Annotated in this window: 118 protein-coding genes, 4 tRNA genes and 2 pseudogenes (1 of these 124 cut by a window edge); 50 read left to right on the top strand and 74 right to left on the bottom strand. The window is 64.5% G+C overall.

Annotated elements, in window-relative coordinates:
• From E0504_RS09175 to recJ, 4 genes are all read right to left on the bottom strand, one after another.
• Positions 1–859 carry the 5' portion of a cell wall metabolism sensor histidine kinase WalK gene (locus E0504_RS09175; RefSeq protein WP_131623294.1) on the bottom strand. 344 nt of this gene lie to the left of the window's left edge, so only the first 859 of its 1,203 coding nucleotides appear in the window; the start codon lies at positions 857–859; its stop codon lies off the left edge, out of view.
• Between the two features lie 173 nt (positions 860–1,032).
• Positions 1,033–1,107: transfer RNA gene (locus E0504_RS09170), tRNA-Glu, on the bottom strand.
• Between the two features lie 26 nt (positions 1,108–1,133).
• A tRNA-Glu gene (locus E0504_RS09165) sits at positions 1,134–1,208 on the bottom strand.
• 163 nt (positions 1,209–1,371) lie between these two features.
• Positions 1,372–3,147: a single-stranded-DNA-specific exonuclease RecJ gene (gene recJ, locus E0504_RS09160; protein ID WP_131623292.1), complete on the bottom strand. Its 1,776-nt coding sequence runs from the start codon at positions 3,145–3,147 to the stop codon at positions 1,372–1,374.
• A 109-nt stretch (positions 3,148–3,256) separates the two neighbouring features.
• Here recJ and E0504_RS09155 point away from each other — a divergent pair, with 109 nt between their 5' ends.
• Positions 3,257–3,685 (top strand): flavodoxin family protein, encoded by a 429-nt coding sequence (locus E0504_RS09155; protein WP_131623904.1) that lies wholly within the window; start codon positions 3,257–3,259, stop codon positions 3,683–3,685.
• Position 3,686: 1 nt separating this feature from the next.
• Here E0504_RS09155 and E0504_RS09150 read toward each other — a convergent pair whose 3' ends face one another.
• From E0504_RS09150 to miaA, 10 genes are all read right to left on the bottom strand, one after another.
• Complete coding sequence (locus tag E0504_RS09150) at positions 3,687–4,655, bottom strand: nitronate monooxygenase family protein (RefSeq protein WP_131623290.1); 969 nt, start codon at positions 4,653–4,655, stop codon at positions 3,687–3,689.
• 20 nt (positions 4,656–4,675) lie between these two features.
• On the bottom strand, positions 4,676–5,596 hold the full coding sequence (locus E0504_RS09145) for a hypothetical protein (protein ID WP_131623288.1): 921 nt from the start codon (positions 5,594–5,596) through the stop codon (positions 4,676–4,678).
• An 80-nt stretch (positions 5,597–5,676) separates the two neighbouring features.
• Positions 5,677–6,723 (bottom strand): amidohydrolase, encoded by a 1,047-nt coding sequence (locus tag E0504_RS09140; protein ID WP_131623286.1) that lies wholly within the window; start codon positions 6,721–6,723, stop codon positions 5,677–5,679.
• Positions 6,724–6,759: 36 nt separating this feature from the next.
• Positions 6,760–7,122: a DUF6481 family protein gene (locus tag E0504_RS09135; RefSeq protein WP_131623284.1), complete on the bottom strand. Its 363-nt coding sequence runs from the start codon at positions 7,120–7,122 to the stop codon at positions 6,760–6,762.
• Between the two features lie 83 nt (positions 7,123–7,205).
• On the bottom strand, positions 7,206–8,885 hold the full coding sequence (gene leuA, locus E0504_RS09130; protein WP_131623282.1) for a 2-isopropylmalate synthase: 1,680 nt from the start codon (positions 8,883–8,885) through the stop codon (positions 7,206–7,208).
• A 188-nt stretch (positions 8,886–9,073) separates the two neighbouring features.
• Positions 9,074–9,952 carry an I78 family peptidase inhibitor gene (locus tag E0504_RS09125; protein ID WP_131623280.1) on the bottom strand — a complete coding sequence of 293 codons (879 nt, stop codon included), beginning with the start codon at positions 9,950–9,952 and terminating at the stop codon, positions 9,074–9,076.
• A gap of 66 nt (positions 9,953–10,018) precedes the next feature.
• The gene (ilvC, locus tag E0504_RS09120; RefSeq protein ID WP_131623278.1) at positions 10,019–11,038 is read right to left on the bottom strand and encodes a ketol-acid reductoisomerase; all 1,020 of its coding nucleotides are present in this window, start codon (positions 11,036–11,038) and stop codon (positions 10,019–10,021) included.
• 30 nt (positions 11,039–11,068) lie between these two features.
• Positions 11,069–11,584 carry an acetolactate synthase small subunit gene (gene ilvN / locus E0504_RS09115; protein ID WP_131623276.1) on the bottom strand — a complete coding sequence of 172 codons (516 nt, stop codon included), beginning with the start codon at positions 11,582–11,584 and terminating at the stop codon, positions 11,069–11,071.
• A complete protein-coding gene (gene ilvB, locus E0504_RS09110) occupies positions 11,584–13,329 on the bottom strand; it encodes a biosynthetic-type acetolactate synthase large subunit (protein WP_131623274.1) in 1,746 nt (581 codons plus the stop codon). Before ilvB ends, ilvN begins: the two co-directional genes overlap by 1 nt.
• Before the next feature lie 137 nt (positions 13,330–13,466).
• A complete protein-coding gene (gene miaA, locus E0504_RS09105) occupies positions 13,467–14,411 on the bottom strand; it encodes a tRNA (adenosine(37)-N6)-dimethylallyltransferase MiaA (protein ID WP_131623272.1) in 945 nt (314 codons plus the stop codon).
• On the opposite strand from miaA, the gene serB reads away from it, so the two are divergent.
• Together serB and E0504_RS09095 are read left to right on the top strand one after the other, a co-directional pair.
• Entirely contained in the window at positions 14,404–15,303 is a 900-nt protein-coding gene (gene serB / locus E0504_RS09100) for a phosphoserine phosphatase SerB (RefSeq protein WP_207912388.1), read from the top strand. The genes miaA and serB overlap by 8 nt on opposite strands.
• 62 nt (positions 15,304–15,365) lie before the next feature.
• Positions 15,366–16,211 (top strand): Coq4 family protein, encoded by an 846-nt coding sequence (locus tag E0504_RS09095; protein WP_131623270.1) that lies wholly within the window; start codon positions 15,366–15,368, stop codon positions 16,209–16,211.
• 11 nt (positions 16,212–16,222) lie between these two features.
• Here the strand turns inward: E0504_RS09095 and purL are convergent, their stop codons facing one another.
• Together purL and E0504_RS09085 are read right to left on the bottom strand one after the other, a co-directional pair.
• Positions 16,223–18,403: a phosphoribosylformylglycinamidine synthase subunit PurL gene (gene purL, locus E0504_RS09090; RefSeq protein ID WP_131623268.1), complete on the bottom strand. Its 2,181-nt coding sequence runs from the start codon at positions 18,401–18,403 to the stop codon at positions 16,223–16,225.
• Between the two features lie 33 nt (positions 18,404–18,436).
• On the bottom strand, positions 18,437–19,093 hold the full coding sequence (locus tag E0504_RS09085; RefSeq protein ID WP_131623900.1) for a hypothetical protein: 657 nt from the start codon (positions 19,091–19,093) through the stop codon (positions 18,437–18,439).
• A 70-nt stretch (positions 19,094–19,163) separates the two neighbouring features.
• Between E0504_RS09085 and E0504_RS09080 the strand changes: the two genes are divergently transcribed.
• The 5 genes from E0504_RS09080 to queA all read left to right on the top strand — a co-directional run bounded on the left by E0504_RS09080 (position 19,164) and on the right by queA (position 22,683).
• The gene (locus E0504_RS09080) at positions 19,164–19,415 is read left to right on the top strand and encodes an exodeoxyribonuclease VII small subunit (RefSeq protein ID WP_131623266.1); all 252 of its coding nucleotides are present in this window, start codon (positions 19,164–19,166) and stop codon (positions 19,413–19,415) included.
• Positions 19,416–19,420: 5 nt separating this feature from the next.
• Positions 19,421–20,332 (top strand): polyprenyl synthetase family protein, encoded by a 912-nt coding sequence (locus tag E0504_RS09075; protein WP_131623264.1) that lies wholly within the window; start codon positions 19,421–19,423, stop codon positions 20,330–20,332.
• The gene (coaD, locus tag E0504_RS09070; RefSeq protein ID WP_131623262.1) at positions 20,332–20,841 is read left to right on the top strand and encodes a pantetheine-phosphate adenylyltransferase; all 510 of its coding nucleotides are present in this window, start codon (positions 20,332–20,334) and stop codon (positions 20,839–20,841) included. The genes E0504_RS09075 and coaD overlap by 1 nt, the downstream gene beginning before the upstream one ends.
• Positions 20,842–20,914: 73 nt before the next feature.
• Positions 20,915–21,631: a peptidylprolyl isomerase gene (locus E0504_RS09065; RefSeq protein ID WP_131623260.1), complete on the top strand. Its 717-nt coding sequence runs from the start codon at positions 20,915–20,917 to the stop codon at positions 21,629–21,631.
• 23 nt (positions 21,632–21,654) lie between these two features.
• Complete coding sequence (gene queA / locus E0504_RS09060) at positions 21,655–22,683, top strand: tRNA preQ1(34) S-adenosylmethionine ribosyltransferase-isomerase QueA (protein ID WP_131623258.1); 1,029 nt, start codon at positions 21,655–21,657, stop codon at positions 22,681–22,683.
• A gap of 17 nt (positions 22,684–22,700) precedes the next feature.
• Here queA and E0504_RS09055 read toward each other — a convergent pair whose 3' ends face one another.
• Positions 22,701–23,096 carry a cupin domain-containing protein gene (locus tag E0504_RS09055; RefSeq protein WP_131623256.1) on the bottom strand — a complete coding sequence of 132 codons (396 nt, stop codon included), beginning with the start codon at positions 23,094–23,096 and terminating at the stop codon, positions 22,701–22,703.
• Between the two features lie 27 nt (positions 23,097–23,123).
• Positions 23,124–23,642: a TetR/AcrR family transcriptional regulator gene (locus E0504_RS09050; protein WP_131623254.1), complete on the bottom strand. Its 519-nt coding sequence runs from the start codon at positions 23,640–23,642 to the stop codon at positions 23,124–23,126.
• Positions 23,643–23,763: 121 nt separating this feature from the next.
• Between E0504_RS09050 and E0504_RS09045 the strand changes: the two genes are divergently transcribed.
• From E0504_RS09045 to E0504_RS09035, 3 genes are read left to right on the top strand one after another with little or no spacing between them, the layout of a single operon-like run.
• Positions 23,764–25,188 (top strand): carotenoid oxygenase family protein, encoded by a 1,425-nt coding sequence (locus tag E0504_RS09045; RefSeq protein WP_131623252.1) that lies wholly within the window; start codon positions 23,764–23,766, stop codon positions 25,186–25,188.
• Positions 25,189–25,231: 43 nt separating this feature from the next.
• Complete coding sequence (locus E0504_RS09040) at positions 25,232–26,167, top strand: ABC transporter ATP-binding protein (protein WP_131623250.1); 936 nt, start codon at positions 25,232–25,234, stop codon at positions 26,165–26,167.
• Complete coding sequence (locus tag E0504_RS09035; protein WP_131623248.1) at positions 26,164–26,928, top strand: ABC transporter permease; 765 nt, start codon at positions 26,164–26,166, stop codon at positions 26,926–26,928. Before E0504_RS09040 ends, E0504_RS09035 begins: the two co-directional genes overlap by 4 nt.
• On the opposite strand, the gene E0504_RS09030 is transcribed toward E0504_RS09035, so the two are convergent.
• On the bottom strand, positions 26,918–27,163 hold the full coding sequence (locus E0504_RS09030; protein WP_131623246.1) for a hypothetical protein: 246 nt from the start codon (positions 27,161–27,163) through the stop codon (positions 26,918–26,920). The two genes, E0504_RS09035 and E0504_RS09030, sit on opposite strands and share 11 nt — an antisense overlap.
• A 39-nt stretch (positions 27,164–27,202) precedes the next feature.
• Between E0504_RS09030 and tgt the strand changes: the two genes are divergently transcribed.
• Complete coding sequence (gene tgt / locus E0504_RS09025) at positions 27,203–28,333, top strand: tRNA guanosine(34) transglycosylase Tgt (RefSeq protein WP_131623244.1); 1,131 nt, start codon at positions 27,203–27,205, stop codon at positions 28,331–28,333.
• Between the two features lie 14 nt (positions 28,334–28,347).
• Positions 28,348–29,016, top strand: coding sequence for an SDR family NAD(P)-dependent oxidoreductase (locus E0504_RS09020; RefSeq protein ID WP_207912387.1), 669 nt, complete (start codon positions 28,348–28,350; stop codon positions 29,014–29,016).
• A gap of 58 nt (positions 29,017–29,074) precedes the next feature.
• Here E0504_RS09020 and rpsD read toward each other — a convergent pair whose 3' ends face one another.
• Positions 29,075–29,689 (bottom strand): 30S ribosomal protein S4, encoded by a 615-nt coding sequence (gene rpsD / locus E0504_RS09015; RefSeq protein WP_131623240.1) that lies wholly within the window; start codon positions 29,687–29,689, stop codon positions 29,075–29,077.
• A gap of 200 nt (positions 29,690–29,889) precedes the next feature.
• Between rpsD and E0504_RS09010 the strand changes: the two genes are divergently transcribed.
• Positions 29,890–30,198, top strand: a complete 309-nt coding sequence (locus tag E0504_RS09010; protein ID WP_131623238.1) for a chorismate mutase — start codon at positions 29,890–29,892, stop codon at positions 30,196–30,198.
• Here E0504_RS09010 and E0504_RS09005 read toward each other — a convergent pair.
• The 11 genes and pseudogenes from E0504_RS09005 to E0504_RS08955 form a co-directional block, all read right to left on the bottom strand.
• A pseudogene (locus tag E0504_RS09005) lies at positions 30,195–30,902 on the bottom strand (RNA methyltransferase); the annotation flags it as partial. The gene E0504_RS09010 and the pseudogene E0504_RS09005 overlap by 4 nt on opposite strands.
• Position 30,903: 1 nt before the next feature.
• On the bottom strand, positions 30,904–31,380 hold the full coding sequence (nrdR, locus tag E0504_RS09000; RefSeq protein ID WP_131623234.1) for a transcriptional regulator NrdR: 477 nt from the start codon (positions 31,378–31,380) through the stop codon (positions 30,904–30,906).
• A gap of 15 nt (positions 31,381–31,395) precedes the next feature.
• Positions 31,396–31,626, bottom strand: a complete 231-nt coding sequence (locus E0504_RS08995; protein WP_131623233.1) for a hypothetical protein — start codon at positions 31,624–31,626, stop codon at positions 31,396–31,398.
• Positions 31,626–32,951 carry a serine hydroxymethyltransferase gene (gene glyA, locus E0504_RS08990; RefSeq protein WP_131623231.1) on the bottom strand — a complete coding sequence of 442 codons (1,326 nt, stop codon included), beginning with the start codon at positions 32,949–32,951 and terminating at the stop codon, positions 31,626–31,628. The genes E0504_RS08995 and glyA overlap by 1 nt, the downstream gene beginning before the upstream one ends.
• Positions 32,948–33,400: a ribose 5-phosphate isomerase B gene (gene rpiB, locus E0504_RS08985; RefSeq protein ID WP_131623229.1), complete on the bottom strand. Its 453-nt coding sequence runs from the start codon at positions 33,398–33,400 to the stop codon at positions 32,948–32,950. The genes glyA and rpiB overlap by 4 nt, the downstream gene beginning before the upstream one ends.
• Before the next feature lie 73 nt (positions 33,401–33,473).
• Positions 33,474–33,830 (bottom strand): response regulator, encoded by a 357-nt coding sequence (locus E0504_RS08980; protein ID WP_131623228.1) that lies wholly within the window; start codon positions 33,828–33,830, stop codon positions 33,474–33,476.
• A complete protein-coding gene (locus tag E0504_RS08975) occupies positions 33,827–35,278 on the bottom strand; it encodes a sensor histidine kinase (protein ID WP_207912386.1) in 1,452 nt (483 codons plus the stop codon). The genes E0504_RS08980 and E0504_RS08975 overlap by 4 nt, the downstream gene beginning before the upstream one ends.
• A 108-nt stretch (positions 35,279–35,386) precedes the next feature.
• Positions 35,387–37,423 carry an RNA polymerase sigma factor RpoD gene (rpoD, locus tag E0504_RS08970; protein WP_131623226.1) on the bottom strand — a complete coding sequence of 679 codons (2,037 nt, stop codon included), beginning with the start codon at positions 37,421–37,423 and terminating at the stop codon, positions 35,387–35,389.
• A gap of 15 nt (positions 37,424–37,438) precedes the next feature.
• Positions 37,439–39,331, bottom strand: a complete 1,893-nt coding sequence (gene dnaG / locus E0504_RS08965; protein WP_131623224.1) for a DNA primase — start codon at positions 39,329–39,331, stop codon at positions 37,439–37,441.
• A gap of 38 nt (positions 39,332–39,369) precedes the next feature.
• The gene (locus tag E0504_RS08960) at positions 39,370–40,095 is read right to left on the bottom strand and encodes a hypothetical protein (RefSeq protein ID WP_131623222.1); all 726 of its coding nucleotides are present in this window, start codon (positions 40,093–40,095) and stop codon (positions 39,370–39,372) included.
• Positions 40,096–40,122: 27 nt separating this feature from the next.
• Positions 40,123–40,575 carry a GatB/YqeY domain-containing protein gene (locus E0504_RS08955; RefSeq protein WP_131623220.1) on the bottom strand — a complete coding sequence of 151 codons (453 nt, stop codon included), beginning with the start codon at positions 40,573–40,575 and terminating at the stop codon, positions 40,123–40,125.
• A gap of 121 nt (positions 40,576–40,696) precedes the next feature.
• Here E0504_RS08955 and carA point away from each other — a divergent pair, with 121 nt between their 5' ends.
• From carA to greA, 4 genes are all read left to right on the top strand, one after another.
• Positions 40,697–41,860: a glutamine-hydrolyzing carbamoyl-phosphate synthase small subunit gene (gene carA, locus E0504_RS08950; protein WP_131623218.1), complete on the top strand. Its 1,164-nt coding sequence runs from the start codon at positions 40,697–40,699 to the stop codon at positions 41,858–41,860.
• Positions 41,857–42,189, top strand: coding sequence for a hypothetical protein (locus E0504_RS08945; protein WP_131623216.1), 333 nt, complete (start codon positions 41,857–41,859; stop codon positions 42,187–42,189). Before carA ends, E0504_RS08945 begins: the two co-directional genes overlap by 4 nt.
• The gene (gene carB / locus E0504_RS08940) at positions 42,189–45,512 is read left to right on the top strand and encodes a carbamoyl-phosphate synthase large subunit (protein WP_131623215.1); all 3,324 of its coding nucleotides are present in this window, start codon (positions 42,189–42,191) and stop codon (positions 45,510–45,512) included. Before E0504_RS08945 ends, carB begins: the two co-directional genes overlap by 1 nt.
• 105 nt (positions 45,513–45,617) lie before the next feature.
• Positions 45,618–46,094 (top strand): transcription elongation factor GreA, encoded by a 477-nt coding sequence (gene greA, locus E0504_RS08935; protein WP_131623213.1) that lies wholly within the window; start codon positions 45,618–45,620, stop codon positions 46,092–46,094.
• A 250-nt stretch (positions 46,095–46,344) separates the two neighbouring features.
• Here the strand turns inward: greA and E0504_RS08930 are convergent, their stop codons facing one another.
• The 5 genes from E0504_RS08930 to E0504_RS08910 all read right to left on the bottom strand — a co-directional run bounded on the left by E0504_RS08930 (position 46,345) and on the right by E0504_RS08910 (position 48,569).
• On the bottom strand, positions 46,345–46,578 hold the full coding sequence (locus tag E0504_RS08930; protein WP_131623211.1) for a DUF4170 domain-containing protein: 234 nt from the start codon (positions 46,576–46,578) through the stop codon (positions 46,345–46,347).
• A 95-nt stretch (positions 46,579–46,673) separates the two neighbouring features.
• Positions 46,674–47,168: a hypothetical protein gene (locus E0504_RS08925; RefSeq protein ID WP_131623209.1), complete on the bottom strand. Its 495-nt coding sequence runs from the start codon at positions 47,166–47,168 to the stop codon at positions 46,674–46,676.
• A gap of 33 nt (positions 47,169–47,201) precedes the next feature.
• The gene (locus E0504_RS08920; RefSeq protein ID WP_131623207.1) at positions 47,202–47,516 is read right to left on the bottom strand and encodes a hypothetical protein; all 315 of its coding nucleotides are present in this window, start codon (positions 47,514–47,516) and stop codon (positions 47,202–47,204) included.
• Positions 47,513–47,920, bottom strand: a complete 408-nt coding sequence (locus E0504_RS08915; protein ID WP_131623205.1) for a phage holin family protein — start codon at positions 47,918–47,920, stop codon at positions 47,513–47,515. Before E0504_RS08915 ends, E0504_RS08920 begins: the two co-directional genes overlap by 4 nt.
• 25 nt (positions 47,921–47,945) lie before the next feature.
• Positions 47,946–48,569, bottom strand: a complete 624-nt coding sequence (locus tag E0504_RS08910) for a hypothetical protein (RefSeq protein WP_207912384.1) — start codon at positions 48,567–48,569, stop codon at positions 47,946–47,948.
• Positions 48,570–48,740: 171 nt separating this feature from the next.
• On the opposite strand from E0504_RS08910, the gene eno reads away from it, so the two are divergent.
• Positions 48,741–50,027, top strand: coding sequence for a phosphopyruvate hydratase (gene eno / locus E0504_RS08905; RefSeq protein WP_131623203.1), 1,287 nt, complete (start codon positions 48,741–48,743; stop codon positions 50,025–50,027).
• A gap of 108 nt (positions 50,028–50,135) precedes the next feature.
• Positions 50,136–52,214, top strand: coding sequence for a M13 family metallopeptidase (locus E0504_RS08900; RefSeq protein ID WP_131623201.1), 2,079 nt, complete (start codon positions 50,136–50,138; stop codon positions 52,212–52,214).
• An 18-nt stretch (positions 52,215–52,232) separates the two neighbouring features.
• Here E0504_RS08900 and E0504_RS08895 read toward each other — a convergent pair whose 3' ends face one another.
• Complete coding sequence (locus E0504_RS08895) at positions 52,233–52,544, bottom strand: hypothetical protein (protein ID WP_131623199.1); 312 nt, start codon at positions 52,542–52,544, stop codon at positions 52,233–52,235.
• A 74-nt stretch (positions 52,545–52,618) separates the two neighbouring features.
• Between E0504_RS08895 and E0504_RS08890 the strand changes: the two genes are divergently transcribed.
• On the top strand, positions 52,619–53,695 hold the full coding sequence (locus E0504_RS08890) for a phosphotransferase family protein (protein WP_131623197.1): 1,077 nt from the start codon (positions 52,619–52,621) through the stop codon (positions 53,693–53,695).
• 1 nt (position 53,696) lies between these two features.
• Positions 53,697–54,767, top strand: a complete 1,071-nt coding sequence (locus E0504_RS08885) for a hypothetical protein (protein ID WP_131623195.1) — start codon at positions 53,697–53,699, stop codon at positions 54,765–54,767.
• On the opposite strand, the gene E0504_RS08880 is transcribed toward E0504_RS08885, so the two are convergent.
• From E0504_RS08880 to E0504_RS08870, 3 genes are all read right to left on the bottom strand, one after another.
• Positions 54,764–55,690 (bottom strand): aldo/keto reductase, encoded by a 927-nt coding sequence (locus E0504_RS08880; protein ID WP_131623193.1) that lies wholly within the window; start codon positions 55,688–55,690, stop codon positions 54,764–54,766. The two genes, E0504_RS08885 and E0504_RS08880, sit on opposite strands and share 4 nt — an antisense overlap.
• A complete protein-coding gene (ribH, locus tag E0504_RS08875; RefSeq protein ID WP_131623191.1) occupies positions 55,687–56,106 on the bottom strand; it encodes a 6,7-dimethyl-8-ribityllumazine synthase in 420 nt (139 codons plus the stop codon). The genes E0504_RS08880 and ribH overlap by 4 nt, the downstream gene beginning before the upstream one ends.
• 20 nt (positions 56,107–56,126) lie before the next feature.
• Positions 56,127–56,216, bottom strand: a tRNA-Ser gene (locus E0504_RS08870).
• Positions 56,217–56,304: 88 nt separating this feature from the next.
• Between E0504_RS08870 and E0504_RS08865 the strand changes: the two genes are divergently transcribed.
• The 9 genes from E0504_RS08865 to mazG all read left to right on the top strand — a co-directional run bounded on the left by E0504_RS08865 (position 56,305) and on the right by mazG (position 64,406).
• Positions 56,305–57,324, top strand: a complete 1,020-nt coding sequence (locus E0504_RS08865) for a lytic transglycosylase domain-containing protein (RefSeq protein ID WP_207912382.1) — start codon at positions 56,305–56,307, stop codon at positions 57,322–57,324.
• Between the two features lie 105 nt (positions 57,325–57,429).
• Positions 57,430–57,540, top strand: coding sequence for an SPOR domain-containing protein (locus E0504_RS54080; RefSeq protein WP_207912380.1), 111 nt, complete (start codon positions 57,430–57,432; stop codon positions 57,538–57,540).
• Positions 57,541–57,592: 52 nt separating this feature from the next.
• Entirely contained in the window at positions 57,593–58,738 is a 1,146-nt protein-coding gene (locus E0504_RS08855) for a D-alanyl-D-alanine carboxypeptidase family protein (protein ID WP_131623187.1), read from the top strand.
• Positions 58,735–59,373: a dTMP kinase gene (tmk, locus tag E0504_RS08850; protein ID WP_131623185.1), complete on the top strand. Its 639-nt coding sequence runs from the start codon at positions 58,735–58,737 to the stop codon at positions 59,371–59,373. Before E0504_RS08855 ends, tmk begins: the two co-directional genes overlap by 4 nt.
• The gene (locus E0504_RS08845; protein WP_131623183.1) at positions 59,370–60,395 is read left to right on the top strand and encodes an AAA family ATPase; all 1,026 of its coding nucleotides are present in this window, start codon (positions 59,370–59,372) and stop codon (positions 60,393–60,395) included. The genes tmk and E0504_RS08845 overlap by 4 nt, the downstream gene beginning before the upstream one ends.
• On the top strand, positions 60,325–61,884 hold the full coding sequence (gene metG / locus E0504_RS08840) for a methionine--tRNA ligase (RefSeq protein WP_131623181.1): 1,560 nt from the start codon (positions 60,325–60,327) through the stop codon (positions 61,882–61,884). The genes E0504_RS08845 and metG overlap by 71 nt, the downstream gene beginning before the upstream one ends.
• The gene (locus tag E0504_RS08835; RefSeq protein WP_131623179.1) at positions 61,881–62,660 is read left to right on the top strand and encodes a TatD family hydrolase; all 780 of its coding nucleotides are present in this window, start codon (positions 61,881–61,883) and stop codon (positions 62,658–62,660) included. The genes metG and E0504_RS08835 overlap by 4 nt, the downstream gene beginning before the upstream one ends.
• Positions 62,657–63,424: an MBL fold metallo-hydrolase gene (locus tag E0504_RS08830; RefSeq protein WP_131623177.1), complete on the top strand. Its 768-nt coding sequence runs from the start codon at positions 62,657–62,659 to the stop codon at positions 63,422–63,424. The genes E0504_RS08835 and E0504_RS08830 overlap by 4 nt, the downstream gene beginning before the upstream one ends.
• Before the next feature lie 220 nt (positions 63,425–63,644).
• Positions 63,645–64,406, top strand: coding sequence for a nucleoside triphosphate pyrophosphohydrolase (mazG, locus tag E0504_RS08825; RefSeq protein WP_131623175.1), 762 nt, complete (start codon positions 63,645–63,647; stop codon positions 64,404–64,406).
• Here the strand turns inward: mazG and hflX are convergent.
• The 7 genes from hflX to dusB form a co-directional block, all read right to left on the bottom strand.
• A complete protein-coding gene (gene hflX / locus E0504_RS08820; RefSeq protein WP_131623173.1) occupies positions 64,401–65,699 on the bottom strand; it encodes a GTPase HflX in 1,299 nt (432 codons plus the stop codon). The genes mazG and hflX overlap by 6 nt on opposite strands.
• A 17-nt stretch (positions 65,700–65,716) precedes the next feature.
• Positions 65,717–66,265: an RNA chaperone Hfq gene (gene hfq, locus E0504_RS08815; RefSeq protein WP_143252118.1), complete on the bottom strand. Its 549-nt coding sequence runs from the start codon at positions 66,263–66,265 to the stop codon at positions 65,717–65,719.
• 177 nt (positions 66,266–66,442) lie between these two features.
• The gene (locus E0504_RS08810) at positions 66,443–67,822 is read right to left on the bottom strand and encodes a sigma-54 dependent transcriptional regulator (protein ID WP_131623169.1); all 1,380 of its coding nucleotides are present in this window, start codon (positions 67,820–67,822) and stop codon (positions 66,443–66,445) included.
• A 24-nt stretch (positions 67,823–67,846) separates the two neighbouring features.
• The gene (locus tag E0504_RS08805) at positions 67,847–70,000 is read right to left on the bottom strand and encodes an ATP-binding protein (RefSeq protein WP_207912379.1); all 2,154 of its coding nucleotides are present in this window, start codon (positions 69,998–70,000) and stop codon (positions 67,847–67,849) included.
• Positions 70,001–70,141: 141 nt separating this feature from the next.
• Positions 70,142–71,551 carry a sigma-54 dependent transcriptional regulator gene (locus tag E0504_RS08800; protein WP_131623165.1) on the bottom strand — a complete coding sequence of 470 codons (1,410 nt, stop codon included), beginning with the start codon at positions 71,549–71,551 and terminating at the stop codon, positions 70,142–70,144.
• A gap of 11 nt (positions 71,552–71,562) precedes the next feature.
• Positions 71,563–72,624 (bottom strand): nitrogen regulation protein NR(II), encoded by a 1,062-nt coding sequence (locus E0504_RS08795; protein ID WP_207912378.1) that lies wholly within the window; start codon positions 72,622–72,624, stop codon positions 71,563–71,565.
• On the bottom strand, positions 72,621–73,637 hold the full coding sequence (dusB, locus tag E0504_RS08790; RefSeq protein WP_131623163.1) for a tRNA dihydrouridine synthase DusB: 1,017 nt from the start codon (positions 73,635–73,637) through the stop codon (positions 72,621–72,623). Before dusB ends, E0504_RS08795 begins: the two co-directional genes overlap by 4 nt.
• A gap of 70 nt (positions 73,638–73,707) precedes the next feature.
• On the opposite strand from dusB, the gene E0504_RS08785 reads away from it, so the two are divergent.
• From E0504_RS08785 to E0504_RS08775, 3 genes are read left to right on the top strand one after another with little or no spacing between them, the layout of a single operon-like run.
• Positions 73,708–74,838 carry a bifunctional 2-C-methyl-D-erythritol 4-phosphate cytidylyltransferase/2-C-methyl-D-erythritol 2,4-cyclodiphosphate synthase gene (locus E0504_RS08785; RefSeq protein WP_131623890.1) on the top strand — a complete coding sequence of 377 codons (1,131 nt, stop codon included), beginning with the start codon at positions 73,708–73,710 and terminating at the stop codon, positions 74,836–74,838.
• Positions 74,839–74,850: 12 nt separating this feature from the next.
• Positions 74,851–75,378, top strand: coding sequence for a hypothetical protein (locus tag E0504_RS08780; RefSeq protein ID WP_131623161.1), 528 nt, complete (start codon positions 74,851–74,853; stop codon positions 75,376–75,378).
• On the top strand, positions 75,371–75,871 hold the full coding sequence (locus E0504_RS08775; protein ID WP_131623159.1) for a CinA family protein: 501 nt from the start codon (positions 75,371–75,373) through the stop codon (positions 75,869–75,871). The genes E0504_RS08780 and E0504_RS08775 overlap by 8 nt, the downstream gene beginning before the upstream one ends.
• Here E0504_RS08775 and E0504_RS08770 read toward each other — a convergent pair.
• Both E0504_RS08770 and lipA read right to left on the bottom strand, forming a co-directional pair.
• Positions 75,832–76,293 carry a type II toxin-antitoxin system RatA family toxin gene (locus E0504_RS08770; RefSeq protein WP_131623157.1) on the bottom strand — a complete coding sequence of 154 codons (462 nt, stop codon included), beginning with the start codon at positions 76,291–76,293 and terminating at the stop codon, positions 75,832–75,834. The genes E0504_RS08775 and E0504_RS08770 overlap by 40 nt on opposite strands.
• On the bottom strand, positions 76,293–77,219 hold the full coding sequence (lipA, locus tag E0504_RS08765; RefSeq protein ID WP_131623155.1) for a lipoyl synthase: 927 nt from the start codon (positions 77,217–77,219) through the stop codon (positions 76,293–76,295). Before lipA ends, E0504_RS08770 begins: the two co-directional genes overlap by 1 nt.
• 58 nt (positions 77,220–77,277) lie before the next feature.
• On the opposite strand from lipA, the gene E0504_RS08760 reads away from it, so the two are divergent.
• Together E0504_RS08760 and E0504_RS08755 are read left to right on the top strand one after the other, a co-directional pair.
• On the top strand, positions 77,278–77,931 hold the full coding sequence (locus E0504_RS08760) for a carbonic anhydrase (RefSeq protein ID WP_131623887.1): 654 nt from the start codon (positions 77,278–77,280) through the stop codon (positions 77,929–77,931).
• A 34-nt stretch (positions 77,932–77,965) separates the two neighbouring features.
• Positions 77,966–78,697, top strand: coding sequence for an NYN domain-containing protein (locus tag E0504_RS08755; RefSeq protein WP_131623885.1), 732 nt, complete (start codon positions 77,966–77,968; stop codon positions 78,695–78,697).
• Positions 78,698–78,768: 71 nt separating this feature from the next.
• Here the strand turns inward: E0504_RS08755 and E0504_RS08750 are convergent, their stop codons facing one another.
• On the bottom strand, positions 78,769–80,049 hold the full coding sequence (locus tag E0504_RS08750; RefSeq protein WP_131623153.1) for a hypothetical protein: 1,281 nt from the start codon (positions 80,047–80,049) through the stop codon (positions 78,769–78,771).
• 297 nt (positions 80,050–80,346) lie between these two features.
• Here E0504_RS08750 and gyrA point away from each other — a divergent pair, with 297 nt between their 5' ends.
• Positions 80,347–83,184 carry a DNA gyrase subunit A gene (gyrA, locus tag E0504_RS08745; RefSeq protein ID WP_131623151.1) on the top strand — a complete coding sequence of 946 codons (2,838 nt, stop codon included), beginning with the start codon at positions 80,347–80,349 and terminating at the stop codon, positions 83,182–83,184.
• Between the two features lie 64 nt (positions 83,185–83,248).
• Here gyrA and E0504_RS08740 read toward each other — a convergent pair whose 3' ends face one another.
• A complete protein-coding gene (locus tag E0504_RS08740; protein WP_131623149.1) occupies positions 83,249–83,896 on the bottom strand; it encodes a lysoplasmalogenase in 648 nt (215 codons plus the stop codon).
• Between the two features lie 66 nt (positions 83,897–83,962).
• Between E0504_RS08740 and trmFO the strand changes: the two genes are divergently transcribed.
• Positions 83,963–85,312, top strand: coding sequence for a methylenetetrahydrofolate--tRNA-(uracil(54)-C(5))-methyltransferase (FADH(2)-oxidizing) TrmFO (gene trmFO / locus E0504_RS08735; RefSeq protein ID WP_131623147.1), 1,350 nt, complete (start codon positions 83,963–83,965; stop codon positions 85,310–85,312).
• Here trmFO and E0504_RS08730 read toward each other — a convergent pair.
• On the bottom strand, positions 85,309–85,770 hold the full coding sequence (locus E0504_RS08730; RefSeq protein WP_131623145.1) for a hypothetical protein: 462 nt from the start codon (positions 85,768–85,770) through the stop codon (positions 85,309–85,311). The genes trmFO and E0504_RS08730 overlap by 4 nt on opposite strands.
• Before the next feature lie 32 nt (positions 85,771–85,802).
• Positions 85,803–86,495, bottom strand: a complete 693-nt coding sequence (locus E0504_RS08725; RefSeq protein WP_131623143.1) for a squalene/phytoene synthase family protein — start codon at positions 86,493–86,495, stop codon at positions 85,803–85,805.
• A gap of 115 nt (positions 86,496–86,610) precedes the next feature.
• On the opposite strand from E0504_RS08725, the gene E0504_RS08720 reads away from it, so the two are divergent.
• The 6 genes from E0504_RS08720 (at position 86,611) to E0504_RS08695 (ending at position 92,395) form a co-directional block, all read left to right on the top strand.
• Positions 86,611–88,251, top strand: coding sequence for a TadE/TadG family type IV pilus assembly protein (locus E0504_RS08720; protein WP_165938452.1), 1,641 nt, complete (start codon positions 86,611–86,613; stop codon positions 88,249–88,251).
• On the top strand, positions 88,248–88,703 hold the full coding sequence (locus tag E0504_RS08715; protein WP_165938451.1) for a TadE/TadG family type IV pilus assembly protein: 456 nt from the start codon (positions 88,248–88,250) through the stop codon (positions 88,701–88,703). The genes E0504_RS08720 and E0504_RS08715 overlap by 4 nt, the downstream gene beginning before the upstream one ends.
• Positions 88,700–89,131 (top strand): TadE/TadG family type IV pilus assembly protein, encoded by a 432-nt coding sequence (locus E0504_RS08710; protein WP_131623138.1) that lies wholly within the window; start codon positions 88,700–88,702, stop codon positions 89,129–89,131. Before E0504_RS08715 ends, E0504_RS08710 begins: the two co-directional genes overlap by 4 nt.
• A 77-nt stretch (positions 89,132–89,208) precedes the next feature.
• Positions 89,209–91,125 carry a TadE/TadG family type IV pilus assembly protein gene (locus E0504_RS08705; protein ID WP_131623136.1) on the top strand — a complete coding sequence of 639 codons (1,917 nt, stop codon included), beginning with the start codon at positions 89,209–89,211 and terminating at the stop codon, positions 91,123–91,125.
• 44 nt (positions 91,126–91,169) lie between these two features.
• Positions 91,170–91,709, top strand: coding sequence for a TadE family protein (locus E0504_RS08700; RefSeq protein ID WP_165938450.1), 540 nt, complete (start codon positions 91,170–91,172; stop codon positions 91,707–91,709).
• Positions 91,706–92,395 (top strand): TadE/TadG family type IV pilus assembly protein, encoded by a 690-nt coding sequence (locus tag E0504_RS08695; protein WP_131623133.1) that lies wholly within the window; start codon positions 91,706–91,708, stop codon positions 92,393–92,395. Before E0504_RS08700 ends, E0504_RS08695 begins: the two co-directional genes overlap by 4 nt.
• Positions 92,396–92,398: 3 nt before the next feature.
• Here E0504_RS08695 and E0504_RS08690 read toward each other — a convergent pair whose 3' ends face one another.
• The 3 genes from E0504_RS08690 to E0504_RS08680 form a co-directional block, all read right to left on the bottom strand.
• On the bottom strand, positions 92,399–93,796 hold the full coding sequence (locus tag E0504_RS08690) for a pyruvate dehydrogenase complex E1 component subunit beta (RefSeq protein WP_131623131.1): 1,398 nt from the start codon (positions 93,794–93,796) through the stop codon (positions 92,399–92,401).
• Entirely contained in the window at positions 93,796–94,881 is a 1,086-nt protein-coding gene (gene pdhA / locus E0504_RS08685; RefSeq protein ID WP_207912369.1) for a pyruvate dehydrogenase (acetyl-transferring) E1 component subunit alpha, read from the bottom strand. The genes E0504_RS08690 and pdhA overlap by 1 nt, the downstream gene beginning before the upstream one ends.
• Before the next feature lie 122 nt (positions 94,882–95,003).
• Positions 95,004–95,324, bottom strand: coding sequence for a septum formation initiator family protein (locus E0504_RS08680; protein WP_207912368.1), 321 nt, complete (start codon positions 95,322–95,324; stop codon positions 95,004–95,006).
• 122 nt (positions 95,325–95,446) lie between these two features.
• On the opposite strand from E0504_RS08680, the gene E0504_RS08675 reads away from it, so the two are divergent.
• Complete coding sequence (locus E0504_RS08675) at positions 95,447–95,821, top strand: hypothetical protein (protein ID WP_131623127.1); 375 nt, start codon at positions 95,447–95,449, stop codon at positions 95,819–95,821.
• Here E0504_RS08675 and E0504_RS08670 read toward each other — a convergent pair.
• Positions 95,815–96,972: an acyl-CoA dehydrogenase family protein gene (locus tag E0504_RS08670; protein ID WP_131623125.1), complete on the bottom strand. Its 1,158-nt coding sequence runs from the start codon at positions 96,970–96,972 to the stop codon at positions 95,815–95,817. The two genes, E0504_RS08675 and E0504_RS08670, sit on opposite strands and share 7 nt — an antisense overlap.
• Before the next feature lie 79 nt (positions 96,973–97,051).
• Between E0504_RS08670 and E0504_RS08665 the strand changes: the two genes are divergently transcribed.
• Positions 97,052–97,128, top strand: a tRNA-Arg gene (locus tag E0504_RS08665).
• Positions 97,129–97,536: 408 nt separating this feature from the next.
• Complete coding sequence (locus E0504_RS08660) at positions 97,537–98,076, top strand: hypothetical protein (protein ID WP_131623123.1); 540 nt, start codon at positions 97,537–97,539, stop codon at positions 98,074–98,076.
• Positions 98,077–98,261: 185 nt separating this feature from the next.
• Here E0504_RS08660 and E0504_RS53410 read toward each other — a convergent pair whose 3' ends face one another.
• The 9 genes from E0504_RS53410 to E0504_RS08625 form a co-directional block, all read right to left on the bottom strand.
• Positions 98,262–98,393, bottom strand: coding sequence for a hypothetical protein (locus E0504_RS53410; protein ID WP_306769226.1), 132 nt, complete (start codon positions 98,391–98,393; stop codon positions 98,262–98,264).
• Positions 98,390–98,602, bottom strand: a complete 213-nt coding sequence (locus tag E0504_RS08655) for a hypothetical protein (protein ID WP_131623122.1) — start codon at positions 98,600–98,602, stop codon at positions 98,390–98,392. The genes E0504_RS53410 and E0504_RS08655 overlap by 4 nt, the downstream gene beginning before the upstream one ends.
• Positions 98,599–98,895: a hypothetical protein gene (locus E0504_RS08650; protein ID WP_131623120.1), complete on the bottom strand. Its 297-nt coding sequence runs from the start codon at positions 98,893–98,895 to the stop codon at positions 98,599–98,601. Before E0504_RS08650 ends, E0504_RS08655 begins: the two co-directional genes overlap by 4 nt.
• Positions 98,892–99,473 (bottom strand): HK97 family phage prohead protease, encoded by a 582-nt coding sequence (locus E0504_RS08645; protein WP_131623118.1) that lies wholly within the window; start codon positions 99,471–99,473, stop codon positions 98,892–98,894. Before E0504_RS08645 ends, E0504_RS08650 begins: the two co-directional genes overlap by 4 nt.
• Entirely contained in the window at positions 99,470–100,534 is a 1,065-nt protein-coding gene (locus E0504_RS08640; protein ID WP_165938449.1) for a phage major capsid protein, read from the bottom strand. The genes E0504_RS08645 and E0504_RS08640 overlap by 4 nt, the downstream gene beginning before the upstream one ends.
• 23 nt (positions 100,535–100,557) lie before the next feature.
• On the bottom strand, positions 100,558–100,728 hold the full coding sequence (locus E0504_RS50290) for a hypothetical protein (protein ID WP_165938448.1): 171 nt from the start codon (positions 100,726–100,728) through the stop codon (positions 100,558–100,560).
• A 69-nt stretch (positions 100,729–100,797) separates the two neighbouring features.
• Entirely contained in the window at positions 100,798–101,058 is a 261-nt protein-coding gene (locus E0504_RS08635) for a hypothetical protein (RefSeq protein WP_131623114.1), read from the bottom strand.
• Positions 101,049–101,378, bottom strand: coding sequence for a hypothetical protein (locus tag E0504_RS08630; protein WP_131623112.1), 330 nt, complete (start codon positions 101,376–101,378; stop codon positions 101,049–101,051). The genes E0504_RS08635 and E0504_RS08630 overlap by 10 nt, the downstream gene beginning before the upstream one ends.
• A 1-nt stretch (position 101,379) precedes the next feature.
• Positions 101,380–101,721: a P27 family phage terminase small subunit gene (locus E0504_RS08625; protein ID WP_131623111.1), complete on the bottom strand. Its 342-nt coding sequence runs from the start codon at positions 101,719–101,721 to the stop codon at positions 101,380–101,382.
• 393 nt (positions 101,722–102,114) lie between these two features.
• Between E0504_RS08625 and E0504_RS50285 the strand changes: the two genes are divergently transcribed.
• Positions 102,115–102,279: a hypothetical protein gene (locus E0504_RS50285; protein ID WP_165938447.1), complete on the top strand. Its 165-nt coding sequence runs from the start codon at positions 102,115–102,117 to the stop codon at positions 102,277–102,279.
• Positions 102,280–102,328: 49 nt separating this feature from the next.
• Here E0504_RS50285 and E0504_RS08620 read toward each other — a convergent pair whose 3' ends face one another.
• The 7 genes from E0504_RS08620 to E0504_RS08595 form a co-directional block, all read right to left on the bottom strand.
• Entirely contained in the window at positions 102,329–104,185 is a 1,857-nt protein-coding gene (locus E0504_RS08620) for an AAA family ATPase (protein WP_165938446.1), read from the bottom strand.
• Positions 104,182–104,424, bottom strand: coding sequence for a hypothetical protein (locus E0504_RS50280; RefSeq protein ID WP_165938445.1), 243 nt, complete (start codon positions 104,422–104,424; stop codon positions 104,182–104,184). Before E0504_RS50280 ends, E0504_RS08620 begins: the two co-directional genes overlap by 4 nt.
• A gap of 148 nt (positions 104,425–104,572) precedes the next feature.
• Positions 104,573–104,749 (bottom strand): AlpA family transcriptional regulator, encoded by a 177-nt coding sequence (locus tag E0504_RS08615; RefSeq protein WP_131623107.1) that lies wholly within the window; start codon positions 104,747–104,749, stop codon positions 104,573–104,575.
• A gap of 71 nt (positions 104,750–104,820) precedes the next feature.
• Complete coding sequence (locus tag E0504_RS08610; protein ID WP_131623105.1) at positions 104,821–105,279, bottom strand: hypothetical protein; 459 nt, start codon at positions 105,277–105,279, stop codon at positions 104,821–104,823.
• Positions 105,276–106,442, bottom strand: a complete 1,167-nt coding sequence (locus E0504_RS08605) for a site-specific integrase (protein WP_131623103.1) — start codon at positions 106,440–106,442, stop codon at positions 105,276–105,278. Before E0504_RS08605 ends, E0504_RS08610 begins: the two co-directional genes overlap by 4 nt.
• A 1-nt stretch (position 106,443) precedes the next feature.
• Positions 106,444–106,764, bottom strand: coding sequence for a hypothetical protein (locus E0504_RS08600; RefSeq protein WP_131623101.1), 321 nt, complete (start codon positions 106,762–106,764; stop codon positions 106,444–106,446).
• Positions 106,765–107,212: 448 nt separating this feature from the next.
• Positions 107,213–107,431: a hypothetical protein gene (locus tag E0504_RS08595; protein ID WP_131623099.1), complete on the bottom strand. Its 219-nt coding sequence runs from the start codon at positions 107,429–107,431 to the stop codon at positions 107,213–107,215.
• 415 nt (positions 107,432–107,846) lie between these two features.
• On the opposite strand from E0504_RS08595, the gene E0504_RS08590 reads away from it, so the two are divergent.
• Positions 107,847–110,903 carry a TRCF domain-containing protein gene (locus E0504_RS08590; protein WP_373693882.1) on the top strand — a complete coding sequence of 1,019 codons (3,057 nt, stop codon included), beginning with the start codon at positions 107,847–107,849 and terminating at the stop codon, positions 110,901–110,903.
• Between the two features lie 174 nt (positions 110,904–111,077).
• On the opposite strand, the gene E0504_RS08585 is transcribed toward E0504_RS08590, so the two are convergent.
• A complete protein-coding gene (locus E0504_RS08585; RefSeq protein ID WP_131623095.1) occupies positions 111,078–111,311 on the bottom strand; it encodes a hypothetical protein in 234 nt (77 codons plus the stop codon).
• Between the two features lie 217 nt (positions 111,312–111,528).
• Here E0504_RS08585 and E0504_RS08580 point away from each other — a divergent pair.
• Positions 111,529–111,802: pseudogene (locus E0504_RS08580) on the top strand (Crp/Fnr family transcriptional regulator); the annotation flags it as partial.

Genomic DNA, 111,802 nt, shown 5'->3' with positions numbered 1-111,802 from the left:
CGTTGCGCACGGCTTGCTCAAGTTGGGGGACGTCGCCCTGGATCGTTGTATCTTCCAGCGCGAAATCGATTCGATCCGCCCGGGCGGGGCCCGCAGCATCGCGAGCGGCCAGCAGGACAAGCGGTGCTAGATCGATATGCTCAGACGGCAGGTCATGCTCGCCCGCCTCGACACGTGACAGCGACAGCAGATCGTCAACCAGTTGCTGCAACCGCTTTGCCTCGCGCAAAATCGTCTGGTGAAACCGTGCGCGCAACGATTCGTCGCCGGGCTCGTCGATCAGCGACTCCACGTATCCTATGATGGAGGCGAGCGGGGTGCGCAGTTCGTGACTGGCGTTGGCGACGAAGTCCGTGTGCGCGCGACCAACGTTCGCGCCCGCAGACTGATCCGTTAGATCAATCACCGCGTAATCGCCGTTGAACGGCTTGCGGCTGACCAGCCACACGTCGCGTCGCCGCGCGAGATTGTACACCGTCGCGGACGCGGGTTCGTCGTGCTCGGCAAGAGCGATTGCCTCTGGATGACGCAGCGCGATGCGCACGTCCTGGCCGAGGATATGCGGACCCAGCACGTCACGCGCCGCACGATTGGCAATCGTCACCCGGTCGCGCCTAGTGAGGAGGAGCGGGGTACCCGAATGCTCGATCAGCTCGGCCATGGTGTCGCGGGTCAGGCCGGCTTCGCCAGACGCTGTCTCCATGGATGGCGGTTCGTCGAACTTGAGCCACAGCGATCCGATCCAGATCAGCAGAATGGCGAGCGCAAACCACGGCTTCTCGTCCATGATCGCCAGAGCGGCGCATGCCAGTATGGCCAGCGCGATACCGGTCCAGGGCTTGGCTGCAGGCTGCTCCATCACCGGGCGCCCTAGCGCGCACGTACCCGCCGCGCCAGCAGTGCTTGGATCAGGCAAAGATCGGTGGGGCTGAAAGCCTGTCGAGACAAGGTTGCGATTACTACCGGCGCGTCCTCGCCCGCGCGAATCTGTTTAACGTGGGTTTGGTAGTAGCCGAACGCTGACGGGAGAAATGGTGACCCCTACGGGAATCGAACCCGTGTTTCAGCCGTGAGAGGGCCGCGTCCTAACCGCTAGACGAAGGGGCCAAACCCAAGGTCCGGCGCGCTCCCGATGGTGACCCCTACGGGAATCGAACCCGTGTTTCAGCCGTGAAAGGGCCGCGTCCTAACCGCTAGACGAAGGGGCCACGCCGGGAAGCGTGGCGGGCGCATTAGGGGGGAGGTGATGCGCGGTCAACCCTCGCACTGATGCTGAAGTTGATCCCGGCCAAAAGAGCGTTTGCAGCCGTTCAGGAAAGGCGGTTGGATTTCGCTGCCAAGCTTCGGCGACGGGCGCTCCACGTGCCGCCGCTAGTCTGCCCAGGCGGCGTCCTCTAGATGAAGTTCCGCTTGCAGCCGGTCGCCCCAGTCGTCGATCTTGGGCCGCCCGGCGAGCCACAGGCTTCGCCCGCGCGAGCCGTGGAGCAGCGCTTGGCCTAGCGGGCTTTCGGCGGCCCGGAAGGCGATCGCCTTGAAGCTGCGACCGTCATTCCCGCTTGCGACCAGCCGAACATGGTCGTTGCCGACGAGATCCGCGCGGACGAGCCGCACTGGTCCCACCGCGATGCGAGGGCCTGGCCAGCCCATCCCGAACGGACCGGCGCCGTCGAGGGCGTCCACCAGCTCCGGTGTGAGGCCGCCAGGCGCCAGCGCCAGGTCGAGCGGCATTGTGCCGCTTTCCATCGCCCGCGCGACGGCTGCTCCCAGCCGGTCGTCAAGCCAATCGGCCAGAGGGCCGAGCTTTTCAGCCGCGACCGTCAGGCCCGCAGCCATCGCGTGTCCGCCCCCCGCCACGAGCAGCCCCGATTCGCGCGCGGCAATGATGGCGGCGCCCAGGTCGATGCCGCCGATCGAACGGCCAGAGCCTTTGCCGCTGTCTCCATCGAGCGCGATGACCACCACCGGCTTGCCGGTCTTTTCCTTGATCCGCCCGGCGACAATGCCGATCACACCCGGGTGCCAGCCCCGGCCAGCGAGCACGTGCACCGACCGGTTGTGCTGGCCTTCCAGCATGGCTTCCGCTGCGGACTGGACCTCCGCCTCAATCGCCCGCCGTTCCTCGTTCAGCGCGGACAACTGCTGGGCGATCTCCGCCGCCTCATCCGGATTCTCGGTGGTGAGGAGGCGCACGCCCAGCGTCGCCTCGCCCACTCGACCGCCGGCATTGATCCGCGGACCAAGCGCAAAGCCGAGGTCGCTGCAGACAGGCGCGCGTTTCAGCCGGCTGGCGTCGATCAATGCCGCCATGCCGACGTTGGCGCGGCGGCTCATCACCTTAAGGCCCTGGGCCACGAACGCCCGGTTGAGGCCGCGAATCTGGGCGACATCCGCCACCGTACCAAGCGCGACCAGGTCGAGCAGGCCGATGAGATCGGGCTCTGGCCGGTCCGCAAAGAAGTCGCGTGCGCGCAGGGTCCGGACGACCGCGACCGCGAGCAGGAACGCCACGCCTACTGCGGCGAGGTGTCCATGCTCCGCGCCATTTTCGCTTTCGTCGAGCCGGTTGGGGTTGACCAAGGCAACTGCGCGGGGGAGTTCGGCCGAGCACTTGTGGTGATCGACCACGATGACGTCGACCCCGGCGGCGTGCGCCTGGGCCAACGCATCGTGCGCCATCGCGCCGCAGTCGACGGTGACAACGAGGCTCGCCCCTTCTTCTCCCAGTCGCACGAGCGCTTCGCCGCTGGGTCCGTAACCCTCGAGCAGACGGTCCGGGATATAGTAGCGGGCAGGGCGGCCCAGCATGCGCAGCAGGCGGATCAGCAGTGCGGCACTGGTGGCGCCGTCAACGTCGTAGTCGCCGTAAACGGCCACCGTCTCCTCGGTCAGCACGGCCTGGGCGATCCGCTCGGCCGCAATGTCCATGTCGCGGAAGTGGGAAGGGTCCGGCAAGAAGGCCCGCAGCGTGGGGGTGCGATGCCGGTCGAGATCATCCCGCGCCACTCCGCGAGAGAGCAGCAGCTGGGTGACCAGATCGTCGAGCGAGCCGTTGCCGTCGCTCAGGTCCATATTGCCGCCGCGCCAGCGCCACGTCTTGCCTGAGAGCGAACGCTCGATACCGAAGACGGAACTAACGGTGGAAGCCATGACGCCGCTTGTAAGCCACTGGCGAACCTACCGCAAATGGGCGATGGTCTGAGGTGTGGACCGAACCCTGCTGATCGTCTGGCACAGCCGCACCGGGACGGCCCGGGCCATGGCCGTGGCGGCTGCGCACGGCGCGGGCGAAACAGCCCGCCTGCTCAGCGCACAAGAGGTTCAACCTGCCGATTTGCTGGACGCTGGCGGCTATCTGTTCGTGTGCCCGGAAAACCTCGCGAGCATGAGCGGGCTGATGAAGGAGATGTTCGACCGCTGCTATTATCCGGTGCTCGGCCGGATCGAAGGCCGGGCGTATGCCACGGCCATCGCGGCGGGATCGGACGGGGCGGGGGCCCAGCGGCAGATCGACCGCATCGCCATCGGCTGGCGGTTGAAGCGAGTGGCCGATCCCCTGATCGTCAATCTGGCGGCGCAGACCCCGGAAGCAATTCTGGCGCCGAAAACGGTGCTACCGGCAGAACTCGACCGGTGCCGCGAGCTGGGGGCGGCGTTGGCCGAAGGACTGGCGCTGGGGGTGTTCTAGCTCACACCACCTTGGCGGCAAGTTCCTGACGGGCGGCGCGGTATTCCGCCTCCAGCCGGTCGACCCGGTCGGCCACGCTTTCGACCGCCTGGACCATGCCGATACCCTGGCCCGAGCCCCAGATATCCTTCCACGCCTTCGCCTCGGTGTTGCCGCCCGAGCCGAAGTTCATCGCGGATGGATCGCTCACCGGCAGGTTGTCGGGGTCCATTCCGTTCGCTTCGATCGAGGAGCGCAGGTAATTGCCGTGCACCCCGGTGAACAGGTTGGAATAGACGATCCCGTCCGCGTTCGCTTCCACGATGGCGTCCTTGTAGCGCTGGTCGGCATTGGCCTCCGTCGTCGCGATCCAGGGTGAGCCGATGTAGGCGAAGTCCGCCCCCATCGCCTGCGCCGCCAGCACCGAGCGGCCATGCGCGATCGAGCCGGACAGCGCGACCAGCCCATCGAACCAGGTGCGGATTTCCTGCAGCATGGCGAACGGCGAAAGCGTCCCGGCATGGCCGCCCGCACCGGCGGCGACGGGGATCAGGCCGGTCGCCCCCTTCTCGATCGCCTTGCGGGCGAAACGATCGTTGATCACGTCGTGGAGCGTGATTCCGCCCCAGCTCGATACCGCGGCGAACACATCCTCCCGCGCGCCCAGCGAGGTGATCACCATCGGCACCTGCCACTTCGCGCAGACGTCCATGTCCTCATCGAGCCGGTTATTCGATTTGTGGACGATCTGGTTGACCGCATAGGGGGCCGCGGGACGATCCGGGTTGTCGCGGTTGTGCGCGGCCAGTTCCTCGGTGATCCGGTGCAGCCATTCGTCAAGAACGCCCGATGGGCGCGCGTTCAGCGCGGGGAAGCTGCCGACAATCCCCGCCTTGCACTGGGCGATGACCAGTTCCGGTCCCGACACGATGAACAGCGGCGAGCCGATGACCGGCAGGCGCAGGCGATCGAACGGGGCGGGAAGGGGCATGGACAAATCTCCGGAATGGATCAGCCGCGGTCGGGGCCGAGCACCAGCTCGTCGTACGCGGCATTGTAATCGAGCGGGATTCCCGCGCTGCGAATGCGGTCTAGGGTGACGAACTCGTCTGCGGCGGCGGACTGGCGCAGCTGGGCGAACAGTGCCGGTTCGATCTGCGCGGCGACCAGGTCGAGCACCTGCCCGATGTGCACCGACACCTGTTGCCCGCTGACCTGGAACTGCACCGCGCCCAGCATCTTGTCGCCCGAACGGACGGCCAGGCGCTGCTCAGGAGCGGATGCGTCGATCTGCGCGATATACGCGGCGCGAATGCTGTCCGACACTTGTGAGACGAAGGCGGGGCTGTCGTTCGTCCCGCTTGCGGCGATCGCGGCTAGGGAAGGGGCGGCGTCAGGCAGCGCGGCGATGGCCGGCTCTGCTTCGCGGATGGCGACCTGGGTCGCTGGAACCAGCGCGATGCCCGGTTCCGCCGAGCCCGGCGCAGGCTGGGAAATGAGCACAGGCATGACTTCGCGCTCGCTGGGATCGACCGGCGCGACCGGCATCGTTGCTAGGATGCCGAGTGCCGGCTCTGGATCCGCCGGGACGACCAGCTGGACAGGGGTTGTGCGCCGCTGCGGTGGCGAAGCGATCGTTACGGAGGCGGACGCCGCCGGGCGCGGTGCGGGCACGACAGGTTTCGTGGTTGGAGCCGCCACCGCAAGTGCTCGCGATGAATCGACCTGGAGTTTGGGCCCAGTCGCCGGGCGAGACGCCGGCGGGTTCAGCGCCATGTCGATGCGCGCAAGCGGCGGACCCGGATACACCTCGGCGGGCCGGTCCCGGTCACCGCCACAGCCGGTTGCAAGGCTCAACGAGATCAGCGCAGCCGAACTCACAATCAGCCGATGGGTGCCATGCCTGTCGCTGTGTGGCCGCGCCATGTTCAAGCCACCTCCCCCGGGGCCGCATTCCGGGCCGTTAATGGCGCAAGCGTCCGGTCAGCACAAGCGCGGCGAGGCAGGGCGTGTCAGGCTTGGACGAGCAGCCGCTCCAGCCCGTAGACCTGCGCCGCCGTGCCGGCAAACAGTGCGCGCTTGTCCGCATCCGACGCCCCGGCGGCCAGGCGCTTGAAGGCGTTCCACAGCACCGGGTAGCTCGCGCCCCAGCGGTCCACCGGGTAATTGCTTTCGAACATCGCGCGGCCCGGGCCGAAAGCCTCGATACAGGTGTCGATGTAGGGCTTCCACAAGCCAGCCAGTTCCTCCGAACCGCGACCCGCGGCGGGGCCCTGATCCGGCAGCTGGCAGAACGCCATCGCCAGCCCGCCCAGCTTGATCGTCACATTCTCGCACTCGGCGATCGCCTGGATCGCGCTGCGCCAGCGGCCGAAGTTCGCCTCCAGCTGGCCGCGATAACTCGCGATCCCCAGCGGCGTGCCGCAGTGATCGAGCACGATCGGCTGATCGGGAAAAGCGCGCGCGAGCTCGAGCACATCACCCAATTGCGGTTCGAGCACCCAGGCATCGAACGTCAGGCCGCGCTTGCCGAGTTCGGCGAACCCCTCGCGGAACGTAGCGTCGCGATAGAGGCCTTCCGGTGCGTGGAACGGCGGGCCGAGCACCTCGGGATCGGCGTCCCACGCGGCGGCATGGCGGATCCCGACAAAGCGCGGCGAGGCCGCCTGCAGCGCATCGAGCACTTCGCCCGCCCGGGCCCCCAGAGTCAGGTCCGCATGACCCACGATCGCAGCGCATGGACGGTAATCGCCATAGAGACCACTGGCCCCTTGCGCGGCAACGCCGTTGACGAATTCCACCTCGCCGACGACTTTCAGGTCATCGCCCCGGCTGTTGTCGTAAAACGCGCCGCATTCCATGAACACGGTCGCGATCACGTTGTGGCCGCAGCGCGCATCGGCCTGCAGCTGGTCGAACGTATAGTGCGCCGCGCCCGCCAGCGTTTCCAGGAAATCGTGCCGCGGTTCGGGAAACGCGCCCAGGACCGGCCGCAAGTCCCACAGATGGTGATGCGGATCGATGATCGGCAGGTCGGGTTCGAGAATGTCTTCGCTCATCGTGCCGCTCCTCTCATCCGCCAGTGCCGGTGATGCCTAGCGTTTCTTCTTGTTCTTGCGCGCGGCGTATTTCGCGTCGCGCTTGGCCTTGCGCTCTTCTTCGGTCAGCTGCTTGGCGGCTTCCGCTTCCGCTTTCAGGCGCTCCTGCTCGGCGATGGCCTCGGCCTCGAGCCGCTCCTGTTCGGCCTTGGCAGCGGCATCGGCCTGGATCTTGGCTTCCTTGGCGGCGCGCCGCTTCTCGAATTCGGCGGCCTCCTTCGCTTCGCGCTCGGCGCGGCGGCGGGCCTGCTCTTCGGGATCGACCGGTGGCTTGGGCTTGATCTTCCCTACCGCCTTCGCGCGCGCATTCTGCGATGCCGCGCGCCGGTCGTTGAAATCGGGAAGCTTGAAGCCGGCCATCTAATCGAATCCTGTACGTGCTGAGTTATGTTCCACCGCGCGCTATAGAGCGCTCCCGCCAGCGCGCCACCCCATGCGGCGCATCACGGCGCGACCGCGGCGTTGGCGGCGCTGAGGACGGACCGCACGCTCGCGGTCGCGACGTCTTCGTCGATCCCGACACCCCACACGATAACGCCGTCGCCCGTGCGGCACTGGAGAAAAGCCGCCGCGCGTGCATCGGCCCCCGCGCCCAGCGCGTGTTCGGTGTAATCCAGCACCTCAAGCTCCACCCCGAAGCTGTCGCGCAAGGTGCCGACGACCGAGGAAATCAGCCCGTTGCCCCGTCCGCTGACCGATTGCGCGCGGCCCTCGACCGCGATGGTGCCGGCGAAGATGCGGGTGCCGTCGGCGCCGCGCGTTTCCTCGTAATCCAGCAGCTGGAAGCGTCCGCCTTCGTTGTCGACGTGATAGGTTTCACGGAACGCCAGCCAGATATCGCCTGCGTTGAGTTCGCGGCCCAGCTCGTCGGCCATGCGCTGCACCGCCTTCGAAAAGTCGGCCTGCATCGCCTTGGGCAGTTTCAGCCCCTGGTCCTGTTCCAGCACCCAGGCGAACCCGCCCTTGCCGGATTGCGAGTTGACCCGGATCACCGCCTCATAACTGCGGCCCAGATCCGCCGGGTCGATCGGCAGGTACGGGACCCGCCAGCGTTGGTCGTTCTGGACTGCGAGCGACTCGAACCCCTTCTTGATCGCGTCCTGGTGGCTGCCGGAAAAGGCGGTGAACACCAGTTCGCCGCCGTAGGGGTGACGCTGATGGACCGGGATCTGGTTGCAGTACTCCACCGTCTCGATCACCCGGTCGATGTCGGAGAAATCGAGGCCCGGATCGATCCCTTGCGTGTACATGTTGAGCGCGACCGTCACCAGGCAGCAATTGCCAGTCCGCTCGCCATTGCCGAACAGGCAGCCTTCGACCCGGTCGGCGCCGGCCATCAGGCCCAGCTCGGCGGCGGCCACCCCGGTGCCGCGATCGTTGTGCGTGTGCAGCGAGATGACCGCGCTGTCGCGATCCGGCAGGTTGCGGCAGAAATATTCGATCTGGTCGGCGTAGATGTTGGGGGTCGCCGCCTCCACCGTTGCCGGCAGGTTCAGGATGATGGGGCGGTCGGGGGTAGGGCGCAGCACCTCCATCACCGCCTCGCACACCTCGATGCTGAAATCGAGTTCGGCGGTGGAGAACGTTTCCGGGCTGTATTCGAAATGCCAGTCGGTGCCGGGCCGGGCGGCCGCTTCGTCGCGCAGGACCTTGGCCCCGCCGACGGCGATCGCCTTCACCTCGGCGCGGCTCATGCGGAAGACGATGTCGCGCCACGCGGGGCTGACCGCGTTGTAGAGATGGACGATCGCCGCGCGCGCGCCGTCGAGGCTGGCGAAGCTGGTGCGGATCAGGTCCTCGCGGCTTTGGGTGAGCACCTGGACCGTCACGTCATCCGGAATGCGGCCCGAGCGAACGAGGCCCTGGATGAAATCGAACTCGGTCGCCCCGGCGCTGGGGAAACCGACTTCGATCTCCTTGACCCCGATCTCTACCAGCAGGTCGAAAAAGCGGTTCTTCTTCACCGCGTCCATCGGATCGACGATCGCCTGGTTGCCGTCGCGCAGATCGGTGCTGAGCCAGCGCGGCGGGGCGGTGATCGTGCGGCTGGGCCAGTGCCGGTCGGGCAGCGGGACCTGGGGGAAAGCGGCGTACTTGGCGCCGGGCTGTCGGAGCATGGGCATGATAAAACTCGTGACGGTGTCTGCTGGGATGCGGGCGGGCTCCCTTGGGCGCGTGGCGCGCCGTCAGGCAGCGCGCAGCGTCACGCCCAAGGGCGCATAAGTCGTAGCAGGCACAGAGTTTCGCGGGTCACCCCCGCAACATGCGGCAAACCGCGTGGCTCGGCAAATGTTACATTTGCAACGACCGCCTAGCCGCAACTGGCGGAGCGGATCACGTCGGTACCCTTGTCCATCCGCACGTTGAGCCGCTCTGCACGGTAATCCTGCGTGACGATGCTGTCGGGATAGAGCCAGCGGATCATCTTGGCGCCCGTCGCGGCGGAGATTTCGGCGCGCACCGCAGGGGTCGCTTGCTTCCCGAACCAGGGCTTCACCTTGTCACCATTGCAGGCGTTCTCCGCCGGTGCCGGCATAGGCTGCGGCTCGCTGGCGCCCGCCTTCTTCTCGAACGCCGCGGACAGGTCGAGTTCCACCTCGTCCGAAATCAGCGGAATGCCGTTGGTGATGCCGAAGTCGGAGCGCTTGATCAGCGCGCGGCCGGAGAAGCCCACCGTCTCCGTTCCCCGCATCGCGCCCGCCCCGGTGAATTGCGCCTGGATCGCGACCGGCCTGGTGATGCCGTTGAGGGTCAGGTTGCCAAGGATGTATGCGCCCATGCGATCCGCGCCGGGGGCGACACTGGTGGAAACAAACCGCGCCGGCGCCTGTCCGGGACCGAAGAAATCGGGCTTACCACCATCCTTGCCGGGCCGCAGCAGGTGTTCCTGCAGACCCTTGCTGGCGACCACCGGGTTGATCGGGATGGTGACGTCCACCCGCGCCGCCGACAGGTTGGCCGGATCGATCGTCAGCGTGCCGGTGACGTCGCCGAACAGCCCGAAGTAGTCGCTGAAGCCCAGGTGATCGACCCGCCAGCCGACGAGGGTATGGGCCGGGTCGGCCTGGTACGTGCCGCCAGAAACGCGCGCGGCATCACGCGCGCCGGGCTTTTCCGTCGGCATCTGCGCGGTGGCGGCGACGGCCAGGGTGGCGGCGGCGAGCAAGGCGGCGGGCAGCAGTCTGGGCATGGCAAATTTCTCCCGAAGGTTTGCGCCAGAGTGCCGCTTCGCCGCCCCGCTGTCCAGTTGACGGCGCTAGTTGACCGCCTTGTCGACCAGCTTGTTCTTGCCGATCCAAGGCATCATCGCGCGCAGCTTGGCGCCGACCTGCTCGATCGGGTGCGCCGCGGCGGCCTTGCGCGCGGCCTTCAGTTCGGGCTGGCCGGCGCGGTTGTCGAGCACGAAATTCTTCACGAACCGGCCCTGCTGGATGTCGGCGAGCACGCGCTTCATCTCCGCCTTGGTCTCTGCGGTGATGATCCGCGGGCCGGTGGTGATGTCGCCGTATTCGGCGGTGTTGCTGATCGAATAGCGCATGTTGGCGATCCCGCCTTCGTACAGCAGGTCGACGATCAGCTTGGTTTCGTGGAGGCATTCGAAATATGCCATCTCGGGCGCGTAGCCAGCTTCCACCAGCGTTTCGAACCCGGCCTGGATCAGGTGAGTGATGCCGCCGCAAAGCACCGCCTGCTCACCGAACAGATCGGTTTCGCACTCTTCCTTGAAGTTGGTCTCGATGACGCCGGAGCGTCCGCCGCCAACGCCGCTGGCGTAAGCGAGCGCGATGTCATGGGCATTGCCGGTCGCGTCCTGGTCCACCGCGATCAGGCACGGCACCCCGCCGCCGCGCTGGTATTCGCTGCGGACGGTGTGGCCGGGACCCTTGGGCGCGATCATGATCACATCGATATCGGCGGGCGCCTCGATCAGGCCGAAATGGATGTTGAGGCCGTGCGCGAAGGCGATTGCGCTGCCGGGCTTCATGTTGCCCTTGAGGTCGTTCTCCCAGATCGCCGCCTGATGCTCGTCCGGGGCGAGGATCATGACGATGTCCGCCCACCGGGCCGCCTCCCGGTTGGACATGACCTGGAAGCCGGCACCCTTGGCCTTGTCCGCGGTGGCCGAGCCTTCGCGCAGCGCGATGGCGACGTCCTTCACCCCGCTGTCGCGCAGGTTCTGCGCGTGCGCGTGGCCCTGGCTTCCGTAACCGACGATGGCGATCTTCTTGCCGGTGATCAGGTTCAGGTCGGCGTCGGCGTCGTAATAGACTTTCACGTGTGTTTTCCCGCTGTTGGGTGGTGGTCTTCAGGCGCCCTCGGCGCCGCGCATCATGCCGACGATCCCGGTGCGGCCGACTTCGACCAGCCCCAGTTCGCGCATCAGGTGGACGAAGCTGTCGATCTTGTCCGGTGCTCCGGTGATCTCGAAGATGAAACTTTGGGTGGTGGTATCGACCGGCTTGGCGCGGAAGATGTCGGCCAGCCGCAGCGCCTCCACCCGTTTTTCTCCGGTGCCGACGACCTTCACCAGGGCAAGCTCGCGCTCGACATGCGGGCCTTCCTCGGTGAGGTCGACGACCTTGTGCACCGGGATCAGCCGTTCCAGCTGCGCGCGGATCTGGTCGATCACGCGCGGCGGCCCGTTGGTGACAATGGTGATCCGGCTGACCGCGTGGTTTTCCGAAATGTCGGCCACGGTCAGGCTGTCGATGTTGTACCCGCGCGCGGTGAACAGCCCGGCGATCTTGGCCAGGATACCCGCTTCGTTATCGACGGTGACGGCGAGCACGTGCCGCTCGGCTTCGGCGTGGGTGATGCGCATCAGACGAGCGCCTTCGCTTCGTCGTCCAGCGTGCCTTCCACGCGGTCGCCGTAGAGCAGCATGTCGGTATGCGCCGCGCCGCTGGGGATCATCGGCAGGCAGTTCGCCTCCTGCGCGACGCGGCAATCGACCATGACGGGGCCGGGGTGGTCGATCATCGCCTGAATGCCAGCGTCGAGATCGGCCTGGTCCTCGATCCGGATGCCTTTCCAGCCGTATGCCTCCGCCAATTTCACAAAGTCTGGCAAGGAGTCGCTGTAACTGTTTGAATACCGGCTTTCATAGGTCAGTTCCTGCCATTGCCGGACCATCCCCATGTACTGGTTGTTGAGGATAAACACCTTGACCGGCAAGCGGTACTGGCTGGCGGTGGCGAGCTCCTGAATGTTCATCTGGATGCTTGCTTCGCCCGCGACGTCGATCACCAGCGCGTCTGGATTGCCGAGCTGCGCCCCGATGGCTGCGGGGAGGCCATAACCCATCGTGCCCAGGCCGCCGCTGGTGAGCCACTTGTTGGGCGCTTCGAACCCCAGATACTGCGCCGCCCACATCTGGTGCTGGCCGACCTCGGTCGAGATGATCGGCGCGCGGTCGTGAGTCAGCGCGTTGAGCCGCTCGACCGCGTGCTGCGGCATGATCTCGGACCGGGAGGGCGGGTAGGCCAGGCTCTCGCGTGCGCGCCAGCCGGCGATGCGCGCCTTCCATTCGCCCAGATCGCGCCCACGCTGATCTCCCCACGCGGCGAGGATCTGTTCGAGGACCGCTGCGCAATCACCGATCAGCGGAAGGTCGACATCGACGGTCTTGTTGATGCTCGCCCGGTCGATATCGAGGTGGATCTTCCGCGAATCCGGGCTGAACGCATCGAGCCGCCCGGTCACCCGGTCATCGAACCGCGCGCCGATGCATACCATCACGTCACAGCGATTCATCGCCATGTTGGCTTCGTACGTGCCGTGCATCCCCAACATGCCGAGCCAGTCGGGATGATCGGCGGGGAAGGCGCCGAGGCCCATCAGGGTGCTGGTGACCGGCGCGCCGGTCAGGTCCTGCAGCCGGCGCAGCAGTTCGCTCGCGCGCGGGCCGGAGTTGATCACTCCGCCGCCGGTGTAGAACACGGGCCGTTCCGCGTTCGCGAGCATCTCCACCGCCTCGAGCACCGCTTCGATCGGGGCGGTCGAGGGCGGGTCGAAGCGAGTGGACGGCAGGGCGGGGGCGCCCGGCGCGGTCCACGGGGCGGCGGCGACCTGCACGTCCTTGGGGATGTCGATCAGCACCGGACCGGGGCGGCCGGTGGTGGCGATGCGGAACGCCTCGGTAATGGTGGCCTGCAGCGCGGCGGGGTCTTTCACCAGGTAGTTGTGCTTGGTGCAGTGGCGGGTGATGCCGATGGTATCGGCTTCCTGGAACGCGTCGGTGCCAATCAGCGGGGTCGCGACCTGGCCGGTGATGATGACGAGAGGGATCGAATCCATGAACGCGTCGGCGATGCCGGTGACCGCGTTGGTCGCCCCGGGGCCGCTGGTGACGAGCACCACGCCCGGCTTGCCGGTAGAGCGCGCATACCCCTCGGCGGCATGCGCAGCGCCGGCTTCGTGCCGGACCAGGATGTGGCGGATGGAGCTGTGGGCGAACAGTTCGTCATAGATCGGCAGCACGGCGCCGCCGGGATAGCCGAACACGAATTCGACCCCCTGTTCGACAAGGCTATCGATCAAGATTCTGGCGCCGCTGCGCTCGTCCACCGTCTGGCTCCTTCTTCCGCCGGCGGGGTAGCCGGGGCCCGAGACAAAAGCGACCCGACGCGTGGGGCGCGCGCCGGGCCTTTTCTCTATGCGAGACAAGCTGGGCTTAACGACATAATCTTAGGTGTCAAGCCACATCAGCGCAATAATGATGCAAACGAGACCTCCTCGTCGAAAGGTTCTTCTTCGATGCGCGGCCAGTGCGGCGGGGGCTGGGCGCGCAGCCAGGTGAACTGGCGGCGGACGTACTGCCATGTCGCCCGCTGCCCGCGCAGTTCCGCTTCCTCGCGTGACCACACCCCGCCAAGCCAGCCGGCGATCTCCGGCACCCCGATGGCGCGCATCACCGGCAAGTCGGGTGACAGACCCCGGTCGAGCAAGGCGCGCACTTCCTCGACCGCGCCTTCATCGAGCATGCGGGTAAACCGCGCCTCGGTGCGCTCGCGCAAGGTGGACAGCGGGGGGCGAAGGATGACCGGATGCAGCGTCACTTCGTTATCGATCCCGCTGCCGTTGGCCTGCTGCCAGTACGCCAGCGGCAGTCCGGTGGAGCGGACGACCTCCAGAGCGCGGGCGATCCGCAACTTGTCGTTCCGGTGGAGGATGGCCGCGCGCTGCGGATCTTCCAGGGAGAGCGCGGCGTAGGCGTCGCCCGGCGCCAGGGCGCGCACCGCTTCCCGCACGGCCGGATCGATGACGGGCACCTTGGCAATACCGTCGATCAGCGTGCGCAGGTACAGTCCCGTGCCGCCGACCAGGATCGGGACCGCTCCGGCGGCGTGGGCGCGGGCGATCTCCTGCCGCGCGGCCTGCGCCCAGTCCGCCGCTGAACAGGCCTGCGCGCCGTCCCAGGTGCCGAACAGGCGATGGTCGATGCCTTGCATCTCGTCCTCGCTGGGGCGGGCAGAGAGCACGCGCAGGTCGGCATAGACCTGTGCGCTGTCGGCATTGATCACGATGCCCGTGCGGCCGCGCGCCTTCAGCGCCAGCGCCAGTCTGACGGCCAGATCGCTCTTGCCGCTGGCGGTGGGCCCTGCGATGAGCGCCACCGCTGGCTTTTCCGGAGATGTCCTGGTGCTCATCGCGCGGCTGATAGCAGACCCGGCCGTGCTCGAAAGAGGCGGGCTGGAGGCGCGGCTGGACGCCGCCAGCGCGGCGCTGGAGGCGGAAGGGCTGCGGATCGCGGCTGCGGCGATGCTCGATTTCTGCGGCGACACGCTGCAGATCGCGCTGCCGGACGGCGACCCGGCGGTGCTGCGGCGGGTGCTGGACGAACATTTCTCCCCCGCCGATTTGCTGGTCTCCACCCGCGAGATCGAGGTGCCGCGCCTGTTCGTGTCGGACATGGATTCCACGGTCATCGAGCAGGAATGCATCGACGAACTGGCCGACTTCGCCGGTTTGAAAGAGCAAGTTTCGGCCATCACCGAGCGGGCGATGGAGGGTGAGCTCGATTTCGTGAGCGCGCTGACAGAGCGGGTGAAGCTGCTGGCCGGCCTTGGCGAGGATACGGTCGCCACTTGCCTTGCGGAACGGATCCGGCCCACGGCAGGCGCGCGCACGTTGATCGCGACCCTCAAGGCGCGCGGGTGTCACACGGTGCTGGTGACCGGCGGCTTTCATCACTTTGCCGATCCGGTGGCGGAGCAGATCGGGTTCGATCACGTCGTCGCCAATCGCCTCGGCGTGTCGGGCGGCAAGCTGACGGGCGCGCTGGTCGGCGGCATCACCGACAGCGCGGTCAAGCGGCAGGTCCTGCTCGACGAGGCGGCGCGGCTGGGGGACGATGTCGCGACGCTGGCCATCGGCGACGGGGCCAACGACGTGCCGATGTTGCAGGCGGCGACCTGGGGGATCGCCTACCGCGCGAAGCCCAAGGCACGCGACGCGGCGGACGGCTGGATCGACCGCGGCGACCTCACCGCCGTGCTCGACCTGCTGGGCATTCCCCGCGAGGACTGGGTCGCGGGGTGAAACCGCTTCCCAGAGCGGAGCATTAAAGCTATATTGACACCGATGTCAGTAGAGGCCCTGCAATGACCGACCTCCAGCCGATCCCGCCCGCCGATCCGAACCTTGCCTGCGCGGCTGACGGAACCGTGTTCCGCAACCCCGCGCGCACGATGCCCAAGCGCGACGTGGGCAAGGCCATCGCCAAGTTCCGCGAGCTGATCAGGGACAAGGAGAACACCAAGCTGGTGTTCGAGATCTACGAGGCGTTGCCGTCGAAATCATTCATGCCGCGCGCGCGCGCCGCAACCTTGAGCGAGCACGGTCAGGCCTTGCGCGAGGCGGAGCCGTTCCTGCCGCCGATGCTCGATGACCATGCCGAACTGCGCAAGCTGCCCAAGGGTTCGGTCGCGCATGCCTATTGCGATTTCATGGAGAGCGAGGGGCTGTCGGCCGCCGGGCTGGTCGCCGAATCGGAGAAGATGGGGCGTCCCAAGTACGGCGACCTGATAGAATGGTATGGCTTTCGCCAGCGCGACACCCACGATCTGATGCACATCCTCACCGGTTACGGTCGCGACGCGCTGGGCGAACAGTGCGTGTTGCTGTTCACTCACGGACAGCAGCCTGCTGCCGGCCACTTGCTGCTCGGCTATGCAGGCGCGTTCAACATCACCAAGCAGGTCAAGAGCAAGGCGCCCGTGTGGCGCGCCGTTCGCGAGGCGCATCGCCGGGGCAAGAGCTGCCCGCCGCTGGTCGAAATGTCGATCCGTGAGCTGCTGGCGATGGACCTGGCCGATGCCCGTGCGAAGTTCGGCATCGGTGAGCCCACGTGGTACCGCCGCTGTCACCAGGTGTGGCAGAGCGAGGGCGTGAACCCCTACGACCTGCTCGGCAAGGCTGAGGCGGTAGAGGAAAAGCGCGCTGCCTGAACGGGCGGGAGTTAGCTTTCCATCCAGTCGCGGAAGAAACTGTCGCTGGCTTCGCGAAGATCCGCCAGCGCGACCGACTGCCCGCCGATCACCAGCGCATCGCCGCCGGTGGTGCCGATCCGTTCGAACGGCACCTGGCCGCGGTCCAGCTCCACGCCCGGGGTGACCGTCACGAGATAGCGGGCCTGCCCTTCATTGAAGGCGAACTCGCTGGTCATCGCGTCAACCTGCGCGCCAATGCCGCTGGCCAGCGCCATCTCCGCCAGCGCGACCAGCAGGCCGCCGTCACTGATGTCGTGAACCGCGGTCACCTTGCCATCAGCAATCAACCGGCGGACGATCTCGCCATTAAGCCGCTCGTCGGCCAGGTCGACCTGCGGCGGCTCGCCGTCCTCGCGGCCGTGAATCTCGCGTAGCCACAGCGATTGGCCAAGCTCCGGGTAGTGCGCACCGATCGCCAGGATCGTGTGACCCTCCGCCTTGAAAGCGACGGTGGCCATCTGCGCGTAGTCGGCGATCACCCCGACGCCTCCGATCGCGGGGGTGGGCAGGATCGCGCTGCCGCCGCCGGTCGCCTTGCTTTCGTTGTACAGGCTGACGTTGCCGCTCACGATCGGGAAGTCGAGCGCGCGGCAGGCATCGCCCATGCCGTCGAGACATCCGGTGAGCTGCGCCATGATCTCGGGCCGCTGGGGATTGGCGAAGTTGAGGCAATTGGTCACCGCCAGGGGCCGCGCGCCGACCGCGCACAGGTTGCGCCATGCCTCGGCAATCGCCTGCTTGCCGCCTTCATAGGGGTCGGCATAGCAATAGCGCGGGGTGCAATCGGTGGTCATCGCCAGCGCCTTGCGCGTCCCGTGGACCCGTACCACCGCGGCGTCGCCGCCCGATAGCTGGAGCGTATCAGCGCCGACCTGGCTGTCGTATTGCTCCCAGATCCACTGGCGCGAGGCGAGGTCGGGTGAGGCCATCAGCTTGAGCAGATCGGCTCCCAGATCGGTGCTCGCCGGCACCTCGCCCAGCGGCGCGACCTTGGCCCACGCCTTGTAGTCCTCGCGGCCCATCGCCGGCCGGTCGTAGAGCGGCGCATCGGCAGCAAGCGGACCGAGGGGGATGTCGCACACCACCTCGCCTTCGAATTCCAGCACCATGTGCCCGGTATCGGTCACCTCGCCGATCACCGCGAAGTCCAGCTCCCACTTGCGGAAGATGGCTTCGGCCTCCGCCTCGCGTCCCGGCTTCAGCACCATGAGCATCCGCTCCTGGCTTTCCGACAGCATCATCTCGTACGGGGTCATGCCGTCTTCGCGGCAGGGAACGTTGTCCATCACCAGCCGGATGCCGGCCTTGCCATTGGTCGCCATCTCGACGCTGGAGGAGGTGAGGCCCGCCGCGCCCATGTCCTGGATTGCCACGATCATGTCGGTCGCCATCAGTTCGAGGCACGCCTCGATCAGCAGCTTTTCGGTGAACGGATCGCCGACCTGCACGGTGGGACGCTTGGCATCGGCATCGTCGCCGAAGTCCGCGCTCGCCATGGTGGCGCCGTGGATGCCGTCGCGCCCGGTCTTGGACCCGACATACACGATCGGATTGCCGACGCCGGTTGCCGCCGAATAGAAGATGCGGTCGGCATCGGCGACGCCCACCGTCATCGCGTTGACCAGGATGTTGCCGTCGTAGGCGCGGTGGAAGTTGGTCTCCCCGCCGACGGTCGGCACGCCGACGCAGTTGCCGTAGCCGCCGATGCCGGCGACCACGCCCTTCACCAGATGCTTCATCTTGGGGTGGTCGGGCCGGCCGAAGCGCAAGGCATTCATGTTGGCGACGGGCCGCGCGCCCATCGTGAACACGTCGCGCAGGATGCCGCCAACGCCCGTGCCGGCACCCTGGTACGGCTCGATGTACGAAGGGTGGTTGTGGCTCTCCATCTTGAAGATGGCAGCCTGCCCGTCACCGATGTCGATCACGCCGGCGTTCTCGCCCGGGCCGCAGATCACCCACGGCGCCTTGGTCGGCAGCTTCTTGAGGTGGATGCGCGACGATTTGTAGCTGCAATGCTCCGACCACATGACCGAGAAGATGCCCAGCTCCACCAGATTGGGCTCGCGTCCCAGCGCGTGGAGGACGCGTTCGTATTCTTCGGGGCTGAGGCCGTGGGCCTCGACGACTTCGGGCGTGATTTCCGGCATGGCCGCGCCCTTAGCGGCGGGGGAGGCCAGCCGCTAGCCCCGCATGGATATGCGCCGGCGAGTCATCCCCAGCCACCAGGCCGAAAGCGTCGCCAGGCCATAGGCGAAAAAGGCTAGGATGCTGGTGCCGGGCGTCACCTCGGTAGGCTCGGGCCCGAACCAGTTGGTCGCCTGCAACGCCAGCAGCACCAGTCCCAGCACGATCGGCGGGAGCGCCGGGCCGCGGGTGCGCGACAGGTAGTATGCCAGCGCGCCGAACGTCAGCGCCAGTTCCAGCGGCATCGCAATGGCGGGGTAGTTCCACAGGCCAAGCCCCAGCGGCGGCGGTGCGCCAGCGATCGTCAGGTCCGGGCGATGCACCAGCAGGTCGAGCAGCCAGTGGCTCAGCACGACCATCCCGGCCAGCAGCGCGAACCGGAAATCCCGCCGCCACAGCCACACGATCAGCGCAAAGCCTGCCGCCCAGGCCGCACTGCCCAGCAGGCTGTGCGTATACGGCATGTCATACAGGTCCATCGGGTTCATCGCGGTGATGCCCGGCGCCACGCGCATGTGTTCCGTCCCGGTAAGGAGAAAGGCGAAGAACGCCCAGTCCACCAGCTGCGCCGCCACGAACAGGGTGCCCAGCCGCGGTTGGCGCCGGCTGACGACTGCTGCCGCCAAAGCCGGCGCCCAATGGCCGATGAACATCGCCGCAAATCTCCCCTTGATCCCCGCGGCCAGCTTGACCGGGCGGGGGCGGACCGTCAATGGATGGCGCATGGCCGACACCGTTCCCGATATCGCCGCGATGACCTTCGAGGATGCCTTGCGATCGCTGGAAGACGTGGTCCGGCGGCTGGAAAGCGGCGAGGTGCCGCTCGACGAGTCGATCACGCTGTACGAGCGGGGCGAGGCGCTGCGCGCGCACTGCCAGGCGCGACTGGATGCAGCGCAGGCGCGGATCGAGAAGATCGTCGCCGGCCCTACCGGCCAGGCAAACCACTCCGTGCCGTTTGACAGCGATGACTGATCTTCATGACTGACGATCTTTCGTCAGGCGACGCCTTGCTGAGCGACGCGCTCGCCCGCATCCAGCGCGAGGTCGACGCTGCCATGGCTGGCTTCCTGCCGGTGCCCGACGACGCGCGCGCCCCGTTGGTGGAGGCGATGCGCTATGCCGCGATCGGCGGGGGCAAGCGCGTGCGTCCGCTGCTAACGGTCGCCACCGCCAGCATGTACGCGGTGAGCCGCGATGCGGCGGTGCGGACCGGCTGCGCAGTCGAAGCGATCCATGTCTATTCACTCGTGCACGACGACTTGCCGTGCATGGACGACGATGAAACCCGCCACGGCAAGCCGACCCTGCACAAGGCTTACGACGAAGCGACGGCGGTGCTGGCCGGAGATTCACTCCACGCGCTGGCGTTCGAGATCCTCTCCATGCCGGAAACCGCCGGTGATCCGTTCGTCCGTGCCGAACTGACCGCCGCGCTTGCGGCAGCGAGTGGGTGGAACGGCATGGCCGGCGGGCAGATGATGGACATGGCGGCCAGCGCCGGCGACTATGATCTGCCGACGATCACGCGGCTCCAGCAGCTCAAGACCGGGGCCCTGCTGGGCGCGGCCGTGGAGATGGGCGCCATTCTGGGCCGGGTCCCGGAAGAGGGGCGGGGCCACCTGCGTGCCTATGCGCGCGACATCGGCCTCGCGTTCCAGATCGCCGACGACCTGCTCGACATCGAAGGTGACGAGCAAGCGGCGGGCAAGGCGCTGCGCAAGGACGAGAGCGCGGGCAAGGCGACGTTCGTATCGTTGATGGGGGTGGAAGCGGCCCGGATGCAGGCGCGGGCGCTCGTCGATCAGGCGGTCGGCCATCTGGCGGCGCATGGCGACGAAGCCGACCTGCTGCGCTCGCTGGCGCGGTTCATCGTGGAAAGGGACCGGTAATGGCTGAACGCATCGGCATTTATCCCGGCACCTTCGATCCCATCACGCTGGGCCACATGGACATCATCGAGCGCGGCTCGAAGCTGGTCGACCGGCTGATCATCGGGGTCACCACCAACATCGCCAAGTCGCCGATGTTCTCGGATGACGAGCGGATCGCGATCGTGAAGCGCGAACTTGCCGGGGTGGGCGGCAATATCACCGTGGTCGGTTTCAATTCGCTGCTGATGGATTTCGCCGAGGCGCAGGGCGCCTCCGTGATCATCCGCGGGATCCGCGGCGTCACCGATTTCGAATACGAATATCAGCTCACCGGCATGAACCGTCAGCTCAACGACCGGATCGAGACGATCTTCCTGATGGCAGATGTCAGCCTGCAGCCGATCGCCAGCCGGCTGGTCAAGGAAATCGCGCTGTACGGCGGCGACATTTCCAAGTTCGTCACCCCTGCCATTCGTACCGATGTGATGGCGAAAGTCGATCAGGTCGGCCGCCGGGGCGCGGGCTAACCATTCATTGAACCGACAGTCGGTGCCCGCTACAGCGCGCGGCGACGGACGATCACTTCTGGACGGGAATTACATGCTGAACCGCCTGCTCGCTGCCGGAGCGCTGTGCGCGCTGGCGCTCGCCTCTGCCGCTTCCGCGCAAGACGAGGCTGCGGCACCAGTTGCCGCCACTGAATCGGTGGCTGCCGCGGCGGAGGCTCCGGCCGCGCCGCGGGTGTACGCTCCGGTCGATTTCAACATCGCCAACGATCCCGAGAACATCCTCCTGCTCGACCTGTCGAACGGGCAGCGCGTGGCCATTCGCCTGATGCCGAGCTGGGCGCCCAATCACGTGGAGCGGATCAAGACCCTGACGCGCGAGGGGTTCTACAACGGGGTGAAATTCCACCGCGTGATCGAAGGCTTCATGGCGCAGACCGGCGATCCCACCGGCACCGGACGCGGCGGATCTTCGTTGCCCGACCTCAAGGCAGAGTTCAATCCGATGCCGCACCTGCGCGGGACCATCTCGATGGCCCACGCGGCGAGCGACGATTCGGCAAACAGCCAGTTCTTCATCACGTTTTATCCCCGCTTCAGCCTCGACCGGAAATACACCAATTTCGGACGGGTCATCGCCGGGATGGATGCCGTCGACGCGATCAACCGGGGCGAGCCGCCGGCTGAGCCTACCGTGGTGCTGCAAGCCTCCATCGCCGCGGACGGAAAGCCGCAGGCGGTGGCGCCGCCGGCGCCCGCGATCGAATCCCCGGTCAGCGTTGACGAGCTGAACGCGCCGCTGACGCAGTAAGCGGGCGCGCAGGCGGGAATCCGATGCGCGTAGACCTGTTCGATTTCGAATTGCCGCCCGAACTGATCGCGCTGCGGCCGGCCGCGCCGCGCGACGCGGCACGTCTGCTGGTGGTGCAGGGCGCAGAAGCGTTCGCCGACCGCATTGTGCGCGATTTGCCGACGTTGCTCAATCCGGGCGATGTGCTGGTGTTCAACGACACCCGCGTGATCCCGGCGCAACTGGAAGGCCGCCGGGGCGAGGCGCGGATCGGCGCGACGCTGCACAAGCGGATCGACCTCAGGCGGTGGCAGGCGTTCGTGCGCAACGCCAAGCGCCTGCGCGAGGGCGACACGGTGGTGTTCGGCGCGGACGTCGCCGCCGTGGCCGAAGCGCGCCATCCCGATGGTTCCTGGACCCTGGCGTTTGCCGGCGACGAGCCGGTCGAGGTCCTGCTTGAGCGGGCGGGCCGGATGCCGCTGCCGCCCTACATCGCCGGCAAGCGCCCGACGGACCAACGCGACAGAAGCGACTACCAGACGATGTTCGCCGCGCGCGACGGGGCGGTGGCGGCGCCGACCGCCGCGCTCCACTTCACGCCGGAACTGATAGCCGCGCTGGAGGCGGCTGGCGTGGCGCGCGAAATCCTCACGCTGCATGTCGGCGCGGGCACATTCCTCCCGGTCAAGGCCGACGACACCGATGACCACGCCATGCACGCGGAGTGGGGCCGGATCGATGCGCCGACCGCGGCGCGCCTGAACGCCGCGCGAGAGGCGGGGGGCAGGGTGATTGCGGTCGGCACCACATCGCTCCGCCTGCTCGAAAGTGCCACCGGCCAGGACGGCATCATCCGCGATTTTGCGGGCGACACCTCCATCTTCATCACCCCCGGCTATCGATTCAGAGCCGTGGATGGGCTGATGACCAACTTCCACCTGCCGAAATCGACCCTGTTCATGCTTGTATCGGCGCTGATGGGCCGCGAGCGGATGCAGGCGGTCTATGCCCGCGCGATCGAGAGCGGATATCGCTTTTACAGCTATGGGGATTCGTCGCTGCTGCTCCCCTGATTACGCGGGGGATGCCGCTACTCGGTCGTCTTGCCGTCGAAATGCTCGTGGGCCGACTTCGCCTCGTCCGGGGTCCGGTGAACGGTGCCGTCGATATGTTCGGGCGGGCCGTAGATCGTGTACATCTTGAGCGGCTCGCTGCCGGTGCAGCGCACGTTGTGCCGCGCGCCCTGCGGCACGATCACCGCATCGTCGGCTTTGACGCGGTAGGTGGTGTCATCGACCATCACCTCTCCCTCGCCGGCTTCGAAGCGGAAGAACTGGTCGCGGTCCTCGTGCACTTCGGCGCCGATTTCCTCGCCCGGCGGGATGCTCATCAGCACCAGCTGGATATTGTGCCCCGTGTACAGGACGCGGCGGAAGTCCGTGTTGCCCTCGGTCGCGCTCTCGATGTCGCCGTGATAGCCCTTCATTCGCTGCTCCTTGGATATCTGGTGAACTTACGCCCGGTCAAACGCGCCGTTCCCCAGATCCAGGAAGGATCCGGGGCAGATCAATTGCTCGATCAGCGCATCATCCGCGGGCAGCCGCTTGTCGAGCATCAGCATGGCAATTCCGTGACCGAGCGACCACGCCTGGAGGGCAAGCCGGCCTGCCGCGGCGCCATCCCCGCCGCACAGTTCGGCCGTGGTTTCGTGCAACAGCGCGGATGCGGGGTCGGACTTGTCCCCAGATGGTTCACCATGGGCAAAGATCAGTCGGAACAGCGCGGGGTGGGCCAAGGCAAACCGCACGTAAGCGCGGCCGATCTCCACGAAACCCGCTGGACCGCCGCCCGCCGCATCGTGCGCGCTGCGCTGCGCGGCACCCAGCAGCGCCAATCCCTCGCGCGCCAGAGCGGCCAGCAGCGCGTCCTTGTTGGGGAAGTGCCGGTAAACCGCCGTTGGCGAAACCCCCACTGTGCGCGCCAGTTCGCGCAGCGACAGATCGAGCCCGTCCGGCCCCTCGAGCGACTTCATCCCCGCAGCGATCAGCGCATCGCGCAGAGATCCGTGATGATAAGTCGATTCAGATGTTGACACTGTTTACATAGCCGGTAAGTTGACGCTGTTCACATTGAGCTAGGCCGAGGAGTCGACAATGGCAAGCGTGCTGGAGAAAACCATTCGCGGAGCGGTGACCGCAGGCGTGACAGGCCTTGCCGGGCTCAACCGCAAGCGGCTGAGCGATGACAGCCCATTCCTGAGCGGCCTGCATACGCCGATGGCGGACGAGGTGACGCTGACGGATCTGGCGGTAAGCGGACGCATTCCGCCGGAACTCGACGGCCGCTATGTCCGCATCGGGCCCAATCCGCATTTCGCCGATGGCAAGGGACATCACTGGTTCACAGGCGACGGCATGGTCCACGGGATCAAGCTGAAGGATGGCCGGGCCGAATGGTACCGCAACCGCTACATCCGCTCGAACGCGTTGCAGGAAGCGGGCGGTCCTTCAGCCGCGCCGGGCCCGCGGCGCGGGATGAGCGACACGGTCAACACCAACGTGATCCAGGTCGCCGGTAAGACACTGGCGCTGGTAGAGGCGGGATCATATCCCGCCGAGCTGAGCGACGAGCTTGAAACGATTGCGTACAGCGACTTCGGCGGCGGGCTCGCCGGTTCGTTCACTGCGCACCCGCACCACGATCCGGTCACGGGCGAGTTCCACGCGATCTGTTACGACGCCGCGGCGCCCAACCGGGTCACCCACGTCGCGCTCGATGCCCAAGGCACGGTTATGCGCGAACTGCCAATTGCCGTTCGCAACGGACCCTCGATCCACGACTGCGCGCTGACCGCGCATTATGTGGTGATCTTCGACCTGCCCGTGACGTTCTCAATGAAAGCGCTGCTGAGTGGGCACAAGTTCCCCTACCGCTGGAACCGCGAGCACCGCGCGCGCGTCGGTCTGGTGCGCCGCGATGGCGGTCCGACGAGCGTGACATGGCACGATGTCGATCCCGCTTACGTCTTTCACGTCGCCAACAGCTATGAAGATGAGCAGGGCCGAGTGGTGATCGACGCCTGCGCTTACGAGACCATGTTCGATGGCGACGGCGGCGGTCCAGCGGGACGCAACCTGGGGCTGGAGCGCTGGACCGTCGATCCGTCGGGCGGCGCCGTGACGCGGGTTACCCTGGATGCGACCCCGCAAGAGTTCCCGCGGCCGGACGAACGGTACTTCGCGCAGCCGTACCGCTATGCCTGGGCGACCGGACTGCCAGAGAAGGAAAGCGCGGACTTCGTCGGTCCGGCACCGCTGATCCGGCACGATCTGCAGGCAGGGACGCAGATCGAGCGCCAATTCGGACCGCACGCGGTGCTGGGCGAGTTCGTGTTCGTCCCCCGGCACGCCGACGCGCCGGAGGGTGAAGGTTGGGTGATGGGCTACATCATCGACCGGGACAGCGAGACCACCGACCTCGCGATCCTCGACGCTGCCACCTTGGAGGACGTCGCACGGGTCCGTGTGCCGCACATCATTCCGCCGGGCTTCCACGGGAATTGGCTGCCGGCAGCGTAGACTGGTTGCGCCCGGCGCGGCGGGCGGCAATGGTCGGTGGCGAATGGAAACGATTCTCGACATCGCCGGGCTGACCAAGGTCTATCCCAGCGGGCTCAAGGCACTCGACGGGGTGGATCTGCAAATCCGGCGCGGGGAAATCTTCGCGCTGCTGGGGCCCAACGGCGCCGGCAAGACGACGCTGATCGGCGCAGTCTGCGGGCTGGTGCGGGTGACCGAGGGGCGCATTACCGCCTTCGGCCAGGACCTGTCACAGCATTGGCGGCACGCGCGCAAGCGGATCGGGTTGGTGCCGCAGGAACTCGGCTTCGACATGTTCGATACCGTTGAGCGGCAGGTCGCCTATTCGCGCGGACTCTTCGGATCGCCGCCGGACCCCGCCCGGATCGAAGAGGTGCTGCGCTCGCTCAGCCTGTGGGACAAGCGCAAGGAGCAGATCCGCGCCCTGTCCGGCGGCATGAAACGCCGCGTATTGATCGCCAAGGCGTTGAGCCACGATCCCGAACTGCTGTTCCTGGACGAGCCGACCGCCGGCGTGGATGTGGAACTGCGGCGCGACATGTGGCGGCAGATCGATCGCCTGCGTGACCAGGGCGTCACCGTGATCCTGACGACTCACTACATCGAGGAGGCGGAGGAGATGGCCGACCGGGTTGGGGTGATCAATCAGGGGCGGCTGCTGCTGGTCGACGACAAAGCCGCGATCATGGCCCGGCTCGGCCGTACCGAGGCGCGTTTCCGCCTCGCGACACCCTTGAGCGCGGTGCCGGACAGTTTGTGCGCTTACCCGCTGCATCTGGAGGACGACGGCCTCACGCTCGCCTATCGCGGCGGCGACGGGGCGGGGAAAGGCAAGGCGGAGATCGCCGCGGTCGCGCAGGCGCTGCCGCAGCAAGGGATCGCCTACACCGCGCTCGATCAGAAGGAGTCGAGCCTGGAGGACATCTTCGTCGGTCTGGTCGAGGAGGGCGCGGCATGATCAACTGGCGCTCCACTTATGCGATCTATCGCAACGAACTTATGCGTTTCATGCGTACCGTGTTCGGTTCGCTGGTCTCGCCGGTGCTCACGACCAGCCTCTATTTCATCGTCTTCGGCGCGGCGATCGGCGGGCAGATGAACGATGTCGGCGGAGTGGATTACGGCGCCTTCATCGTGCCCGGCCTGCTGATGCTGACGCTGCTGTCCGAAAGCACCAGCAACGCGAGCTTCGGGATTTACATGCCCCGCTTCACCGGCGCGATCTACGAATTGCTCTCGGCTCCGGTGGGCGTGGCCGAGACGTTGCTGGGATTTGTCGGCGCGGCCGCGACCAAGAGCCTGATCCTGGCTGCCGTGATCCTGCTGACGGCGACGCTGTTCGTCGACTACACGATCGCGCACCCGTTCTTCGCGCTGCTGTTCATCCTGCTGGTATCGGCAAGCTTCTCCTTGCTGGGATTCATCCTGGGTGTGTGGGCCGAAGGGTTCGAGAAGCTACAGATGGTGCCGCTGCTGATCCTGACGCCGCTGACGTTCCTGGGCGGCACGTTCTATTCGATCGACATGCTGGCCGAGCCGTGGCGCACGATCGCGCTGGGCAATCCCATCGTCTATCTGGTGAACGGTCTGCGGTGGACGTTCTATGGCAAGGCGGATGTAAGCATCGGCGTATCGCTCGGGCTGACGCTGGCATTCCTGGCGATCTGCATTACGATCATCGCGTGGATTTTCCGCTCTGGCTGGCGGCTCAGGAGTTGACGAAGTCGGCGCTTTCCAGCCGGGTGTCCTTGTAGGCGACGAAACGGCGGGTCATCCGTTCGAAAAACCCGGCGCCGATGCGTTCCGCGAAACGCTGCGCCTGTTCGATGTCGGAGTACCACTTGCCGGTGCGTGTCGGGGTGACGAAGCGATATTTGGTCATTGTACCGGAATAATGATGTTCGCCCGACGCGGTTCCAATGTTGCGCTTGGTTAGCATAACCAGCCGCTCCACGGGCTGGCGGCTTCCCGGATGAGAGGCTAGGCGCACGTCATGACGCCCCGTTTCCAGTTCAAGATCGACGCCACCGATGGCGCCGCGCGTACCGGCGTGATCGCCATGCGCCGCGGCGAGATTCGTACGCCTGCCTTCATGCCGGTGGGTACCGCCGCCACGGTAAAGGCGATGAAGCCGGACAGCGTCCGCGCCACCGGTGCCGACATCCTGCTCGGCAATACCTATCACCTGATGCTGCGGCCGGGCGCGGAGCGGGTCGCGCGGCTGGGCGGCCTTCATCGGTTTATGAACTGGCCGCGCTCGATCCTGACGGATAGCGGCGGCTATCAGGTCATGAGCCTCGCTAGCCTGCGCAAGCTGACCGAGGAGGGCGTGTCGTTCTCCAGCCATATCGACGGGTCCAAGCACCTGCTGACGCCCGAACGATCGATGGAGATCCAGCGTCTGCTGGGTAGCGACATCGTCATGGCGTTCGACGAATGCCCGCGCACCGATCGTCCGTTCGCCGAGATCGAGGCGAGCATGGAGATGTCGATGCGCTGGGCCAGGCGCAGCCGCGACGCCTTCGATGCAGGGGGCGAGCACGCGGACAACGCCGCGCTGTTCGGCATCCAGCAGGGGGCGCTCGACGAGGGTCTTCGCGCTCGGTCGGCCGGCGCGCTGCGCGAGATCGGCTTCGATGGCTACGCCATCGGCGGGCTGGCCGTGGGCGAGGGGCAGGAGGCGATGTTCGCCACCCTCGATTTCGCGCCCGGGCAGTTGCCGCATGATGCGCCGCGTTACCTGATGGGGGTTGGCAAGCCCGACGATCTGGTGGGCGCGGTGCTGCGCGGCGTGGACATGTTCGATTGCGTCCTGCCAACCCGATCGGGCCGCAATGGGCAGGCGTTTACCTGGGCTGGCCCGGTCAACCTGCGCAACGCGCGTCATGCAGAGGATGCCGAGCCGCTCGACCCGCGCTGCTCGTGCGAGGTGTGCGGCCGTTACAGCCGCGCCTATCTCCATCACCTGATCAAGGCTGGCGAGATGCTGGGCGCGATGCTGCTGACGGAGCACAACCTGTCGTTCTACCAGGAGCTGATGCAAGCCATGCGAAGCGCGATCGCCGAGGGGCGGATGACCGCCTTCGCGAGCGCCTTTCTCGCTGAATACGGCGCGAAAGGATGACGTGGTCTCGCGCCGTGGTGATTGGCGCGAGCGGAGGCATCGGCAGCGCGCTGGCAGCCGAACTGGACAAGCGTGGTTGCGTGGTCGTGGGCCTGTCGCGCAGCGGCCCGGAAGACAGGTACATCGATATCGAAGACGAACAGTCGATCGCGCGGGCGGCTGAGCGGGTTGCGGCGGGCGGGGCGGCCGACCTGGTGATTGTCGCCAGCGGTGCGCTCTCGCTAGGCGGCAAGGGGCCGGAGAAAAGCTGGGCTGCGCTGGATGCAGACTACCTCGCCCGGCTGTTTGCGGTGAACGCCACCGGGCCCGCGCTGGTCGCCAAACACTTTCTGCCGCTGTTGCCCCGGCAAGGCCGCAGCGCGTTCGCGGTTCTCGGCGCCCGCGTCGGCAGTATCGGCGATAACCGGCTGGGCGGGTGGTACGGCTATCGCGCGTCGAAGGCCGCGCTGGTGCAGCTCGTCCGCACGCTGGCGGTGGAACTTGCCCGCAACAGGCCCGATGCGCTGTGCGTCACGCTCCATCCCGGGACTGTCGCCACCCCCTTGAGCGCGAGGTTTGCCGCCGGCCGGGAAACCTTTGCCCCTGATGAGGCCGCGCACCATCTGCTCGCAGTCCTCGACCGTCTCACGCCCGCCAGCAGCGGCCGTCATTTCGCGTGGGATGGGGCGGAGATCGCCCCCTGAAACGCAAAAGGGCGGCCCCGCGGGACCGCCCTTTCGTATCATTCCGAACGATCGGCGATCAGCGCGAGTAGAACTCGACCACCAGGTTCGGTTCCATCGTCACCGGGTAAGGCACTTCGTCCAGCGTGGGCACGCGGGTGAAGGTGATCTTGTCGGTGCCGTCGGGGCTGACGTAATCGGGGATGTCACGCTCGGGCAGGCTCTGCGCTTCGATGACCAGAGCCATCTCCTTGGCCTTGTCGCCCAGGCTGATGACGTCGCCCGCGGCGATGCGGCGGCTGGCGATGTTGCACTTCACGCCGTTGACGCGGATGTGACCGTGGCTGACGATCTGGCGCGCGGCGAAGATCGTCGGCGCGAACTTCGCGCGATACACCACCATGTCCAGCCGGCGCTCGAGCAAGCCGATCAGGTTCTGGCCGGTGTCGCCCTTCATGCGGCTGGCTTCGGCGTAAGTCGACTTGAACTGCTTCTCCGTCACGTCGCCATAGTAGCCCTTGAGCTTCTGCTTGGCGCGCAGCTGGAGGCCGAAGTCGCTGGTCTTGCCCTTGCGGCGCTGACCATGCTGGCCGGGGCCATACGAGCGGCGATTGACGGGAGAACTGGGACGCCCCCAGATGTTCTCGCCCATCCGGCGGTCGAGTTTGTGCTTGGCGCTCTTGCGCTTCGACATGGTGTCGTTCCTTCAATTTGCAGGACCGCCCTAACGGCGGCCGTTTAACCCGGCATCGCCCGGCGGACCAAATATGTCCGCCGCGATCTCCGCTTCACCGGGATACGGGATCAAATGCGAAGCGCGCCCCTAGCAGGAACCGCGCCAAGGTCAAGGTCGCGCTCTCGACAAACGCGTGCCGAACGGCCAACGCGCGCGCCATGACCGAAATCGTTTCACCTGACGATTGCCAGACCATGCGCGAAGTTCGCGCGGGCGTGGACCAGACCGACCGCGAGCTGATCGATTTGCTGGAGCGCCGCTTTGGCTACATGCGCGCCGCGGCTCGGATCAAGCAAGACCGGGCGTCGGTCCGCGACGAAGGGCGAAAGGCTGCGGTGATCGCCGCTGCGGCCGACCGGGCGGCCGCGGCGGGCCTTCCGCGCGACAGGATCGCGGAACTGTGGGACCAACTGGTCGAGGCATCGATCGCCTACGAACTGATCGAGTGGGACCGTCTGCGCAGTTAGTACCGATCGGGCTTGGCCAGGTGGCTGAGCACCCCGCGGACGGTGCGGACCTCCAAGTGATTCCACGCGGGCTTGGTCAGCAGGCTCCGCAAGGTGCGCCGGGTATGTTGCCTGCGGTCTTCCGGCCGGAAGAACCCTTTTGGCTCAAGCATCGTCTCGAGCTGGGCGATCATCCCCTCCAATTCGACCTGCGGGGCTGGGGGCAGTAGCTCCTCCTCGGTCGGTGAGCTGAGCGCCTGGGATTTTGACCATTCATAAGCGACGAGGATGACCGCCTGCGCCAGGTTCAGGGAGCCGAATTCGGGATTGATCGGCACCGTCAGGATCGCGCGGGCGAGGGCAACGTCATCGGTCTCCAGCCCCGATCGCTCGGGCCCGAACAGGATCGCGCTGCGGCCGATCTGCGAATGGATTTCACGCGCGGCTGCCTCGGGCGTCACCACCGGCTTGGTGACCCCGCGCTTGCGCACCGTGGTCGCATACACGTGCGCGCAGTCAGCGACCGCATCGGCGGTGGTCGCGAAGACTTGTGCCTTTTCAAGCACGATGTCCGCGCCGGATGCCGCAGGCCCGGCCGAGGGGTTGGGCCAGCCATCGCGCGGCTCGACCAGGCGCAGTTCGGTAAGCCCGAAGTTGAGCATCGCCCGCGCCGCCTTGCCGATGTTCTCGCCTAGCTGGGGGCGCACTAGCACGATGACCGGGGCATCAGCCACCGCCGATGTCCCGTACGCTGCTGGCGAACTGTTCGAAATCGCGCGCTTCGCTGAAGTCGCGGTACACGCTGGCGAAGCGGATGTAGGCGACGCTGTCGAGTTGGCGCAGCCCCTCCATCACCAGTTCGCCGATTCGCGCCGATGGCACCTCGCTCTCGCCGGACGTTTCGACCTGGCGCTGGATGCCGCTGATCAGCTGGTCGAGTCGTTCCTGCTCCAGCCCGCGCTTCCGCACCGCGAGCGCGATCGACTGTTCGAGCTTCGCGCGGTCGAACGGCTCACGCCGCCTTTCCAGACCATTGGCGCCTGATTTCACCACCACCACTTCGCGCAGCTGGACCCGTTCGAAGGTGGTGAACCGCGCGCCGCAGCGTTCACACTGGCGGCGGCGGCGGATCGCGGTGCTGTCCTCGGTCGGGCGGCTGTCCTTGACCTGCGAATCGTCGTGGGCGCAGAACGGGCAGCGCATCCGGCCTGGCGCGCCTTACTTCTTGACGCGGTTGTAGAGCGCGATGCCCGCGCCGGCGACCAGTCCCACCGGCAGCGACACGAACGGCAGCAGCACGCCCGCCACCGCGCCGATCGCGGCGCCCGCCAGCACCGGCTTGGTCGACGGGTGATGCATACCTTCCTTGGCCATGCCGCTGACTTCGGTCTTCACATCCGCGACCCAGTCCTGGCCCCCGCCGTTGTTGTTGCTGTTCTGGTCCATCATCAATTCCTTCCGGGATACACGGGAAATGCTTCGCACAGTTCGCTGACGCGGCGGCGAACGCTTTGTTCCACCTGGGCATCGCCGTCAGGTCCATTGCGCGACATCCCATCGACGACTTCGGCGATCAGCCCGCCGATCGTGCGGAATTCCTCCGGTCCGAAACCACGGGTGGTTCCTGCCGGGGTGCCGAGGCGGATCCCGCTGGTCACGAACGGACTGCGCGTATCGTAGGGAATGCCGTTCTTGTTGCAGGTGAGGTAGGCGCGGTCCAGGCCATGCTCGGCCGCCTTGCCGGTCACGTCCTTGGGCGTCAGGTCGACCAGCATCGAATGATTGTCGGTGCCGCCCGACACCACCCGCAGCCCGCCGGCCTCGACGCCCGCTGCCAAGGCACGCGCGTTCTCCACGATCCGCTGCGCGTACTCGGCGAAATCCGGCCGCAGCGCTTCACCGAATGCCACCGCCTTGCCGGCGACAACATGCATCAGCGGACCGCCCTGCAGGCCCGGAAACACCGCCATGTTGAGCGGCTTGGACAGCGCCTCGTCATTCCACAGGATCACGCCGGAGCGCGGACCGCGCAGGCTCTTGTGCGTCGTCGTCGTCGTCACGTGCGCGTGCGGCACGGGGGAGGGGTGGGCGCCGCCGGCCACCAGGCCCGCGATGTGGCTCATGTCGACCAGCAGGTACGCGCCCACCTCGTCGGCGATGCGGCGGAAGCCTTCCCAGTCCCATACTCGCGAATACGCGGTGCCGCCGGCGATGATCAGCTTGGGCTGGTTCGCGAGCGCGGTGGCGCGGACCTCGTCCATGTCGATCCGCTCATCTTCGCGGCGCACGCCATAGCTGACCGGATTGAACCACTTGCCGCTCATGTTGACCGGCGAACCGTGCGTCAGGTGACCGCCCGAGTTGAGGTCGAGGCCCATGAACGTATCGCCCGGTTGCAGCAGCGCCAGGAATACCGCCTGGTTCATCTGGCTGCCGCTGTTGGGCTGAACATTGGCGAACGCGCATCCGAACAATTGCTTGGCCCGCTCGATCGCGAGGTTCTCGATCACGTCGGCATGTTCGCAGCCGCCGTAATACCGCTTGCCCGGATACCCTTCGGCATATTTGTTGGTGAAGACCGATCCGGTCGCTTCCAGGACCGCGCGGCTGGTGATGTTCTCGCTGGCGATCAGTTCGATGCGGGTCCGCTGCCGCTCCAGCTCATCGCGCACCGCAGCCGCGATCTCCGGATCCGCGGCCTCGAGATCATCCCCCCAGAAGCGGTCGAGGGCATCGGTGGAAGTCTGACGGTCGATGGTGGCTGCGGGATTCATGCCGGCTCCTGGAACGGGGGCGGGTTGGAAAGCTTGTCGACCCGGCGCTGGTGTCGTCCGCCACCGAATTCGGTGCCGATGAACGCGCCGACGCACGCCTTGGCCATGTCGATTCCCGTGAGACGAGCGCCGAGCGCGATCACGTTGGCATCATTGTGCTCGCGCGCCAGGGCCGCCGAAAGCGGCTCCGACACCAGCGCGCAGCGTACCAAGGGGTGGCGGTTGACCGAGATCGATATGCCGATGCCCGATCCGCACAAGGCTACGCCAAGACCGGCAGTGCCATCCGCTACAACCTCGGCCAAACGATAACCGAAATCGGGATAATCGACGCTGTCGTGGCTGTCGGGGCCGAGGTCCGCGACCTCGTGGCCTTCGTCGATCAGCCACTCGCGCAGGGCGGCCTTGAGGTCGACCGCAGCATGATCGGAAGCAATGGCGATGCGCATGGCGGCGCACATAGGCGCTCGGCAGGCGGATCGCTACCTCAAAGCAGAGCTGTCCCCCGCCAAACGCAGCGCCTCATTCTGCGCGAGCGGTTGCCAAAGCGTTCACCACGGCAGCGATGTCATATGGCTTCGTCAACGTCGGGACGTTCGCATATTCCGCCGGGTTCAGCGTGTCGCCGTATCCCGACGCAAACACGAATGGAACCGAACGGCGAGCCAGGATCTGCGCGACCGAGTAGCTCTTTTCGCCGTGGACGTTGATGTCGAGGATCGCTGCATCGAACGACCGCGCGTCCAGCAGCTCATGCGCACGCTGGATCGACCCGGCGACTTCCGGCTGCGCGCCCGCGTCCTCAAGCTGTTCTTCCAGCGCCATCGCAATGATCGGCTCGTCCTCGACAACGAGGATCTTCAAACCGGCCAGACTCATCGGCTACGCCCTTCAATTCGCATTACAAAATGGCACTGCAGGCCATCGGGGTGGAAGTCGAGCGTTACCTTGTTCTCGCCTTCCGCCGATAGGCCCCGTTCGATAAGCCGCGTGCCAAACCCGCGCCTGGTAGGTTGCGCGACCGTTGGCCCACCTGACTCCCGCCAGTCGATCGTCAGCACGCATGCATCCTGTTCAGGCTCGGTGGTCCAGTCGACGGTCACCTGGCCGTCATCAGCCGACAGCGCGCCGTACTTGATCGCATTCGTACTCAGCTCGTGCAGGACCATGGCCAGCGACACCCCGGTTTGCGGGGTGAGCGTCATGTCGGGCCCGGACAGGGTGAACCGGCTGATGTCGGTCCCCACGGTCGCCTCCACCGCGCTGCGGACGGTGTCCGCCAGCTGCGCCGGTTCCCAGTTGCGCTCGGTCAACAAGCTGTGTGCGGCGGCCAGGGCTTTCAGCCGGGCATCGAATGCGTGCAGCGCCTCGTTCCCGTTCTCAAGCTTGCGAAAGGACTGCGCAGCCAGACCCTGCACGATGGCGAGGGTGTTCTTCACGCGGTGATTGAGTTCGTTGATCAGCAGCTTTTGCGCTTCCTCGGCTGCGACCTCCTCGGTGACATCATGGCCCTGCACCAGGATCGCTTCGACCTGGCCGTTGCCCATGATCGGCTGGTACGCGAAGTTGAGGAAGCGGGACGAAAGCTCTTCGGACCCCTCGGTTCGCAACAGGACCTCAGCCCGTTCCCCCAGATACGTCTTCCGCTCCGCGCGTACCTTGTCGAGGATGCCGACGAAGCCTTGGTCCGCGACTTCCGGCAGCGCATCGAGAACTGATTTGCCGATGATTTCGCGTCCACCGACGAGCCTGTGATAGGCGGCATTCGCCATCAGGAACACGTGCCTGGACCCGGCAAGAACCGCCACAAAGCCGGGCGCTTGTTCAAAATAGGCCCGGAACCGGTCCCGCTCCTTGGCCAGGTCGAGATTGCGCGCCTGGATCGCTCCGGCCCGCTCGAAGACACCGGCTTCATCCCGCAATCGCCGCAGCCCGTGAAGCTCGGTGACGTCTACCGTATGCTGCAGGATATAGCGGACAGTGCCCGCATCGTCGTGGACGGGCGTGTGAGTCGCGCTCCAGAACCGGGTGTCCAATTCGCCCGACGTGTTGGCGATGTCGTAGCGGATCAGCGCCAGCTCATCGACTTCGCCGGTCCGCAGCACCCGCGAGAAAGAGCTTTCCAGCGATCGGTGGCTTTCGCTTGCGGGGTCGCTGGGAAATGCCTGGAACATTCCCTGGCCAAGAATGTCTTCTCGCTGCCGACCCGTCGCTGCAAGATAGGCGTCGTTCATCCATACGATCGTCAGGTCGCGATCGATCAGGACGTAAGGATTGGGCGACTTCGCCAGCAGGGCGGCGAAGTCAATCGGCAGGTCCGCGTTCATGACCCGGCATCCTTGCACACGGAACCTACGCGCACGTAAGCCTCCCGCACGGGCAGACTGCCCCGTCCGGTCGACAACTGCACAACAACGGTGACGGCGACGCGCTCGTTACTGGTCGAGGAAGCTGCGCATCTTGCGCGAGCGGCTGGGGTGCTTGAGCTTGCGCAGCGCCTTCGCCTCGATCTGCCGGATGCGTTCGCGGGTCACGGAGAACTGCTGACCGACTTCTTCCAGCGTGTGATCGGTGTTCATGCCGATGCCGAACCGCATGCGCAGCACACGCTCCTCACGCGGGGTAAGCGACGCCAGCACGCGGGTGACGGTTTCCTTCAGGTTCGACTGAATTGCCGCATCCACCGGGATGATCGCGTTCTTGTCCTCGATGAAATCGCCCAGATGGCTGTCTTCCTCGTCCCCGATGGGGGTTTCGAGAGAGATCGGCTCCTTGGCGATCTTCATCACCTTGCGGACCTTCTCGAGCGGCATCGACAACCGCTCGGCCATTTCTTCGGGCGTAGGTTCGCGGCCCTGTTCGTGGAGGAACTGGCGGCTGGTCCGCACCAGCTTGTTGATCGTCTCGATCATGTGGACTGGGATGCGGATCGTGCGCGCCTGGTCGGCGATCGAGCGGGTGATCGCCTGCCGGATCCACCAGGTGGCATAAGTGCTGAACTTGTATCCGCGGCGGTACTCGAACTTGTCCACCGCCTTCATCAGACCGATGTTGCCCTCCTGGATCAAATCCAGGAATTGCAGCCCACGATTGGTGTATTTCTTGGCGATGGAGATCACCAGGCGCAGGTTCGCCTCGACCATCTCCTTCTTGGCGATCCGCGCCTCGCGCTCGCCTTTCTGGACCATGTTGACGATCCGGCGGAACTCGGGGAGCGACATGCCGGTGGCGCTGGCGATGTCGGCGATTTCCGCCCGGATGCGCTCGACGGCGTCGGCTTCCTTATCGGCGAAGGCCGCCCACTTCTTGTCCTTCTTCGCATTCGCCTGCAGCCAGGTGTCGTCCAGCTCATTCCCGATGTAGGCGCCCAGGAAGTCGGCGCGCTTCACCTTGTGCCGTTCGGCCAGGCGCAGCATCTGCCCACCCAGCGTGGTCAGCCGGCGGTTGAAGGAATACAGGTTGTCGACCAGGAATTCGATCTTGGTGGCGTGGAACTGCACGCTTTCGACCTCGGCCGTCAGCTGCTCGCGCAGATCCTCGTATTTCTTTTCCTTGGCCTTGGGGAAATCCTCGCCCCGGCCAAGCACGTCGACGCGCTCGTTCTGCAGCTTCTCGAATTTCTTGAACAGGTCGGTGATGCGGGCAAAGGTCTCAAGGGCAGCCGGCTTCAGCGCAGCTTCCATCTGGGCAAGGGAGAGGGTGTTGTCCTCCTCCTCTTCCTCTTCGACCCGGCGTGACCGCGGCTCGCCGTCCTCGTCCTCGTCGGCTTCCTCTTCTTCCTCGACCTCTTCTTCTTCCTTGTAGGTCGGGCCGGCGGTCTCCTCGGAGATTTCGCCGTCTTCGTCGTCCTCGGCGCCTTCCTCCATCTTCTCGACAGGCGGCTCCTTGGACAGCATGGCATCGAGATCGAGGATCTCGCGCAGCTGCATCTCTTCGTTGTTGAGCGCTTCTGACCACAGGATGATGGCGTGGAACGTGATCGGGCTTTCGCACAGCCCCATGATCATCATGTCACGGCCCGCTTCGATGCGCTTGGCGATGGCGATCTCGCCCTCGCGGCTGAGCAGTTCCACCGCGCCCATTTCGCGCAGGTACATCCGCACCGGATCGTCGGTACGCTCGATGACCTCTTTCTTCTTCGCGGCCGCGGCAGGTTTCGACGGCTTGTTGGACGCGCCTTCGTCGTCGTCGTCCTCGTCGGTGCCGACTTCTTCGACGTCTTCCTCGGACTCACCGTCTGCTTCGGCATCCTCGTCGTTTTCGACAATGTTGACGCCCATTTCGCTGATCGCGGACATCACGTCCTCGATCTGCTCGCTCGACAGTTCGTCCTGCGGCAGCGCTTCGTTCAGCTCGTCGACCGTGACATAGCCACGGCGCTTGGCCTTCATGATGAGCTTCTTCACCGACGCTTCGTTGAGGTCGATGAGCGGGGCGTCGTCCTTGCCGTTGGCGTCTTCTTGAGTGGCCATTTCGTCTCGTGTCATTCAGTTTTCGTCCGGAATGCCGGGGTCTGCCACCGGAGAGTCAATTTCGGGTTGAGCCGCGCGCGCGGCCCTGCGGCTCGCCATTAGCCCGAGTCGTTTCTCGAACGCCAGCTTTCGTTTGAGCAGCCGCTGCTGCTCCGCGAACGCGGCCTCCGGCTCGGTTTCAAAGCGCGCGGTGGCGACCGCCAGGGCGGCTTCCAACGCGGGCCGTTCCACCAAAAGCGACACGGCTTCGGCCAAGTCTTCGCGCGCGTCCTGCGGATCGGCGCCTTCATCGAGGAAGGCAAAACGGCTTTTGTCCGGCGGAGGTGCGAAACCCTGCGGTGCGGATATGGGCGTGGCCTGGCCGGGTTCAAGCATTTCAGCCGCTTCGATCAGTGTTTCCAGTGCCGGACCGCTGCGCCCGTCGCTGGATGCGAACCGCGCCAAGGTTTCGGCGTGAGCAAGGATCTGGTCCGGAAAGCGAAGCAGCCCGGCGATCACGGCACTTGCCAGCAGGTCGCGCGATCCACCATCGGCGGCCTGGCGCAGCCGCCCCGCCACGGCGGGGTCGAGTTGAGGATTGGCAGCCTTGGCGAAACCGCCTTTCCATTCGTGCTTTTCGCGCGCGGCGCGCGGCGGGCGTGGAGGGAAAGCGAATGCGGAGAACTTCTCCAGCAGTTCGCGGCGATAGAGCGCCTTGATGTCTGGCTGCTCGATCGCGTCGCAGTGCGCCATCAGCCGCGCCTTCAGCCCGGCCTTGTCTTCCGGAGTGCGAAGCGGTGCCGCGGTCTGTTCGAACGCCCACAGCGTGTCGATCAGGCTCGCAGGCGCGGCAAGCAGGGCCTCCATCGCCTGCGGACCTTGCTGCCGGATCAGGTCGTCAGGGTCGAGGCCGGGTGGCAGCTGGACAATGGACAGGGTCTTGGCCGGGCTCAGCATCGGCAGCGCGCGACTGATCGCCCGCATCGCCGCGCGCTGGCCCGCGTTGTCGCCGTCGAAGCAGAGGATCGGTGCATCCGCCAACCGCCACAGCATCTCCAGTTGCCGCTCCGTCAGCGCGGTGCCCATCGGCGCCACCGCATCCTCGAAGCCCGCCGCCGCCATCGCGACCGCGTCCATCTGGCCTTCCACCACCACGATCCGACCGCTCTTGCGGGAGGCGGGGCCCGCCCGGTGAAGATTGAACAGGGTCCGGCCCTTGTCGAACAGTGGCGTGTCAGGCGAGTTCAGGTATTTGGGCGCGTCTTTCTTGTCAGCGTCCAGGATGCGCGCCGCAAACCCGATCACCCGCCCGCGCGGATCGTGGATGGGGATCGTCAGGCGGTCCCGAAAACGGTCGTACGGCTCCTTCTCGTCCACCGCGATGAGCAGGCCCGCCTCGATCAGCATGGCCCGGTCGAACTGCTTGAGCGCGCCACCGATCGCGTTGCGGGCGTTCGGCGCGTAACCGAAGCCGAACCGCTCCAGCGTATGCGCATCAAAGTCGCGGCTCGCGAGGTACTCGCGTGCTTTCGCTCCGGCGGGCGTGTCGAGACTGGCGCGAAACCAGTCCTGCGCCGCCTGCGTCACCTCGTGCAGGCCGGCCTGCTGCTCGGCGCGCTGGGCGGCGCGCGGGTCGGGGGCGGGCACCTCGAGACCCGCCTCGCCGGCAAGTTCCTTGACCGCATCCATGAACGACATGCCGCGCTGGTCGGTCATCCAGCGGATCGCGTCGCCGTGCACGCCGCAGCCGAAGCAATGGTAGAAGCCCTTCGCGTCGTTGACGTAGAACGATGGGCTCTTTTCGTCGTGGAAGGGACAGCACGCCTTCCACTCGCGGCCGGCGCGCTGCAACTTGGTGGTGCGCATCACCACGGTGCTGAGCGTTACCCGCGCGCGCAGTTCATCAAGCCATTGCGGGGATAGCGCCATGCGCCCTCAATGCGGGCGAATCGCCTTGCGATGCAACCTCAGGTGCAGGCGTTTTTGACGCCCTGCCTGGCCGCTGGGTAGAGACCGCTGCCGATCGCTTCCGTGCTGTCGGCGTCGAACGCATACGCGGGGGCGAGGCCAGCCGGGGGCAGGGTGCTTTGCCAATAGAAGGTCAGCGGCTCTTTCTGCTCCCACTGATCGCCGCCGTCGCCCGCGCTCACCGTCCACACCAGCTTGCCGGCATCGCAGCTTACCACCACGTCCGCCTTGCGGCCGATGGCGGCGAGCGCTTCCGGCTTGGCATAACCCGCGTTGCCCGTGAAACCGTGCGCCGGCATCACCATGCGGAAGGAGGTCGCGCGCTCGATGTCGCTCGCGGTATTGTTCGCGCCGATGCCGGTGCTCTCGTCGTTATCGCCGCCGGGATAAACGACCATGACATAGGTATAGACCGTACCCGTCGGGGCGGTCCCGGGATCGCACGGGTCCATTCCCTTGGGACACGCGACGAAGCTGCGCAGGTCGGCAAAGTTGCCGGCGCTGTTGCGCATCGCCTGCGTTTTCTCCTCGATCCGCCCGCCCAGGGTGAATTCGGTCAGGTCGCCCGCCGTCAAAGCCTTGGCGGCCGCGTCCGCCGCGCCGTCGCTGTCGACGCGGTTCAGGTCGGTGACCTCCTGGTCGCCGACTTCACGCGGCGATGGGTCGCGGTCAGAACACGCCGCCAGTGCCAGCGCGAGCGCCGATGCCGAGATCAGTTTCCTCATGTGTCCCCCTTTGAGCCTGTGTCCCGGTCAGGACAGCGCCTCTTTGACCAACCGGCTGGCGGTCTGCATGTCGAGCACAGTGCCATGCCGGGCTTTTAGTTCCGCCATCACGCGGCCCATATCCTTAATCGATTCGGCGCCGAGGGTTGATTTGATGTCGGCAATCGCGGCGCGGGTCTCGTCCTCGGAAAGCTGCTGTGGCAGGAACTCCTCGATGACCTTGAGCTCCTTGCGCTCCTGCTCAGCCAGCTCTTCGCGATTACCCTCAACGTACATGGTTATCGACTCGCGCCGCTGCTTGGCCATTTTTTGCAGGACATCGACCGCCAGCGCGTCATCGTCGGGCTGGGTCGAGGCCGTTCGCAGTTCGATGTCCTTGTCCTTCAGCTTGGCGAGGATGAGGCGCACCGCGGCGAGCCGTTCCTTGTCGCCGCCCTTCATCGCGTCGATCTGGGCCTGCTTGATGGTATCGCGGATCATTCGGTCTGCCTTTCGGTTGAGCTGTTGAGGCGCCGCTTAGCGCGGGTTGACGCTGCAAGGAACCGGGCCTAGCGGCTGGGACTTAGCGACATTGCCGGAAAAACACTGACTCGGAGGGCCCATGCCTGATCCTGCCACTACGCCTGCGCAACCAGAAGGCGCGACCGGCGTGCTGGTATTGGCCGATGGCACGGTGATCTGGGGCAAGGGCTTCGGCGCGGTTGGCGAAGCGGTGGGCGAAGTATGCTTCAACACCGCGATGACCGGCTATCAGGAGGTGATGACCGATCCCTCCTACGCCGCGCAGATCGTCACCTTCACCTTTCCACACATCGGCAACGTCGGCGCGAATGCTGAAGACGTGGAAAGCCAGGTCGAAGGCGCCGTGGGCTGCGTGGTGCGGGAGGAAGTGACCCCGCACTCCAGCTTTCGTGCGGAGCAGGAACTGGGCGACTGGCTCAGCGCAAAGGGCAAGATCGGTCTGGCGGGCGTGGACACCCGCGCGCTAACCCGCCGCATCCGGCTGTCCGGCGCGCCGCACGCGGTGATCGCGCATCATCCCAAAGGCAAGTTCGACCTCGCCAAGCTGCTGCAGAGGGCGCGAGATTGGCCGGGGCTTGAGGGCATGGACCTTGCCCAGCGGGTGAGCCGCGAGAAGCAGGAGCAATGGGGCGGCGGCGCGTGGGAACTGGGCAAGGGTTATGGCCGCGCGGACTGGAACGGCAAGCCGCACGTGGTCGCGATCGACTATGGCAGCAAGGACAACATCTTCCGCAACCTGGCGCAGGCCGGGGCGCGGGTGACGGTGGTGCCGGCGCAGACCTCGCTGGCCGAGATCGAGGCGCTGAAGCCTGACGGCGTGTTCCTTTCCAACGGCCCCGGTGATCCGGCGGCGACGGGCGCGTACGCGGTGCCGACGGTGAAGGCGCTGCTGGACAAGGACGTGCCGATCTTCGGCATCTGCCTCGGCCACCAGATCCTCGGTCTCGCCGCCGGCGGGCGGACGAGCAAGATGCACCAGGGCCACCGCGGCGCGAACCATCCGGTCAAGCGGCTGGAGGACGGCGTGGTCGAGATTACCTCGATGAATCACGGTTTCGCGGTCGATAACACCGCGTTGCCGGAGGGGGTTGAGGAAACCCACGTCAGCCTGTTCGACGGTTCCAACTGCGGGATTTCGCTCAAGGGCAAGCGCGCGTTTGGGGTGCAGTATCACCCGGAGGCTAGTCCGGGGCCACAGGACAGCTTCTACTTGTTCAAGAAGTTCGTGGGGATGTTGGGGTGAGTAATGACGTCGCGGCCTTCATCCACTGGGCAAACAACCTCGCGGAACGTGCATGTTCCTTTGGGGAGATCAACATCGTCCGGGCTCTCCATTCATCCAATCCATCGGCCTATATTGATGTCGAAGGCGCTGATGGCGGGTTGGGGCGGTTACAATTCCATGAGCGAGGCGGTGCAGTTGCCGATGCTTTCGACAGCGATGGAAACCAAATCGATCTGACAATCCAGGTTCAAAGCCTTGGAGGTTGGGAAGAGGTCGAAACCGAAAACTTCGACGCCGCTTTCGCACCTTTCACGAGCCTCTTTTTGCGCAACGGAAACGCTGGCTGATGCCCAAACGCACTGACATCTCCTCCATCCTCGTCATCGGCGCCGGCCCGATCGTCATCGGGCAGGCGTGCGAGTTCGATTACTCGGGAACGCAGGCGATCAAGGCGTTGAAGGAGGAGGGGTACCGGGTAATTCTGGTCAACTCCAACCCCGCCACGATCATGACCGATCCCGAGTTCGCCGACGCGACCTATGTCGAGCCGATCACGCCCGAAATCGTCGCCAAGATCATCGAGAAGGAGCGGCCCGACGCGGTGCTGCCGACGATGGGCGGGCAGACTGCGCTCAACTGCGCGCTCGACCTGTTCAACGACGGCACGCTGGCCAAGTACGGCGTGCAGATGATCGGCGCCGACGCTGACGCCATCGACAAGGCCGAAAACCGCCAGCGCTTCCGCGAGGCGATGGACAAGATCGGGCTGGAAAGCGCACGCAGCGGCGTCGCGACCACCGTAGATCAAGCGTTCACGGTGCTTGAGCGGACCGGGCTGCCCTCGATCATCCGCCCGAGTTTCACCCTGGGTGGCACCGGCGGCGGGATCGCCTACAACAAGGCTGAGTTCGAACGGATCGTCCGCGAGGGCCTCGACGCCAGCCCAACGACCGAAGTCCTGATCGAGGAATCTCTGCTCGGCTGGAAAGAGTACGAGATGGAGGTCGTCCGCGACCGGAACGACAACGCGATTATCATCTGCGCCATCGAGAACGTCGATCCGATGGGGGTGCATACCGGGGACTCGATAACGGTCGCCCCCGCGCTCACGCTGACCGACAAGGAATACCAGATCATGCGGTCGGCGAGCATTGCCGTGCTGCGCGAAATCGGTGTGGAAACAGGCGGTTCGAACGTCCAGTTCGCAGTCGATCCGAAGTCCGGCAGGTTGATCGTGATCGAGATGAACCCGCGCGTCTCGCGCTCTTCGGCGCTGGCGTCCAAGGCAACCGGTTTTCCTATCGCGCGCGTGGCGGCCAAGCTCGCGGTCGGCTACACGCTGGACGAGATTACCAACGAGATCACTGGTGCCACGCCAGCTGCGTTCGAGCCGACGATCGACTACGTCGTCACCAAGATTCCGCGCTTCGCTTTCGAGAAATTCAAGGGCGCGAAGAACGAACTGTCCACCGCCATGAAGTCGGTCGGCGAAGTGATGGCTATCGGTCGCAACTTTCAGGAATCGTTGCAGAAAGCGCTGCGCGGTCTGGAAACCGGGCTCGACGGTTTCAACCGCGTCGTCGAGCTTGAGGGCGCGCCCAGGGACGAAATCTTCGCCTCGCTCAGCAAGCGCACGCCCGACCGCCTGCTGAAGGTCGCGCAGGCTTTCCGCGAAGACATCGAACTGGCGGAAATCGCCCGGATCACAGGCTACGATCCATGGTTCCTGCGCCAGATCGAAGCGATCATCTACGAAGAGAAGATGCTGGGCCATCAAGGTTTGCCGCGAACCGCTCAGGAAATGCGGCGGCTGAAGGCGATGGGCTTTTCCGACAAGCGGCTCGCCACGCTGGCGGTGCGCTCGGTCGGTGTCGCGGGCGGATTGGGCGAAACTCAGGCCAAGCGGGCAGGGCTGCTGCACGACACCCTGCGCGCGATGGCCGGTGCCACCAGCGAGGCGGAGGTGCGCGATTTGCGCCGCAAGCTGGGCGTCTTCCCGGTGTTCAAGCGCATCGACAGCTGCGCCGCCGAATTCGAGGCGGTCACGCCGTACATGTATTCGACCTACGAGGCGCCCACGTTTGGCGAGCCGGAGGACGAGGCAGCCCCCAGCGACCGCCGCAAGATCGTCATCCTTGGCGGTGGGCCGAACCGGATCGGGCAGGGTATCGAATTCGATTACTGCTGCGTCCACGCCTGCTTCGCGCTCAGCGAGGCGGGGTACGAAACGATCATGGTCAACTGCAATCCGGAAACGGTGAGCACCGATTATGACACCTCGGACCGGTTGTATTTCGAACCCTTAACTGCCGAAGATGTCCTGGAAATCCTGCGGGTCGAGCAGTCGCGCGGCGAGCTGGTCGGGGTGATCGTCCAGTTCGGTGGGCAGACCCCGCTCAAGCTGGCGCAGGCACTGGAGGACGAAGGCATTCCGATTCTGGGCACCTCGCCCGACGCCATCGACCTTGCCGAGGACAGGGAGCGGTTCGCCAAGCTGGTGACCAAGCTCAATCTCAAGCAACCCGCCAACGGCCTGGCGCGCACCCGGGACGAAGCGGCCGCTATCGCGCGGCGCATTGGCTATCCGGTCCTGTTGCGGCCCAGCTATGTGCTCGGCGGGCGCGCGATGGAGATCGTCGACAGCGAGGCGCAGCTCGACAATTACATCGCCACCGCGGTCAATGTCAGCGGCGACAGCCCGGTGCTGGTCGACCAGTACCTGCGCGATGCGATCGAATGCGACGTCGATGCCTTGTGTGACGGCGTGGAGGTGCGAATTGCCGGTGTCATGCAGCACATCGAAGAAGCCGGGGTCCACTCGGGCGACAGTGCCTGCACCCTGCCGCCGTACAGCTTGTCATCTGAGATCGTCACCGAAATGGAGCGGCAGGCTGAGGCGCTGGCCATGGCTCTCGGCGTGCGTGGGCTGATGAACATCCAGTTCGCGGTGAAAGGTGACGATGTTTATCTGATCGAGGTGAACCCCCGCGCCAGCCGCACCGTGCCGTTCGTCGCCAAGGCGATCGGCCAGCCGGTCGCCAAGATCGCCGCGCGGGTGATGGCCGGCGAGCCGCTGTCGAGCTTCCCGCCGTTCAAGCGGACATTCAACTACATGGCGGTGAAAGAAGCGGTCTTTCCTTTCGCACGCTTCCCCGGCTCTGATTCCGTGCTTGGCCCGGAGATGAAATCGACCGGCGAGGTCATGGGCATCGACCGCGATTTCCCGACCGCGTTCCTCAAGTCGCAGCTGGGCGCCGGCGACACCTTGCCGCACGATGGCGTGCTGTTCGTGTCGGTGAAGGACAGCGACAAGGGCGCAATCGTTCCAGCGGTCCGGGCGCTCATCGAGCATGGCTTCACTGCCGTCGCGACCGGCGGCACGCAGCGATTCCTCGCGGAACAGGGGCTCGCGGTGGAACGGGTCAACAAGGTGGCCGAAGGGCAGCCGCACATCGTCGACCGGATCATCGACCGCGATATCGCGCTGATCTTCAACACCACCGAAGGCTGGCAGTCCCTGCTCGACAGCCAGTCGATCCGCGCGAGCGCTCTCGCAACCAAGGTGCCGTATTACACCACCGCGGCAGCGAGCCTGGCGGTTACTCGCGCGATTACCGAGGTGAAGGCCAGTCAGCTTGCAGTGCGCCCGCTGCAGGACTATTATAGCTGACAAACACCACGCGTTCTCCCCGACATCGCGACCGGCACGAGGTTGTCTCTCCGGCAGCCACCCTCGCGAATTGTCCGAGCGCACGAGCAGATTAGAAGGATACGGATGGCTACGATGGAAAAAGTGCCGATGCTGGCCGAAGGTTACGAGCGGATCACCGCGGACCTGAAAGTGCTGCGCGCTGAACGGCCCAAGATCGTCGATGCGATCGAGGAGGCTCGCGCTCACGGGGACCTGTCCGAAAACGCGGAATATCACGCGGCCAAGGAACGTCAGGGCCAGGTCGAAGCGCAGATCGCCGATCTGGAAGACCGCATCACCCGCGCCCAGATCATCGATCCGGCATCGCTGTCAGGCGATCGTATCGTGTTTGGAGCGACGGTGACTTTGCTCGACGATGAAGAAAAGCCGGTGAAGTACCAGATAGTCGGTCAGACCGAAGCAGACGCCAAGCAGGGACGCATCAGCTACAACTCACCGCTCGGCCGCGCGCTGATCACCAAGAAGGTTGGCGATGAGATCGAGGTCACCGTGCCGTCGGGAGACAAGTTCTATCTCGTCGAGAAAGTCGAATTCATTTAGGTAACGAGACAGCCTGAATGCCCGTCGGCACCAGCGTTTCCCGCCTGACGCGGTCCGAGCCGACGCAGGTCTCCTGCAAGCCGAAATAGCTGCCGACCGCTACGCGATGACGCGCGCGCGGTGTGTTAGGTCGTGGCAGGGGCGGGCGCTCGTAGGTGACTGCTCGATCGGCGTGACGTTCGCCGTTAATTCCCGCTGAGCACCGTTGTCGCCAGGGTGACGGTCATCTCGCTACGGTCGGTCGATGACGCTAGTTGCCCTCCGCCCCAGGGTCGAGCAACCGGTGGAGGTGGACGATCACGAACTTCATCTCGGCATCGTCGACAGTGCGCTGCGCGGCGCTGCGCCAAGCCTCGAGCGCCGTCGGATAATCGGGGAAGATGCCCACCACTTCCACGGCATTGAGATCCTGGAACTGAAGCGTCTGTGGGTCGGCTACACGGCCACCCATGACGAGGTGGAGCAACTGCTTCTTGTCGGTCATCGATCGATCCTTGGGGAGAATTCGCGCGCCCCATAGGCAAACCGGCGCGGCAGGGGAACCCCGCCGCGCCGATCGGTTGCGTTTCGTCAAATGGCTTAGTTGGTAATGCGCGAGCGCAGATCGCGGAATGTGCGGGCTGCGCGATTTCCCGCGTCACGTCCGACGGTACCGGCTTCGTCGGCGAAGCCTACCGCGCTTCTGCGAACGGTGCGCGCGCCTTGGCCCAAGGCATCTCCCAGATCGCCCAGCTTGTCCTGTCCCGACCGCGCCGCGCTGCTGGCGCTATCAAGGGCCTGCGACCCGTAGCTGACGGCAAGGTCAGCGAGCATGCCGGCCCAAGCCACACCCTGTTTGGTCGCCTGCTTGCGCAAACGGCGGCCGGGGCCTGGAACGAGGGAGGCGATCAGAACGCCGATCGCTGCGGCGCCCAGGACGGTCGTGATCGGATGCTCCTTGGCGAACGACGTCGCGCTGTCACGCGTTTCGCGCGCGTAGTCGCCGAACGATTGCCCGCCGCTCCGCTCTTGGTTGCGCTTCTCGGCGGCGTCGATCTTGTTCTTGAGTTCGGTGCGCTTATCGCTGTCGGTCATAGTTACCGGATCCCTGAAAGTGTGGCTCGGTTGTCAACGGCTTTGCGTTGGTTCACGTTCCGGAGTGGGCGTATCATCTGTCAGGAGGTCGATGATCGGATGACGAGCGAACCACAGGACAATTGCCGCGACCAGCGCCGCAACCGCCCCCTTGTTGTCCTCGGTCACCGCCACAGCCTCATCAAGCACGTCGGCGGCGCCTTCGGTCAAGTGATGCTTGATACGGTCGGATAGTCCGCGGGCGGCGTAATTGGCCCGCAGGTTCGCAAGATCCGCATCCACCAGCGCGCGCGCCGCATCGCGCACCCTGCGGTCCTCGCGAAAATTCCGCTCGAGCTGATCGGTCATCGCCGGGAGTCTCCGCTGAACGCCATCGACAGTGCCCCGAACCGCCGCTTCGCGATCACGCCCAGCATGATGCCGCCGATCAGGAGCAAGCCGACCACGACCGCAACCGCGCCCCACCGTCCGATTGCGGGTGCCAAGGCGTAAACCGCTCCGATCGCCAGCGTAATCAGGGCAAGATGCAGCAGGAGCAGGGCGCCGACCGCGAAGATCGCGCCGGATCGCCCGCGATTGGCCACCAAGGCCACGCGGCTCTTCTGAAATTGCAGCTCGGCTTCGACGTACGTCTTGCTGTCATCGATCAGCGCGCGAACATCATCGCGCAGGGAATGGTCAGCTAACGACGCAGGATTTTCCGCCGGCGCATGGCCGGCGGAAGTATTCAAGCCAGGTTGGAGTTCGCTCAAGGTGCCCTCCCGGGAACGGAGGGGATCAGTCGTTGGAACTGCGGAACATCCGCGCTAGCAAGAAACCGCCCACAGCGGCGATGCCGATTGCGAGGCCAGGGCTCTTACGGACGAACTCGCGTGCGTCCTCGCCGATCTCGTCTACCGACTTGGCTTCCAGCCGCGCCGATGCATCCTGGAGCGAACGCGATGCGGTGCGGGCGTAGTCGCCGTACTTGGCGCCCAGCTTTTCATCTACCGTCGGAGCGGTGTCGAACACCGCCCGGCCCAAAGCAGCGATGGCTTCAGCGACCCGGCCCTTTCCGTCCACCGCCAGTTCACCGGCCTTGCCGCGCGCCTGATCACCGTAAGTCTTGGCTTCCGCCACCCAATCCTGACTGTGGCTGCGCGCCTGGTCGCGGTACGCAGCCGCACGTTCTGTTGCCTCGCTGCGCAGAGCAGCGGCGCCAGCTTTTGCCTCTTGCAAGGCAGCATTGAACCGGCCCTTGGCCTCGGCCGTGTTGCTGTTGGTCGTCGCGGCAGTAGCCGCTCCGGTGTCAGTCCCCGCGGCGTTGGCACCGGCGCCTGCGATGGCGGCGTCAGCCGACAGGTTGCTGCTGCTCGCCTTGCGCGTGGTCTTGGGTTTGGGAGTCTGGGTCGGCTCAGCCATGTGGTTTGTCCTTCTTGCCCTCGAATACACAAATCGCCGCCGGCCGTGGGCCGGGGGATATTGCTTGGTGAACGCGACTTGCGCCGCATAGTTCCGCCTCATACAGGGCGGCTGCCCTCGATATGGCACTGTCTTACCCCGATACAACACCCTCTTGTCTGGAGCACCCCCATGACCGCGATTATCGACATTCACGGGCGCGAGATCCTCGACAGTCGCGGCAATCCGACGGTGGAAGTGGACGTGGTCCTGAAAGACGGCAGCTTCGGTCGCGCCGCGGTTCCGTCAGGCGCCAGCACAGGTGCCCATGAAGCGGTCGAGTTGCGCGACGGTGACGCAACCCGTTTCATGGGCAAGGGCGTGACCAAGGCGATCGAGGCCGTCAACGGCGAGCTGCGCGAACTGCTCACCGGCGTCGATGCGGAAGACCAGCGCGATATCGACCTGGGAATGATCGAGGCGGATGGAACCGACAACAAGAGCCGCCTGGGTGCCAACGCGATTCTCGGTGTAAGTCTGGCGGTCGCCAAGGCCGCGGCCGATGCGCGCGGACTGCCACTCTACAGCTATATTGGCGGGGTTGCCGCGCACGTGCTGCCGGTCCCCATGATGAACATCATCAATGGCGGCGAGCACGCCGATAATCCGATCGACGTGCAGGAATTCATGATCATGCCCATCGGCGCGCCCACATTGGCGGAAGCGGTGCGCTGGGGTGCGGAGGTGTTTCACACTCTCAAGAAAGCATTGCACCAGAAGGGTCTGTCGACTGCAGTGGGGGACGAGGGCGGCTTCGCGCCTAATCTCGCCAGCACCCGCGCCGCCCTCGACTTCATCATGAGTTCGATCGAGCAGGCAGGGTTCAAGCCGGGCGAGGACATCGCGCTGGCGCTCGACTGCGCCGCGACCGAGTATTTCGACGGCGGGAAGTACGCGATGACTGGTGAAGGCCTGTCGCTGTCGCCGCAAGAAAACGCCGAATTCCTGGCACAGTTGTGTGATGCCTACCCGATCCGGTCGATCGAGGATGGCATGAGCGAAGATGACTTCGAGGGCTGGAAAGCATTGACCGACCGGGTCGGGGGGACGGTCCAGCTTGTCGGCGACGACCTGTTCGTCACCAACCCGCGCCGACTGCGGATGGGGATTGGCAAGGGCCTCGCGAACTCGTTGCTGGTAAAGGTAAACCAGATCGGCACCTTGACCGAAACCCTGGAAGCGGTCAGCCTCGCGCAGCGGTCGGGCTACACCGCCGTCATGAGCCACCGGTCAGGTGAAACAGAGGATTCCACCATCGCGGATCTCGCGGTCGCCACCAACTGCGGTCAGATAAAGACTGGCAGCCTTGCGCGCTCGGACCGGTTGGCCAAGTACAACCAGCTGATCCGCATCGAAGAGGAACTGGGCAGCAGCGCGGTGTACCCGGGCGCAGCGTGCTTGGGCCGTCTGGCGGGCTGAGCGACTTTTCGACGAAAGACGGTTGTACGGGGATCAAGTCTGTTTCGTACCGGCATTGAGCCTCCTAGACGGTGACACTTGCAACCGTTCGGTTCGGGAGAGTCGCCGATGAATACCCGTTTGATGGCCGCCTTGATGCTGGGCGTCGCCACCGCGACGCTGGGGCCTGTCGCCTGCGACATGGCCGCGACCGAGATCGCCTCGACCCCCGGCACAGAGATCGGCATCCGCAAGGACTGGATGGATGTTTCGGCCCAGCCGGGGGACGACTGGTATCAGTACGCCAACGGCGGGTGGCTGGCCAAAACCGAGATTCCGGTAGACCGCTCGGGCGTAGGCGGATTCTGGATCGCGGACCAGCAAACCGAGAAGAACCTGGAGGCGCTGCTTTCCGAGATCGTCGAATCGGATCCTGAGGAAGGAAGCGAGGGCGCCAAGGTAAAGGCGTTCTACCAAAGCTACCTCGACGCCAAGGCAATCGACGCCGCGGGAATGCAACCGATCGCGGCCGATCTGGCCCGCTTTGCGCGGATTCCCGACAAGACAGCGCTGGCGCAGGTCCTGGGTTCGCAGGTCCGCGCCGACGTCGATCCGCTCAATGCGACCGACTTCGGGACTGAGAACCTGTTCGGGGTGTTCGTGACCCAGGCGCTGAAGGGCGGGGAGGTGGTACCGTACCTGTTGCAGGGCGGCCTGGGCATGCCTGAGCGCGAGTACTACCTCTCGTCCGATCCGAAGATGGCCGGGCTGCGCACCGGGTACCGGCAATATATCGCCGAACTGCTGACGGCGGCCGATGTCGCCGACGCCGAAGCCAAGGCGCAGCGCATCTTCGACCTCGAAATGAAGATCGCGCAGGCGCACGCGAGCCGCGAGGAAAGCGACGATTGGGCGACCGCCAGCAGCTTGTGGTCGCAAGCCGATTTCGCGGCCAATGCGCCGGGGATGGACTGGGACACGTTCTTCAAGGCCGCCAACCTGGATGAGTACCAGACGTTCGACGCCTATCACCCGGGCGCGATCACCAAGCTGTCCGCGCTGGTACAGAGCGAGCCGCTCGACGCGTGGAAGGACTGGCTCGCTTTCCACCAGATCAACAGTCACGCCGATGTTCTGCCGAGCAAGCTCGATCAGCTGCACTTCGCGTTCTACGGCAAGCAGCTGTTCGGCCAGGAACAGCAACGCCCGCGCGACAAGCGGGCGCTGGCTGCGCTGAACGAATACATGGGCGATGCGCTGGGCAAGCTTTACGCCGAAAAGTACTTCCCCGCCTCGGCCAAGACCGAAATCCAGGGTATGGTCGACAACATCAAGACCGCGTTCGCCAACCGGATCGAGGCGCTCGACTGGATGGCGCCCGAAACGAAGGCGGAAGCCAAAAAGAAGGTTGAAACGATGGCGGTCGGGGTCGGGTATCCTGACATCTGGGTCGATTACGGCAACCTGACGATCGACCCCAAGAACCCTTATGCCAGCGTGCTCGCGGCGGAGCGCGCACATTACCAGCAGCAGCTTGGCAAGATCGGAAAGCCGCTCGACAAGAACGAGTGGTGGATGAACGCGCAGCTGGTCAACGCGGTTAACCTGCCGGTGCAGAATGCGCTGAACTTCCCCGCCGCGATCCTGCAGCCGCCATTCTTCGATGCCAAGGCTGATCCAGCGTTCAACTACGGCGCGATCGGAGCAGTGATCGGCCACGAGATCAGCCACAGTTTCGACAACAATGGCGCGGCATTCGATTCCACCGGCGCGATGCGCAACTGGTGGACCGACGCCGACAAGCAGAAGTTCGACGAGGCGGGCAAAGCGCTCGCCGCGCAGTACGACACGTACGAGCCGTTCCCGGGGCTCAACGTGAAGGGTGAGCTCACCCTGGGCGAGAACATCGCCGATATCGCCGGCCTGCAGGCATCATACGATGCTTACCGCGCCTCGTTGAATGGCAAGGATGCGCCGGTGATCGACGGCTTCACCGGCGACCAGCGCTTTTTCATCGCCTATGCGCAAGCCTGGGCGAGCAAGATGCGCGAAGCTGCGCTGCGCCAGCGGATCGCCACTGATGGCCACGCTCCAGCCCAGTACCGGGCGCTCACCGTGCGAAACATGCCCGAATGGTACGCCGCGTTTGGCGTGAAGGAAGGTGACAAGCTGTACCTAGCGCCGGATCAGCGCGTGAAAGTCTGGTGATCGGCGGCGGGGGAAGGGCTAAGCCCGCTCCTCCGCTTCCACCTCGTGCTCGATCTTCTTTGCGACCGGCTCGAGCCGATCCATGACCTTGCGGTTCTTCGGGCTCAGCAGGTACTGCCATACCCCGTATGCATTGATGATCAGCAGCACGCCGTTCATCGCCGCGATCGGCAGGGCGTCGCTGGTCAGGCCCGACACGACCCAGGTTATGGCCACGGCGCAGAAGAGCACGAACCCGAAACCCGTGACGCGCCGGCCGAGATCGGCGGCGACCAGACCGGCAGCGATCATCGTTCCGATCGCGGCAATCCATTCAAGCGGTCCGTCCATGATACCCCCGTGCGCAAGCTCGATTGTCATAAGCGACGGCAACCCGTAGCGTTCCTCGCAAAGAGGGAGAGAGCGTGAGCGGATTTCCAGCGCACCCGTCGGCCGTGAGCGCCGAATGGCTGACCGAACGCCTGCAAGCGTCTGGAGAGTTAGAGCGCGGGCGAGTGACAAGCGTCGACTGGCAGCCGATCGGCACGGGCCAGGTGGGCGACAGCGTTCGCTTCATGATCGCGTACGAAGGGGGCGAAGGGCCGGCGACCCTGGCCGGCAAATTTCCGGCGGCCGACACCACGAGCCGCGGCACAGCAGCGGCGTTCGGGCTATATCGCAAGGAAGTTCTGTTTTACCGGGAATTGGCATCGCAGTTGCACGTGCGCGTGCCGCAAACCTATGCCGCAGAGGTCGATGACGCCGGATCCGATTTTATCCTGCTGTTCGAAGACCTGGGTCCATGCCGCCAGGGAAATCAGCTTGGCGGCTGTTCGTTGGCCGAGGCCCTACAGGCGATCCGCCAGGCTGCCGCCATCCATGCGCCCAGCTGGAACAACGCGGAGATGATCGACCGCGAGTGGCTGCACATGCGGCCTGAAGCGCTAGCGCAGGTTAAGGCGCTATATCCGCAGGCGCAGGCCATCTTCGCCGAGCGTTACGCCGATACGCTCGAACCCGAACTGATGCAGGTGTGCGCCGAACTGAACGAGGCGAACGAACAGTGGTTCGGCCGCGAAGGGGGCGATCGCTGCCTCATTCACGGCGATTTCCGGCTCGACAACATGCTGTTCGACATCCGCGGCGGGGCCGAACCGATCGCGGTGCTCGACTGGCAGACCGTGGCGGTCGGCAGCGGGTTGACCGATCTGGGCTATTTCCTAGGCTGCGGCATCGGCGATGACTTGCGGCGCGAGGCGGAGGGCGAACTGATCAATCTCTACTGTGCCGAGATGACCGGACGGGGGATCGCATTATCTCGTGACGCGGTGTGGGATGATTACCGGCTGGGTGCACTGCACGGGGTGTCCACCGCCGTGTTCAGTGCCGCTTTCGTCGAGCGCACGGAGCGCGGGGACGCCAACTTCCTGTCGATGGCGCGGGGTGCTTGCGCGCTCGCACGAGAACACCAGTCCATCGATCTACTGACTGGAAAGGCCTGAGATGCTGTCCAAAGGCGACGATTATCCGATCCACCAGACCGCCGAGCCGGTTGCCTATGCCGGTACGGACCGCAACTTTTACGACCGCTATTTCTTCAACGGCTATGCGCCTGACGGCAGCGGATTTTTCGCGATCGCATTCGGCGTCTATCCCCACCTCGACGTGGCGGACGCCCATTTCTGCGCCATAAGGGGCGGGACCCAACATTGCCTGCACGCCAGCCGCAAGCTGGGCATGGAGCGCATGGACCTGTCCTGCGGCCCGATCCGCATAGAAATACTCGAGCCGCTGCATAAACTGCGGGTGGTGGTGGAGGGGGAGGGGATTGCCGCAGACCTGACCTTTACCGGCCGCGCATTTCCGATCGAGGAGCCGCGCTTCACGTGGCGCGTGGGACCGCGCACGATCATGGATTACACGCGGCTGACCCAGAACGGTCACTTCGAGGGCTGGATCGACATCGACGGCAGACGCGAGAGTGTCGCGTCGGGCACAGCCGGCACTCGCGACCGAAGCTGGGGGGTGCGGCCGGTCGGTGCCTCGGACCCGCAGGCGGCGGGCGGCGGGATTCGCCAGTTCTTCTGGCAGTGGACTCCGGTCAACCTGCCCAGCCGCAGCCTGTTCTGGCATCTCAACGCGCATCAGGATGGCACGCCGTGGAATACCCGAGCAGTCATCGCGCCGGACGGTAATGGTGCCGAAGCTTTCAGCGAATTCGAACACGGTTCGATGGACGCGCCGCCTGCGCCGGGGACACGATGGCCGCAACGCGGGACGCTATCGTTTGCGGATGAGCGGTTCGAGTTCGAGGCACTCGGGCGGTTTCAGATGCGGGGGCTGGGCTATACTTCGCCCAAGTGGAACCATGGCCTCGACCACGGCACCCTGGAAGTGGAGCGGGAGGACATCGACCTCGCGGCGATCGACCCCGCACGGCCCGATAACCTGCATGTCCAACTGATCTGCCGCGTTACTGCAGCGACCGGCGAACAGGGCATCGGCACTTTCGAGCAGCTTGCGATCGGTCCGTACGACCCGCTGGGGCTACAGGGTCTGGCAGAACCCGCCTAAGCCGCTGCGCTCAGTCGTTTAAGCTGGTCGTCGGTCAGTTTCACGCGCGTGAATTCGAGTAGTTGCTGCAACTGCTCGACTGTGCGCGCGCTCGCAATCGGCGCTGGAATGCCGGGCTGGCGCACCAGCCACGCAAGCGCGATCGCTGCATGGCTTGCGCCGGTTTCTGCTGCGACTTCGTCCATCGCCTGCAAGACCTGCGGGCCATTGGTGCCAGCCAGTTCCTTGGCCCGCCCACCCCGAAGCGATTGCGCGAAGTCCGCTTCGGTGCGGTACTTGCCGGTAAGATAACCTGACGCCAGCCCGAAAAAAGGCAGCATCGCAAGGTCGCGCTCCGTCACGAGGCGCTGAAGATCCTCTCCGTAGGCATCCCGTGCCACCAGGTTGTATTCGTTCTGCAAGGCGGAGAACGGCGTGGCGCCAACTGCCTCCGCTTGGTTCAGCGCTGCCGAGAGCCGTGCCGCGTCGAAGTTGGAGGCGCCCAGCGCGCGTACCTGGCCGCTGCGCACTGCACCGTCGAATGCCTCGACGATCTGCGCGATGGCGAGCTCAGGGTAATCCTTGTGCGCGTAATAGAGATCGACCCGGTCGGTCCGCAGTCGCTCCAGCGAGGCGTCCAATGATTGCAGCACACGCGCCGGATCGTAAAGCTCAGCCCCGCCGAGCATTCCGGTCTTGGTGTGGATGCGCATATCAGCGCGGACACCGCTGCGCTCCAGCCATTCGCCGAGCACGGTTTCCGATTCGCCGCCTTTGTGACCCGGAATCCACGCCGAGTAGACGTCCGCGGTATCGATCATCCTTCCGCCAGCTTCGTAGAAGGCGTCCAGCACCGCGAACGCCTCATCGCCCTTGGAAGACCAGCCAAACACGTTGCCGCCCAGAACCAGCGGGATCCCGGCGATGAACTCATGCGCGCTCATGCGTACTGCTCCTTGATCGAAAGCAGGGCCATCGCCGCCTTCGCTGCCTCGCCGCCCTTGTCGCTTTGCTGCGGATCGGCGCGGACGATGGCCTGGGCCTCGTTCTCCACGGTCAGGATGCCGTTGCCGATCGGCACCCCGTCCATCGTGAGCGCCATGATCCCGCGCGCGCTTTCGCCGGCGACGATCTCGAAATGATAAGTCTCACCGCGAATGACGACGCCGATGGCCACGAAACCATCGTAGTCTTCGCTTTCCGAAGCCATCGCGATCGCGCCTGGAATCTCCAGCGCGCCGGGGACCACCATAACGTCGTACTGGTGCCCATGCTTCTTCAACTGGGCGCTTGCCCCCGCGACCAGCATCTCATTGAGGTGGTCGTAGAAGCGCGCTTCGACGATCAGGAACTTGGCCAAGCGAGTGCTCCCATGTGTAGTGGCGGACAGGGTGGGATTCGAACCCACGGTGAGCGTTAACCCACGGCGGTTTTCAAGACCGCTGCCTTAAACCACTCGGCCACCTGTCCGGCGAAAAGCCCGGCTAGCGCGGCAAAATGCCAGTGTCACGAACCGTTTGAGGTTTACCCCGTTATACACGCTATGCGACACAGCCCTATGCGCCTCACCCTCCTTGCTATCCTCGCCTCGTTCGCCGCCGCGTGTTCCTCCGTGCCCTCCGCGGCGCAGGACATGTCGTTCAATTCATATCTGCAGCTACTGGTGGCACGGGCCCGCGCTGAAGGGGTGAGCGAACAAACGATCCAGCGGATGACCTACAATCTTACGCCCAACAACAGGGTGATTGAACTCGATCGGGCGCAGCCCGGTACGCCTTCGGCCAGCGGCAACTTCTCGCCCCTACAGCCGTACCTCAACACCCACGTGGATGCCGCGCGCATCGGCGGCGGGCGGCGCAACTACCAGGCGCTCGGTCCGCTCGCAGCGCAGCTTGAAGCCCGGTACGGGGTGCCGGCGCCGATCGTCGTGGCGATCTGGGGGCACGAAACGAACTACGGCAGCTATACCGGCGACTTCGATCTCGCTCGCAGTCTCGCGACGCTTGCGTGGGAGGGGCGGCGACGTGAGTTGTTCGCGACCGAATTCGTCGATCTGCTAAAGATCGCCGACCTCGGGGTGCAGCGCAGCACGCTGAAGGGCAGCTGGGCGGGCGCCTTCGGTTACCCGCAGTTTCTGCCGAGCATCTATCTCAGGCTGGCACAGGATGGCGACGGCGACGGTCGACGCGATATCTGGAACAGCCGCGCGGATACGCTTGCGTCCATCGCGAACTATTTCCGCGATGCGGGGTGGCGGCGGGGTCAACCCTGGGGCGTCCGGGCAACGGTGCCCAATGGTTTCAACTGGAACAGCGTCCGTTCGAAACTGATTCCGCCCGTGTGCAACCGGGTTCACGAGCGGCACGGTCAATGGCGCACTGTTCGCGAATGGCGGGCGCTGGGCGTTCAGCCGCAGGCTTATCTGGCGGATGATGTCATGAGCGCCCTGTTCCAGCCTGATGGCCCGGGCACACGCGCTTGGCTCTTGACGGCGAATTACAGGGTGATCCTCGAGTATAACTGCTCGAACTACTATGCGATGAGCGTGGGGTTGCTCGCAGATGAGATTGCCCGTTGACGCCGCTGCCCGGCTCCTGATCCTTAAATCGAGTGTGGCTCTCCCAGGCTGAGCGCGGACCGTGCGGCCAAGGCGCTCGATGGCTTTGCGCGTCCATTAAGCAACTTGTTCCGGGTTCGAACCGGCCCCTACATCACGAAGGCACAAGCCGAAGCTGCGCTCGCCAAGGTGCGCGCTGCCGGGTATAGCGATGCGCGAGTCACCACCGCAGGTTGAACCGCCGGCCCCGCTGGCGGCGGGAGCGCACTTGGTCATTAGATGGAAGTTGATGGCGGCTGCGATCGCGCTGCTGACAAGCGCCGTTGCAGCGCGCGCTGACGTGATCCAACCGTATCCGACCTTTGCACCGCCACCGCCAGAGGTGCCGATCGCGTTGATGATCGACCTGTCGAGCGGCCAGACGCTCTACTCGCGAGAGCCCGACCGGCGCTTCATGCCCGCCTCGATCACCAAGGTGATGACCGCATTCACCGCGTTCGAACTGATCGATGCAGGCAAGATCAAGCCCGAACAACTGGTGCTGGTCGACGCGCAGACCTGGACCGATTGGCATGGCGTGGGATCGACCATGTTTCTGGCGCTCAATCAGCGGGTCAGCATCGACGCCTTGCTTCACGGCGTGACGACGGTCTCCGCCAACGACGGCGCTGCCGTGCTGGGGCAGGGGATCGCCGGTTCGCTGCCTAAATGGAACGCGCTCATGAATGCCAAGGCGCGCGAGATCGGGATGCGCAACAGTCATTTCGGCACGCCCAACGGGTGGATGGACGAAGGGCGCACGTTCGTGACCGCGCGCGATTTGGCGACCCTCGCCTCTGCCATGATCACGCGGCACCCGGAGCTGTACAAGAGGTACTTCGGGCACCGCCGGCTCAAGTTCAATGGCTTCGAACAGCGCAATCATGATCCGGTCACGGGCGTGGTGATGGGCGCAGATGGCATCAAGACCGGCTTCACCAACCAGGCCGGCTACGGCTTTCTGGGGAGTGCCGAGCGCGACGGTAGGCGGCTGGTGATGGTAATTGGCGGTGCGCCGTCCGCTCGCGTCCAGCATCAGGCGAGCCGGGAATTCCTGGAATGGGGATTTCAGGCATTCAAAGGCGAGCAGCTGTTCGCGAAAGGTGCGCGTGTGGGCGACGCCCGCGTTCAGGGCGGTTCGCAGCGCAGCGTAGGATTGCTCGCGCCCATTTCTCTCGGTTACGATCTTCCCGTCGGCCAGACCGGCAAGGTAACGCTGGCCATCCGCTACGAAGGCCCCTTGCGAGCGCCCATTGCCGAGGGAGAACAGGTCGCCGAACTGGAGATCCGGACCGAGGGCATGAGGCCCGCACGGGTCCCGTTGATCGCCGCCGAAGCGGTGCCGGTGGGCAACGCGTTCGATCGGCTGGTGAACGGGGTCGCTGGGCTGCTGTGACCGATCGGGGCAAGTTCATCGCATTCGAAGGCGGGGAGGGGTGCGGCAAATCCACTCAGGCCAGGATCCTCGCCGATCGGCTGCGGCAGATGGACATCGCAGTCGAGCTGACCCGTGAACCGGGCGGCACGCCCGGTGCTGAAGCGATCCGCGCGCTGCTGCTCGATCCGCCGGGCGACGGGTGGGGGCCGCAAGCCGAAGCGCTGCTGTTCGCTGCTGCTCGCGCGGATCATGTCGCCCGTCGGATCATGCCCGCGCTCAACGCTGGTCGGTGGGTGGTCTGCGATCGTTTCGTCGATTCGAGCCGCGCCTATCAGGGCGGGGCGGGCGGGATCGGCGATGAAGCCGTGCAAACGCTCCATGCGATCGGCAGCGGGGGACTAAGGCCTGATCTGACCATCTTCATAGCCGTTCCATCTGAAATCGCAGCGGAGCGCCTGACGAAGCGTGATGGTGATGCGGCAGATGCGATCGGGGGGCGTAGCGCCGCCTATCACGGTGCGGTGGCCGATGCGTTTGCGCAGCTCGCGGCGGTCCCCGGCGACGCCCTGATCACGATCGATGGCGCGGACACACCTGAACAAGTCCATGCGCGCGTCTGGCAAGCCGTGGCCCGGCTGCTGCATAGCGCATGACCCTGATCGGTCATGAGAATGCCTGGCGCGAATGGCGCGAAGGCATGGCAGGCGAACGGATGCATCACGCGTGGCTGCTCGCCGGGCCCACAGGTGTGGGCAAGACCGCGTTCGCTCTAGCCGCGGCGCGGGAGCTGGTGGCGGAAGACGGCGTTCCGCAGCCCGATGGTCCGCATCCCGACGTGCTAATCTTGACTAAACCGCCGAAGGATGACAAGGAGGAAAAGAAGCGCGAGGCCGGGCAGGATTACGAGCTCGCCCGCAATATCAAGATCGACCAGATCCGGGCAATGCAACGCCGGCTGTCGACCCGGCCGACTTTGGGCAGCAGGCGCGTGGTCATTGTCGATCCGGCCGACGATCTGGAAACTGGCGGTGCCAACGCCCTGCTGAAGAGTCTGGAAGAACCGCCCATTGGCACTTTCTTCATGTTGGTTGCACACCGACCGGCCCGGCTGTTGCCGACCATTCGTTCGCGCTGCCGGGTATTGCGCTTCTCTCCCTTGGATGACGACGCCGTGACGTCATTTCTCGCCCTGAGGGCACCTGAAGTGGATGGGGCCGCCCGTGCCGCGGCAGTTACAGCCGCCGCTGGGTCGCCAGGTGCGGCTTTGGCTTTCGTTACGCAGAACCTGGGCCCGCTCGACGCGCTCATGCGCCTCATTGTCACCGGAGGTGATGCTCAGTTCACCTTGCGAGGCAAGCTGGCGGAAGAGATCGGAACGCGGCCTGACCGTGCGAGGATCGCGGCGGCGCTCGATCTGGCCCGCGCAAACCTCGCACAATTGACGCAACACGCTCCCAGGGAGGGACTGCCCGCCATTGTCGATGCGCACGCGGACCTGATGCGCCTCGCCGCCCAGGCGCCCACCTACAACTTCGATCCCGGGCTGCTGGTGATGCAAATCGGCGGCTTGCTCGCATCGGCCGCCCCCGCTAGCCAGCGCGCCGATGGACCCTTATTACCTCACCACCGCGATCAGCTATCCGAACGGCAAGCCGCACATTGGCCACGCCTATGAAGCGATCGCGGCCGACGTGATCGCGCGCTTCAAGACCGCGCAGGGTTACGACGTGCGGCTGGTCACCGGGACCGACGAGCACGGTCTCAAGATGGACAGGACTGCGCGCCAAGCGGGGCGGCGAACGCTCGAATTCGCGACCGAAATGTCGAACTATTTCCGCGACATGTGCGATGCTCTTCACATCGGCTACACCGCTTTCAGGCGCACCACCGAGGATCAGCATCACGCCGCAAGCAAGGCCCTGTGGGAAGCCATGGCGAAAGCTGGTGATCTCTACCTCGACCGGTACGAGGGCTGGTATTCACTGCGGGACGAAGCGTTCTACGATGAAAGCGAACTGATCGAAGGCGAGGGGGGGCAGAAGCTGTCCCCTCAGGGAACCGCGGTCGAGTGGAATGTCGAGGAAAGCTGGTTCTTCCGCCTGTCGAAGTATCGCGACTACCTGATTGCATTGAACGAAAATGCTGGTTTTCTGGAGCCAGAGAGCCGGCGTAATGAGGTGCTCGCCTTCCTGAAAGGGAACGAGTTGCGGGACTTGTCCGTCTCCCGCACCAGTTTTGATTGGGGCGTGCCGGTACCCGGCAGCCCGGGTCACGTCATGTATGTGTGGGTCGATGCGCTCACGACGTACCTCACCGGCATAGGTTTTCCCGACCGGGAGGGGGAATTCGAGCGTTTCTGGCCTGCAGACCTGCACCTGATCGGCAAGGACATCGTGCGCTTCCACGCAGTATACTGGCCGGCATTCCTGAAGAGCGCCGGGCTGCCTGCGCCAAAGGCTGTATTCGGGCATGGCTTCCTGCTGCATCGCGGGGAGAAGATGTCGAAATCGCTCGGCAACGTGGTCGATCCGCTGGAACTGGCGGAGAGGTTCGGGGTCGACCAGCTGCGTTACTTCCTGATGCGCGAAGTGGTGTTCGGCAACGATGGCGGATTCTCCGCGGAGGCTATTGTCACGCGCTGCAATGCTGAGTTGGCGAACAGTTTTGGCAACCTGGCGCAGCGTGTCTTGTCGATGATCTTCAAGAACCTGGGCGGTGAGTTGACCGCGTTTGCGCCGAGTCAGGCTGACGAGGCGCTGATCTTGCATGTAGCGCGAGCCTGCCGCGAGGAATTGCCGAACGCGTTCGAGACGCTCGACTTCTCGGTGGGCATTGAGGCCTGGATGCGTGCGGTATTCGCCTGCAACCAGTATGTCGACGAGCAGGCGCCGTGGACCTTGCGCAAGACCGATCCTGAACGAATGCGGGTAGTCCTGCTGACGCTGTTCACGGTTGTGCGTGAACTTGTGATTGCGATCCGGCCGGTCGTGCCTGGCTCCGCCGATCGCCTGCTCGATCAGATGGGGGTCGGGGAAGGGGAGCGCGATTTCGCCGCGCTTGCCGATGCGGGGTGGTATGAACGCCTGGCGTTCTCTGGCTTTCAGCTGGCTCAGCCGATGGGCGTTTTCCCACGGTTGGAGCTGCCGGTCGAGGACGCCGCGTGAGGCTGATCGACAGCCATTGCCACCTTGAATACGAGCGTCTGGTCGAAGATCAACCAGGCGTGCTGGCGCGAGCGCGGGCCGCCGGAGTGTCCTGCATGCTCAATATCTCCACCCGCCGGAGCGAATGGGACCAAGTGATCGCGACCGCCGAGCGCGAGCCCGATGTATGGGCAAGCGTCGGCATTCATCCGCACGAGGCGGACGCCCACGCCGATCTGGGCCGTGAGGCGCTGCTGGCAGCAGCGGGACACCCTAGGGTGATCGGCATCGGCGAAAGCGGACTTGATTACTATTACGACAAATCGGATCGCGCGGTTCAGCGTGATCTGTTCCGCACGCATATCGCCGTGGCGCGTGAGACCGGCTTGCCGATCATCATCCACACCCGCGATGCCGAGGATGACACGACCGCCATCCTGGCTGAGGAGATGGAGCAGGGTGCCTTCCCGGCGCTGATCCACTGTTTCACCGCCTCGGCCAGCTTTGCCCGCAAGGTTCTGGAGCTGGGTCTGACGATTTCGCTCTCGGGAATCGTCACCTTCAAGAACGCTGCCGCCTTGCAGGATGTCGCGCGCTCGATACCCGCCGATCGCCTGCTGATCGAAACCGACAGCCCTTTTCTCGCTCCGGTGCCGCACCGAGGACGTCCATGCGAACCGGCGTTCGTGCGCGACACAGCCGCATTCGTCGCCAACCTGCGCGGGGTCAGCACTGAAGAGATCGCTGACACAACAGCCGGTAACTTCTTCGCGCTGTTCACGAAAGCGGCCGCGTGAAGCTGATCATGCTGGGTTCCGGCACTTCGACCGGCGTACCGCGGATCGGAGAGGATTGGGGGGAGTGCGATCCGGCCGAGCCGAAGAACCGGCGCACCCGCGTTTCGATCATCGTCGAGAGCGCCGAAGGCAAACGCCTGCTGGTCGATACCTCGCCCGATCTGCGCCAGCAGCTTTTGGCCAACGGGATCGACAAGGTCGACGGTGTCTTCTGGACGCACGATCACGCCGATCATTGTCACGGCATCGATGACCTGCGGGTGATGCGATACGATCGCGCCGGTCCGCTGCCCGGATTCGCGGGGGAAGAAACCGCGCGGCGGCTGCGGGCACGTTTCAGCTATGTGTTCGCTGGCGAGTTTGGTTATCCAACGATCTGTGAACTCAATACGCTGGACCGGCTGCGAATCTTCGCCGGGTTCGGGATCGGCCATTGCCGGATGCCGCATGGCCCCGCCAAATCGACGGCGTTCCGGTTCGACGCGGACGGAAAATCAATCGGTTACGCGACGGACTACAGCGAAATCGTGCCGGAAATGATCGAGTTGTTGGCAGGCGTGGACCTGCTCGTCAGCGACTGTTTGCGGCGGCGACCGCATCCCACGCACGCGCATCTCGACATGGCCCTGGATCTTGCCAGGCGGTCCGGCGCTAGGCGCGCGGTGCTGACGCATCTCGACAAGAGCATGGATTACCAGACTTTGGCAGCGGAACTGCCGACCGGTGTTCAGCCAGGTTACGACGGGCTGGAATTGACCCTGTGAGCGAAGTCAGCATCGTCCAACTCGTCGCTCTGTTGGGATGGCTTCTACTCGCTGGCAGCGCATTTGCGTCTCACCGTCTAGGTTGGAAAGATGGTGTTCGGCTTGGGTTGATCTGGGCAGGGATTTTCACCGCTGTCGCGCTGTTGTTCTCGTTGGTGATGTAATGAACACCCTCCTGATACCTAGCGCCATTTTACATAATATATATTATCGTCCTTAGATGTCAGACGAGATAAGACGCCTCCTCGCCATCATGGCCACCCTGCGCGATCCGGAGCGCGGCTGCGAATGGGATTGTGCGCAGACATTCGAGACGATCGTCCCGCACACGATCGAAGAAGCGTACGAAGTAGCCGACGCGGTGGCGCGCGACGACATGGACGACATCCGGGACGAGCTTGGCGACTTGCTGTTCCAGGTCGTGTTTCAGGCACGCATCGCCGAGGAAGCCGGGCTGTTCGACTTCGCCTCGGTCGCAAGGTCGATTGCCGACAAGCTGGAGGCGCGCCATCCACACATCTTCGGTGATGAATTACCCGGCGACGCGCCCCGCGAGGAACGGTGGGAAGCGCTCAAAGCTGAGGCGCGCGCCCGCAAGGGAGCGCAGAGCGCGCTTGATGGCGTCGCAATGGCGCTGCCGGCGTTGATGCGGGCCGACAAGCTGCAAAAGCGCGCTGCCCGAACCGGGTTCGATTGGCCCGACGTCGAAGGACCGGCAGCGAAACTGGCGGAAGAGATGGACGAACTCTCCAGGGCGCCAGCCGAAGAACGGCTTGAAGAGGCTGGCGATCTCCTGTTCGCGGCGGTCAATGTCGTGCGCGCTTATGGGATCGCGCCCGAAGATGCTCTTCGGGCCGCCAACGCCAAGTTCGAACGCCGATTTCGCGCGATGGAAGCGCTGGCAGAAGGCGCGTTCGTCGGTCTCTCGCTCGACGATCAGGAAGCGCTGTGGCAGCGGGTCAAAGCCGGCGAGCGGCTATAGGGTCTCGAACTGACCGAGCTCCTTGGGGTTCAGCCTGACCGCCAGCCGGCGCAGCGGTCCATCCGCATCGGTGCCCGCCTCGCTCTCCTCCAGCACCTCGCCATGCGCGTGCAGCCAGGCGATCCGCCGGCCAGCGCTCGCCGGTAAGACGAACTCGTGCACCCGCGCTTTCTTGGTCAGCAGTTCTCCGAGGTGATCAAGCAGTGCCTCAATCCCTTGCCCGGTTTCGCCTGAGATCATCACCACATCGTCGGCCGCGGCAGCGTTGTCCCGGACAGCCTCGACGTTTTCTTCGGAGAGCAGGTCGATCTTGTTCCAAACCTCGATGATCGGGATGGAGGTGCCCCCCTCCTCTTCCGTCACCCCGAGGTCTCCGAGCACTTCGAGCACCTGCGACTTCTGTGCGGCTGTTGACGGATTGGCGATGTCGCGCACGTGGAGGATCAGGTCGGCGCCCGTGACTTCTTCCAACGTCGCCCGGAACGCGGCGACGAGTTGCGTCGGCAGGTCGGAAATGAACCCCACGGTATCGGACAGGATCGCCTTTTCGACACCAGGCAGCGCGATCGCGCGCATCGTCGGGTCGAGGGTGGCGAACAGCAGGTCTTCGGCCATGACCTCGGCACCGGTGAGGCGATTGAACAAAGTGGATTTGCCGGCGTTGGTATAACCAACCAGCGCCACGATCGGCCAAGGAGCGCGGCCGCGCCGGTCGCGGTGCAGCGCGCGGGTCTTACGCACGCCTTCCAGTTCCTTGCGCAAGCGCCCCATGCGCTGGCGGATCATCCGGCGGTCCGCCTCGATCTGCGTTTCGCCAGGCCCCCCAAGGAAGCCGAACCCGCCGCGTTGCCGTTCAAGGTGAGTCCACGATCGGACCAGCCGGCTCTGTTGATAGTCCAGGTGCGCCAGTTCGACCTGCAACCGCCCTTCGGCTGTCGCAGCGCGCTCTCCGAAAATCTCGAGGATCAGCCCGGTGCGGTCGATGACCTTGCGCTTGAGCCGGTCTTCCAGGTTGCGCTGCTGGATCGGACTAAGTGCTCCATCGACCACCACCAGCTCGGATTCATGCTGTTCGCACGCCGTGGCAATATTATCGACCTGACCTGACCCGAACAGCGTGCCGGGACGGACCTGCCGGACCGGGATGACAACGGCATCGACAACGACGATCCCGATCGCCAGCGCCAGCCCACAGGCTTCCTCCAACCGTGCCTCGGGTTCAAGATCGTGATGCCGGCCGCGCACGTCGGGCGCGACGACGATCGCCCGCGCGCCGCGGGATACCTCGCCCATCAGGTCATCATCGAAACTCAGTCTTCATCACCTTCAAAATCGTCGCTCAAGTCCACCGCGGTTGCGGGTTGGATCGTCGAGACGGCGTGCTTGTAGGCCAACTGTACGAAGCCGTCGCGCTCCAGCAACATGCAGAACAAGTCGTACGCTGCGATCCTGCCCTGCAGCATCACGCCGTTGACCAGGAACATCGTTACCTGGACCTCTGCCTCGCGTACGCGGCTGAGGAACACGTCCTGCAGCAGCCGCTGTCTGGCATTTGAACCCTGGCTGGCGAACTGTGCCGCATCGACCGGCTGGCCGGGCATGATAGTGGAAACCGCGTGTTTGTAGACCAGCTGCGATTGACCATCGCGCCGCAGCAGGATCGAAAAATTGTCGAACCAGGTGACGATACCCTGCAGCTTCACGCCCTTTACCAGGAACATCGTCACAGGAATTTTGGATCTGCGCAGCAGGTTGAGGAAGGCGTCCTGCAAGCTCTGCTGCTTGCCCGACGAAGGCGGAGCGGTCTCCGGCTCCGTGGCCGACTTGGGGCGCGCCGACAGCGTGCGAGATGTGGACACTTGAGCGGTCTCCGTGTGCATTATTGGCGGCCGCCCTTTCAAGACGATCCGCGATCTGGCGCACGATCTGGCAATCGCGCACCGGGCATCGCGAACAATTATGGGGCGTCCAACCTGATTCGCAAATGCTTTTGCATCAGGCCCGTTCCGCATTGCTTGCGACTATTCGACCGCTAGCTATTCTTCATCTTCGCGCCGGTCTACCATGCCAAGAAGCTTGAGCTTCCGGTGGAGCGCCGAACGCTCCATGCCGATAAAGCTCGCTGTCTTGGAAATGTTGCCGGAGAACCTGCGGATCTGGATCGTCAGGTACTCGCGCTCAAAGCTCTCCCGTGCTTCGCGCAAAGGCACGCCCATCATGGCCGTGACGCCCCCTCCCCCGCCAGCGCGGCCTCCGGCGACTTCGCTGGGCAGCATGTCAGCCTCCACGGTCGCAAGCCGCTCACGCGGGGTGAGAATGATCGTCCGCTCCACCACGTTGCGCAGCTGGCGCACGTTGCCCGGCCAGTCGTACGCCTGCAGCGCGGCGATCGCGTCTTCGGAGATGTCGGGCGGCGGGATGCCCTGCTCAGCGGCGTAACGAGTGAAGAAGTGCTCGGCCAGCGACGGGATGTCGTCGCGCCGCTCGGCCAGCGAAGGGATCGCGACTGGCACCACGTTGAGCCGATAGAAAAGATCTTCGCGGAAGTTCTTTTCCTCGATTTCCCCGGCGAGGTCGCGAGAAGTTGACGAAACCACTCGAACATCGACCGCGATCTGGCGAGTTCCGCCGACCCGGACGAAACTTTGCTCGGTGAGCACCCGGAGGATGCGTGCCTGAGTCGACAACGGCATGTCGGCCACCTCATCGAGGTAGAGCGTACCGCCGTCCGCAAGTTCGAGCAGGCCGGGGCGCAGCAGCTTGCCATCGGCCTCCTCGCCGAACAGTTCCTGTTCGAACCGCTCGGGCGTGATGCGTGCGGAATTGACGATGACGAAGGCATTGTCCGCCCGTCCGCTCCAGGAATGCAGCAGTCGCGCCGCCACTTCCTTGCCCGATCCGCCTGGCCCGCTGATCATTACGCGGCTGCCGGTGGTCGCGACCCGTTTCAACGTCGCCCGAACGGCATTGATCGCAGCCGAGTTGCCGGTGAATTCCTCTCCGCGAGCGAAGCCCTCGCGCAGCCGCGTGTTCTCGCGCCGCAGCCGCTCGGTTTCGGTAGCCCGCTGCACCAGCAGGAGCAGCTTCTCCGCCTCGAACGGCTTCTCGATGAAGTCCATCGCCCCGCGTCCGACGGCGGAGACCGCGGTGTCGATGTTGCCGTGACCGGAGAAGATGATGACCGGCAATTCCGGCTCCCGCTTCTTGATCTCGTCGAGCACTTCGAGCCCGTCCATCGGGCTGCCGTGGAGCCACACGTCGAGCAGCACGAGGCTCGGTCGGCGCAAGTCGACCGCGGCCAGCGCGGACGTGCTGTCGCCGGCGGTGCGGCACTCGTAACCTTCGTCGCTGAGGACGCCTGCGACCAGTTCGCGAATGTCGCGCTCGTCGTCGACGATCAGAATATCGAGTGCCATCTTAGGGATGATCCTTGCCAGATTTCATTCGGCCGCCACCGTTCCTGCGGCCAGCGGGTTGCGCGCGAAACGCAAGGACACCCGGGTTCCCCCGCCCGGTGCGCCTGCGAAAGTCATTTCGCCGCCGTGCTCCTCGACGATCTTGTTGACGATGGCGAGGCCGAGCCCGGTGCCCTTCTCGCGCGTTGTCACATACGGTTCGACGATCCGCTCACGATCCTGCGGCAAGCCCACACCGTTATCCGTGACGATGACCGTCAGGGCCTCTCCCGTGCTTTGAAGAGCAACCCCGATCTGGCCGCGGTAATCGGGCTCGGCGCCGCGTGAGCGGGTTTCGATCGCCTCGACCGCGTTCTTCAGGACATTGGTCATCGCCTGTCCGAACTGGTGGCGATCACACGCGAGCGGGACCCCGCCTTCGCTGCCCGAGGTCAGGCGGAAGTCGATTTCAGGATGCGCCACTTCCTGCAGAAACAGCGCCTGCTTGACCAGGTCGTAACCGTCTTCCGGGCGGAACACCGGCTTCGGCAGCCGGGCGAAACTGGAGAACTCGTCGACCATCTTCCTGAGGTCGCCGACCTGGCGCACGATCGTGTTGGTGAGTTCATCGAACAGTTCGCCATCCTGGAGGATCTGCTTGCGATAGCGCCGCTTCAAACGCTCGGTCGCCAGCTGGATCGGGGTCAACGGGTTCTTGATCTCATGCGCGATCCGGCGGGCGACGTCGGACCAAGCAGCCTGCCGCTGATCGAGAATCTGGCGGGTTATATCCTCGAACGTGATCACCCGGCCATCGGGCGCATCGCCGACCTTGACCGCCAGCGTCAAAAGCTCGCCGCTCTTGGTCCAGTTGACGATCCCGCCGGTCAGGCTGCCATCGTTCACCGAGCCGAACTGCGGCGCGATGCTGGTGAGCATGAGGCCGGCGGGCACCGGCCCTTTCTCCCCCAGCAACAGCTCCTGCGCCGAACTGTTCATCAGCAGCACGCGCCCGTCGCGGTCGACCGTGACGATCCCGGCCGAGATGGATTCCACCACCGCCTCAATGAACGCCCGTCGCTCTTCAAGCTGGTGATTGGCTCCGAGTAGAGCGGCGGTCTGCTGCTCGATTTGACCAGCCATGCGGTTGAATGCGCGATTGAGCATGCCGATTTCATCGGGGCCGGTACGACCTTCCACGCGTACCTTGAAGTTGCCTGCGCCGACCTGACGGGACGCCGAGACGAGTTCCGTCAATGGCTTCACCTGCCGGTCGGCAAAGCGCAGCGCGAACCATACGGCTAGGCCGACAAGCGCCAGGCTGACGAAGAACAACGTGACGTTGAACCGCAACTGCAGCGCGCGCGCTCGTTTGGCCAGGATGTCGTAGGATGCGACGACCGACTGGGCGCGGGACCACTGGCTGAAACTCGTCGCCTCGGTATTGCGCGCGGCGTAAAGGAAGACGCCGGACTTCAAGTCGATCGCGGCGACCGCCTCGATCCGCACGGCATTGCCTGCGACATAGATCGGATCGCCGGCCTTGAGCACCGGCAAGGCTGCGGCTGCGACCTTCGTAACGCGGTTATCCGAACTGATGTTGCTGAAAGCCGCGATGCGGAACGAGCCGTCGGGGATCTGCTGAAGGATCGCGGACTCGTTGAGTTCCAGTTGCTTGACCTGGGTGCCGTAAATCTCGGTCAGCGCGGGGTCGGTAAGCGGATACTGCTGCAGGTAATACTGCATCACATTGGCCATCGACACGGTGTTGTCGGCGACCTGCAACTGGTTCTGTTCGTAATACCCCCGCGCAAGGGCATTCGCGTTCTGCATGACCCCGCGCGAATTGTCGGAAAACCAGAAGTCGACGCCGGATTGGAATAGGATCGCGGCGAACCCCACTACCAGCAGGGTGGGAATCGCGGCGATCAGCGAAAAGAAGAACACGAGCCGCACATGCAGCCGAGCCGTGCCGCCATCCGCGCGTCGGAGAGCCAGGCGCCGACCGAGCAGCACCAGCAGTGTCATCGCCGGCACCAGGGTGCCAATGAGCAGCAGGGCCACCTGTCTTGACGGCAGCAATTCGCCCGCGGTGGGCGGTCCGCTGAACGTGTACCACGTCGTCCACACCATCGGCAGGAAGGTGAGCGTGGCGACGATCTCGAGGATCAGGTAGAAGTTCGCACGTCGGCTCGTCACGACAAACCTCCGCCACCAGCGGGGGCTACGACCGCTTGTGCGCGGGGCGGTGGCAAGAGACGGCGAAGAAGCCATTCGTTGCTCTGCTACAACGCTACTGTTGCAGATTTGCAAGCAGTTTTCGGCTAAATGCCAATCGCATCAGCCGCGACGAGCGCAAATCTCCGGATCAAGGTCGAGTTCGGTCAGGCGTTTGCGCAGAGTGTTCCGATTAATGCCCAGCAGCCGGGCGGCGCGCACCTGATTGCCGCCCGTCACCGTCAGCGCATGGACGAATAGCGGCCGCTCCAGCTCCGCGATTGCCGCGTCGTACAAACGCCCATCGGCCGGACGGGCGTGTTGCAGCCAGTGGTCGAGGGCGCCTGCGAACCCCGGTTGCTGCTCCCCGGGCCGCGGGGCCCGTTCCCCCAGGACCGTCTCGACCGCGTTCGCGTCGATCTTATCCTCGCGTGCCATCAGCGCGAGCCGGTAGATCGCATTGCGCAGCTCGCGCACGTTGCCCCGCCACGGCCGCGCCTCAAGGGCCGCGACACCGCTTTGATCGACCCGCCGTCGCGGCAGTCCATCAGCCGCTGCCTGCCCCAGGAAGTGACGCGCCAGAGGGGCGATGTCGTCCGTCCGATCCCGCAGCGGGGGCAATTCGATCGGCACCACGGCGAGGCGATAGTAAAGGTCTTCACGGAAGCTGCCGGCGGCGATCATTGGCGCAAGATCGCGGTTCGTCGCCGCAAGGATACGAACGTCGACGCCGATCTCCTGCCGGCCGCCCACCCGGCGGATGCGGCCCGATTGTAGCGCTCGCAGCAAGCGGGTCTGCGCGGAGACGGGCATATCGCCGATCTCGTCAAGGAACAACGTGCCGCCGTTGGCTTGCTCGAATTTGCCAATTGCCTGGTTGATCGCGCCGGTAAAGGCGCCCTTCTCGTGCCCGAACAGTTCGCTTTCGAGCAGTTCGTGGGGAATCGCTGCGGCGTTCACCGCCACGAACGGCCCCGAACGGCGATGGCCCAGTTGGTGGATTGCTTCGGCCACCAATTCCTTACCCGTCCCGGACGCGCCCAGGATCAGGACCGTCAGGTCGTTGCGCAGGACGCGCGTGATCATGCGATACACGCCCTGCATCGCCTGGCTGCGACCGACCAGCGGCAGGGCGTCCGCGGGTTCATCCGGAGCGGTCACCCCTTCGGTCCGTTCGCCCGCCGCCTGCACCACCGCACGCACGAGCTCTTCCAGGTCGAACGGTTTGGGGAAGTATTCGAATGCGGCGATTTCCGTCGCGCGAATCGCGGTGTCGAGGGTGTTCTGGGCGGATAGCACGATCACTGGGAGATCGGGATGCGCCTGTCTCACCCGGGCCAGGCTGGCGATGCCGTCGCCGTCCGTCAGCACGACGTCAGTCAGCATGACCCGGTAGTCACCACGCTCAAGTAACCGGTCCCGACCCCCAAGGGAGTCGGTCCGGTCGACGGAAAAACCCTCGTCCTCCAGCGCAGTGGTGATCACCGTCGCGATCGCCGTGTCGTCCTCGACCAGCAGGATGGTGCCGTGCATCGGTGTTCCCCCTACCTGCTCACCGGCAGATGAACGCGAAAGTGCGTGAGGCCTGCCTTGCCGTCGCGCTCATGCGCTACGCGCCCTTCCATGTCGCGCACCAGACGATGGACCAGCGCCAGGCCGAGACCCTGCCCACCCTTCTTGCTGCTGACGAAGGGCTCGAACACGTGGTCGCGCAGTTCGGGCGGAATGCCTGGGCCGTTGTCGGTGATCGTCAGTTCGATCGGCAGTCTGACCGAGCGGCCGGGACGGATGGCGTTGAAGATCAGCCCACTGACGTAACGCGTGCGTACGATAATCTGTGCGCTGTCGATCCCGGCGCAGGCATCGCGGGCGTTGGCCAGCAGATTGATGACCACCTGCTCCAAGGCGCCCTGGTTGGCGAGCACCGGGGGAAGCGAGGGGTCGAATTCCTCGATCAATTCGACGCTGCCCAGCCCGGCTCCGCGAACGGTGGCGATGGCGTTGCGCACCGCCTCGTGCAGGTTCAGCGCGACATTGGGTTCCGCCCCGCGCGCGCCGATGCGCTGCATGCGGTCGATCAACGAAGCGATGCGGGTGACTTCGGTGCCGATCAGATCGGCGAGCGGACGGTCCTTGGGGTCGAGCTTGCGCGCGATCAGCTGACCTGCGCCGCGAATGGCGGCGAGCGGGTTCTTGATCTCATGCGCAAGAACGGCCGGAGCGGTCAAACCGGCGGGTTTGCGACCGGGTTCGGCCATTTCGTCCTGCCCGGCATCGGACAGGGTAACGACCCTCCAGCCGGGGTGGGTCGGTAGCGGCGACATGGTCAGGTTCACCCGGCGTTCCACTGCGCCGGTACGGATTGTCACCCCGCGCGCCACCAGCGGTGCCGCGTCCTCACGGGAATGCGCGGTCACCCGTAGATCGTCGATGGAGACCACTTCGAACAACGGCTGACCCACGAGGCGATGCGCGCTGCGGCCCAGCATCTCTTCGGTCGCAGGGTTCGCCTCGGTGATGCGCATGTCTGGATCGAGCAGCACGAGCGCAAAGCCAAGCCCCGCGATCTGGACGGCGGGACCGGGGTCTCCGCCCTGCTCGCTCAAGCCGCCTGCCGAAGCAACAGCGGCTCATAAAACCGGTCGATCTCGCCCAGCACCTGCTCCGCCTGGTCGATGAAGTTGACCTTGTTACGGAACTCGGCAGAGCCGTGAAGCCCCTTGGTGTACCAGCCGATGTGCTTGCGAGCCATCTTCACGCCCGTCACCGGTCCGTACAGATCAAGCATCGCCCGATAATGCTCCACCATCGTGGCGTATTGTTCGTCGATCGCGGGATCGGCCAGCGCCTGCCCGGTGCGCCACCAGTGCATCACCTGGCCGAGCAGCCACGGCCTGCCGTATGCTCCACGACCGATCATGAGGCCGTCGGCGCCCGATTGTCCGAGCGCTTGCGCGGCGTCATCGATGGTGCAGATGTCGCCGTTGACTAAGACCGGGATGGTCACCGCGTCCTTCACCTGGCGGACGAAAGCCCAGTCCGCCGAACCCTTATACATCTGGTTCCGGGTCCGACCGTGCACCGTGACCATCTGCACCCCGAGATCCTGCGCAATCCGAGCCAGTTCCGGCGCATTGAGGCTGTCGTGATCCCAGCCCATCCGCATCTTGACCGTGACCGGCACGTCCACCGCCTTGACGCAGGCTTCCATCAGCCGAATGGCCAGTGGCATCTCGCGCATCAAGGCGGAGCCCGCGAACTGACCCACCACCTTGCGCACGGGGCAGCCGAAATTGATATCGATGATCGCCGCGCCCTTGTCCGCTGCCAGTTTCGCGGCTTCGCCCATTGACGTTGGGTCGCAGCCGACAAGCTGCATCGACACCGGATCCTCGATCGGTGCCCACGCAGCCTTTTGCACCGACTGCCGCGTTTCGCGGATGGCGGCCTCGCTCGCGATCATTTCGGTGACGTTGAGCCCTGAGCCATAGCGGCGCACGAGCGCGCGGAACGGCAGGTCCGTGACGCCGGTCATCGGCGCCAGCACGACCGGTTCGGCGATCGTCACTGGACCGACCTGGATCGGCCGCAACGGGGGGGGTGGTGGAAGCTGGGACATAAGGTGCCTAAATTATGGGCAGGCGCGTAGTGGATTGAAGGCCTGCGCGCAAGGCGGTAGCGCCGCCGGCGTGACTGCCCTCCCCTCCTTCGCCGCGATCGTCGTTGCCGCTGGCCAGGGCCTGCGGGCCGGTCAGCCGATGCCAAAGCAATTCGCGGCATGGCGCGGCAAGCCCGTCGTTCGTCACTCGGTAGAGGCGATGCTGGCCGCAGGTGCGTCGCCGGTCGTCGTCGCAATACCCGCAAGTGCGGACGATGTAGCTCGACAGGCTCTATCAGGTCTGACGGTGACGTTGGTGACTGGCGGCGAGACCCGGCAGCGCTCGGTTGCCCTGGCTTTGGAGGCGATCGGCCCTGCGGAGCGCGTGCTCATCCACGACGCTGCGCGGCCTGTCCTTCCGCGCGCCGTCATCGAGCGAGTTCTGGCTGCGCTGGATAAGCATTCCGGCGCGATCCCCGTCCTGCCAATGGTCGACAGCCTCGCGTTCGAAAAGCACGGGCTGATGACGCAACCAGCGGACCGAAGCGCGCTGCGCCGGGTGCAGACGCCGCAGGGTTTTCGTACCGAGGCGATCCGCGCAGCGCACCGGGCGTGGGCCGGCTTGCCCGATGCCGGCGATGATGCGCAGGTCCTTCGCGCCGCGGGAGAAGAGGTAGCGATGGTCGAGGGAGACGAAGCATTGGCGAAGCTGACGTTCGCGCAGGACTTTGCCCAAGCGCCGGCGCCGGTGCGGGTGGGCACCGGGTATGATGTCCATCGCCTGGAACCCGGCGAGGAATTGTGGCTGTGCGGCGTCCGGATCGAGCACGACTTCGGCCTTGCCGGTCACAGCGATGCCGATGTCGGGCTGCACGCAGTTGTCGACGCACTGCTGGGCGCGATCGGCGCGGGTGATATTGGCCAGCATTTTCCGCCAAGCGATCCTCAGTGGCGGGGATGCCGCTCGGCTCGTTTTGTCGAACATGCGATGTCGCTGGTCCACGCTGCCGGCTACCGCGTGGGCAACATCGACCTGACGTTGATCTGCGAAGCGCCCAAGATAGGGCCGCATCGCGAAGCCATGCAGCAAGCGCTCGGCGCCCTTGTGCAGGTGGATGCAGGCGCGGTAAATGTGAAGGCGACCACTACGGAGCGGCTGGGCTTCACGGGGCGCGGCGAAGGTATTGCCGCACAAGCTGCGGCCACGCTGATTAGAATCTGAAAGGGTTGTGAGATGAACAAGATCGCTGCGTTGGCCGCTCTCGCAGTACTGGCGATGCCCGCCAGTGCTCACGCCGCGAAGGTGGCTTCGGCCAAATCGCAGATCAAGCCGGAATCGGCCCAGGCGGCGGTCCGCTATGCGTTGCCGCACCTGCTGTCCGGAGTGCGTGCCACCTGTGCTTCGCGCCTGTCGGCCAACGGTTATCTGGCGACGAACGGGGCGGCGCTGCAGCAGCGGTTCGCTCAAGGTGCGGACTCCGCGTGGCCGGCGGCGCGACAGGCGCTGCTGGAGATGGGAGCGAAGGAAAAGGCCGATATGGCTGGCATGTTCGCCCAGATGCCCGATTCCGCGCTTAAGCCGTTCGTCGATGCCATGATCACCACGATGGTCGGCACCGAACTGAAAGCAGACGATTGCCCCGATATCGAGCGCGGCCTGCAACTGCTCGCCCCGCTTCCGCCGGAGAATATCGCCGGACTCGCGGGGTTCATCTTCGAGATGGTCGATCGCGGCGACAAGAACGGGGCGAAGGGTGGTTGATGCCCTTCTGCCCGACGAGATCGTCGCGCTCGCGCGCCGGGTCGTCGAGGAAAATGCCGCTGCCGGGCGGCGGGTGGCCGTGGCGGAAAGCTGCACCGGCGGTTTGGTCGCCGCCGCGCTGACGGAAATCGCCGGCTCGTCCGCCGTGCTCGACCGCGGCTTCGTGACCTATTCCAACAAGGCCAAGCAGGAATTGCTCGGCGTGCCGAGCGACATCATCGAGACGTTCGGCGCGGTATCGATCGCCTGCGTCTGGGCCATGGCGCAGGGTGCTATCGATCGCAGCGACGCGGACGTCGCAGTGGCGATCAGCGGCATCGCCGGACCTGGCGGAGGGACCGAATTGAAACCGGTCGGCACCGTGGTGTTCGCCCGTGCGCGCCGGGACGCCGACGCCGAACCGGAAGGCGAACGGCGGGATTTCGGCGACTTGGGTCGGAGCGAGATTCGCCGTCAGGCGACGCTGGCGGCGCTGGAACTGCTGCTGCCGTAGAGGTCGTCGGCCCGCGATTCGAAAGCGGCCATCATCTTGCGGAACGCGCGGTCGAAATATTGCCCCGCGAGTGCTTCGAACACGCTGCTGCGGAAGGTGAAGTCGACGCAAAAGTCGATTTCGCAGCCGCCGTCCGGAGTGGGTGTGAACAACCAGCGGTTATCGAGATCTTTCATCGGCCCGTCGAGATAGATCACCTCAATATGACGCGGACGCTGCTTCACCACGCGCGAGGTGAACTTCTCGCGCAGGTGTTTGAATCCCACCAACATGTCGGCGACCATTTCGGTGTCGGTATCCGATCGGACGCGGCTGGCGACTACCCACGGCAGAAACTCGCCATAACGTCCCACGTCGGCGACCAGATCGAACATCTGCTCCGCGCTGTATGGCAGCCGGCGGACTTCGTGGATTCCGGGCATCAGGCCCCCTGGCGGACCAACTTGGCTTCGCGTGCCGCGCGCATCGCGGCGAAATCGTCGCCGGCGTGATAGCTTGAGCGGGTCAGCGGGCTTGCGGCGACCTGCAGGAAGCCCTTGGCCCTCCCGATCGCGCCGTAGGCGACAAACGCCTTGGGAGTGACGAATTCCTCCACCTTCGCATGGCGCGGAGTGGGCTGCAGGTATTGCCCCATGGTGATGAAATCGACCCCGGCGGAGCGCATGTCGTCCATCACCTGATGCACTTCCAGCCGTTGTTCGCCCAGCCCCAGCATGACGCCCGACTTGGTGAAGATCAGCGGATCATGCGCCTTCACTTCCTCGAGCAAGCGCAGCGATGCGTAATAGCGCGCGCCTGGGCGGATCGTAGGGTAGAGCCGCGGGACGGTTTCCAGGTTATGATTGTAGACGTCGGGCCCAGCCGCGCAGATGGCCTCGACCGCAGGGCGCATCTTGTTGCGGAAATCGGGGGTCAGGATCTCGATCGTGGTGCCAGGCGTCTCGCGCCGTAGTGCCTCGATGACCTTGACGAACTGAGAGGCGCCCCCGTCGGCCAGATCGTCGCGGTCAACGCTTGTGACGACGATATGCTGCAGGCCCAGCTTGGCCGCCGCCGCTGCCACGTGTTCGGGCTCCAGCGGATCGACCGTGCGCGGCATACCCGTCTTGACGTTGCAGAACGCACAGGCCCGGGTGCAGACATCGCCCAGGATCATCACGGTGGCGTGCTTCTTCGTCCAGCATTCGCCGATGTTGGGACACGCCGCCTCTTCGCACACCGTGTTGAGCGACAGGTCGCGCATCAGTTGGCGTGTCTCGTGATAGCCTTTGCTCACCGGCGCTTTCACCCGAATCCAGTCAGGCTTGCGTTCTCGTAAGGGGCGCGGCGCGGACGCGAGATCGTTCATGCCCCGCCACTTAGTGCCGGGGCTTGTCAGCGGCAAGGCCGTGCGGCATCGCCGCGGCATGACCAATGCCCCTTCAATCGAACTCGCCGGCCTTATCGAAGGCTATCGCCGCTTCCGGGAAACCGGCTGGACGCAGCGGCGGGAGCGGTGGGCGGCCTTGAGCGAAGCTCAGGAACCGCGGGTGATGGTGATCGCGTGTTCAGATAGCCGCGTCGATCCGGCGCAGATTTTCGACATTACCCCTGGAGAGATCTTCGTGGTCCGCAATGTCGCCGCGATGGTCCCCCCGTTTGAGACTACGCCAGGCCATCATGGTGTGTCCGCCGCGCTGGAATTCGCAGTCCAGTTTCTCAAGGTGCGCGAAATCGTGGTGATGGGCCATGGAATGTGCGGCGGTTGCAAGGCAGCCCTCACGCAGAGCATGCACGGGACGGAACCGGGCCAAGGCGGATTCATCGCTGACTGGATCGACCTGCTGGATGATGCGCGAGAGGAAGTGGTCGCGCAGCATGGCACCGAAGGGCGGGAGGCAGAGCGTGCGATGGAACAAGCGGGGGTCAAGGTCAGCCTTGCCAACCTGCGCACGTTTCCCTGTGTCGCTGAACTGGAAAAGCAGGGCCGCCTCCGCCTGCGTGGAGCGTTCTTCGCGATCTCCGATGGCTTGCTGCACCTGCTGGATGAGGACAGCGGCGAGTTCGAGCCGGTTGCTTAAGGGCCGGGCTGCGCGCATCTAGCCGCGCATGGACATGAACGAGAATCTCAAGAACATCGCCCTGCTGATCGACGCGGACAACATCACCCCGGCCGCGATCGACCCCGTGCTAACCGTCATGGCGGAACTGGGCCAGGTCAACATTCGCCGCGCATACGGCAACTTCGCCAAGCAGGGTCTGGCGAAGTGGGACACGATCACCAACCGTTACGGCATCCGGCCGCAACAGCAGTTCGACGTGTCTAAAGGCAAGAACGCGACCGACATGGCGATGACGATCGACGCCATCGACCTGCTTTATCAGGGCAAGGTCGACGGGTTCGGCATCATGAGCTCCGACAGCGATTTCACGCCGCTCGTCACCCGACTGCGGCAGGATGGCATCGTGGTCTACGGCTTCGGCAGCACGAAGACCCCCCAGGCGTTCAAGTCGGTCTGCACACGGTTCATTGATGTCGATCAGCTGATCAAGACCTCGCAGGCGCAAGAGACCGTGCCCAGCGCTGCGACCCAGAGCGTCGCGGCGGAAAACCTGACCGCGGACACCGAACTGATGGAATTGATCGGCGCGGCCTACAAGGAGGCCAAGCGCGACGAAGAAGGCTGGGCTCGCGTCCAGCAGGTCGGCCAGATCGCCGGAAACCGTTCAAGCTTCGATGTGCGCAATTATGGCTTCAGCAGCCTGTCGGCGATGTTCCGCAATCTGCCCAACTTCAAGGTCGAGCGCCGCGAGGGTGCCGAACTGTGGGTCAAGCGCCTGCGCTGATCTAAGAGCACAAAAAGGGGTGCGGACCCCCACGGATCCGCACCCCCCGTCATGCCTGCCCTTCTGAGCGGTTACTGCGCGGCAGCAACGGGCTTGGCGCCCTGGCTCGCGTAGAGCGACCACAGCCGCGCGATTGCCTGACGCGCACCTTCCACCTTGGCGAAATTCGCCTCGGCCTCGGCAGTCTTGCCCTGATCGAGCTGAGCGATGCCCAGGCGGGTCAGGATGCGGGCCGTGTCGACGCCAGGCTTCGACAAAGCGAGCTTGTAGAACTCCTCAGCTTCGGCCGGCTTCTGATAGCTCAGGAATGCATCGCCGGCAGCTGATAACGTTGCCCCGGTGGCGCTGGGCAGACGCGCGTCACGCGCCAGCTTCGGCAGGTCGGCCAGATCGGCGTTCAGGCGTCCCGCGGCCACCGTCCGGGCTTCCGCCACGTACACGTCATTGGGCTTGAGCAGGTTGGCCGCGACGCCAGCCTCGATGATCCGCTGAGTTTCGCCCGGAAGACGCCGCGCGTCGACAGCCTCGATATAGTCGACATAGTCACGTTCCGTGCGCAAGGCATTTGTCCGCTGGGCAAGCCGGAGCAGGTCGAGCAGTTCCTGGCCCTCATAATTGTTGAAATTGCGCTGGATCGCGATCGCATCCCCCCAGCTCGTCTGCGAGGGATAGTACTGCGCATACATCGCTGCGAACTTCGCGGCTTGTGGAGCGAGTTTCGCCTCGTAAGCCATCGCAAGACCGCGCTTCAGCCACGTGTCGGGGACCGTCTGGCCCGCAGCAACCTTCTTGGCGATGGCCTTGTCCAGGTAATCGATGCCAGCGGCATTCTGATCCTGCGCGAAATAGGTTTCGGCGATCAGCTGCTCGCCTTCGGTGTAGCCCGCGGCAATCGCCTGCTCGCCGAACGTCCGTGCCGCAGTCCAGTCCTTGTCCTGGTACGCGAGCTGCGCGGCGGCCGCGAGGTGCTTCGACCGGTCGGCCGCACCCTGTGCGCTGCCGCTGCCGATCATCATGGCCACGCCCTGTCGCTGCAGCGCCATGTCCTTGAGCTTCGCACCCAGGTTGTAGGTCACCTGCCCGGCTGCGAACTTGTCGTCAGGGGTCTGGGCAGCGGCATGCAGAGCCGCCAGTTCAGCCTTCAGCGGGGCGAGATCGCCGCCGGCGTTCACCTTGGCGGAGAACGGCTGATAGGCGCCTACGAACGCCTTCGAATAGTTGACCTTTGGCGCGGCGGGCGCCTCCTGCTTCTTGGCGGCCTGTGCAGGCGCGGCCAAAGTCACTGCTGCTCCGGAAGCGAGCGCAACGGCAAGAACCAGGCGCGAGGCGCCGGAACGAGCAAACACGAACATCCAGTAGTCTCCCATTGAGTGGTATTGCGGCCACCTGTCCGGCCGCGCTGCCAGGCGAGCGGCTAGTGCCGCCTGTTCCCCGACATTGCAAACTCTCTCGCTGATGAGCCGTGAACCGCCTTTGAACAGGCGCGTCAGCCAGCGCTCAGCGGTTGCTGTTCCGTTGCGCCATTCTTATGTGGAAAAGGTCGCCCGCGCAGGCGCGGCAGACACGTTGCAACTGGCAGTTTCCCACCCCCTGCCCTAGGCTTGCTCAACCGCAGCGCCGTCGCGCGCGCCACAAAGAAAACGAAAACATTGAGCGACGATACCGAAACCCTGACCGCCCCGTCTCCGATGGGTGAATACGCCCGCATCGACATCGTCGATGAGATGAAGACGAGCTATCTCGATTACGCGATGAGCGTGATCGTCGCGCGCGCGCTGCCCGATGTGCGCGATGGGCTGAAGCCGGTGCATCGGCGCATCCTGTTCGCCAGCAACGAAGGCGGCTTCGTCGCCGGACGGCCTTACCGCAAGAGCGCCAAGATCGTCGGCGACGTGATGGGCAACTATCACCCGCACGGTGACAGCGCGATCTACGATGCGCTGGCGCGGATGGTGCAGCCCTGGTCGCTGCGGGTGCCGTTGATCGACGGCCAGGGCAACTTCGGCTCGATGGACCCCGATCCCCCGGCGTCGATGCGCTATACCGAAGCGCGGCTGGCGCGGGTCGCTAACAGCTTGCTGGATGATCTCGACAAGGACACCGTCGATTTCGTCGAGAATTACGACGGGTCGCGGCGCGAGCCGTCGGTGCTGCCGGCGCGCTTTCCCAACCTGCTGGTCAACGGCGCGGGTGGCATCGCCGTGGGCATGGCGACCAACATCCCGCCGCACAATCTGGGCGAAGTGATCGATGGCTGCCTGGCACTGATCGACAACCCGCTGCTGTCGCCCGAAGAGTTGATGGCGATCATTCCCGGTCCGGATTTTCCCACCGCGCCGCTGATCCTGGGCCAATCCGGTGCTCGCAACGCCTACATGACCGGGCGCGGATCGATCCTGATGCGCGCGCGGCATACGGTGGAGACTGGCCGCGGCGGCAAGGGCGAAGGTCGGCAATCGATCGTCTTCACTTCGATCCCCTATCAGGTCGGCAAGTCCGGCCTGGTCGAGAAGATGGCGGAAGCCGCCAAGGACAAGCGGATCGAGGGCATTTCCGACATCCGCGACGAATCCAACCGCCAAGGCGTGCGGGTGGTCGTCGACCTGAAGCGGGACGCCACGCCCGAAGTGGTGCTGAACCAGATCTGGCGGCACACACCTGCGCAAGCGAGCTTCCCGGCCAACATGCTGGCGATCCGCGGCGGCCGGCCCGAGACGCTGGGCCTGGCGGACATTCTGCGCGCCTTCATCACCTTCCGCGAGGAGGTGATCACCCGGCGCACGAAGTTCGAACTGAACAAGGCGCGCGAACGGGCGCATATCTTGCTCGGCCTGGTGATCGCGGTGTCCAACATGGACGAGGTCGTGGCGATGATCCGCGGCTCCAGCAACCCGGCGGATGCGCGGGCCAAGCTGCTCGCGAAGGAATGGCCGATCGGCGACATCGCGCAGTACATCGCGCTGGTCGAGGCGATCGAGCCCTCGGCGGACGAACACGGCGGCACGTACCGCATGTCCGAGCGGCAGGTTCGCGCGATCCTTGAACTGCGGCTTCACCGCCTCACCGCGCTGGGCCGCGACGAGATTGGCGACGAGCTCAAGCAGTTGGCGACCGCGATCGAGGGTTACCTCGAAATTCTGGGTGACCGGGCGAAACTCTACGCGGTTATGCGCGCCGAGCTGACCGAAATCCGTGATCTTTATGCCACCCCGCGCCTCAGCGAGATCGCGCCTGCATGGGATGGGCTGGAGGACGAGGACCTGATCGAACGCGACGAGATGGTCGTGACGGTCACGCATGGCGGCTACATCAAGCGGACCCCGCTCTCCACGTTCCGGGCGCAGCATCGCGGCGGCAAGGGCCGCAGCGGAATGGCGACCAAGGACGAAGACGCGGTGGTCGAGATGTTCGTCACCAGCACTCATAATCCCGTGCTGTTCTTCACCAGCCTGGGGCGGGTCTATCGCCTCAAGGTATGGAAGTTGCCGGAAGGCGGACCGCAGACCAAGGGACGCCCCATGGTGAACCTGCTGCCGCTGGCGGACGACGAGAAGGTCACGAACGTTCTGCCGCTGCCCGAGGATGAAAATGCCTGGGGGTCGCTGCATATCGTGTTCGCGACGGAACAGGGGATGATCCGGCGCAATTCGATGGATTGCTTCGCCAACGTGCCGACCAACGGCAAATACGCCATGGGTTTTGTCGAAGGCAGCGGTGACCGCTTGATCGGGGTGTCACTGGTAGCCGAAGGCCAGGACATCTTTCTCGCCAGCGATGAAGGGCGGGCCATCCGCTTCGCCGCCACGGATGCGCGTGAAACGAAGAGCCGGACCGGCATCGGTGTGCGCGGAATGGCGTTCAAGGGGGACGGCAAGGTTGTCTCGCTTGCCGTGCTCGACGCAGGCGAAGCCGATTACGAGGTGCGGGACGCCTACATTCGTTCGGCTCGATGGAAGGACACGCCGGCTCCGCTGGGCCTGGAAGCCGATAAGGCAGCGGCCATGGCGGAAGGTGAGGAATTCCTGCTCACCATCACCGCTAACGGTTTTGGCAAGATCTCGTCGGCTTACGAGTATCGGCGTACGGGCCGGGGCGGCTTGGGGCTGACCAACATCACGGATCCCGACTCGCAGCCCGGGCGCAATGGTCCGGTGGTAGCGACCTTCCCGGTCCGCCACGGTTCGCAACTGATGTTGGTGACCGACCAGGCGAAATTGATCCGGACTTCGATCGACCTCCGCCACATGCTGGACCGCGACGGCGGTTTCCGCATCGTCGGTCGCAGTACGTCGGGCGTGCGCATTTTCAACGTGGCCGAGGGCGAGCACGTCGTCGGTGCAGCGCTGATTGACGAGGAAGCGGAACCCGAGAATGCCGCCGAAGAAGCGGTGGTGGAAGAAATGCTGGGCCGAAGCGCAGCGACGACGACGCCCGATACCACCCCCCAAAGCGACGCCGACATGAGCGGGGAGCCTGGCGGAGAGTGATCACCGGCGCCTGATGGACATAGCGGTGACGCGAGAGCCGCGCCGCCGTTTTTGATGCAGGAATTTACGCCCGGTGATCCCGCCGGACTGCCTGAACGACGCCGGTGCAGATCAGTAGCTGTGCGGCGTAGTAAAGCGGCCAGATGAACCAACTGGTCAGCGACTGCTGCAGCACGCCGCCAAGCCTGGCGAAGATGAGCAAGTCGCTGATCACGAACAGCAGGGCGCCGACGCCCACGCGGTATCGGCTGAACCGGCTAAGCCACGCGCTTGCGGCCATTGAACCCAGTGCGACCGCATAGATCACTGTCAGGCTATCGTGGGTCAGCAGCCAAGCGCCGAGGGGGACGCCCATCGCCAGCGCTGCGGCAGCCAACCTTTGCGATCCCGCCGGGTCCGGCCGCCGATTGCGCAGATAAAGCGTGATCGCCACGAGGTGCGCGAGAAGAAAGAAGGCGCCGCCGGCCACGGTGCTGAGCTCGATGCCGACATCGCCTGCCGCGCCAAGCGCCATGACCCCCGCGATCATTCGCCCGTCCCGCGCCGACGTGCGCGATAGGGCGTAAGCCGCCAGCGCGGCGACCGATCCGCCCTTGAGCGCGATCTGGAACATGCCGCCCAGCGGCCCTCCGGATACCATCCAGAACACGATCGACATCGCCAGGCCCGCAAATAGCCACGGACGATGCTCGATCAGTGCGCGCTTCACCATCCTTCACCCCCGTCCGGTGCAACTGCCCTTGAACACCATGCCGTGCAAGCTCTAGGCGGCAGGGCGATGGCACATGATATTCACGTAATCGGCGGCGGCCTGGCTGGTAGCGAGGCGGCATGGCAGCTCGCCCGGCGCGGCTTGCGGGTGCGGTTGTCGGAGATGCGCGGCGGGGGCGACAGCACCCCGGCGCATCAGGGCGATGGCTTGGCTGAGCTGGTTTGCTCCAACTCGTTCCGCTCGGATGATAGCGAGAAGAACGCGGTTGGCCTGCTGCACCACGAGATGCGCGCGCTCGACAGCCTGGTGATGCGTGCTGGCGAAGTCGCCCGCGTGCCGGCCGGATCTGCGATGGCGGTAGATCGGGACGTGTTTTCGGCCGCGGTAGAACGGGAGCTTGGCGCACTGCCCAACGTGGAGATCGTGCGTGAGCGGATCGATGCGTTGCCCGCGGCGGGCCCTGCCATCGTCGCCACCGGACCCCTCACCGCCGCCACGCTGGCGAGCAGTATCGCACAAGCCACCGGGCAGGACAGCCTCGCCTTCTTCGACGCCATCGCCCCGATCGTTCACCGCGACAGCATTGATATGGACACTTGCTGGATGGCGGCGCGCTGGGACAAGGGAGGCAAGGATTACATCAACTGCCCGCTGAACCGCGAGCAGTACGAAGCTTTCGTGCAAGGTCTGCTCGACGGGGAGAAGACCGAATTCCGAGAGTGGGAGGCAAACACCCCCTATTTCGAGGGCTGCATGCCGATCGAGGTGATGGCATCGCGTGGGCCGGAAACCTTGCGCTTCGGGCCGATGAAGCCCGTCGGGTTGGACAACCCCCACTGGGCCACCGCCGAACATCCGAACGGCCGCTGGCCATACGCGGTGGTGCAACTGCGACAGGACAACAAGCTCGGCACCCTATGGAACATGGTCGGCTTCCAGACCAAGCTGAAGCATGCCGAGCAGGTGCGACTGTTTCGTACGATCCCCGGCCTGGAGAACGCCGAGTTTGCCAGGCTGGGCGGCCTCCACCGCAACACCTTTCTCAACTCGCCGATGGTGCTCGACCGCCAACTTCGGCTGAAGGGCGCGGAGAACGTGCGCTTTGCCGGTCAGATCACCGGCTGCGAAGGGTATGTCGAAAGCGCCGCCGTGGGCCTGATGGCGGGGATCATGGCTGCGGCTGAGATAGGCGGGCGCGAATGGAACTCGCCGCCGCGCACGACCGCGCTCGGCGCGCTACTGGCGCATATCACGGGTGATGCCGAGGCGGAGACCTATCAGCCGATGAACATCAATTTCGGGCTGTTCCCGCCACTGTCCGAAGTACGCAAGAAGGTCCGTAAGGAAGCCTACACTGATCGCGCCAAGGCGGATCTTGCGCGGTGGGTCAGCGAACGGTCGGTGGAGCCCGCCTAGCAGCGGCAGGCGGGCTTGCGCTGCGCTGGTTTCGGCGCGGTGCGGGCAAATTCCACCATGTCGAGTTCGCGGTCGCCATCGCGGTCAGCCCCTTCGAACCGCTGGACGGTGGTGACCGCCCACTCCTCGAAATCAAGCAGGTTGTTGCCGTTCTTGTCGAGCTTGCGGAACGCTGCGCTGCGGGTCGAAAGCATTTCGTTGCGGGTGATCCGCCGGTCCCGGTTGCGATCGAACCGGAAGAAACGCTGTTCCTCGCGGGTCAACTCGGTCGCTTCGGGCGGAGCGGGACCACGCAGATCGGCGGCGGCATCGGTCGGCAGGTCCTCAGGGGCAGGCTTGACCGGCTGTGCCATCGGCGGCGGCGCGCCCTGCTCCACCTGCGCCCTGCCCTGCCACCAGAACATGCCTACTCCGACGAGGACGAGCGCCAGCACGGCCCCCAAGACTAACCGGTTCATTCGCTGCGACCCCCTATTGGGCGGACCATAGCTTACCGTCCAAACATTCCAACCCGCAGCGCCGCCAGCGCCGCGCGGCGGCCATGCATCAGAGGCTCGCCACGCGTGAGCGATCTCCGGGAGAGCTCGTCTAGCACCGCCAGCCCCCTCACCTCGGCCGAAGCCATCCGCGCGCCGGTCTCGCTGTTGCCCAGTTGGCGCGCCTGTGCGGCTTCCGCGGGAGTGCTCGTGCGGCAAGCCAGCTCAGCATAAGCCCAGCGGACTCCGGCAGCACGGCAGGCTGTCTCTTCGGCGGGGTCTGGAACGCCGGCGAGTGAGGCGAAGGCGGCAAAGGCCGCGCCTCGTCCGGCAGCGAACTCCTGGAGAGCGGCAATGGGCAATGGGGCTTCCCCCAATGAGGCCTCCCAGCCGTCGATCAGCGGAACCAGATGACTGCTTGTTTCGCCCCAGTGCTCCGCCAGATCCCCGAGCAGCGGCTCACCCGCTGGACGCTGCGCCACCGGCTCCGTCAGCCGCTCGCGCCACCAGGCGAAACGCATCTGCGCCAGGATTGGCTCGCGCACGCGTGCCACCACGCCTGCAAGGCGGCGGTCCAGTGCGAACAGAGCGGCGAGCGCGGCCCGGGTTCGGGCTGGCTGCCAGGCAAGCGCGACCGCAGTGGCGGGGTCAGGCGGGTCGGCGTGCTGCACCGCTCGGCGATGTCCGATTGCGTTGCGGAAAGTCAAGCATGCCGCCTGAAGGAAAGGATTCGTTAACCACGAAGATTGGCGAAGCGCTTACCCTACGCGGGCTATGCGCGGTCCTGAAAAGGCTTTCGGGCCCTTATCCGAGGACTGCTTCATGCGGGCAATGTGCGATTTCTTCAAGCGGTTGCGGGCCAGTTCCAGCGGCAACGCTATGGTGATCGTTGCCGCGGGTATGCCCGCGCTGATCGGCGGCGCCGGGTTCGCGGTGGACATGTCGCAGTGGTATATGTGGAAGTCGGAACTCCAGTACGCGACCGATCAGGCCGCGATTGCCGGGGCCTACGCGCGCAGCAGCCCCGAGACCGAGGATAGCTACCAAACCCGGGCCGAGCAGGAATTCGCTGGCAACCTGTCGCAGACCACGGCCTTCGCGTCGGATCCCGCCGTGCGGCTTGAGAACTGGGCGACCGGCACCAATAACAGCGTCGTGGTGACCGCGTCCGCGACCAAGGCCCTGCCGTTCTCCAGCTTCCTCACCGGCAGCGCGACCACGGTGCGGGTAAGCTCGCAAGCGGCATTCGAGAAGGGTGTGACGTTCACCAGTTGCCTTATCGCGGTCGATGATGATGCGTCGGGCGCGGTTACGATCGGCGGCAGCGCGCAGTTCATCGCCGGTTGCGGCATCGCCGCGCTATCCGACGCCGAAGAGGCCATCTCCGTCGATGGGAGCCCGACGATCGACGCCGGCTGGCTGATCGCTGCGGGCGGCATCGACCAATGGTTCAAGGACAATACCACCGACACCATCATGGAAAACCAGACCGGCCTGGTCGATCCGTTTGCTGAACTGACGCCGCCCGACAGTCCGACGCCGCGAACGGGCGTGTGCCCCAAGGGCAAAGCGACGACGACATCGACCAGCAGCATCGTCGCCGATCAGGTCGTGACCCGCACCCAGTCAACGTACGGCTATTTCAGAAAGAACGGCAACAACTGGGTCGCGACTAGCTACACCGGGCCATACAAGAAGACCAACAGCGACACCAGCACCACGGAAACGAACGTTACCCTTCCTGCCATGCCGGCTTCGAATACGGTCGTGAACGGACCTTCGAACTCGGGGTACAGCTGGGTCGACGGATCAGGCGGCAACAAGGTCTACGAGCGCGTCACCACGACAATTACCATCACTTATACCAATCCCCACCAAGTGACCACGTCAACGACCACCACGCCGGACGAAGAGGTCACGGGCACCCTGGTGCTGCAGCCGGGCACTTACAGCGACATGACGTTCAAGTGCGATGTCGTGTACTCGAGCGGAATTTACGTGATCGATGGCGGCACCCTTACGATCCACGCTCAATACAGCCAGACCGGCACGGGCGTGATGTTCGTGCTGAAGAACGGCGCCGGGATTGTCATCAATGGCGGTTCCAGCGTGAACTTGACCGCGATGAGCGTCTCACAGCTAGAGACAGCAGGGGTCACTCACGAGCAAGCCGTGAAACTGGCCGGGATGCTCATTTTTGAAGATCGGAATTCGCCGGGTAACACGGGCAACAAGTTCAACGGCAACGCGAATACGGTCCTCAACGGCACGGTTTACCTGCCGAAGAGTGCGTTGGACATCCGGGGAACCGCTGGCGTGACCAGCCAGTGCCTGATGCTGGTCGCATCGACGATCACGATTTCCGGTAACGCCGCGATGGAAAGCTTCTGCCCTCCCAACCAGGACGCTTCGGAAGACGATGCGGTGCTCAAGACCAACGATCGAGTGAGGTTGGTCTCGTGACGGGTCTGGGAAATACGCTGCGCCAACTGCTCCGCCACACCGGTGGGACGGCTTTGATCGAAACCGCGATCGTGGCGCCCGTGCTCATCGTGATGTCGATTGGCACTTTCGAAACGAGCCGCATGGTCGCTCGGCAAAGCGAACTGCAATCGTCCGCCGAACAGGCGACCGAGATCGCCCTGGCGATCATTCCGGACACCGAAACAGAGCTGGGCCAGGTCAAATCCAAGTTGATGGCTAGCAGCAAGCTGAGCGAGGCGCGTGTCGTGCTCAACTTCAAATATCGCTGCGCGGCAGGGGCGCTGGAAACGGTCAAACCGTCTTGCAGCGAGGACTCGCTCGCCACCTACATTTCAATGGAATTGAGCGACGAATACCAGCCGGTCTGGACCAACTGGGGCTTCGGCAAGAGTTTCGAATATAACCTAAGGCGCACGGTGCAGATCTCATGATCTCGCTCCGCCCTCTGACGCGGGACACCGCAGGCTCCGCCGCGATCGAGTTCGCGCTGATCGCACCGGTTTTCCTGATGATGCTGCTCGGCGTTTTCCAGGTCGGAATCTGGCTGCAATCCTATAACGCCATGCGCGGCGCGGTAGCTGACACCGCTCGCCAGGTTGCGGTTGAATACCAGACCGCCAACAAACTCACCAACGCGCAGATTTCGAACACGGGTCTCGCCGTCGCCACCACCAGCCCCTACCTCCTGAAGGAAAGCCGGATCGAGGTTAACGTCGATGAACCCACCGCGCAGACCTTCGCCGGCGCGCGCGAGCTGAACCTGACGCTGACGTATCAACTGCCGACGTTCCTTGATTTTGCAGGGATTTCCGGACCTTCGCTGACGTATTCAAGGGCGATGTTCGTCACCGAGGAATGAAGCTGCACCGCTTATTCTTAGCGGATTAACCATCGACCGAAACGAAACTTCCACGGCGCATGGGTTAACCCACAGGCGTGACGGATGCCGCCAATCCCTGCCTCGTGACAGGCGTGTTCGCCCGCCTGGCGCGCGATCGCGGCGGCAACACACTGGCGATGATTGCGGCGGCGATCGCGCCGCTCATGGCGATGGTCGGCGGCGCCGTGGACATGAGCCGGTCGTACCTGGCCCAGGCCCGCTTGCAGCAGGCGTGCGACGCAGGCGTGCTGGCGGCCCGCAAGCGGATGGGATCGCAAGCGGCGGTGACGGGTGAGGTGCCCCAGGCCACCGGCGAGATCGGCCAGCGCTTCTTCAACGTGAACTTCCGCGACGGCGCCTATGGCTCGACCGAGCGCCGCTTCACCATGAGCCTGGAAGACGATTTCGCCATTAGCGGCGCGGCCAGCATCAAGCTGCCGACTACCATCATGCGCATCTTCGGCTTCGAAGAACTGCCGATCGCTGTGGCATGCAGCGCGCAGATCAACTTCTCCAACACCGATGTGATGATGGTGTTGGATACCACCGGGTCGATGGCGCAGACCAATCCGGGCGACAGCGCATCCCGGATCAGCGTGCTTCGGTCTACCGTCCGCGACTTCTACGCCCAGCTTGCCGCCGCGAGCGGTCCAGGCACCCGGATCCGGTACGGATTCGTGCCTTATTCCACCAACGTCAGCGTCGGGTCGCTGTTGGCTGAGAACTGGGTAGTGAACCAATGGACCTACCAGTCTCGCACTCTTGCCACCACGCTGACCAGCACGGGCACGACGACCTATAACGCCAACTGGCAGACCATTTCGGGCACCGTCACGTCGGAACCCTACCAGACTTATCCGGCGACCTATCGCGCGCCGACGAGCGAAACCGGGTCGGCCTCGTACAGCTGCGACACTCCTGCCCCGGCCAGCACGGCCACCACCACCACGACGCTGATCTCCACAACCACCGAACCGTTCGCCGGTCCGCCCGCCGGCACCCGGACTATTCGCCATTACCGGCAAATCATCGATGGCGTATCCTACAGCATCTCGCGCAGCGGAACGACGTGTCGGATAACCAAGTCGACTTATGCTGCCCTGACCCGCGAGTACGATCAGATCACCGACCCGGTGAACCGCACGTCTTCGCAGTGGCTTTACCAGCCCGTCACGCTGGACGTCACCAACTGGCGCAACGATGCCGCCGGCTGCATGGAAGAGCGGGACACGTATCCGATCACCAACTATGAAGACGTCGACCTCAGCCGGGCGCTGGATCTCGACATCGACCTGGTCCCGACAGCCACCGATCCGCGCACTCAGTGGCGGCCGATGTACCCGGGCATTGTCTATGCCCGCGCCATGCGCTGGAACGGCACCGGCAGCTTCAGCAAAGCGCCGGTCACCACCACCGAAGATTACGTCAATCCAGGCGCTGGCGGTTTCGCCGCCTGCCCGGCACGGGCGCGCAAGCTGGGCACCATGACCGCGGCCCAAGTCGATAGCTACCTCAACACGCTTACGCCCGCCGGCAACACATATCACGACATCGGGATGATCTGGGGCGGCCGCCTGCTGTCACCCAGCGGCCTGTTCGCGGAGGAGAACGGCGACGTTGATCCCGGCAGGCCAACCGCGCGGCACATGATCTTCCTGACCGACGGCGTGACCGACGCGCTCGATCTATCGTATGGCACATACGGCGTGGAACCGCTCGATGCCCGGCGGTGGGACGGGACGCAACCCCAGTCGCTCAACCAGACGGTCGAAAATCGCTTCGCCGTGGCGTGCGCCGAGGTGAAGAAGCGCAACATCACCGTGTGGATCGTCGGGTTCGGGACCTCGCTCAACCCGGTCATGCGGTCGTGCGCCGGTGAGGGTCGCTATTTCGAAGCGAACAATGCCGACGAATTGACCGCGACGTTCGCGACCATCGTCAAGAACCTCAGCAAGCTGCGGATCGAGCGATGAGGCGGGCGAGAACACTATCAGTCGACGCGCGGGGCGCGACCCTGGTGGAATTCGCGCTGATCGCGCCGGTCCTGTTGATGATGTTGCTGGGCATGTTCGAGCTGGGGTACAACTTCTACATGCAGGCGCAGCTCCAGGGCGCGGTACAGAGGGCGGCCCGCAGTTCGACAGTGCAGGCCTCGTCAGGCAACACCGACGCGATCGACGACCGCGTTACTGCCGCCGTCCATGCGATCGTGCCCAATGCGACGATGACTTTCTCCCGCCGCGCCTATGCCAGCTTTGGCGACGTCGACCGCGCCGAAGATTATACCGATGTCGATGGCGACGGGGCTTGCAACAACGGGGAGCCGTTCGAGGATGCCAACGGCAACGGAGTGTGGGACGATGACCGCGGCCAATTGACCGGCGGCGGCGCGCGTGACGCGATCCTTTACACGGTGCAAGTCTCCTACCCCCGCGCGTTCGCGGCGGCACAGATGGTAGGCTTGTCGCCCACCTTTACGTCCGAGGCGGTGACCGTGCTGCGTAATCAGCCGTGGGACGCGCAGACCGTCCACAGCAGCGTGCTCAATTGCGCATGACCCGGTGGCTGACCCTGATGCGCGGCCTGCGCCGCCACCGCTCGGGCGTGGCGATGACCGAGTTCGCCCTCGCCGCGCCGCTGCTGATGACGGCCGGCCTGTATGGCGCCGAGACGGCAAACCAGGCGATCACGCAGATGCGGCTCAACCAGATCGCGGTGATGATCGCAGACCACGCCTCACGCGTGGGAGAGAACTCGCCGCTGGCGCAGGCGCAGGTCTACGAGAGCGACATCAACGATGTGCTGTACGGCGCGCACCTGCAGGGTGGCCACATGCTGGACTTTTACGAGCACGGCCGCGTGATCCTCTCCAGCCTGGAAGTCGTGCCAGGGACGGCCGATCAGCAATACATCCACTGGCAACGCTGCATGGGCAAGCTGCGCCACCGGTCAAGCCATGGCGATGCCGGCGCGGGACTGGATGGCTCGCTGACCGGCATGGGCCCGGTGGGACAGGAGATCGCCGCGTTTGACGATGAAGCGGTGATGTTCGTCGAGGTGGCGTACGTGTATCAACCTCTCATCGCGGAGGCGTTCACCAGGGCCGGCACCATGACCGCGACAGCCGCGTTCAACGTGCGCGAGACCCGCGACCTTGCACAAGTCTACCAGCGCGACGCCGGCGATCCTGATGCGGTCGCCAGTTGCGACACGTATCAGGGCATCGCCGACTATTACGGGTAGGCGTCAGTCGCGGTAGCAGACCTTCTTCGCCGCGGCGACGATCCGGTCGCTGTCGATCAGCGCCAGCGCTTCCAGGTTGGCCGCATACGGCAGCGGCACATCCTCGTCGCACACCCGCAGGACCGGCGCATCGAGATGATCGAAGCCCTCCTCCATCGCAACTGCGATGATTTCGGACGCGATCGAGCAAGTCGGCCAGCCTTCTTCCGCCACGATCATCCGGTTGGTCTTGGCCAGGCTTTCTAACACCGTTGCCTTGTCCAGCGGGCGCAGGGTGCGAAGGTCGATCACCTCGGCGTCGATCCCTTCGGCTGCGAGCTTTTCCGCGGCCTCGAGCGACAGGCCGACGCCGATCGAGTAACTCACGATGGTGACGTCACGCCCCTCGCGCACCACACGCGCCTTGCCGATCGGCAGGACGTGATCGTCGAGATCGGGAATGTCGAACGTCCGGCCATAAACCAGCTCGTTTTCCAGGAACACGACCGGGTCTTCGCTGCGGATCGCGGCCTTCAGCAACCCCTTGGCATCGGCGGCATCGTACGGCGCGATCACGATCAGGCCTGGAACACTGGCGTACCACGGCGCGAAGTTCTGGCTGTGCTGGGCCCCGACGCGGCTCGCCGCGCCGTTGGGCCCGCGGAACACGATCGGACAGCGCATCTGTCCGCCCGACATGTAGTTGGTCTTCGCAGCCGAATTGATGATGTGGTCGATCGCCTGCATGGCGAAATTGAACGTCATGAATTCCACGATCGGGCGCAGGCCGCCCATCGCCGCCCCCGCACCGACGCCGGCGAACCCGTATTCGGTGATCGGGGTATCGACCACCCGCTTCGGCCCGAATTCATCGAGCAGGCCTTGAGTGACCTTGTACGCGCCCTGATACTGGGCGACTTCCTCGCCCATCACGAACACGCGGTCGTCCCGGCGCATTTCCTCGGCCATCGCATCGCGCAAGGCTTCGCGCACGGTCACGGTTTTCATTGCCGTATCTTCGGGAACCTCTGGATCGCGGGCGGGACCCTTGTTGTGAAATTCATGCTCGATCTCTGCGCGGTGAGCGCCGGCGGTCGGCGCGGGCTGGGGCGCGTTAGATTCCTGCGCCTTTTGCTCGGTAGCAGGCTCTGCCGGCGGTGCCGTTGAGGCAGCCTCCCCGCCCTCGCCCGCCATGACGGCGATGACCTCGCCAACCTTCACGTTCTCGCTGCCCTCAGCCACCAGGATCTTGCCGATCGTGCCCTCGTCGACCGCTTCGAATTCCATGGTCGCCTTGTCGGTTTCGATTTCGGCCAGCACGTCACCCGCGCGAACGTCGTCGCCTTCCTTGACCAGCCATTTGGCCAGCGTGCCCTCTTCCATCGTGGGGGAGAGCGCCGGCATCTTGAGTTCGAGCGCCATCAGACCGCCTCCACCAGTACATCGGTGTAGAGCTCGGCAGGGCTAGGCTCCGGGGAGCTTTCAGCGAAGTCGGCGGATTCGGACACCTGCGCGCGAATGCGCTTGTCGATGTCCTTCAATTCGTCCTCGCTCCGGCCGCGCTCGATCAGTTCCTTGCGCGCGCGCTCGATCGGATCGTTGTGCTCGCGCTGATCCTGCACCTCTTCGCGCGTGCGATATTTGGCAGGGTCCGACATCGAGTGTCCGCGATAGCGATAGGTGTTAAGCTCCATCAGCACCGGCCCGTTGCCTTCGCGCACGTGGGCAAACGCGACTTCGGCCGCCTGCCGCACCTCCAGCACGTCCATCCCATTGACGTCCATGCCGGGGATGCGGAACGCCGTGCCGCGGCGGTAGAACTCCGTCTCTGCGGAGCTACGCTTGACCGCGGTGCCCATTGCGTAACCGTTGTTCTCGATCGCGAACACGATCGGAAGCTTCCACAGCGCCGCCATGTTGAAGGTCTCGTACACCTGTCCCTGGTTGGCCGCGCCGTCGCCGAAATACGCGAGGCACAGTCCACCGTCGCCGCGATACTGATGCGCCAGAGCGAGGCCGCCGCCCAGCGCGACCTGCGCGCCGACAATCCCGTGCCCGCCGTAAAATTTATGCTCGGTCGAAAACATGTGCATCGACCCGCCCTTGCCCTTGCTGATCCCGGCTTCACGCCCGGTCAGTTCGGCCATGATCACTTTGGGATCGATGCCGTAGGCGAGCATATGACCGTGATCGCGGTAGCCGGTGATCACGCTGTCCTTGTCATTGTCGAGTGCGCTTTGCAGCCCGATCGCCACTGCTTCCTGCCCAATGTAGAGGTGACAGAAACCGCCGATCAGCCCGAGCCCGTAGAGCTGACCTGCGCGCTCCTCGAACCGGCGGATCAGCAGCATCCGCTCGTAGAACTTGGCAAGCTCTTCGTCGTTCGCCTCATAACGCGGTGATTGCGCGTGCTTTTCCTGCAGAGAATGAAGGGCGAAATCGGTATCGTCTGACGTGGCAGGCGCGGTGGAAGCCGCGAGTTTGCCCTTGTTGGCGGGTCTGGCCAAGGTGCGGGTCCTCGTGTGTTGTTCTCGCCGGGGAGGTGGCGTCGCGCGAGTGGCTATGGCGCAAGGCATCGGTCCGCGCAATCCGCGCAAAGTGGAAACTGCCGTAGGGGAAAGCTGCTGCCCTAGCGCTGCGGCGTCAGGGTGATCATGACCTCGTCGGGATGCACGACGTTGAGGTTCTTGCGGATCAGTTCGCCCACCAGGTCGGGGTCGGCGTGATTAGGATCCAGCGCCTCGACCTGGATCTTCAGTTCGTCACGCTGATGGGAAAGCTGCGCGATTTCCGCCTTGCGCTGATCGAGCAATCGCAGATTCTCGCTCCACGCGAGCAGCCCGCTCGGTCCCGCGATCGCAAGTCCCGTCAGCAGCAACAGCGCGAACAGCGCGCTGCCCTGTGTCAGTCGTTCCCTGGGGGAGCTGATGGTATGCCCTTCACGCGTCACACCACATCTGAATCACAGTTAACCGCGCGATTCAAGTGCATTGACGTCTGGGGTTGCCAACGGGTTCGAACTGTCCCCTGATTGTGCTTCCCGTGCACCGATCCAGGGCTAGAACGGGCGTCATGACCTCGCGACGCTTCCTTCGTGTGCTAATTCCAGGCGTCCTTATCGTCAGCGCCGTGCTGGTGATTCGGCTGCTGGCCGACGATCCTACTATAGAACAGGATGGCCTGACATTTGCCGGAGAGGAACTCGCGCGCGCGCTCGACAGCCCGGGTGATGGACCGGGGGTGCGGGTGATCAGAAGCTTCACCGATCCCGGCGGCGTATCCTGCCGGGCTTTTCTTGGCGAATCCGTCTCCGGCATCGCCTGCCGCAAGGACGCAGGCTGGCACCTGCGAGTTGCACGCGGCGGCATTGACGTTAGCAATCCCGCGGCGGTTGCGAACACCGAGCGGGCGCTGCTTCGGTCAGCAGCGCAGATGCAGGTTCAGTAGCTGCGCGGCAGCCCCAGCACATGTTCTGACAGATAAGACAGGATCAAATTGGTGCTGATCGGCGCGACTGTATAAAGCCGCGCTTCGCGGAACTTCCGCTCCACATCGTATTCCTCGGCGAAACCGAAGCCACCGAAGGTCTGCACGCACATGTCCGCTGCTGCCCAGCTCGCTTCGCTGGCGAGCAGCTTGGCCATGTTGGCGTATTCACCGGGATTGCCTCCTGCGTCATATGCCTGCGCCGCGTGGTGGACCATCAGTTCGGCGGCCCGCATCTGGGCGTAACATCGCGCGATAGGGAACTGAATTCCCTGATTTTGTCCGATCGGGCGGCCAAATACCTGGCGCTCCTTCGCGTAACCGACTGCCTTATCGATGAACCATTTGGCATCGCCGACGCATTCCGCCGCGATCAGGATGCGCTCTGCATTCATTCCGGACAGAATATAGGGGAAGCCCTGCCCTTCCTCTCCGATCAGCGCGGTTGCCGGGATGCGCAGATCATCGAAGAACACTTCGGTCGTGGAATGGTTCATCAGCGTTCGGATCGGCTTGATTGTCAGCCCCTTGCCGACGGCTTCTCGCATGTCGACGAGGAAGATCGACAACCCCTCCGTGCGCTTGGCGACCTCCTCGCGCGGAGCGGTCCGCGCCAGTAGCAGCATCAGATCGGAATGTTCGGCGCGGCTGGTCCAGATCTTCTGGCCGTTGATCACGTACTGGTCACCCTCCCGCACCGCCCGCGTCTTGAGCGACAGGGTATCGGTACCGCTGGTCGGTTCGGACACGCCGAAAGCCTGCAGCCGCAATTCGCCGCTGGCGATGCCGGGCAGATACCGGCTCTTCTGTTCCGCGCTGCCATACCGAAGCAGCGTGTTCATGATGTACATCTGCGCGTGAGCGCTGGCGCCATTACAGCCAGCTGCCTGGATTTCCTCCATGATCACCGCCGCCGCATCGAGCATCAGCCCGCTGCCGCCGAATTCCTCGGGAATCAGCGCGGCGAGGAAGCCGGCGCGGGTAAGCGCGTCGACGAATTCGGCCGGATAGGCCCGTTCGCGGTCCTTTTGGCGCCAGTACTCTCCGGGAAACTCTGCGCATAGCGCGCGCACAGCGCGGCGGATCTCCGCCAGGTCTTCTCGCTCGTCCATGTGCGATGCCTAGCGGGTGCGGGTCGGCGCGCAAGCGCGATTGTCAGGCGGCTGGCCGCTCGATAAGACCCCCGACGGCGCGCCCGTAGCTCAGCAGGATAGAGCACCAGATTCCTAATCTGGGGGCCACAGGTTCGAATCCTGTCGGGCGCACCATCTTTTCAATCACTTACTAGTTACCGTGGCACTTTAGAGGTAACGTATAGGTAACTCAAAGAGCCTGTGGCTCATCGTCCCGAGGTAATCAGCGGCCCCTCGCAGTGGGTCGCTTCGAAGTCCTTTCGCCCGCACTTCCCGCACTTCAGGTTCCCGGCGAGGTGCGAAAGCCGGGTATCTGCACCGCGGCGCATCAGGAGCTCTAGCAGCTTGTCTGGATCGCACCGGCGCATATGCCCGCACTTGCAGCTGAGCTTCAGCCAATAGCCCTGCTTCGCAATGTCGGAGAGGGTGTTGAATCGCCGGAAGCCCATGAGGCTCCATTGGAACAGAGGGGGAACCTAGTGCAAGCCCGTTGACTCAGCTGAGATGTTGGCGCTTCCTCGGCGCGATCAAGTAGGGGGGCACATGAAACTGAGTCTATGGGTTGTCGCCGCACTGTCGGCGATTGCTACCGCTGCGCCTGCGCAGATTACCGCCACGGGCACGTTACGGCCTAAGGCGACTGCTGCGTCACCTGAGGCTGCTGCAGCAGCACCTGCTCCAGCGTTGACACGGATGATGCCCGACCAGACACTGGTGCAACTCACGCCGGCGCAGGAAATCTCCTCCAAGCACATCGAGGAGGGGCAGCAAGTCTCCTTCGTCACTGTTGGAGATGTCACTGAGGGCGACGCAGTTGTCATCCCGCGCGGCTCGCCAGTCGCCGCTACCGTAACTTGGAAAACCGGCCGTGCGATCGGGGGGAAGTCGGGCAAGTTCGAGGTGCGCTTCGATAGTGTCCGCGTCCGTGGCCGGGCCTATCCTATGTCGGGCACTTTCCGGCAGGAAGGGCGCGGCAATTCTGTCGGCGCGCTTCTGGGCGCTATAGTCGTGACTGGACGTTCGGCCGTCATGCTGCCTGGCCAGATTGTAAACGGCTTCACTGCAGCGCCGATAGCGTACTGATTGGCCGCGAAGTGCCGCTGCTCCTAGCTCAGCGCGTGAGAAGGGGCAGCATGCAAGGCGGAGGCAAGCGAGAAGCCATTGGCTTTTCTACGCAATCCTGGTCGCGAGCGGCTTTGCCGCTGCTCCTGATCACTTTGGTCGTGTCTGCCATTCGGCTTTTGTCCGGCTTGCACCCGCCAGAAGCGTCAGGGGCCCTTTTTCTCGATGTTCGAAACATCACGGCGCCGTGACGTTCGCGCATCGGCAAGCTGGCTGAGCTCGGCGGCCCACTGCCAGCGCGCCAGCTGCTCAGCGAGAGTGGCGACAGGCTTAGTCATCGAGACGCAATCAGGCGCAGTGCCGGCCGTTCACGCTCGCGCAGCACCATGCGATTGGCTTGCGCCGCCAAGGTGCGAAAGATCGCGTCCATGACCTGGTCTAGCTCATCGCCCTTCGCGCCGGTCTGGATCGCCGCCGTATTGGCAATGGCGCTCAGCCGCGCGACCTCATCGCGATCGAAGTGGATCGGCAGGCGTTCCGCCATCATCCCGTCCCTTTGGCCGCTAGCTGCCAGTGCGTCGGGCTCTCTCCCGGCAGGATGCCCTCAGGAGCGTCCTGCAGCGCGGTCCAGAGCGATCCCTTGTGCGTGGCCTGCTCACCGCGCCGGTACGTGCTGGCGCGCTGGTACACGCCCCTGAACCGTGCGCCGCTTTTCTCCACTTCGCTGATGTGGCGTTCGAGTTGATCGAGGCGAGCTTGCAAGGGCTCGACCTGAGCGCTCACATACCCCTTCACAATCTCGACCATCTGCTCGCCGAAGGCTTTACCGTCGAAAGTCACAGCCGGACTACTCCCCTCTTGCGCCATGGCGGGGTCGTCCCGGCGCGGCGGTAATCTTCGTCTGTTAGGCGCACCACCGGAAGGCGTGGCCCGGCTTTAAGAAGCAACTGTCGGTCCAGCGACTTGATGGTGTCGATCGTCGCACCCGCGCAGGCAGGGACAGAGACAAGCGACAGCTCCAGCATCTCCCATTTCGTAAAGCGCCGTCCTCCGCCCGGCAGAGGCTCATCTGTCAGCGGTTTAAAGCCGATCGAGACAGCGGACCTGAGGCCGGTGACAACCATCTGCCAAGCATCGTCCACCAGCTCTTTGAGGGCGCCAGGTTGTGAGATCTTTGCCAAGCGAGCGCGAAAGCGAACTCCGTTGTCGCTAGACCTCAGATCCTCCACAATGCCGACCGCGCGGCCGTGGTCGTGATCCAGCAGCAGGTTGACCTTGCCGCGAGGTGGTTGAAGTCCGCGGCTCTCAACGATGTCGCCCACCCGATCGACTTCGACGCGCGAGGCCCAGCCTTCGATGATCCGCTGTTCGCTATCGAGTGTCTTGATCTCAGCGAAGCCTACGGCGTGCCGGTTCATGCGCCCACTCCCGTTAGAACTGCAACCGATGGGCGTGCGGCCTCCCAGTTGACCCGCTGCTCTGCCAGTACGGCCACCGCGTTCGTCTGCCACAGCGAGACAGTCGTGGAACCGGCGCCAGTGGTCGCGTCCTGGGTCAGCGAAGCATCTTTCATTTCGATGCTGGCGTGCGCTGCTGTGCGAACGTCTGCCGTGCCTTCGCCCATGGCGATGCCGTCGGGATCGATCAGTGCGACCGTGGTGCCAGCCGCGTTGCTGGCGACTGCTGGAATACCGATGGCGCTGCCACCGCGCGCTCCCAGCAGCGGAAGCGTGATCGGGTCGTACAAAGCGGCCAGGCTGACGCCAGAGCCGATCAGGACGGCCCGCTCCAGGTCGCCGGGGAAGGCTGCAATCAAGGCGCGGATGTCCACCAGACCATCGGCTGTTGAAGCCACAGCCGGTGCCCCGTTCGTGATCGATGCCGGTTCCACTCCAACGGTTCCAGCGTTCGCAGGGTCGATGAAGCTCTGGTCGATCGCGGCAGACACTGCCGCCACAAGGTCGTTGCGGACCAGCGCCTCGGCAGCCGGATCAGCAGACTCCAGTGTTTCCTCGGTCAGCACCGTGAGAGCGGCGACCTTGCGCGCGTCCAACATGCCCTCCGAGTAAGTGGCAGTGCTGAGCGGCTTGGCTTGACCTTCGCCCACCCAGGCTGCCGTGAAGCCGGTCTCGCTGGTGATCAACCGGATCCGCAGCGGCACGCGGCGAAGTCCTGCAATGCGGCCGATCAGCGACCGCTCCCGAACAGCAGCAAAGAACTCGGAGGCTGCACTCTCGGCGTCAGTAAGCAGGCTCGCCCAGTTACCTGATGCCGTGCTGCCGGCAGCAACAGCGGCTTTCTCATAGGCCAGTTGCTCGGCCCCGCCTGCCGCAGCCACGCGAGCTGCAAGGGAGTCGGCTCCCCAGCGCTTTGTTGCGTAGGTCTCCTTGTCGTGGCGATCGCCCTGTGCTTCGGTCATCGCCAAGCGGGCAAATGACATGCCCTTGGCGGTCGGGTTCAATTGAAAAACTCTGCTCATCGGCATTCCTTTCGCCGATGATTTTACCTCCGGCCGCGGGCGATCAGCGTCACGCGTGACGAAAAAACTTCCCCAGCCCAGTGGTGAAGCGCTTCGCCCAAAGCATTCGCCACCGCCTCCTTGTTGCCGAACTCCTGCTCGCGCAGCAGGCCAGCGATCTCCAAGCCGTTGAGCACCTTGCCGTCGACCTCCACCGGGTAAACCGCAACCCCGCGTGCTTCGCGCTCCCGGCGCTTTCGCTGGCGAGCCGCGGCGCTCATCCGTTACGGCTGGCCGAACTCGCTCAGCGCCCAGATGGGATGCAGCCGCCGTTCCTGTCCGTGCTCCGCTAACCAGCGGGCACCGAAGCGCTGCCACGGCTCGCGGGCGAGTTCGAGTGACACACGCCCATGACCAGCACTAAGCAAGCCAAACTCCGGCAGCTCATCGAAGAAGTCGTATCCGTCGCCAAAGATTGCGCTCCAGACTTCGTACTCCCGCTCGACATCGACGCGGCGTTTAGCTGCTCGACGCTTCACTGGCATGGCGGCTCTCCGAACTGCTCTGCAGCCCACGGCAAAGCATCGGGTCCGCCTGCTACAGGGAAGACCCAAGGCTTAGATGTAATCGGGCGCGCGCCTGGCTCCTGGTTCCACCAGCGCATGATGATGGCTCCGTGAGCAGTCCAGTCCGCCTGCATGTCCTCCAGAGCTGACGCCTGTTCTTTGTCGCTCATCTGGTCCCACGTGGCGGCGGTCAGATAGCCCACACCAGCTAGCAGGCAGGCATCCGGCCCATCGATCAGCTGTTCGCGGTGGTAGTCGTTGAACGGCCGCAGCTTCTCACGGCGTTGCTTGATCGGCATATCAGTGACCCCTTCGGTTGGAGAGTAGCCCCGGCGGGCGCCTGGTCTCGGCCGGCGCACCTGCATCGAGGTCCAGTTCGCGCACCAGGCGAGCGAAGCTGATCCGCGCGTCGCGCTCATGGGCGACACACGGGTGAGACCGGATCACACCGCGCTCGTCGGTGAAGGTCAGCCCGCCGTGATCGGCGAGCGCCTGCCGCGCCTGCTGCATCCGATCCCAACTTTCGCAGGCGGACTGCAGTAGCCGCAGGTGATGCCCTTCCAGGCTATAGTCGCGCAGCACCTCGGCCCACCATCGGGACGCGTCAGCGCTCAGGTGCTCAGGGGGTTTAGGCGGGTTCATTCGCAGGACTCCTTGCGCGGGACGAACGGGGGCATCGTTTGTGCTTTTGATGGGACAGCAGCGGTCCCCACTTCGGGCGTTTGCCGTTTCCAAACCCCGCCCCCCGGATGAACGAGCCGCCTTGCCTCGATGCTTCTGCTGCGCCGGTGTTCGGCCGCCCGCTCGGCCAAGCGCTTCAGCGCCTCCCGCTCGCGTCGTGGTTGCGTGGTCCAATCGTGCTGCAGTTCGCTTTGCATCGTCCCCTCCCCAGGCTGCCGATTGATTGAAGGGGATTGTCGGCGCGCATGCCTCCTGCAGCCGCACGCGGTAGTGGTCGGGCAGAGAGTCCAATTCACTCGATCGACGATCGCTCGCGTGGTATCTTTGCAGCCGGGAGAAACAGGAGTCGGGGATATGCCTGACCTGATCGACTTCGAAGTGATGGCCGAGCGGCTGCACTTCGCTGCACTGAACGCCTCCGAAGTGAATGAGCGTGTTGTTCTCACCGCCTATTCGCAGAGGTACGCGCAGTGGGCGCGAGAGGAACGTGAACTGGCGAGGACCGACGCTAGGCGCTAATTCGCGCTCGGCCGATCGGCTCCCGCCGCTGCGGTCCCACTTCTGCCGATCAGACACCGGCTTCTCCCGGCAGCATTGGCCGGCCGATGCGAGAGGCAGTCTGAGCCGGGCTTTCTCCTATCCAGTCCCCACTCTCATCCCCTGTCCCATCTGTCACAATGTCCCATTGGGTATGGTTGGAGGGGGTGTTTGAGACGCTGTGACCGTTGGGACAGGTATACAAAGAGCGGCCCTGTTTCTCGATCTCACCAGCGTGAGCCATCCGGTTCAGGGTCTTGCGAACCGCATCGTAGCTCTTGCCAAGAATGTCCGAAATATCGCGTGCTGTCAGAGGCTTGTCGCTCTGCCGGAGTGTCGCGAGGATATTCTCCCGCTCGCTTGTCCGACCCACCTCATCAGCCGCGCCAAGCCGCTGCCATGTCCCAATGTCCCGATCGAACTGGAGAGCTGTCTCAGATTCTTCAATGTCCCTGCCGCGGACGTACAAGGTGCAGTTACCTGTCCCAATGTCCCGTTTGAGTACCATCACGCCATCAGCGCAGCCGGTCAGTCCGTTGGTCCCGCTGATGCTTTCAAGCGGGTCTTCTGCCGCCATCTTACGGGTGTGGTGGACGACGACGACGACGATCCCGCGTGCCCTGGCGAACGTGGCTAGGCCGGTCAGCGCACGATAGTCAGCGTCATAGACTGTCTCGTTCGCCCGCGCGGCTCCACGCACCATCTTGAGTACGTCGATGATGACCATGCTCGGCTTCGCCACCGCGTCGGCCCATGCCTCCAGCTCGGCGATGCAGCCATCATCCAAGCCCGGCCATTCAATCGAAAGCGTCAGCCGCTCAGGTGCCTGCCGAATGCCCTTCTTAAGCAAGCGGCTCTTGAGGCGCCGCTCGCTGTCCTCAAGCGCCAGATAGAGCACGTCGCCCTGCGATACAGGAATGCTGCCAAAGACAGGCCTTCCCGCTGCAATCGCCAGCGCGAAATCATAACAGAGCCAGCTCTTCCCTAGTTTTGGCGGCCCGGCGAGTATCCAAGCGCCTTCAGCGAGCAGCCCAGGGATGACGTAATTCACCGGCTCGAAGTGCTTTGCCATCAACGCCGCAGCGGAGATTCCACGCTTGAAAGCCGGCGTGTCGATTGGCGCGTCTGCTGTCGCCTTTGCGACCAGCTTGGCCAGATCCTCGCGCGTGCCGCGCCAGTCCATTATGTCACCCTTGGCCGGGAGGTCGGGAAGCTCGACGATGACCGGGCGACCTCGCGCAGCTTTCACCAACCTGGCAGCATCAGCAGCCTGTTCAGCGCCACCCTTGTCGTTGTCTGGCAAGATGATGACCGTGCGGCCGATAACGTGCTCGGCGTATTCCGCGCGCCAATCCTTGTGCGAAGTGGCCAGCAGCCCCCAGCTTGCCAGCTTATCAGCCTTCTTCTCGCCCTCGGCCATGTAGAGCACGGCGTCTTTCGCTGCGGCGAGCAGCTGCGGCAGGCGATAGGGAACGGCGCCGATCTTACCGCGACCTGCGCGCCAGCCGTTCGCGACTGGGTGCTGGTACTCATATTTGCGATCGGGCTTATCGACGCGCACCTTCGCGTAAAGCACGCGGCCCTCAGCGTCGTGGTACGGGTAGCGCACCGGCTCACCCCGTTCGCGTGGATCGATGTGCCCTTTCGTCTCAAGCCATTGCAGCGCGCCCGCTTTGTCGCAGCTGCGCTCCCGCATAATCAGGTCGAGTACGCCGCCACCCTGCTTGGCCTCATGGTCGAACCAGGTGCCATCCTCCGCCTCGACCTTGAGGCTACCGCGCGTGCGCCAGCGCAACGTCTTGCCGTTTCCATTCGCATGGTCGGGCTTGCCGAGCAGGTCCGTGGCGACGCCGCGCATCAGTGGCGCGAAGGTTTCCGCGGCGTTCATACTGTCGATCCTGGGCGCTTGTGCTGCTGACAACGGCGGTTCGGCTGGAACTTGCCAGCGTGCAGCGGCGTGGTGAGCGTGAACGGCGCACCGCATTGGACGCAATGGCTCTCCCACACCGCGAGCAGGGTCTGCCGCCCATCGCGGCACAGGTGCGGGCGCGTGCAGATCGGCCGATAAACTTGCCCGCGGTAAATCCTCGCATCGGGAAAGAGATCGGGCTCGGGGTTAGCGCTCATGCCCGCGCCTCCCGCTGCAAAAAGAGCAGCGCCTGGAGCCGCAATCTCATCGCGCCATTCGCTTGAAGGCGGGTGCGGGTTTTGGTAGGATCGGGCCGTTCAGTCCTCAACAGAACAGCGCCGTCCCTCAGGGGGCGGCGTTTCTGCATCAGGCTGGCTCCCGCTCCGAGATGAACGTCTCGATGCGATCAGCTGGCCAGCCGATGGCGCGCTCGCCGAGCTTCACGGCGCGCGGAAAGCGCCCCTCGCTCATCATTGCGTAGATCGTCGATCGGCTCAGGCCGACACGTTCCATGACGGCAGGAAGGCGAAGAATGGTGGTCATTGAAAGCCGCTCCAGTATTGAACGGCTTTGGAACTTAGCGGCGATTTTCGGCTTTGCAGCAACCCCGTTGTCTAGGAGTTTCCATCGGAATTCGCAGACTGAACGGCCGCCTCGAGCTCCCTCCATTTTCGCAGGCCCTGATATGCCTCGGACCTCACGATATTGAACTCGTCCAGGGCGGCATCGACCGCGTTTTCGACCTTCACCGACATCTGAGGGTGCTCGGCGATGAACTTTCCAATCGCAAGATCTCTGAAGAACCGATCGAACGCGCCGACTATCGGTAGGCGCTTGGGACTAGGACCAGTTTTTTTGCGTGAAAGCTTCAGGCGCAGGGTCTCGTGCTCACCCGAAAGTGCATCGGCCAGAATGTCACGGATGAGAGGCTGAAGAGGAAAATCTGAGCGAAGTAGATCAACCAAGTGTGCAACCACCTCAGCAGTCGCCATTCCAGAGCTAAGCCCTAAGACGACTGGCAGATTGGCATTGTCCGCGTCGTCATCGCCAGTTTGTACTAATGCGCGCGTCACGCATCAGCTCGGAGCGGAAAAACATTCCCGCCGCGATCGCCATTCACGGCACGATCGACCTCGGCAGCCCAAGTGTCGAGCGCATGGCGCTTCTCTGGCGCATAGGAGTGCAGCGCGTAAACCTTAGCCGTCACGCCTTGCTGAGCGTGGTTCAGAATGCGGCCCACGATCGTTTCGCTGACACCTAGCCGCACCATGTGCGTTGCAGCTGATCGGCGCAGGTCGTGTAGACGCCATGACGTCAACGGCCCCTCGCCAGCTGTCAGGAAATCGTCGAGCCTCTTCTTACCTTTCGAGAAGCTCCGGACGTAAGTCTCTCCGTCCGTTGTGAAAACGTAGGGACCTAGGCGCGGGACCAGCTCCAGGATTGCTTTCGCGGCCGGCGAGAGCGGCACAAGGTGGGTCCGTTCGGCCTTCGTGTCCTCTGAGCGCAAGATCCATTTACCGACCTCAAGATCGACGTCCTCCCAGCGCATTGATGCCACCTCAGTGCGCCTCTGAGCTGTCAGGAGCAACATCTGGACAAGAAAGCCAAATGGGTAGCCAATCAGCGCCGAAGCGTTCCACACGCGCTTTATCTCGCCCATGTCGAGCACACGATCGCGCTGCGTTTCATCGTTCGGTTTGGCGATGCCTTCGACCGGCGACGCTTCCAGCCAGTCGCGGGATAGTGCGAACCGAAAGATCGTCTTCACCGTCGCTAGGACGCGGTTCGGCAACACCACCCCTTCGATGCCGTCGAGCAGCTCGCGCACGTCCGCGCGCTTGATCGCTGCGATCTTGCGCCCGCGCCACGTTGGCAGCACGTGCATCTCAAGCTGGCGCTTCTGATCGTGCCAGCTGTCGTTCTTGAGCTTGGCCACCTTTTCGATCCAGAAGTCTGCCACCTCGCCAAACGTGCGGTCTAGCGACTCTGTGGACCCATCCCGCTCCAGAGCCTCGATCAGCCTCTCAGCGGCCTTCCTAGCGGCTGCTAGGCCCATCGGCGGATAGGTGCCGATCTTCTTGTTGACGATCTTGGCGCCCACGCGCCGGCGGACCGTCCATGTCTTCTTCCCGCCGGCACCGACGCGAAGCCGCAGGCCCGTCACTTTGTTGTCGGGGTGCTCTTGCTGCCCGACAGTAGGTGGCTTGATCGCTGCGATCTTCGCGTCGGTCAGCATCTCAAGCGGCCCTGGCTTCGGCCGTTGCGATGATCAAGCGCAAGTCGCGCTTTAACAGGTCGTGATGATCATCGTTCGTAGCGTCAGCGAACTCCATCTTGATCAAGAGTTCGCATAACCCCGGGGCAGGAATGGCCATGAAGGCATCGCGGGCTCGCTGGAGCTGCGGCAAGTTCACCTTGTAGAATTGATGAAAGGCCCTCTCGCGGTCTGGCCCTGCAGGCATGGCGTCCGCGGCCTCATATTCTTCATTCCATTGCTGTTCGAGCGGCTTGTAGAGTTTGATGACGGGGAAGGTGTCTGCAATAGTGTCAGTAGCCATGATCGATCTCCTTTGGATCGGTTGAGGTCAGAGCCGGGTGGGAGCTTCGACCCTTCCCACTCGGCTCGCCTGTTACCTTATCAGCAGCAGGTAACGGAATAGGTAACATAGCGCCGGATACCATGCAACGGTATCGGACGCTAATTCGAAACTTTACGGTTATGACGGGCCGTAGCGGACCCTATCGGACACCGCGCGACAGGTTTCCTAATCTGGGGGCCACAGGTTCGAATCCTGTCGGGCGCACCAAAAAAACAACGATCCAGGCGTAACCCATTCGGATTGCCGGTAACGTATAGGGAACCCAGAGGGATCTCAGCGACACATGTGTCCGGCTTCCGAAACTCTGGTCCTCTAGATCGGCCTGCGTCGGCGTTCGCCGTAAATCAATTCGCCGCAAACGAAAACGGGGCCCCGATGGGCCCCGTCCGATCGCCGGGTGTCGCGATTACGCGCTTACGGAGTCGTCATCATCGTCGGTCGCCGCAATCACCGCGAGAACAACAACGGCAATGGCTGCAGCGATGCCAAACCAGACCAAGCCGTTCCCGGCCATCTCGCTTTCCTCAGTGACCGGCGCCGATGCGCGAGGCGCAGCTTGAGCGGCGATCGGTGAAATCGCGAGCGCTGCCGCTGCGAGTGCGATGGGTAACTTCTGGATGGTCATGTTGATCTCTTCTTCCCTGCGCGATCCTCGAACACATGCATTCTGGGATCGTTCCCGAGATTGTTAGGCTCGATCAATTCCCTGGGAAGGGTCATTTGTATGGTCCACAACGTCATCACACTTGCCGAACGTCAGCTTTTGATGAGCGCGATGTGACCTTCGGACCTTCGCGACGCGCGGGCTTTGATCGACGACGTCCTTTCCGCTGACTCCGAGCCAGCGGGCGGTGCGGGGAACGGGCCCTGCCATCTCCCGTTTACCGCGCGCAGCCCTCCGGTTGCGTCCGGAGTTGCCGATGCACGCAAATGTAGGGAGCCCAAGCGGGCTTCCAGAAACTGCTCGACCTGGGCCGATCTTGGCCTCGGTCGGACTGATTGCCGTAACGCTCGCCGAAGCGTTGATCGACCGGGACGTCATGCTGGTCGCCTCAGACGAACAGCGCGCTGAAGCAGTGGCTGCGGCACTTCAATGTGCAGCGCCCGAAGCGCTGGTGATCCACTGTCCATCAACTGACGCGCTTCCTGGAGAAACGGCCCCGGCATCCCCAGCGAACGTGGGCCGACGCGTGGCCGCGCTGCGCTTGTTGCGGCAGACCCAGGCGATCGCCGGACGCCAGAAAATCGCGCTTGTCACCACAGCCGAAGCCGCGACGTGCGCCTATCCCCCTCCCTCTTCGTTCGACGCAGCACCGCCGGCGCTGACCCTCGGTGAGCAACTCGAATTGGAAACTTTCGCGGCCGCTCTCGAAGAAATTGGCTACTTTGCCGACGACCGGGTGGATGAACCGGGCGAAATGGCGGTGCGTGGGTTGGTAGTGGACCTGTTTCCGGCTGATGCCATCAACCCTGTCCGCGTCGAGGTCGAGGACGGCCGAATTATCTCAATTAGGGTCTACGATCCCGCTACACAGGTTGCGATCGAGGAAATTAAATCAATCGAGATCGGCCGTGTGTTCGAGCCGCCAGTCGCAGACGATTGGGTCTCTTTATTCGATCACCTGCCCGGTGCCGCAATAGCGAGCGATCCCGACGCGTCGCGCCGCCGAGACCGCTTTGTCTCTCTGTCGCTCGACGCCGGCGGGCGCTCGGCACCGGTAGCCGATAGAGATAAGTGGGACGAGGTCCTGGCCGATAGGGAGGTGGTTCCTACTCCCATCGCCGAAGACGGGCGACGGTTCGTGGAAAGCCGGACCCCTTTGCGCGAGTTTAACCGAGCGGCGAAGAGCACGCTCGACGAAGGCGGCAAGGTCGCGGTCCTGGGTGCCCAGCGCGACTTGCGGTTCTTCAATCGGCGCATGGCAAAGGCAGGTGCTTTCGAACCAATAACCGCCCACAGCTGGCGCGAGATCAAGGAGGCCCCGCCCGGTACCGTCTCGTTTCTTGAGATGCCGATTGATCGCGGATGGTCCCAAGCTGGACTTCTAATCGTTGCCGCCAGCGACCTGCTCGGAGGCCGCGCCGCAACAGGAAGCGAGACGACCACCGGGTTGGACGTCCTTAATGGCGGAACCGGTGAGATCCATCTGGGCGACGTAGTCATCCACGAGGACTTCGGGATCGGCCGCGTAGTTGGTCTTGGACCGATCACCGCCGGGGACGAGGAGGCGAGCGACGCAATCGTCCTCGAGTATGCCGGTGAGACACGCCGGTTAGTGCCCACTGCCGATGCCGATCGCATTTGGCGCTATGGAGCGGAAGCGGATGCAGTGACGCTGGACCGCCTGGACGGTTCGAGCTGGGAAAAGCGCCGCATCGCCATCGATACGGCGATCGCAGAAAGCGCACGTGGACTGGCGGCGCTCGCTGCGGAAAGGGCGAGTAGATCGGCGGTTGTGATTGACCCTGATGCGGCCGCTTACGAGCGCTTTGCCGCCGGCTTTCCATTTACCGAAACACCGGATCAGGCGCGTGCAATCGCGGCAGTTCGAACAGAGCTCGCCGCGGGTAAACCGATGGATCGCCTCGTTGTGGGCGATGTTGGCTATGGCAAGACCGAGGTCGCCATTCGCGCTGCAGCCCTTGCTGCGCTTGCAGGCCAGCAGGTCATCATTGCCGCGCCGACGACTGTCCTCGTGCGGCAGCACCTGGAGAGCTTCCGTCGAAGGTTCGAAGGCACTGGGGTAGTGGTGGAAGGGCTGTCCAGGCTGTCCTCCGCGGCGGAGAAAAAGAAGGTCAAGGCTGGACTTGCTGCCGGCACGATCCATGTCGCGATCGGTACCGGTGCGCTGGCTGGCGCGACCTACAAGGACCTTGCCCTGGTTGTCATCGACGAGGAGCAGCGCTTCGGCGCAGCGGACAAGGCAAAGCTGCGCGGACTGTCGGCCGATTGCCACATGCTTACGCTCACAGCGACGCCCATTCCGCGAACTCTGCAGACCGCCTTGGTTGGCTTGCAGCAGGTTTCCGTGATCGCGACGCCGCCAGCCAGGCGGCAGCCCATCCGCACAAGCGTGGGAGTATTCGAAGCCTCCACCGTGCGTACCGCGCTACTGCGCGAGAAAGGACGGAGCGGGCAGAGCTTCGTGGTCGTTTCGCGGATTGAAGACATGGAGCCGATGGCCAAGCAGCTCGCGCAACTGGTGCCAGAGCTGCGCATCCGCGAAGCTCACGGCAAGATGGCCGCCGCGGACATTGACGAAGCGATGGTGCAGTTTGCGGCTGGGGATGGTGACGTGCTGCTGGCAACCAACATCATCGAGGCTGGGCTGGACGTGCCGCGGGCTAACACGATGATCGTATGGCGCGCCGACCGCTTCGGGCTGTCTCAGCTTCACCAGTTGCGAGGCCGGGTGGGACGCGGCAGCCGCCGCGGTCAGATACTATTGTTGACAGATCCAGAAGCCAAGATCGCCGACAGCACGTTGAAGCGGCTACGCACGCTTCAGGCGTTTGACCGGTTAGGCGCAGGGTTCGCCATCAGTGCGCGAGATCTCGATCTGCGGGGCGCCGGCGATTTGTTGGGAGACACCCAGGCGGGCCACATGAAGCTGATCGGTGTCGATCTTTACCAGCACCTTCTAGAAAGTGCACTGCGCACCGCACTTGGTGAGGCCGTTGAGCACTGGACACCCGAGCTGCACTTGGGCGTGTCAGGCAGCCTTCCCGAAAGCTGGATTCCGGAAGCGGACGTGCGCATCACCCTTTACAGCCGACTGGCGCGCATCACCCAGCCCTCCGAAGTCGACGACTTCGAGGCCGAGATCCACGACCGCTTCGGAGCGCTTCCACCTGAAGCTGAGCGCTTGCTTGAGGTGTCACGTGTCCGGATGCTGGCTCGCTTGGCTGAGATACAGCGGATCGACGCTGGGCCAGCGGCAATCGCTCTAACGCCGAGGAAGGCACTGTCACCTCCCGATGGGGCGGGTCTTGAAACGAGCGGTGGACGCCTCGTGCTCAAAGACGCGATCGAAAATCCTGACGAGCGTCTGGAGCGAACCCGCTCCCTGCTAGAAGACTTGCTTAGTGCTGCATGAGTGGCTGCATAGCATCGGGAAGCGGTTGACCGCTTGCACGGTCGAAGAATGTCGAGCGAGCAACCATCACTGGGCACGTGCCTGACCGGCCACTTCTGGGCCGGTAGCTGGCGGTCTGCTTTCGGGTGGTAGCGTCCTCAAAGCCAGCCATTCCGCTTGCGACCCAAAGCCGACCTAGTCCTTGAGCGGGGTCGCTCCCACGGAGACGATGTAGCGACCGATCTGCTTCTTCCCTTCAGTAAGTTTCACCTCGGCCCCGAAGAAAGGATTGCCATGAGACACTTGATCGGCAGCGATGGTTATCGTGCTCTGCATGGCCTTTTTCCAGGCCGTGACCACATCGGGCGCTTCAAGTTCTGCTGACTGGTCGAAGTGCTCGTTGATTATATCAATGCGGAAGGTCGTCATGGAATAACAAGGCGCTATCTTCTCTACGGTTCCGAACGATAGGTGAATCGGCGGAACTATTGAAATGAAGAATCCTTAAAGCTTACGCCTCGTTCAATAACATATGTTTGTAACAATTCGCCTGCTTATGATAAGGCAGCGGCATCGCTGATCACATATGTGGGCTTTGGCGACTGAGAGTAACGATGTGCTCCCGCCCTTTATGAGGAGTGGGGCCTTGGGCTCATTACCAGAAACCCTGACCGGCATGGTCAGTAAGTTCGCGAAGCGGTCCGCGCTCGACGAGGCTGATCGGCAGGCGCTGTTCGCCCTCCCATTTCGCGAACGGATCTGCGAGGCAGGCCTGTACCTCGTGCGGGAGGGTTCGCAGACGGAAGAATCCACGCTCATTCTCGAAGGGTTCGCGTTTCGCCACAAACTCACCGCCGAGGGCACGCGGCAGATCGTGAGCCTGCATATCGACGGCGACTTCGTGGACCTGGAAGGGTCGT

It is taken from the genome of Parafrankia sp. BMG5.11, from assembly GCF_004337455.1.
Note: the sequence above shows the minus strand (reverse complement) of the source record. Positions and strands in the feature narration are given on the sequence as shown.

Bases quoted from the DNA above. Each gene is read 5' to 3' on its own strand.
- E0504_RS08995 (WP_131623233.1), bottom strand. From the start codon at position 31,626: ATGATGGACCAGAACAGCAACAACAACGGCGGGGGCCAGGACTGGGTC.
- E0504_RS08630 (WP_131623112.1), bottom strand. From the start codon at position 101,378: ATGCCGATCAAGCAACGCCGTGAGAAGCTGCGGCCGTTCAACGACTAC.
- rpsD (WP_131623240.1), bottom strand. From the start codon at position 29,689: ATGTCGAAGCGCAAGAGCGCCAAGCACAAACTCGACCGCCGGATGGGC.
- E0504_RS53410 (WP_306769226.1), bottom strand. From the start codon at position 98,393: ATGACTAAGCCTGTCGCCACTCTCGCTGAGCAGCTGGCGCGCTGGCAG.
- E0504_RS08615 (WP_131623107.1), bottom strand. From the start codon at position 104,749: ATGACCACCATTCTTCGCCTTCCTGCCGTCATGGAACGTGTCGGCCTG.
- E0504_RS08895 (WP_131623199.1), bottom strand. From the start codon at position 52,544: ATGGACGGACCGCTTGAATGGATTGCCGCGATCGGAACGATGATCGCT.
- E0504_RS08800 (WP_131623165.1), bottom strand. From the start codon at position 71,551: ATGCACGGCACCATCCTGCTGGTCGAGGACGACACGGCGATCGCGACG.
- E0504_RS08600 (WP_131623101.1), bottom strand. From the start codon at position 106,764: ATGGCTACTGACACTATTGCAGACACCTTCCCCGTCATCAAACTCTAC.
- E0504_RS08740 (WP_131623149.1), bottom strand. From the start codon at position 83,896: ATGGTGAAGCGCGCACTGATCGAGCATCGTCCGTGGCTATTTGCGGGC.
- nrdR (WP_131623234.1), bottom strand. From the start codon at position 31,380: ATGCGCTGCCCGTTCTGCGCCCACGACGATTCGCAGGTCAAGGACAGC.
- E0504_RS08980 (WP_131623228.1), bottom strand. From the start codon at position 33,830: ATGAGTCTGGCCGGTTTGAAGATCCTCGTTGTCGAGGACGAGCCGATC.
- E0504_RS08655 (WP_131623122.1), bottom strand. From the start codon at position 98,602: ATGATGGCGGAACGCCTGCCGATCCACTTCGATCGCGATGAGGTCGCG.
- coaD (WP_131623262.1), top strand. From the start codon at position 20,332: ATGGCTGAACGCATCGGCATTTATCCCGGCACCTTCGATCCCATCACG.
- recJ (WP_131623292.1), bottom strand. From the start codon at position 3,147: ATGGCTTCCACCGTTAGTTCCGTCTTCGGTATCGAGCGTTCGCTCTCA.
- E0504_RS08975 (WP_207912386.1), bottom strand. From the start codon at position 35,278: ATGAACGCGGACCTGCCGATTGACTTCGCCGCCCTGCTGGCGAAGTCG.
- E0504_RS08710 (WP_131623138.1), top strand. From the start codon at position 88,700: ATGATCTCGCTCCGCCCTCTGACGCGGGACACCGCAGGCTCCGCCGCG.
- E0504_RS09075 (WP_131623264.1), top strand. From the start codon at position 19,421: ATGACTGACGATCTTTCGTCAGGCGACGCCTTGCTGAGCGACGCGCTC.
- E0504_RS08760 (WP_131623887.1), top strand. From the start codon at position 77,278: ATGACCAATGCCCCTTCAATCGAACTCGCCGGCCTTATCGAAGGCTAT.
- E0504_RS08635 (WP_131623114.1), bottom strand. From the start codon at position 101,058: ATGCCAGTGAAGCGTCGAGCAGCTAAACGCCGCGTCGATGTCGAGCGG.
- E0504_RS09080 (WP_131623266.1), top strand. From the start codon at position 19,164: ATGGCCGACACCGTTCCCGATATCGCCGCGATGACCTTCGAGGATGCC.
- purL (WP_131623268.1), bottom strand. From the start codon at position 18,403: ATGCCGGAAATCACGCCCGAAGTCGTCGAGGCCCACGGCCTCAGCCCC.
- E0504_RS08750 (WP_131623153.1), bottom strand. From the start codon at position 80,049: ATGTTCGTGTTTGCTCGTTCCGGCGCCTCGCGCCTGGTTCTTGCCGTT.
- E0504_RS50285 (WP_165938447.1), top strand. From the start codon at position 102,115: ATGCCTGACCTGATCGACTTCGAAGTGATGGCCGAGCGGCTGCACTTC.
- E0504_RS08590 (WP_373693882.1), top strand. From the start codon at position 107,847: ATGCTGGTCGCCTCAGACGAACAGCGCGCTGAAGCAGTGGCTGCGGCA.
- E0504_RS09155 (WP_131623904.1), top strand. From the start codon at position 3,257: ATGGCCGTGGCGGCTGCGCACGGCGCGGGCGAAACAGCCCGCCTGCTC.
- E0504_RS08660 (WP_131623123.1), top strand. From the start codon at position 97,537: ATGAAACTGAGTCTATGGGTTGTCGCCGCACTGTCGGCGATTGCTACC.
- mazG (WP_131623175.1), top strand. From the start codon at position 63,645: ATGTCAGACGAGATAAGACGCCTCCTCGCCATCATGGCCACCCTGCGC.
- tgt (WP_131623244.1), top strand. From the start codon at position 27,203: ATGACGCCCCGTTTCCAGTTCAAGATCGACGCCACCGATGGCGCCGCG.
- E0504_RS08625 (WP_131623111.1), bottom strand. From the start codon at position 101,721: ATGAACCCGCCTAAACCCCCTGAGCACCTGAGCGCTGACGCGTCCCGA.
- E0504_RS08900 (WP_131623201.1), top strand. From the start codon at position 50,136: ATGAATACCCGTTTGATGGCCGCCTTGATGCTGGGCGTCGCCACCGCG.
- E0504_RS08885 (WP_131623195.1), top strand. From the start codon at position 53,697: ATGCTGTCCAAAGGCGACGATTATCCGATCCACCAGACCGCCGAGCCG.
- hflX (WP_131623173.1), bottom strand. From the start codon at position 65,699: ATGGGCGAGGTATCCCGCGGCGCGCGGGCGATCGTCGTCGCGCCCGAC.
- E0504_RS08645 (WP_131623118.1), bottom strand. From the start codon at position 99,473: ATGAACCGGCACGCCGTAGGCTTCGCTGAGATCAAGACACTCGATAGC.
- E0504_RS08695 (WP_131623133.1), top strand. From the start codon at position 91,706: ATGACCCGGTGGCTGACCCTGATGCGCGGCCTGCGCCGCCACCGCTCG.
- E0504_RS09140 (WP_131623286.1), bottom strand. From the start codon at position 6,723: ATGAGCGAAGACATTCTCGAACCCGACCTGCCGATCATCGATCCGCAT.
- rpiB (WP_131623229.1), bottom strand. From the start codon at position 33,400: ATGCGCATCGCCATTGCTTCCGATCATGCTGCGGTCGACCTCAAGGCC.
- metG (WP_131623181.1), top strand. From the start codon at position 60,325: ATGGACCCTTATTACCTCACCACCGCGATCAGCTATCCGAACGGCAAG.
- E0504_RS09010 (WP_131623238.1), top strand. From the start codon at position 29,890: ATGACCGAAATCGTTTCACCTGACGATTGCCAGACCATGCGCGAAGTT.
- E0504_RS08670 (WP_131623125.1), bottom strand. From the start codon at position 96,972: ATGGACGAGCGAGAAGACCTGGCGGAGATCCGCCGCGCTGTGCGCGCG.
- dusB (WP_131623163.1), bottom strand. From the start codon at position 73,637: ATGTCCCAGCTTCCACCACCCCCCCCGTTGCGGCCGATCCAGGTCGGT.
- E0504_RS08930 (WP_131623211.1), bottom strand. From the start codon at position 46,578: ATGACCGACAAGAAGCAGTTGCTCCACCTCGTCATGGGTGGCCGTGTA.
- E0504_RS09035 (WP_131623248.1), top strand. From the start codon at position 26,164: ATGATCAACTGGCGCTCCACTTATGCGATCTATCGCAACGAACTTATG.
- E0504_RS08585 (WP_131623095.1), bottom strand. From the start codon at position 111,311: ATGACGACCTTCCGCATTGATATAATCAACGAGCACTTCGACCAGTCA.
- E0504_RS08595 (WP_131623099.1), bottom strand. From the start codon at position 107,431: ATGACCATCCAGAAGTTACCCATCGCACTCGCAGCGGCAGCGCTCGCG.
- E0504_RS08730 (WP_131623145.1), bottom strand. From the start codon at position 85,770: ATGAACCGGTTAGTCTTGGGGGCCGTGCTGGCGCTCGTCCTCGTCGGA.
- E0504_RS08770 (WP_131623157.1), bottom strand. From the start codon at position 76,293: ATGCCCGGAATCCACGAAGTCCGCCGGCTGCCATACAGCGCGGAGCAG.
- dnaG (WP_131623224.1), bottom strand. From the start codon at position 39,331: ATGGCGCTATCCCCGCAATGGCTTGATGAACTGCGCGCGCGGGTAACG.
- E0504_RS08920 (WP_131623207.1), bottom strand. From the start codon at position 47,516: ATGACCGATCAGCTCGAGCGGAATTTTCGCGAGGACCGCAGGGTGCGC.
- E0504_RS09125 (WP_131623280.1), bottom strand. From the start codon at position 9,952: ATGCCCAGACTGCTGCCCGCCGCCTTGCTCGCCGCCGCCACCCTGGCC.
- E0504_RS08960 (WP_131623222.1), bottom strand. From the start codon at position 40,095: ATGAGGAAACTGATCTCGGCATCGGCGCTCGCGCTGGCACTGGCGGCG.
- E0504_RS08620 (WP_165938446.1), bottom strand. From the start codon at position 104,185: ATGAACGCCGCGGAAACCTTCGCGCCACTGATGCGCGGCGTCGCCACG.
- ilvN (WP_131623276.1), bottom strand. From the start codon at position 11,584: ATGCGCATCACCCACGCCGAAGCCGAGCGGCACGTGCTCGCCGTCACC.
- E0504_RS08810 (WP_131623169.1), bottom strand. From the start codon at position 67,822: ATGGCACTCGATATTCTGATCGTCGACGACGAGCGCGACATTCGCGAA.
- E0504_RS08910 (WP_207912384.1), bottom strand. From the start codon at position 48,569: ATGGCTGAGCCGACCCAGACTCCCAAACCCAAGACCACGCGCAAGGCG.
- E0504_RS08845 (WP_131623183.1), top strand. From the start codon at position 59,370: ATGACCCTGATCGGTCATGAGAATGCCTGGCGCGAATGGCGCGAAGGC.
- E0504_RS09095 (WP_131623270.1), top strand. From the start codon at position 15,366: ATGACCGACCTCCAGCCGATCCCGCCCGCCGATCCGAACCTTGCCTGC.
- E0504_RS08955 (WP_131623220.1), bottom strand. From the start codon at position 40,575: ATGATCCGCGATACCATCAAGCAGGCCCAGATCGACGCGATGAAGGGC.
- glyA (WP_131623231.1), bottom strand. From the start codon at position 32,951: ATGAATCCCGCAGCCACCATCGACCGTCAGACTTCCACCGATGCCCTC.
- queA (WP_131623258.1), top strand. From the start codon at position 21,655: ATGCGCGTAGACCTGTTCGATTTCGAATTGCCGCCCGAACTGATCGCG.
- trmFO (WP_131623147.1), top strand. From the start codon at position 83,963: ATGGCACATGATATTCACGTAATCGGCGGCGGCCTGGCTGGTAGCGAG.
- E0504_RS08640 (WP_165938449.1), bottom strand. From the start codon at position 100,534: ATGAGCAGAGTTTTTCAATTGAACCCGACCGCCAAGGGCATGTCATTT.
- E0504_RS09040 (WP_131623250.1), top strand. From the start codon at position 25,232: ATGGAAACGATTCTCGACATCGCCGGGCTGACCAAGGTCTATCCCAGC.
- carA (WP_131623218.1), top strand. From the start codon at position 40,697: ATGCCTGATCCTGCCACTACGCCTGCGCAACCAGAAGGCGCGACCGGC.
- E0504_RS08855 (WP_131623187.1), top strand. From the start codon at position 57,593: ATGGCGGCTGCGATCGCGCTGCTGACAAGCGCCGTTGCAGCGCGCGCT.
- E0504_RS08675 (WP_131623127.1), top strand. From the start codon at position 95,447: ATGACCTCGCGACGCTTCCTTCGTGTGCTAATTCCAGGCGTCCTTATC.
- E0504_RS09055 (WP_131623256.1), bottom strand. From the start codon at position 23,096: ATGAAGGGCTATCACGGCGACATCGAGAGCGCGACCGAGGGCAACACG.
- E0504_RS08780 (WP_131623161.1), top strand. From the start codon at position 74,851: ATGAACAAGATCGCTGCGTTGGCCGCTCTCGCAGTACTGGCGATGCCC.
- rpoD (WP_131623226.1), bottom strand. From the start codon at position 37,423: ATGGCCACTCAAGAAGACGCCAACGGCAAGGACGACGCCCCGCTCATC.
- E0504_RS09065 (WP_131623260.1), top strand. From the start codon at position 20,915: ATGCTGAACCGCCTGCTCGCTGCCGGAGCGCTGTGCGCGCTGGCGCTC.
- leuA (WP_131623282.1), bottom strand. From the start codon at position 8,885: ATGCCCATGCTCCGACAGCCCGGCGCCAAGTACGCCGCTTTCCCCCAG.
- E0504_RS08720 (WP_165938452.1), top strand. From the start codon at position 86,611: ATGCGGGCAATGTGCGATTTCTTCAAGCGGTTGCGGGCCAGTTCCAGC.
- E0504_RS09085 (WP_131623900.1), bottom strand. From the start codon at position 19,093: ATGTTCATCGGCCATTGGGCGCCGGCTTTGGCGGCAGCAGTCGTCAGC.
- E0504_RS08605 (WP_131623103.1), bottom strand. From the start codon at position 106,442: ATGCTGACCGACGCGAAGATCGCAGCGATCAAGCCACCTACTGTCGGG.
- E0504_RS08865 (WP_207912382.1), top strand. From the start codon at position 56,305: ATGCGCCTCACCCTCCTTGCTATCCTCGCCTCGTTCGCCGCCGCGTGT.
- E0504_RS50280 (WP_165938445.1), bottom strand. From the start codon at position 104,424: ATGAGCGCTAACCCCGAGCCCGATCTCTTTCCCGATGCGAGGATTTAC.
- E0504_RS09045 (WP_131623252.1), top strand. From the start codon at position 23,764: ATGGCAAGCGTGCTGGAGAAAACCATTCGCGGAGCGGTGACCGCAGGC.
- E0504_RS08690 (WP_131623131.1), bottom strand. From the start codon at position 93,796: ATGGCGCTCGAACTCAAGATGCCGGCGCTCTCCCCCACGATGGAAGAG.
- E0504_RS09135 (WP_131623284.1), bottom strand. From the start codon at position 7,122: ATGGCCGGCTTCAAGCTTCCCGATTTCAACGACCGGCGCGCGGCATCG.
- E0504_RS08755 (WP_131623885.1), top strand. From the start codon at position 77,966: ATGAACGAGAATCTCAAGAACATCGCCCTGCTGATCGACGCGGACAAC.
- lipA (WP_131623155.1), bottom strand. From the start codon at position 77,219: ATGAACGATCTCGCGTCCGCGCCGCGCCCCTTACGAGAACGCAAGCCT.
- E0504_RS09050 (WP_131623254.1), bottom strand. From the start codon at position 23,642: ATGAAGTCGCTCGAGGGGCCGGACGGGCTCGATCTGTCGCTGCGCGAA.
- E0504_RS09150 (WP_131623290.1), bottom strand. From the start codon at position 4,655: ATGCCCCTTCCCGCCCCGTTCGATCGCCTGCGCCTGCCGGTCATCGGC.
- miaA (WP_131623272.1), bottom strand. From the start codon at position 14,411: ATGAGCACCAGGACATCTCCGGAAAAGCCAGCGGTGGCGCTCATCGCA.
- carB (WP_131623215.1), top strand. From the start codon at position 42,189: ATGCCCAAACGCACTGACATCTCCTCCATCCTCGTCATCGGCGCCGGC.
- greA (WP_131623213.1), top strand. From the start codon at position 45,618: ATGGCTACGATGGAAAAAGTGCCGATGCTGGCCGAAGGTTACGAGCGG.
- E0504_RS08925 (WP_131623209.1), bottom strand. From the start codon at position 47,168: ATGACCGACAGCGATAAGCGCACCGAACTCAAGAACAAGATCGACGCC.
- eno (WP_131623203.1), top strand. From the start codon at position 48,741: ATGACCGCGATTATCGACATTCACGGGCGCGAGATCCTCGACAGTCGC.
- E0504_RS08880 (WP_131623193.1), bottom strand. From the start codon at position 55,690: ATGAGCGCGCATGAGTTCATCGCCGGGATCCCGCTGGTTCTGGGCGGC.